The sequence below is a fragment of the Botrimarina sp. genome (assembly GCF_040219535.1).
Lineage (GTDB): Bacteria > Planctomycetota > Planctomycetia > Pirellulales > Lacipirellulaceae > Botrimarina.
The window spans coordinates 172819-269386 of sequence record NZ_JAVJSH010000006.1 but is presented as its reverse complement, the minus strand read 5'-3'; the positions used below and the strand labels follow the sequence as shown (position 1 = coordinate 269386).

Here is a 96568-nt window from a genome sequence, read left to right as displayed (position 1 = left end):
GTGATCGCAACCACGCCCGCCGGCGCGGGCGTCGTGCAAAGCCACACGCGTACGGGCGAGTCTGTCCAGCTCGACCCGATCGCCAACGGCGTGTACGACACGCTGGTGTCCGTACGGGAAAGCGTCGGAGTGACTGCCGCGGGCGACAGGCCGCTGGAGTTCACGGCCGGCCGGCCCATCGACCTGTGACGCGTCCGGCGGGCGAGTTGTCAACGCCGACGAGAACCGCCCCCTCGCCCCACACGCCGGGCCGCGTGAGCGTCGCCGAGCTGACGCTCGACCGGTACGACGACCTGGGCGCGTAGCACCGCGCCGATGGTGGAAACCGACACAAACCGACGCATAAAAAGGGCCGCTCAACGGGGGGGCCTCGTGATTCTGTGGGCGCACGCGTGCCGACCGTAGGGGCCCCCTCGCGCATTTTTTGGCAGTAAAAGAGTGTTCTGGGGGGACCGTCGCGGCGGCCCGGTCGGCTGCCTCCGCCCCGACTGCCCATTTATGATGGCGGGAAAATGGGGTTTCTGGCCGGCCGACGCGTCGGCCCCGGTAACCAATGTTCCCTATCGCGGCTGTTCCCAGCGGGAGGGACGCGCGGCGCCGCCGCCGAGAACCTACCCGCCGCCGTTTATGACGGCGAGAAAACGGGCGCCGACGCGCCGAGCGCGGCGCAGATAAAAGAGAGAGCCCCGCGCCGGCGCCGCGCACGTGGGCCGTTCGATGGCAAGACCGCCGAAGGCGGGGGCGCCCCGCCCGGAAGGACCCGACCGGGGGGCGGGCCCTAGGTTCTAACGGCCCCACCGCCGCGCCGTAGGCGGCGCCCCGATCGGCGGGAGTTTGGACGCGCGGCGACGCGTTTCTCGGTAGGAAGAACAACGGGTCCCCCGCGAGGGCGCCGTCGGGGGCGCCGCCGCCGCAGACCGGCGATCGCCTACCGAGGCCGGGCGGCCTTTCTGGCTCTTACTACTACCACCCGCCCCCGGGTCCTTCTCGGCCGTCCTGCGGCCCCACCCAACGGAAGAGCGGCGGTTCACAACTCAGTTTATTACGGCGCCGCAGGCGGTCGACGAGCCAACCGAAACAGCCGGTTTGCCAAAACGGTATGTACCGTTTTGCGCGCTCGGTGAGTTCTGCCAACGTACCGCTATCCCGTAATTACGCGTGCGAAGCAATGCGCCTGTTTGCAAGGGGTTTGCGAGCCGATAAGCTACGGCAATCCTCGAAGGAAACGCCGATTTTGGGGACTCGGATACGCGGTTTCGGGACGCAGAGGTCGAAGGTTCAAATCCTTTCAGCCCGACTCTCTCCCGCGGTTTGAGCGTCTTTCTGGCGACCCCTTGACGCGCGTGCGTGTTCCAAATGCACGCTTCAGAAGAACCGCGCCCCTTCGACGGTCGCTGCGCGGAAGAGCGTGCTGATCACGTTCGGCGAGTCGCTGCCGGCCAAGCTCAAGGCGAGCGGGCTGCGGCCCCACGACTGCCAACCCGGCGGCGGCGGTTGTGCAGCGGCCGGTCGAGCTGCGCCACGAGGGGAAGCTGTTCCGCGACTCCGATGGAGAGCCCTGGAACCGCAACTCGATCCGGCTGCGGTTCCGGCGGCTGAGAAAGCTGCAGGGCATATCGGGCCTCTGCGCCACGACGCTGCGGCACGCGGCCGCCGCCGCGCACGACGCCGGCAAGCGCACCGTGCTCGGGGGCATGATCCCCGTCGACCACCACTGGCTGCGGCTGATCGACTCGCACCACGCGCTAGACGATATCGACGTTGTGGCGATCCACGGCTTCCCCGGCATGTGGTGGCCCGATCGGCCCAACTGGGACTGGTTCCAAACCTGGCGCGGGTGGGGCGACAAGGTCCGCCTAATCGCCGAGCACACCGACAAGCCGATCTGGATCACCGAGACCGGGCTGGCCACCTGGGACTTCGACGCGGCCGCGCCGGGCCTGTTCGCCGAGCAGTCCCGGCGCCTGGCCGAGGCCGCCGCGGCGCCGGCCGAGCGGGTCTACTGGTACTCGGCGATCGACCTGGCCCGCCACCGCGACGCGATCGAGGGCTTCCACGTCGACGAGAACGAGTACCACCTCGGCCTCGGCGCCGAAGAGCTCCGCCCCAAACCAGCCGCCACGACCTTCCAGCGCCTGCTCTCCCCGGCGCCCGCCCCAAAGCCCTCGCCGCCGCTAAGCCGCACGCGCTAGCGGCAGCTCAAGGCCGCAGGCGGTATTCTGGAGGCCGAACACCATGCCCACCCGCGACGCGCAAGGGCATGCGGCGCTCTTTTTTGGCCACGATATCGGCCAATCGTGTTAGGGTCAGACCAAGGGACAGACAACCCGAGGCCTCACCCAATGCGCAGATCGACCCACTCGCACGCCCTGCACGGCGTCGCGCTCTTCGTAGCCGTCGTCTCGGCTACACCGCCCAGCACCGCAGACACGTTCGGCTCGGGCGACTTGGCGTTCGAGATCCCGTTCGTCACGATCGGTGATCCGGGCAATCCGGCCGACACGACCGGGGCGCCCAACCCTGCCGGGTCGGTCGGATACACGTACCGCATAGGCAAGTACGAAGTCCCCGAACAAGCGATCCGTAAGGCCAACGAGCTGAGCGAGGCGGCCGGCGATCCGCTCGCAATCACCATCGACGACCGCGTGCCCAACAAACCGGCGACCCGGCTCAGTTGGTTCGAGGCGGCCCGGTTCGTCAACTGGCTGAACGCCGAAAAGGGCGCCGCGCCGGCCTACAAGTTCGACGGCGCCGGTGAGTTCCAGCTGTGGTCTCCCGGCGACGTGGGCTACGACCCGCAGAACCCATTTCGCAACTCGCTGTCGCAGTATTTCATCCCAAGTGTCGACGAGTGGTACAAGGCGGCGTACTACGACCCAACACTCGATGCGTACTGGGACTACCCGACCGGGAGCGACGAGCCGCCAACTCCGGTGGCCAGCGGGACGGAGCTTGGGACTGCGGTTTGGAATCAACCGACTGGTTTGGCAGATATAACTCAATCAGGTGGCCCGAGCCCGTTTGGGACCATCGCACAGGGCGGTAACGTCGAAGAGTGGCAGGAGACTACTCTCTTCGGCGATCCAACATCGCTACTTTCACCGGACACGCGCGGCGTCAGAGGCGGGCAAGCCGGCTTGGTAACGAATGCCTTTCCTCTATCGGTTCTGGGAGGAGATGATAGCCTCGCTGGCCGCTCCTCCCAGATTGGATTTCGTGTCGCAGCAGTTCCCGAGCCCGCATCGGCTTTGTCACTAAACTTGGCTCTTGTCGGCTTCCTCGCCTCCTCGGCTGACCGCCGAAGGATGTCCCGACTCTAAGCTCCAGATCAAGACGCGAACGGCGTGCTCGCACGCGAAGCGGATGAGTTTGGTAGGGTGCTATCCGGCGAAGCCGAATCGCACCGCACGGGCGGCGCCGATGGTGCGATTCCGCTTCGCGGGATGGCGCCCTACGAGCTCCTCCTGGCCGGCGCCCTCCCGCCAGGAATTCATGGACGACGAAGCTGAGCCGCCGCACGTGTGCCCGCCGCGCGTGCGGCTTCCCCTTCGTTCCTTGGTTCCTTCGTGGTTCCCACCCCCGACTCGGCTAGGGCTCGCCGCCGAGCGGCCCGGCCCCGCAGGGCGAGCCGTCGCGCCCGTCGTGGTTCGTTCCCCCGTCGCTTCGGCTCAAGGGCTCGTCGGCCCGCGCGCGGCCAATTCGCGGCCGGGCCGGGCGCGGGGGGGCGACAATCGACCGGTTTTGGATCGGTGCGCCGCCCCGCGAATAACGTTACAGCGCCGGGCCGTGTAACGGATCACCAACCCCAGGCGCAGCAACGGCTTAGCCGCCGAATCGGGCCGATTTAGCGTTACGCGCGATTGGATTGTGTGTCGCGTAACGTAACGCTTGAGCGGCGGCTTGCCGCGTTTGGCGGCCAAAAAGATCGGCGGCCCGAAGAAGGGCCCGCGCCAGCCCAACCGGGCCCCCGCGGGGCGGAGTGACCCCGGCTGGATTCGAACCAGCAACCTTCGGCTTCGGAGGCCGACGCGCTATCCAATTGCGCCACGGGGCCAGGGCACGGGGGCGGGGCGGCCGCCGTGCTCGGGTCGAGCCCTGCAAGGTATCGAGGTCCCGCCCGGAAGGCAACGGAGGGCCGGCGACTGCGCCTTCCGCCTTCCGCCTTCCGCCTTCGCCCGTCGCACGGCGCGGCTCGCCGATTGGCTCGGGACGACCTACAGTTTCCCATGACTTCCCGCCCCCTACCGCCGGTCTCGCCCTACCGGGTCGAGGTCTTCTACGACGGCGACTGCCCGCTGTGCCGGCGCGAGATCGCGCTGATCCGGCGGATGGACCGGCGCGGCCGGATCCGGTTCACGGACATCGCGGCCGAGGGCTTCTCGGCGGCCCGCTACGGCAAGACCCACGGCGAGCTGATGGAAGAGATCCACGGCCGCGACGCGCAGGGCCGCTGGATCACCGGCGTTGAGGTGTTCCGCCAGCTGTACGGCGCGGTGGGGCTGGGTCCGCTCGCTTGGCTGAGCCGGGCGCCGGGGGTGAGCCAAGTGCTCGACTGGGGCTACCGTGTGTTCGCCAAGCAGCGACTCCGGCTAACCGGCCGGCGGTGCGACGCGGCTTGCGACTCCGCGTGCGGCGTGGCGCCCGATGGCGCCGACGAGGGATCGAAAACGCGGCTCAGCGGGCATCGCTCGTGCAAGGCGGACGCGGTCCCGAGCGACTGACAGGCCGGCCGCGGGTAAACCCAGCGACGGTGAACCCAGCGGAGGTGACCCTACCGCCGCACGCCGCGGCGCCAGCCGCCGGCGCCCAACAGACCGAACAGGCACCACACGCCCAGCGACGCCGGTTCCGGCGCGCTCGCTCCGCGAAGCGGCGACGACAGCGGCGAGCGGCTTGAGCTGATCGCGCCGGGCGAGAAGTAGGCCGGTCCAACTTCCGAGTCCGGAGCGAACTGGACTTGGGGCGGATCGATGGAGGTGATCAGCCCGCTGGCGCCAGCCGCTGCTTCGTCCGATTCGCTCTCTTCCGAATCGCTCTGCTCTTGGTCAAGGTAATCCAAGTTCGCGCCGGCGGGTCCGAGCCAATCGAAAGCGGGCCGGCCCGGGCGGTTGAAGCTGCCGGGGCCGCCGCCGGCGCCACCGCCGCCAAAGGCGCCGGACGAGGCCATCGACGCGGGCGAGGGGAGTTGGCCGCTTAGCGAACGCGATGCGCCGAGGCCCACGCCGGCCGCTTTGCTGGAGGGGGTCGACGAATCGAACGCCGTCGGCCGCCCCGGCGCCCAGTCGCTAAGCGACGGCGGGGCCGTAGGCTCCATCAGGGGGAGTTTCGGCTCGTCGAAGCACACCAGGTGCACCTCGGCCTGCACGACAAGCGGCGCAAGGGCAACGGCGCTCAGCAGCGATACGCAGCGCAATTTCATGGATTGGCTATTCTTTCGTGGTGCGTCAGGCCGTGGAGTCGGGCGCCCACCGCCGGCGCCGGCGACCATGAAAGGCCGCAAGCCGCCAGGGCAGACCAAGCTCCGCCACCTTCCTAGATTGTCATGACCGCCGGAAGGCATAGCAAGAGTCGAGCCAGAGTTTTCTGCGTTCTGAGCCGGCGTATTCTCGACAATCTCCTTGCTTCAGCGGCCGAGCTGCGTCGAATGGCGCCAAACCCGGTCGCGCGACGACCCGGGCGACCGCTTCGGAAGCACCTACCCCCCTTTTTCCCTTTGCGATCTTAGAAAGCGACCTCATGATGCGACAAACGATGCTGCTGGCTTGCTGCGCCGCGGCGGCGACCGCCGCCGCGCAGCCGGCCGCCGTGCCCGAGCCGCCGGCCGGCCCGATGCTGTTGGGCGCCCTGGGCGCCGTGGGTTTCGCCCGCCGTAATGGAGAGAAGTGATGCCGAGCCCCGCCACGCCAGCCGGCAAGGTCAGCCGCCGGGGGTTTGGCCTCACCGCGGCCGCCGCGGCGGCCGCTTGCTCGACCCCCGCGCGGGCCGAGGGCCAGCCGGCGCCCCCGCCGACCGACGCCGGCCAGACGCTGCGCAAGGCCGTGAAGTGGGGCATGATCGAGGTCGACGGGCCCCCCGTCGAGCGGTTCCGGCTGTGCCGAGAGGTCGGCTTCGACGGCATGGAATTGGTGAGCCCCGGCGCGCCGCCGGTGGACCAACTGCGCTCCGCCGCGGCCCAGACCGGCATGCCGATCCACGGCCTGGTCAACAGCAAGCACTGGCACGTGCGGATGTCGGCCCCCGATCAAGCGACCCGCGACCGCGCGCGAGAAATCCTCGAGCAAGCCCTCCGCGACTGCGCGGCGATGGGGGGCCACACGGTGCTGCTGGCGCCGGGCGTGGTGAACGAGGAGGCCACGCACGACGAGGTCTGGTCGCGTTCGATCGCCGAGATCCGCAAGGCGCTGCCGCTGTGCGCGGCGCTGGGCGTGCGCGTGCTGATCGAGAACGTGTGGAACGGCTTCTGCGAAACGCCCGAGCTGTTCCGCGACTACCTCGACGAGATCGACAGCCCGTGGGTCGGCGCGTACTTCGACATCGGCAACTGCCAGAAGTTCTCGCCGAGTGAACAGTGGGTCCGCACGCTCGGCTCGCGGATCGTCAAGCTCGACGTGAAGGACTGGGGCGCCGACGCGGGCTTCTGCAAGATCGGCGAGGGCGACGTCGACTGGCCCGCCGTCCGCGAGGCCCTGGCCGAGATCAACTACACCGGGTGGTGCACCGCCGAGGTGCAGGGGGGCGGCCGCGAGCGGCTCGCCGACATCGCGCGGCGGATGGACGCCGTGCTGTTAGGCTGACTCACAAACCCGCCGAAACGGGCAAGGGAACGCAACGATGCCCAAGAACGAATCGCACGGCGCGAGCCGCCGGGGCTTTCTCAAGCAGACCGCCGCCGGATCGACGCTCGCCGCCCTGGGCGCCGGCCCGCTGCGGGCCGGTGTGCACACGGGCGCCGACGAGACGCTCAAGGTGGGCCTCGTCGGGTGCGGCGGACGGGGCCGCGGCGCGGCGATCAACGCGCTCTCCGCCGACAAGAACGCGAAGCTCACCGCCGTGGGCGACGCGTTCATGGACCGCGCGAAGAGCGGCCTGGCGGCGATCCAATTCGAAGAGGCGATCGCCGACCGCGTGGCCGTCGACGAGGACCACGTGTTCGACGGCTTCGACAACTACAAGAAGGTGATCGATTCGGGCGTCGACGTGGTGCTCCTCGCCACCCCGCCGCACTTCCGCCCCGAGCACTTCGCGTACGCGGTCGACAAAGACAAGCACGTGTTCATCGAGAAGCCGATCTCGACCGACATGCCCGGCGCGGAGAAGGTCTCGCAGGCCTGCGAGACCGCCGCGCAGAAGGGCCTGGCGGTCGTGTCGGGGCTCTGCTGGCGGTACGACCTCGGCGTGCGCGAGACCATGCGGCGTATCGCCGACGGCGCGATCGGCGACATCGTCGCGATCGAGTCGAACTACAACACCGGCACGCTGTGGCACCGGGGCGACAAGCCCGGCTGGAGCCGCATGGAGTACCAGATGCGCAACTGGCTCTACTTCACTTGGCTGTCGGGCGACATCATCGCCGAGCAAGCGATCCACTCGCTCGACAAGACCGCGTGGCTGCTCGGCGACCAAAGCCCCGCGAAGGCCTTGGGCATCGGCGGCCGCCAGCAGCGGACCGACCCGAAGTACGGCAACGTTTACGACCACTTCACCGTGTTCTACGAGTACCCGACGGGGCAGGGGGTCTACTTCACGTGCCGCCAGCAAGACGGCTGCTCGACCCGCGTCGACGAGACCGTCCGCGGCACGAAAGGGACGGCCGAGATCCTCGCCCACCGCATCCAGGGCCCCTCCGGCGAGTGGCGGTACGACGGCCCCAAGCCGAGCATGTACGACAACGAGCACGTCGAGTTCTTCGCCAGCATCCGCGCCGGCGAGCCGATCAACAACGGCCACTACATGGTCAACAGCACCCGGATCGCCCACATGGGGCGGATGTCGGCCTACAGCGGCAAGACGCTCTCGTGGGAAGAGGCGATCTCCGACAGCCAGCGGCTCGGTCCCAGCGAGTACCGCTGGGGCGACGCGCCGGAACCGACCGTGGCGATCCCCGGCGTGACGCACCACGTGTGAGCGGAGGGGGTGGCGATCGGCTGTCGGCTGTCGGCTGTCGGCTATCGGCGCAGCCCCCGGGGCGATCAACGGCGGATTCTTCGAGCATCCTTATGGGAAGAAGCGACACGATGAACCGGCTGGCCCTCGCCACCGTGTGGGTGCTGGTCGGTGGGCAAGCGAGCCGCGCGGCCGAGCGGCCGGGCGTGGTCGACGCCGCGCCGGCCGAGGGCCGGTGCGTCGAGCACAACGGCAAGTTCCTGGTCGGGTACCAGGCGACGATCCCGGGAACCGACGTGACGTTCTGGATGGAGCCGGTCGCTGGCGGCCGGGTCGAGCTCCCCGTTCCCGAGGGGGCGGCGCCGACGGTCGTCGAGCTGGCGCCCTACTGGATCGCTCGCACCGAGGTCACCTGGGCCGAGTACCGCCAGTACATGAACTTGTGCGACGTGTTCGAGCGCTTCAACGACGCCGGCGTGCGGCCGGTGACCGAAGCGAACGAGGCCGACGCGGTCACCGCGCCGTCGAAGCTGTACGACCCCGGCTTCACGTTCGACTCCGGCGAGGCGCCCGACCTGCCGGCCGTGTCGATGACCCAGTACGCGGCGAAGCAGTACACGAAGTGGCTCAGCCTGCTCACGGGCGATTTCTACCGGCTGCCGAGCGAGGCCGAGTGGGTCCACGCCTGCCGCGCCGGCCGCGACGCGGTCGCCGCGACCGACGAGACGGCGTGGCACGAAGGCAACTCGGACCGGGCTGCCCACCCGGTCGCTTCGAAAGAGCCCAACCCGTGGGGCCTCTACGACACGCTGGGCAACGCCAGCGAGTGGGTCCTCGACTCGCACGACGCCGAGCCGCTCGAAGACCCGGACGGGCCGCTCGGCGAGCCGCCGGTCCGCTGGCCGACCAAGCTCTTCCCCCGCGTGCTCAAGGGAGGCTCGGCCTACCTGCCGATCGACAAGGCGACCTGCACCGCACGCCGCGCGTCGGACGACGACCTGTGGCGCGACTACGACCCCAACGTGCCCAAGAGCCCGTGGTGGTTCGCCTACGACGACGCGCAAGACGTCGGCTTCCGTATCGTCCGCCCGTACGCGGCGCCGCCGGCGGAGCGTAAATCGAAGTACTGGGAAGCCGACGTGCGGCGGGTCCAGCAGGTCGCCGACTTCCGGATCGACGAGGAAGGGCGGGGCGAACGCGGGCTGGTCGACCCGGCCCTGCCCGCCGCGATCGAGCGGCACGCACGATGACGCCGGGCGTTGGCAGAGCCGGAACCCGGGGCTTACTGCGTGTGCGTGGCGGTGTCGAGCTCGATCGACTTGGGAACCTCGCCGCCGCGGAGGATCTCCAGCGCCGTGTCGATAGCGACTCGGCCGCCGGTCGGGTACTCGAACGTGGCGTCGAGGAGGCCCTGCTTCACGTAGGCCACGCCCTCGTGGGGCAACGCGTCGATGCCCACGAAGAGCATCTCGTCCGCGCGGCCGGCCGCCTTCGCAGCCAGGTACGCGCCGTGCGCGCCGGGATCGTTGTGCGCGTACACGACGTCGATGTCTTCGAGCCGGGCGAGGGCGGACTCCATCTCCTTGCGTGCCTGGGGTTCGAGCCACTGCATGTCGGCCGCGAAGACGATCTCGCCGGCGTCGCCGAGTCCTTCGAGGAAGCCGGCGTGCCGGTCCTGGGCGGGCACGCTGGTCATCAGCCCCTGCAGCTCGACGACCTTCGCCCCCTCCGGCGCGTTGGCGGCGACCCACTCGCCGGCGGCGCGGCCGATGGCTTGGTTGTCGGCGCCGATGAAGCAGGTGTACTGGTCGCCTAGCACCTGCCGGTCGAGCACGATCACCGGGATCCCTGCGCGGTAGGCCTTGGCGATCGGCTCGGTGAGCGGCTGGGCCTCTTTTGGGCTCACGATCAACAGGTCGACGCCCGCGCTGACGAACTCTTCGATCTGGGCGCGTTGCTTGAGGGTGTCGTTGTCGGCGTTGTTGAGGATCAGCTCGACCTCGGGGTGCGAGTCGGCGGCGCGCTGGAGGTCGGCGTTCATCTGCACACGCCACGGCTCGCCCAGGTTGCACTGGCTCATGCCGATGGTCCAACGCGGCTGGCCCGAGCCGGCGCCGGGAGCGGATTCGTCGGCGCCGTCGCCCTGCGTGCAGCCCGACGACAGCAGGCAGACAGCGAGCGGCAAGAGGCAAAGGATTCGCGGCATAGCAAGGCGAAGGGGCTGAGGAGTGGGATCGGAGTGCGTCGGGGGGTGGGGCGTCGTCAGTAGCGTCCGCGCTTCTGGGTGAGCACGGCGGCCACGATGATCACGCCGGTGAGCATCAGCCGCGTCGAGGAGGGGACGGCGTTGATGCTGAGGATCTTGTCGAGGTAGCCGATCGTCAGCACCCCCAGCATCGTCAGCCCCATGCCGCCGCGTCCGCCCATGAGGCTCGTGCCGCCGATGACGACCATCGCGATCGCGGTCAGCTCGTAGCCGGCGCCCGCTTCGGGGTCGCCCTGCTGCTCTTGGCTAGCCTGGCAGAGGCCCGCCACGCCGGCCAGCGCACCGGAGAGCACGTACGCCCAAACCGTCGACCGCACGACCGGCACGCCCGACAAGTGGGCGGCCTCCTTGTTCCCGCCGATCGCGTACAGCTCGCGGCCGAGCCGCCGGCGCGCGAGCACCAGGTAGGCGACCGCCGCGCAGCCGAGGAACACGAGCGTGACGACCGACACGGCGCCGCCGAGGACCTGCGCGTCGATCGCGCGGAACAGCGTGGGCACGCCCACGTACTCGTAGGTCCCGTCCGGCTGGGGCACAGCGGTGGACACCTTGACGCCGCCGGCGACCTGCTTCGCTAGGCCGCGGGCGAAGACCATCATGGCGAGCGTCGCGATGAAGGGCTGCACCCGCAGCCACGCGGTGACCACGCCCGAAGCGAGCCCGCACGCGGCGCCGACGAGCACGCTGGCCGGCGCGACGACCCAGGGGGGCCAGCCCCAGTAGATCGCCATCGTCGCGCTGCAAACGGCCGACAGCGCCAGCACGCTGCCGACGGACAGGTCGATGCCGCCGGTCGTGATGACCAGGGTCATGCCGCAAGCGAGGATGCCGTAGACCGACGCCTGGCGGAGCGCGTCGCGGTGCACGCCGGGCTTGAAGAACGCGCCGTCGGCGTTGAACACCAGGCCCAGCAGCAGCACGAGCGCGAACGCCGCCAGCGCGCGGGCGGCCGGCGAAGCGAGCAGCGTGCCGACACGGGGGCGCGATCGGTCGTCGGGGGTCTCAGGCATGCTCGGCGGCTCGGGTCGTATTGCGGGGGTCGCCCATAGCGGCGGCGAGGACCTTCTCGGCGGTGGCTTCTTCGCGCGTCAGCGTGGCGGTGATCTGGCCGCGGTGCATCACTAGGAGGCGGTCGCTGACCGCGAGCAGCTCGGGCATCTCGGTCGAGATCAGCACGACCGCCATGCCGTCGGCCGCGCAGCGGTCGATGAGGTCGTAGATCTCGCGCTTGGCGCCCACGTCGACTCCGCGGGTCGGCTCGTCGAGCAGCAGCACGCGGGGGCGGGTCTCCAGCCACTTGGCGAGCACCACCTTTTGCTGGTTGCCCCCGGAGAGCGCGCCGACGGGCATGTCGAGCCGCGCGGCCCTCAGCCGCAGCGTGTCGGCTAGGCGGCGGGCTGCGCGGCGCTCGCGGCGCGGGGCGAGCCAGCCGAGGGTGGTGAACCGCTCGAGGCTGGCGAGGGTCGTGTTGGCGGTGATCGACATCGGCAGCACCAGGCCGGAGGTCTTGCGGTCGGCGGTCAGCAGCGCGACCCCCGCGCGGATCGCTCGGCGGGGCGAGGTGATCGGCGTCGAGCGGCCGTCGATGCGGACCGTGCCGCCGACACGCCGCGCGGCGCCGAACAGCGCGAGCAGCAGCTCGCTCGCGCCGGACCCCTGCAGCCCACCAACGCCGAGCACCTCGCCCCGGCGCACCGCAAACGACGCCCCGCGCACGGCCAACCCGCGGCCCGAAGCCGACGCGACGCTCAGGCCATCGACCTCCAGGCGGGCCTCGCGCGGCCGCCGGCGCGGCGTCGGGAATTGCTCGTTGATCTGGCGGCCGACCATCCACGAGATAAGCCGCGCGGGGGGCGCCTCGGAGGCCGGCGCCGCCGCGACCAGGCGCCCGTCGCGCAGCACCGTGACACGGTCGGCGACCCGCTCGATCTCGTCCATCTTGTGGCTGATGTACACGATCCCCACGCGCTGGGCTTTCAGCTCCGCGATCAACGCGAACAGCCGCTCGACCTCCGGCGCGGTGAGGGAGCTGGTCGGCTCGTCCATGACGAGGATCTTCGCGTCGAGCGACAACGCCTTGGCGATCTCCAGCCGCTGCTGTGTGGAGATCGGCAGGTCTTCGACGCGCCGGTCGGGCGGGGCGTCGATCCCGAGCCGATCGAGCCACCGGGCCGCCTTCGCGCGGCGCCGATTGTCCCTGACGAACCCCAGGCGAGTGTCCGGCCGGCCGAGGAAGAGGTTGTCCGCGATCGACATCGGGCCGATCAGCGACAACTCCTGATGGATCACCGCGACGCCGTGCTGGACAGCGTCGCTCGGGCTGGCGAACCGGACCGGCTGGCCGTCGATGGCGATCTGGCCGTCGTACTCGGTGTGGACGCCCGCCAGGATCTTCATCAGCGTGCTCTTGCCGGCGCCGTTCTCGCCCGCGAGCACCATGACCTCGCCCGCGTCGAGTCGGAAGTCGACTTGGCTGAGGACCTCAACCGGGCCGAACCGCTTCGTGACGCCGCGCATTTGCAGCAGCGGCGGCGGCGTGTCGTGTCGGCTGGGGGGCATCGGAGGCGAACGAGCGTGCGCGGTGGAAGAGGTAGCCGAAAAGGTCTGGCGCCGAAGCCCTTGACCCCGACGCGCCGCGCGGGCGATCCTCGCGGCCAACCAAGGCGGCTCTTCTCTTCTTCTTAAGCGAGCGCGACGCCGTGGTAAATTGGACCTCCCGATTCACTCTGAGGGGCTTTGATGAAAGCTGCCGTTCGTCTGGCCCCGCACCGCGCTTGGGCGCTGCGCCTGCTCGCCGCCGCGGTGGCCGCGGTCGCGCCTGTCTCGAGTTGGTGGACCCACGGTGGCCGCAGGCCGGCCTCTAACCGAATGCCTTGAGCGGGCACGTGTGGAAGGGCAGCTGCCCGCCCGAAGTCGTCTTTGGTGACGCTCCGCGAGGATCGCCGCCCAGCCGCCTAGCGCGGCTTGGGCACGGCGGAGATGTGGCCCGGCGGTTCGGGCCCGGTCGGCGGCATGAGGCCGCCATCGAGCAGGTAGCCGGCGATGAGCGTCTCGTTGCTGCGCCAGGCGATCAGGTGGTCGATGTACTGCGACTTCAGGCGGAAATAGTTGGCCTGGCTGTCGAGCACCTGTGGCCACTCGACGCGGTCCTCCTCGTACGCGTCGAGCAGCACCTCGTAGGCGAGGCGCGACTCGGGCACGATGACTTCTTGGTAGCTGCGCACGTTTTGCATCGCGGTGAGGTACTGCTGGTAAACCCGCGCGAGCTGCCGCTGCAGGGTGAGCTCGATCCGGTCGATCTCTGCGCGCTGCCGCACGACGTCGGCCTCCGCTTGGCGGATCGTCCCTTGGTTCCAGTCGAAGACCGGCAGCTCCACCTGGAGGCCGGCGTTGTGCGTGGTGTCGGTCGCTTCGAAGTTCCGGCCGACGCCGTACGTCACGACGACGTCCGGCACGGGCTCGACCGTCTCGCGCTTGACCTTCGTCTCGTCCGCCTGGAGCTTCGCCCGCGCGGCCAGGACCTGAGGGCTCTCCGCCAGCAGGCGCTCCAGCGCGGCCTCGAAGTCGATCGGGGCCACCGGCCCCTCGAGGTCTCCCTCGAGCGGCGTCCACCGCATGCGTAGGCCGGCGAGCGAGGCCAGCTCCCACCAGCTCTGCTGCAGGGTGTTGCGGGCCAACAGCAGGTTGAGCCTGGCGGTTTGCAGCAGCACGTTTGCGTCGTGCAGGTCGGCGCGGTTGGCTTGGCCCGCGTTGTAGAGCTCGCGGGCGGTCAGCACGCGGTCCTCGGCGTTCTTGAGCAGGTCTTCGAGGATCGTCACCTTCTGCTGCTGGCCCAGCGCGATCCAGAAGTGCATGCGCAGGTCGTTAAGCACCTGGTACTCTTGCTCCAGCGCTCGCCACTCGGAGGCCCGCGTCAGGTGCAAGAACTTGGCGCGGCTCAGCTCGAGCTTCCGCGCGGTCACGATCCGCTGCGAGACCTCCAGCCCCTGCCACTCGCCGGCCGTGCCGCCGACGCCGATCTGCTCGGCCACGTAGCGGGCGGTCGGGTTCGGCGGCAGGCCGGCTTGGACCGCCTTGCCCAGCTCGCCCTGGATCTGGGCGCGGGCCTGCGCGAGGGTCGGGTTGTTGGCGCAGGCGAGGGCCTCGATGGCGGCGAGCGTCAGCGGCGCCTCGCCAGACGGCTCGATCGCTCCGGCGAGCGACTCGGGCATCGGCGGCGTCGGCGGCGGCTCAGTGAACCGCTCGCCAACGCCCGGCCGCAGGTCGTCGGGCGACGTGGGCGGCCGAGGGTCGATCGGGCCGCGCGGGACGTCCCGGACCCGCAACGAATCCCGGGGCGGCTGCTGCGCAACGCCCTCGACCGACGCGGCCGTCACCGCCGCCAGCGCGATCAGCAAGAAGAGCGGGGCACGCATCGCGGGTTGTCTCTGCCGGTGGTCGGGGCGGGCGACGGCGTCACGCGGCCGCGCAGTTCGCCGCGCGCCGGTCCGCGTTAGTGGTCGAGGACTTCGGCGACCCGCTTCTTGCGGACGACCATCCGCAGGGCACGCTCGTGCCACCAGGCGTGTGGCGGGTAGCTCTCGAGCTCGCGGACGAAGTCGTCGTCGTTCGGGTTGGTCCCGTAGTAGATCCGCGGGGTGCACCCGCGGTAGTCGGGGCCGCTGCAGCGGAGCAGGGGCTGCAGGCAACACCCCGAGCTGGTGGCGGACAACGGGGGCAAAACGGCGGGGCCCGCGGTCGCTAGCGGCAGCACGGCGCCCGCATCGGCGGCGGCCCGGGCGGGCTGCGGGCCGGCCGCCGGCCTGGGCACGCGCTCCTCGGCGGTCGCGGGCAGCCACGCCGCCGCCGCTAGCAGAGTCAGCAGCACGCGGCGGGGACGCCTGATGATCAACGGTTCGTCCCCCTGCGTGAGGTCCCTCGGTCCGCCGGCGCGGTCGCTAAGCTCCTCTTTCGGCCATACCCGGAGGTGGTATTAACGGAACAAGCACCACGAGCCCTTTCGGTAGCGGCTGGCGGCACGGTGCGAAGCGCGTTGCGCCTGCCGGCGGTTCAGTCGTAGTCGTTTCGCAGCGCCTTGAGCGTGCGCTGGTTCTCTTGGCTCGGCTGCTCGATCCGGTCGAGCCGCTCGTGTAGCGAGTCGCTGTCGTTGGGGTCACCGCCGCCGCTTTCGGTTTGGGTCGGCTGTTCGGCAGGGTCCGCCGCGGCCCTTCGCTTGGGGAGACAAGGAACGAACAGCCCCAGCAGGGCCGGCACGACGCTCGCGCCGAGGATGAGCAGCCACCCCTGCCAGCCGGGCGACTCGGTCGGCAAGACCGACTGCAGCGGCGACCACCAAGCGGCAAGCAACAGCAAGCCGCTGCACAAGACCAACGCGCCCCAGACCCAGGGGTTCCGGACGATGTCGTTATCCCACGGCTTGGCGCCGCGGTCGCGCAGGTTCAGCACGAACCAAAGCTTGGTGAAGCCGAGCGTGAGGAACGCCACGGTCACCGCGCGGACCGTGTCGAAGCCGAGCCATTGGAGCGCCGCGGCGAAGCCCGCCAGCACACACGCGGCGATGACGGCGCTCCAGCCGCCGATCGACAACCAGTGGCGCTTGGTGAGCACGCTCTCGCCGGGGTCGCGCGGCGGTTCTTGCATCACCTGGGCGGACCCGTCGCCGAAGCCCAGCGCGAGGGCCGGGAACACGTCGGTCAGCACGTTGAGGTAGAGGATCTGCAGCGGCCGCAGCGGCAGCGGCGCGCCGACCAGCGAGGCGGCCGCCACGATGAGGATCTCCGCCACGTTGGTGCAGAGCATGAACATCACGGCCTTGCGGATGTTCGAGAAGATGACGCGGCCCTGCTTGACCGCCGCCACGATCGAGGCGAAGCGGTCGTCCTTGAGCACCATGTCGGAGACCTGCTTCGCGGCCTCCTCGCCGCGCCTGCCCATCGCGATGCCGATGTCGGCCTTCTTCAGGGCCGGCGCGTCGTTGACGCCGTCGCCGGTCATGGCGATGACCTGCCCGGCCTCTTGGTAGACGCGGATCAGGTTGAGCTTCTGCTCGGGGCTGACGCGCGCGAACACGCTCGCGTTGAGGATCCGGGAGTGGGTCTCGTCGTCGAGGTCCTCGAGGTCGCGGAGGTCGCCGCCGGCCACCGGCGGCGGGTCGCCCTCTCGGAACACGCCGATCTGCTCGCCGATCGCGCGGGCGGTCGTGGGCTGGTCGCCGGTGACCATCACGACACGCATGCCCGCTTTGCGGCACTCGGCGATCGCGTCTTGCGCGTCGGAGCGTGGCGGGTCCAACAGACCCGTGAGGCCGAGGAAAGTGAGCCCCTCGTAGGGCTCGGCTTGCTGGTCGTCGACACGCTTCTCGGCGACGGCCAACAGACGCAAGCCCTCGCCGGCTAGCCGCTCGACGCGCTGGAGCCACTCGTCGCGCTGGTGGTCGTCGAGCGGTTGCTCTCCGTTACCCGTAGCGATCGAAGTGCAAGCTTCGAGCACCCGCCGGGGCGCGCCCTTGACGGCCACCAGCAGGCCGCCGTCGGCCTCGTGGTAGGTGGCCATCATCATCACGTCGGAGTTGAACTCGACCTCGCGGACTTGCGGCCGCGCGTCGAGCAACTCGCTGCGCCGCACGCCGTGCGACTCCCCGCCCTTGAGCAGGGCGACCTCGGTGGGGTCGCCGGAGGGGGGCTGGTTGTCGTCGCCGAGCGAGGCCGCGTTGCACAGCACGCCGGCCTCGAGCATGCGGCGGACGCCGCCGTCGAGGGAGCCGTCGCCGTCGGCTTTTTGTTCGGGGTCTCCGTCCCGCAGCGTCTTGTCGGCGGTCGGCGTGACTAGGCGCCGCAATGCCATGCGGTTCTCGGTGAGCGTGCCGGTCTTGTCGGTGAAGATCACGTGGGTCGCGCCGAGCGTCTCGACGGCGGTCAGGCGATTGATCAGCGCGTTCCGCTTGGCCATGATCCACATGCCGCGCGCCAGCGCGATGGTGGCCACGATCGGCAGGCCCTCGGGCACCGCGGCGATGCCCAGGGCGAGGGCCGTCTCGAGCATCAGGGTCCACTCTTGGCCGGCGGCGATCCCGCCGGCGGCCACGAGGACCGCGATCGCGATGGCCAACCACGCCAAGCGGCTCCCAAGGCTGTCCAGGCGCTGCTGGATCGGGGGGGTCTCGCTCTGGGCCTCTTCGGCCATCCGCGACACGCGGCCGATCTCGGTGTCCATCCCCGTGCCGACCACCACGCCCACCCCCGACCCGCTGGTGACGCTCGCTCCGCGGTAGAGCATGTTGATGCGGTCGGCGAGCGGCGTGTCCTCCTCCAGGGGCTCGGTCCGCTTGTCGACGGCGGCCGACTCGCCGGTCAGAGCCGCCTCGTTGGCCTTCAGCCCGTTGGCTTCGAGCAAACGCGTATCGGCGGGCACGAGTTGCCCGCCTTCGATGAGCACGATGTCACCGGGCACGATCTCTTCGATCGTTGTCTCTTGCTCCTCGCCGCCGCGGCGGACGCGGAAACGCTGGTCGGTCTTCGCGCGCAGGGCCTCCATCGACTTCACCGCGCGCCACTCGCTGACGAAGCCGATCGCCGTGTTGGCGATTACCACCGCCACCAGTGCGATCCCCTCCGGCCAGCGGGCCGTTGCGAAGGCGATCACCGCCGCGCCGGCGAGCAGCAGGATCACGACGCTCTTGAACTGGCCCAACAGGAGCCGCCAAACGCTGCGGCGCTCGGTGCTCCGCAGCTCGTTGGGGCCGTGCTGGTCACGCCGGGACTCGACTTCATCCGGCGCAAGGCCGCGGTCGGGCTCGACGCCTTGGGAGCGGAGCACGTCGTCGGCGGGTTGGCTGTAGGGGGCGGGCACGGCTAGGCAGGCTCCTCTGGCGTGGGCTGGCTGTTCGATTCGCGGGCTTCTCAAGCGACAAGGTTTTGTGGCTCGCCCTCGGCGAACTTGCGGATGTTCTCGGCGGTGGTGTCGAGGATCCGCTGCACCGCCTCGCGGGTGTTGAACGCGCTGTGCGGCGTTACCACGACGTTGCGCATGTTCACGAGCACGTGGTCGGCCAGGAGCGTGTCGAGGTTGTGCCGCTCCTCGAAGACGCTGCGGAGGAGCTCCGCCTCCTCGCGGATCACGGGCTCCTCGGGGAGCACGTCGAGGCCTGCGGCTGCCACCTTGCCTTCGGACAGGGCTCTGAGAAGGGCCTTCGTGTCGACCAGGGGGCCGCGCGACGTGTTGATCAGCACGGCGCCGTGCTTCATCTTCTCGAACTGCTCGTCGGATATCAGGTGGCGGGTTTTTTCGTTCGACGGCACGTGCAGGCTCACGACGTCGCTCCGAGAGAGCAAGTCGTCCATGTCGGCGTACGCGAACCCCATCTCGTCGGCTGCCGCTTCGTCGGGCTTCACGTCGAAGGCGACGACCTCCATGCGGAAGCCTTTCGCGATGCGGATCGTCTCTCGGCCGATGTCACCCGTACCGACGACCCCCATCGTCTTGCCGCGGAGGTCGAAACCCTGGAGTCCCCGGGGAGAGAAGTCGCCCTTGCGCGTGCGGTCGATCGCCCGGTCGAGCTTGTGGCTGATCGTGAGCAGCAGGCCGAAGACGTGCTCCGCGACGGTGTTGCTGCCGTAGCTGGGGACATTGCACACCTTCACGCCCCGCCGCTCGCACGCGTCGATGGGGATGTGGTCTACTCCGGTCGAACGGGTGGCGATCAGCTTCAAACTCTGCAGCTTACCGATTACCTCTTCGGTCAATTCGGAGTAGATGAAGGTGGACACGACCTCGGCGTCGCTGTGATCGGCTGCGTTCTCGGCGGTGAGCGGCTCGGACAACGCCGTCACCTGGTGCTGATCGGAGAGCTGCTGGACGTGGTCTCGCTCCCACTCTTCGAGTTCAAAAATGACGACTTTCATGGCTCTCCTGCCTCTTGGGGTGGGTGGTGTTGGGGAGTCGCGGAGCGCCGCTCGCTCTTCGCGACGACCTGTTCCAGCAGCTCGCGGTTCTCCCGAGTCGTGTCCTCGATCTCGGCCAGGCGTCGGCCGAGTTCGGCGGGGGCCACGCCGGGCTCGTCCCTTTCGCGGCGGCTGCTCTCCCGCAGCCAGCCAGCCGGCCACGTCTCTTGGTTCACCTTATCGCGGGGGCGGAAGTGCTTGTGGCCCTCGTTCACAAGGATCGCGGTGGCCGCCACGCCGATCGACACCCCCCAGATCCACCACGGCAGCGGCTCGAAGCTGAGCAGCCGCTGGGTCCAAGGGATGTAGAGCGCGGCGACGTGCACCGCCAGCGACGCGAGCACGCCCCACAGCAAGACCTTGTTCCCGAGCAGGCTCTTCTTGAAGATCGACACGTCCTCGCTGCGGCAGTTGAACACGTGCACCATTTGGAATAGCACCAGCGTCGTGAGCGCGGCGACCCGCGCGAGGTCGACGCCGCTCTGCTGGTACACCAAGTAAAAGACGCCCAGCGTGCCGGCCGCCAGCCACACGCCGACCAGCACCAAGCGCTCGATCAAGCAGCGGTCGAGCACGCCCTCGCTGATCGGCCGCGGGGGGCGTCGGAAGAGGGCGCGCTCGCCAGGCTCGAAGCCGAGGGCCACGTCGGCGATGCCGTTGGTCACCACGTTGCACCACAGGATCTGCGCGGGCAACAGCGGCAAAGGCCAGCGGAGCACGAGGGCCGTGAGGATGACGAGGATGTCGGCCGCGCCGGTGCTCAACAGGAAGAACGTCGCCATGCGGATGTTGCGGAACGCGGTGCGGCCCTCCTCGACCGCCTTGTAGACGCTGGCGAAGTTGTCGTCGGTGATCACCATGTCGCTCGCTTCTTTGGCGACGTCGGTCCCCGTTTGTCCCATCGCGGCGCCGAGGTGGGCGGTCTTCAGGGCCGGCGCGTCGTTGACGCCGTCGCCGGTCACGGCGACCACCTGCCCCCGGGCTTTGAGCCGCTCGACGATGCGGACCTTGTGCTCGGGCTTCACCCGGGCGAACACGTCCGCCTCTTCCAGAAGGCCATCGACCTGCTCGTCGTCGAGGTCGGCCAACTCTTGGCCGGTGCGGGCGGTCGGCAGCGGCTGTGCCTCGGCGTCGCCTTGCCGATCGGACTCGTTGGGCCTGTCGCCCGCCGCGCCGCGGCCGAGGCCCACCTTCTGGGCGATCGCCGCGGCGGTGCGGGCGTTGTCGCCGGTGACCATCAGCACGCGGATGCCGGCGTCGCGGCAGCGGCCGACCGCGTCGATCGCTTCGGGGCGGGGGGGGTCGAGCAGGCCTTGCATGCCGACGAAGGTCATCCCCTCCGGCTCGTCGGCCTTGATCGATGTGGCCCGTTCTTCGCCGCGGCCGATCGCCATCGCCAGCACACGGAGGCCCTGCGCGGCGAGGTCGTCGTTCTGCCGCTCGAAGGCGTCGCGGTCGAGGTCCTCAGGCTGCCCGTCGCCGCCCAGCTGGTGAGAGCACATTTGGAGGACCCGCTCCGGCGCGCCCTTGATCAGCACGAGGGGGCCGTCGCCGTCGGGCGTATTGTGGATGGTTGCCGAGAACCGCTTCTCGGTTTGGAAGGGGACCTCGTCGACCAGCGGGTAACGCTCCGAGAGCTCCGCGCGCGAGAGTCCGGCTTTGGCGGCCGAGATCAGCAGGGCGACCTCCATCGGGTCGCCTTGGGCGTGGAGCTCCTGGTCGCGGGCCGGCTCTTCGCTCGGCTCGTCGGGCTGCTGCCCTTGCGTTTCCTCTTGCGAGTCCTTGAGCTGCGCCTGGTTGTTGAGCGAGCCGGCCAGCAGCGCGTAGTACAGCGGACCGCCCTCGGGGGCGTCGGCGGGCTCGCCGTCGCGTTCGATGCGGCCTTCTCGTGAGAAGGCCTCGCCCACCACTTCGTATCGCTCGCCGCCGGCGGCGAGGATTTCTTGGACGCTCATCTGGTTCTGCGTGAGCGTGCCGGTCTTGTCCGACACGATCGCCGTGGTGCTGCCGAGCGTCTCGACGGCCGGCAGGTGTCGGATCACGGCGTTGCGGCGCGCCATGCGGTGCACGCCGATCGCCAGCGCGACGGTCATCACGACCGGCAGCCCGGCGGGGATAGCCGCCACGGCCAGCGATACGGCCAGCAAGAACATCTGCTCGACGCTCTCGCCCATCCAGAGACCCACGCCGAAGGCCAGCGCGGCGATGATGAGGATCGCCACGGCTATCCAAGTCGCCAAGCGGCTCATCCGCTTCTGCAGCGGAGTCTCGACCTGGCCGGCGGCGCGGATGTCTTCGGCGATCCGGCCGAGCTGCGTCTGGCGGCCGATAGCGACCACCACCCCCTCGCCGCGTCCGGCGGTGACCGCCGTGCCCATGAAGGCCATGTTGCGTTGGTCGGCGGGGGGGAGGTCCTCGCCGGCGTCCTCCATGGCGTCGGCCGTCTTGCTGCTGGGGACCGATTCGCCGGTCAGGGCCGCTTCGTTGACCTGCAGCGCCTTGCAGTCGAGCAAACGCAGGTCGGCGGGGGCCATCTCCCCTTGGTCCAGGAGAACGATGTCGCCCGGCGCCAGTTGTTCGGCCGGTAGCTGTTTCTCCTCGCCGCCGCGCCGCACGCGCGCCTTGGGGGAGACCATCTCCATGAGCGACTGGACGGCCGACTGGGCGCGGTACTCCTGGATGAAGCCGATCGTGGCGTTCACCACCAGCACCAGGCCGATCACGATCGCGTCGGCCCAGCTCTGGATCGAGAGCGTCACGACCAACGCGCCGAGCAGCACGTACACCATCGGGCTGGTGAACTGGTCGAGCAGCACCTTCCAGGGGCTGACCTTTTGCTCGGTCTTGATGGTGTTCGGCCCGTGCTCGTCTGCGCGGGTCCTACATTCCTCCGGCCCGAGGCCCTCGCGCTTCGCGTCGAGTGAATCGAGCACCTCGTCCGAGGCCATGCGATGCCACGGCGGCGCTTCTCGCTCTGTGGGCTGTTGCTGGGGCATAGGTGGGGGGAGGGCGGCGGCGCCTTGGCAGGGGCCCCGCACGGGTTCAATCGGTGAGCTGCTGTATCGTTCGGACCACGCTGTCGGGGCTGAGCGACATCGAATCGATGCCGCTCTCGACGAGGAACTGTGCGAAGTCGGGGTAATTGCTCGGCGCTTCGCCGCAAATGCCGACTTTGCAGCCCCCGTCGTGGGCACGCTGGATCACGTCGGCGATCGCGCGCCGGACCGCCTCGTCCCTCTCGTCGAACAGATCTTTCAACTCGGCCGAGTCGCGGCCCGCGCCAAGGATCAGTTGCGTCAGGTCGTTGCTGCCGATCGAGAAGCCATCGAAGCGCTCGGCGAACTGCTCGGCGAGGAACACGTTCGAGGGAACCTCGCACATTATGTAGACCCGCAGGCCGTTCACGCCACGCTCCAGGCCGTTCTCGGCGAGCACGTTGAGCACCCGGTCCGCCTCGTCGGGCGTGCGGACGAAGGGGATCATCATCACCACGTTCGACAGCCCGATTTCTTCGCGGGCGCGGCGGACGGCCCGGCACTCCAGCGCGAAGCCGTCGCGGTATTTCTCGCTGTAATAGCGCGAAGCGCCGCGGAAGCCGAGCATCGGGTTCTCTTCCTCCGGCTCGAATTGCGCGCCGCCGATGAGGTCGGCGTACTCGTTCGTCTTGAAGTCGCTCATCCGCACGATCGCCGGTTCGGGGTGCTGCGACGCGGCAATCGACGCGATCCCGCGGGCGAGCTTGTCGACGAAGTAGTCGGTCTTGTCTTCGTAGCCCTCGGTGAGCCTCTCGATTTCGCGGCGCGCCTGCTCGTCCTCCAGTTCGTCGAACCGGCACAGGGCCAGGGGGTGAACCTTGATGACGTTGTTGATGAGGAACTCCATCCGCGCGAGGCCGATCCCTTTGGCCGGCAATCGCCACCAGCGGAACGCCGCGCCGGGGTTGGCGATGTTCATCATCACCCGCACCGGCGGCTCGCCGAGCCCCCCGAGGTCGATCTCGTCGGCCTCGAACTCGAGGCGGCCGTCGTACACGTAGGCTTCGTCGCCTTGCGCGCAAGAGACGGTCACCTCCTGGCCGCCGTGGAGCGTGACGGTCGCGTCGCCCGAGCCGACGACGGCGGGCAGGCCGAGCTCTCGGCTAACGATCGCCGCGTGGCTGGTGCGGCCGCCGTGGTCGGTGACGATCGCGGCGGCCCGTTTCATGATCGGAACCCAGTCGGGGTCGGTCATCTCGGCGACGAGCACCTCCCCCTCCTGGAACTCGTCCGATTGTTCCGCGCTGTCGAGCACCCGAGCCTCGCCGGCGGCGATCGCTTGGCCTATCGCCTGTCCCGTGACGATCGGGTCGCCGCTCTCCTGCAGCCGGTAGGTCTTGAGCGACGCAGCCTTCTTCTGCGACTGCACCGTTTCCGGGCGCGCCTGGACGATGAACAGCTCGCCGGACTCGCCGTCCTTGGCCCACTCCATGTCCATCGGCTTGTCGTAATGGCGCTCGATGGCCACGGCCCAGCGGGCGAGCTGGAGGACCTCGTCGTCGTCGAGCACGAACCGGCGCCGCTCGCCCTTTGGCGTATCGACGTTCTTGGTGGTCTGGCCCCCTCGGTCCGAGTAAACCATCTTCTTCGCCTTGTCGCCGAGCGACTTCTCGACGATCGGCGACAGGCCCTCGTCGTCGAGCAGCGGCTTGAAGACGCGGTACTCGTCGGGCGTGATGCTGCCTTGCACGACGTTCTCGCCGAGGCCCCACGCGGCGTCGATCACGACCACCCGCGGGAAGCCCGTCTCGGTGTCGAGTGAAAACATCACGCCCGCCCCAGCCCGACCGGCGCGGACCATCTTCTGCACGCCCACGGAAAGGGCGACCTTCAGGTGGTCGAAGCCCTTCTCTTCGCGGTAGGCGATCGCCCGGTCGGTGAACAGCGACGCGTAGCAGTCGCGCACCGCGTCGAGGAGGTCGCCCTCGCCGGACACGTTGAGGAATGTCTCTTGTTGGCCGGCGAAGCTCGCGTCGGGCAGGTCTTCGGCGGTCGCGCTGCTACGCACCGCAACGGCGACCTCATCCTCACCGTTCCGCTGGGACAGCTCGCGGTAGGTTTCGCGGACCGCCTCGGCGATTGGCTCGGGGACCTCGCCCCGGCGGAGCAGGCGGCGGATCCTCTTGCCCGCTTCGTTGAGGGACCGCTTCTCCCGCTCGAGCGACTCGATCTCTTCTTTGAGCTTCTCATCGAGCCCGTTGGCCGAGAGGAACTGGCGGTAAGCGTTGGCGGTGGTCGCGAAGCCGCCGGGCACGCGCACGCCTTCCTCCTGCAAGGTCCGGATCATCTCCCCCAGCGACGCGTTCTTGCCGCCGACGGAACCGACGTCGTCGTTGGTGAGTTCCTCGAACCAACGGGTGTAGGTGGCGTTGTTCTCACTCATCGCTTTGCTCGTCCCGTGACGAAGTGCTTACGACCCGGCGTTGTGGTCGCCGGACATTTGCTGGTACAGCCGCCAGGTGTCGTCGCCGCGGCACAGCTCGGTCCCGTCGGTCATCACCGCGGCCGACCCCGCCGCGACGCCCAGCCGGACGGCCTCCGCCACGCTCTTGCCCTGTGAGAGCCCCAGCACGATGCCGGCCACGGTGCTGTCGCCGGCCCCGACCTTGCTGCGGATCTTGACCGTGGGCGCGCGGATCTGCTCGCACGCCTCGGCTGTCACCAGCACGACGCCACCCGCGCCTAGCGACACGACGACCACCTCCGCTCTTCCCTCGCTGATTAGTCTGCGGGCGCAGCGCTCGATCTCCGCGTCGTCGCGGACCTCGTGTCCGGCGAGCTCGCTCAGTTCGGCCGCGTTGGGCTTGATCAGATACACGCCCGCCGCGACTCCCTCGCCCAGCGGCGGACCCGACGTGTCGAGGATCGCGCGGGTCGATCCGGACGCGTCGCGGATCAGGCGCGCGTAGTAGTCGTCGCCCACGCCCGGCGGGAGGCTCCCGCTGAGCACCAGGTAATCAGGCGGCGGGTCGATCTCGGCGACGCGTCGGGCAAACTCGTCGGCTTCGGCCTCGGTGAGCTCGGCGCCGGGCATGCCGAAGCGGAATTGATCGGAGGAGGATTCCTCGTAAACCACGAGGTTCTCGCGGGTCATCTGCTCGATCTGGACCGGCGTGTGGCGGACCCCCTCCGAGTCCAACCTTTGTCGCAGCAATTCGCCCATCGGCGCGCCGCACGTCCAGTAGGCCAGCGCGTCGCCACCGAGCTGCTTCAACGCACGAGCCACGTTCAACCCGCCCCCGCCCGGGTCGTATCGCGGCGCCGAGCAGCGCAGCTTCTTCTCGGCCACGACCTGCTTGACCGAGACCGACTTGTCGACAGCCGGGTTGAGGGTGACGGTAACGATGGTCGCCATACTAGAACTCGATGTCGCGCAACGATTCGGTGATGTCGCCGAGCACGCGGTGCGGCGCCTGCTCCGCGTCGACACGGCCCACGGCTTCCTGCGGATAGTAGCGGAGCACGGCCTTGGTCTTCTCCTCGTAGACGCTGAACCGCCGCTCCACCGTGTCGGGATCGCGGTCGTCTTCGCGCCCACGGCGGGTCAACCGATTTATCAGCACCGCCCGGTCGCGGCACTCCAGGTGCACGACGCGCTGCACCCGGACCACGCCGTCGAGCTGGCGCGCCTGCTCGGTGCTCCGGGGGAGGCCGTCGAGCAAGAGCACGCCCGCGGCCGGGTCGAACCGGCCCTGGCTTACCGCGTGGCGAATGTCGCGCTGCAATGCGTCGATCACGATTCGGCAGGGCGCCAGCTCGCCCGCTTTTGCGTAGTCGGCGCCCGCGCCGGTAGTTTCTGAACTGGAAGCACGGCGCCGCAGCGCCTCGCCCGCGCTGTGACGCATCCAGCCGGGCAGCGCGCCCAGGGCTCGGGTCTGCGTTCCCTTGCCGCAGCCGGGCGGTCCGAGCATCACGATCGCTCGGATTGGATTCGTCATGGGCTTCGGCCTCCCAGCGGCGCCCGACAGGGAGCGGTGGCGCCAGCCACCGAGTTCGATTGAAGGAGGCCAACAGCAGTCGCCCGGTGGGCCGGGGGCTGCTGCTGGCCGCTTCGCTCAATGCTCCCGTTGGGCTAGCCCAACGGGCTCGACGGATTCGATCAGCGCGCCTCAGCGGCTCGCGTTACTATTGCCGCGTTGCTGACGGGCTTGCTGTTGGTCCTGTCGGTTGCGCTGCGAGCCTTCTTCCTCGCCGTTGCCGACGAGGCGCAGGTCCTGTACGACGAACGTCTGGTCGCCGTCCACCTCCCTGGTGTACCCGTCGACCCGCACCCGCGAGCCGCGGCGGACTTGCTGGCCATCGCCGCCGAGCGCGTCGCGGCTGCCTAGCAAGATGTCCATCGTCTTGCCCTGGTAGGGCCGGACGCGCGCCACTAGCGCTTGCACCTCACCGTCGCGCAGCTCCACGCGACGCAGCCCGACCAGCTGGCCCTCGATCCGCTTCTCGTACTCGTAGTCGGGGATCAAGTAGCTGCCGTTGGGTCCCCGCAACTCTTCGGCCTTGAACATCCGCTTGCCGTTCACATTGACGTGGCGGCCACCGATGATCACGCGCTCGTTCTTTTCGATCTTCGGCAGGTAGCGGTCGACCCAAGCCAAGTCGCCGAGGTGCAGAGTCTGCGTCTGGCCGTCCTCGGTGCGGAGCTCGAGCCGCACGCTCTGCGGCGCGCCCCCTTCGCCACGCACCCGGCGCAACGAAACGACCTCGCCCTTCACCTCACGGTCGTACGAGTAGTCGACATCGGTGTACTCGTAGTCGGGGTAGTCGTAATCGTAGTCATAGTCGTAATCGTAGTCATAGTCGTACGCGTAGTCGTACGCGTCGTCGTAGTCGTAGTCGTAGTCGTAATCGTAGTCGTACGTGTCATAGGCGTCGTAGCCGTAGCCGTAATCGTTCTCGTAGTCGACGCCGTAGTCGTAGTCGAACCAGTCGCTCGGGTCGTACCACTCTTCTTCGTGGTAGCCCTCGTCGCTCTCCCACTCGTAGGCCTCCGATTCGACTTCTATCTCGTCACCTTCGTATTCGGTCTCTTGGCCCTCGAGCGGCTCGTGCAGCTCGGTCTCGCCTTCCCAGTAGTCGTACTCGTAGTACTCCTGCCCAATGGCGGGCAGGGCGAGGGTGAGCGTCGCGGCGAAGCACGCGAGGATTGGTGTTCTCATGATTAAATTCTCCGGGGTTAAGGGTCCTCGGGTGTCGGGCGACCCAGCGTAGAGCCCGCTCGACCGGGGGCCTAATCACGCAACCGCCACGGCCTCTCTCGCGGCTACCGCCGCGTAGCGGACCATCTGCGAGGCGTAGCCCCACTCGTTGTCGTACCAGCTCATCACCTTCACGAGGTCGCCGCCGGTGACTTGTGCCTCGTTGAGGTCGACCACCGAAGCGCGGGGGTCGCGGAGGATGTCCGACGACACGAGCGGGTCTTCGGTCAGGCCGGAGCTCGAAGCCTCGTCCAGTGCGCCAGCCTGCTGGACTGAGTGAATAAGGGGGTGGGCAACCGATGTGCCAACGTCCGCCGTTTTGTGAGGAGTTCGTCGTGATTGAAAGGAGCCCGAATAAAACCGGCGCGCCTCAGCGAGAGCCATCCGGCGAGCGGCCTGGGGGGCGCCTCACGTCAGTGCGGGCCGCGGCGGCGCCCACGCGGGTAGGCTCGACCGATGGTCCTCCAATCCGACTATCGAGGTCCTAAAAAGGTAGTGCAACGATTGTGGCCGGGCGTCCCTCCGCCGAGGACGCAGTCGCTGGCGGAACGACCGACTGCCGACCCGGTCGTTCGCACGGCAAGGCGCCGGGAACGACGCCAACAGAGATGACGCGCAACCGAGGCGGCGCCCGCCGCGGGCGGGACGCCGGCGCCCGCTAGCTCTACCGGTCGGCGGCGGGGCCGGGCGCCAGGATTGCGTGGGGGGCAGCGCCGCGGACAGGCGCGACGTAGGCGGGAGCTTGAAACTTTACTTCCCCAGCGCCGCAGCGGCCGTTGGCCGGCTTGGCGACCCCCGGAGACTTGCACGATGAGCAACCAGCCTGAAGCCGATAGCGACAACAGCGCGGCCGAGAAACCGGACGGCTGGCGTCGCGCCATCGACCTGCTGCACGCGTGCCGCACCGAGCACGGGTTCGTTGCGTCGCCCTCCGACACGCACAACTATCGGCGTGTGTGGGGGCGCGACAGTTCGATCATGGGCCTGGCCGCGCTCGTGAGCGACGACGCCGAACTGGTAGACGCCTGCCGACAGAGCCTCGAGACCCTAGCCGAATACCAGGGGCCACACGGCGAGATCCCCAGCAACGTCGACCCCGCGACCGATCGGGTCAGCTACGGCGGCACGGCCGGACGCGTCGACGCGGACCTGTGGTTCGTCATCGGCTGCGGCGAGTACTGGCGCCACACGCGCGACGAGGAGTTCCTCCAAGCGATGCTGGACCCGCTCGAGAAGGTTCGATTCCTGCTGGGCGCCTGGGAGTTCAACACGCGCGGGCTGCTGTACATCCCGCCCACCGGAGATTGGGCCGACGAGTACTTGCAGAGCGGCTACGTGCTCTACGACCAGCTGCTCTACTTGCAAGTGCTGCGGACGTTCTGCCGGATTCACCGCCACCTGCACGGCTCCGGGAACTACGACCTCGACGACCGCGTCGCACGCCTGAAGCACCTGATCCGGGCGAACTACTGGATCGACAAGCAAGACAAAGTCCCGGACGACGTCTACCACGAGGTGCTGTACGAGAAGGCGCGCGGTGCGGCGGAGCACAGCCGCGGCGTGTTCTGGATGCCCTTCTTCTCGCCGGTGGGGTACGGCTACCGCTTCGACTCGATGGCCAACGTGCTGGCGATGTTGCTCGACGTCGCCGACGATCACCAATGCCGCTGTGTCGACGACCACATCGCCGGCGAGATCGTCGACGGCGAGGTCAACCTGTTGCCGGCATTCGCTCCGGTCATCACCCCGAAGGACGAGGACTGGCAAGACCTCCAGATGACGTTCTCCCACACGTTCAAGAACGCCCCGCACGAGTACCACAACGGCGGCCTTTGGCCGCTGGTGACCGGGTTCTACGCGGCCAGCCTAGCGAAGCGCGGCGAGACCGAACTGGCCCGCCGGTACGCCGACGGCGTGCACGCGGCGAACCGCTTGGAGGCCGACGGCGAGCCCTGGGGCTTCCCCGAATACCTCCACGGGACCGAGCACACGCCCGGCGGCACGAAACACATGGGGTGGAGCGCGGCCGCGGCGATCGTCGCCGAGGCCTCTCTCGCCGGCCGGCGCCTCTTCGAGTAACGGCAGCTTCGTCGAGGCGCCGACCGCCCGAGTCATCGACCCGAGCGGCGCCCGACCCGCTGCCGTGAGCCTGATCCGCGCCGCGGCCGGCAGCCCTCTTCTTTTCTGTCGACTTTCAAGGTCGGGGCGTGTCGGGTTCGTCACCGGGAACCGGATAAGGCTGTAAGCGGCGGCGTCCTCTCCTGACGCCCTGCGCACGGGCCCAGTCGGTGCGTCAGGGGGCGGTCGCTCCGCTTCGGCCAGGCCGAAGCAGCGGGTCGGTGCTTGACCCGGCCGGTCCTCATTATTCCCCACGACCGATCTAATGAAACGGGAGCACAACGATGATGCGCTACCCCCTCGGCCTGCTCTGCGCAGGCGGTTTGCTGGCGGCGACGCCCCTGCAGGCCACGATCCCTTACAAGCCCGTCGCGCTGCCGCCCGGCGCCATCCCCGCGGTCGGCCCCGGCTTGATCTCTCCCGCGGCGACCTTCGGTAAGGAGTACTCGCACGACGTCGACCAGAGCACCGCCGGCGGTGGCGGGCTAGCCGACCCGCAGCAGATCATCGCGTGGGACGGCCTCGGCGGCGCGGCCGACGGGCTCGACTACAGCGGCACACGCCCCGGCTACGCGCCGGACGATCAGGTCGACGCCGCCGCGAACCACAACGACGCCCTGTTCCGACAGCTCCGGGACGACCTGGCGCACCTGGTCTTCTCTCACGACGACCTGATCAGCACCTACCCGGCCCCTCCGGGGGCAGGGGGCGGGGGCGCCTTCGCGCCGACTCCGATCCCGTCGTTCGGGCCGCTGGTCACCTCGGGCGGCCACGTGATCGGCGGCGCCGGGGAGATCTCCTTCGAACGAGCGGGCGCCTACGCCCCGCCGGCCACGATGGGCACGTGGGCGCCGCAGGCCGCCGTGAACGGGATGCCGCTGCCGCGTGACGTCGACGCGCTCGAGGTCTGGGGCCCCGAGCCCGGCACAACGGGCGACGCCGACAAGTACTCGCTGCAAGTCGATTTCTTCAGCGGCGGGCCTGCGGGCGGCCCCGGAACGAGCGTCTGGAACCTGTCGGGCACTCCCTACATCAGCCACGCGACGATCGCGGCGGCGGTGACCAGCTTGCTGGGGCCGGTCGGCAGCGGCGTGCTGCCGTTCCCGACGTTCATCGATGGCGACGACGCGATCAACGTCGATGCGTTGATGGTGCTCGACACAATCGGCGACCCGGACGCGTTCGACCGGGATCCGAACGGAGGCCCGGGCGACCAGATCATCTTCAGCATCCAGCAGATCCCCGACCTGACCGATCCCGACGGATACTACGCGACGGGTTCGGAGCTGTTCGTGCTCGACGCGTCGCTCGGCCCAGCCGGCACGACCTACCTTCGGCACGGCGGCCACCTGTGGGACCACAGCTTCGCGCTGAGCGACTTGGTGATCAGCCCGAACTTCACGGACGGCCGCTACGGCGTGCTCGACATCAACGCGATCGAGGCGGTCGGCGAGCTGGTCGTGCCCGAGCCGGCCTCGGTCGGCTTGGTGGCGACGCTCGCGGCGGCCGCCGTCTGGCGGCGCCGGGGCTAGATCGATGGATAACGCCATAAGCTGAGAAGAGAACTCCAACGCCTACGCGGCCCGCGGAAGGAAACCGCGGGCCGCGTCGTTTTGGCCCCCAGGGGAGTCCGTCGACACAAAGGGCTAGGCGTTGGGACTCCGCCCGTGTCGCTCGGCTCCGTGAGGTAGCATTCGGTTGCGCGGACAATCGCAACCCACGGGTTGTGCGATTTCGCGGCGGCGCTGCCCACCCGCGCGAGAATTCTTACCAAGAATCTTGCCTACCTAGACTATCCTGCGCTGTCGACGCTCCAGAGCATCGACTGCTCCACTTCTTTCAGTCCGGCAACGAAGGATACCCCCATGCCGCGGATTTCTGACTGCCTTATCGTCGCGGCTTGTTCGTGCAGCGTCGTGCTCGGCGCCGAGTTCAACCGGACTTCTTTGCCGGTCCCGCAGGGGCCGTTCAAGGGCAAGATCGGCCTGACGCCGGCCGAATCCGAGAAGGACTTCCCCGATGAAGTCGCGGCGCCCGACGGAGCGCCGAACGTGCTGATCATCCTCACCGACGACGTGGGCTTCGGCGCGAGCAGCACGTTCGGCGGGCCCATCCCGACGCCGACGTTCGACCGGCTCGCCAACTCCGGCCTGCGGTACAACCAGTTCCACACGACCGCGCTCTGCTCGCCGACGCGGGCCGCGCTGATCACCGGCCGCAACCATCACACGGTGTCGACCGGCGGCATCATGGAGATCGGCGTCGGCTACCCCGGCTACAACACCGTCGTCCGCAAGTCGTGCGGCACGATCGGCCAAGTGCTGAAGTACAACGGCTACAACACGGCCTGGTTCGGCAAGAACCACAACGTGCCCGACTGGCAATCGAGCCAAGCCGGCCCGTTCGACCTGTGGCCGGCCGGGTTGGGCTTCGAGTACTTCTACGGGTTCGTCGGCGGCGACACGAATCAGTGGGCGCCGGCGATCGTTGAGAACACCCGCCCCGTCGAGCCGCCGCACGACGACCCCGACTACAACTTCGACGAGGACATGGCGGACCGGGCTATCAACTGGATCCGCATGCAAAACGCCGTCGCCCCGGACAAGCCGTTCTTCTGCTACTACGCCACAGGCACCGCGCACGCGCCGCACCACGCGCCGAAGGACTGGATCGCGAAGTTCGAGGGCAAGTTCGACAAGGGCTGGGACGCGCAGCGCGACCAGACGCTCGCCCGCCAGAAGGAGCTGGGCGTCGTCCCGCAAGGCACGAAGCTCACCGAGCGCTCGCCCGGGATCCCCGCCTGGGATTCGCTCAACACGAAGCAGAAGGAGCTCTACGCGCGGATGATGGAGGTCTACGCGGGCGCGTTGTCGCACGCCGACCATCATTTTGGGCGGATCATCGACGCCATCGAAGAGTCGGGCGAGCTCGACAACACGCTGATCATCTACATCCAGGGCGACAACGGCGCCAGCGCCGAGGGGAGCGCGCAGGGCCTGCTGAACGAGATGACGTTCTTCAACAACATCGCGGTCCCGTTCGAGACCGTGTACGAGAACCGCGACAAGCTCGGCGGGCCGATGGCATTCAACCACTACCCGATCGGCTGGGCCCACGCGATGGACACGCCGTTCCAGTGGACGAAGCAGGTCGCGTCGCACTTCGGCGGCACGCGGAACGGGATGGTCATGTCTTGGCCCAAGCGGATCAAGGACAAGGGCAAAGTTTGTTCGCAGTTCCACCACGTGATCGACGTGATGCCGACCATCCTCGAGGCGGCCGCCCTCCCGGCGCCCGATTCGATCGACGGCATCACGCAAGAGCCTATCGAAGGGACCAGCATGGCCTACACGTGGGACGACACCGACGCCCCCTCGGAGCGGACCACGCAGTACTTCGAGATGTTCGCCAACCGGGCGATCTACGACGACGGTTGGGTCGCGTGCACCACGCCGCCGATCGCGCCGTGGGTGGCGGTCGCCGACGCGGTCGACGTCATCGATGGCTACGAGTGGGAGCTGTACAACATCGACGAAGACTTCTCGGAGAGCGAAAACCTCGCCGAGCAGCACCCCGACAAGCTCCGCGAGCTGCAGCGGCTGTTTTACATCGAGGCCGTCAAGTACGACGTGCTGCCGCTGGACAACAGCAAGGTCGAGCGCCTCGACGTGCGGAACCGCCCGAGTCTGACCGAGGGCCGCGACAAGTTCACCTACTACGCAGGCATGACGCGGATCCCCGAGGGCTCCGCGCCCGACCTGAAGAACAAATCGTTCGCCATCAACGCGGTCGTCGATATCCCGGAGGGGGGCGCCGAGGGGCTGCTGATGACCCAGGGCGGCCGGTTCTGTGGAGTCGGGCTCTACCTGCTGAAGGGCAAGCCGGTGTTCGTCTACAACCTGGCCGACGTCGAGCGGTACCGGGTCGAGGGCGACGAGCCGCTCGCGCCCGGCGAGCACGTGATCACCTTCGACTTCAATTACGACGGCGGCGGCGTTGGCAAGGGCGGGCGAGCCACGCTGTCGGTCGACGGCAAGAAGGTCGGCTCGACCGATTTCCCGCGCACGATCGGCTACCGGATGTCGCTCGACGAGACCCTCGACTTCGGTGAGGACACCGGGACACCGGTCAGCGAAGACTATCAGGTCCCGTTCAAATTCACCGGCGAGATCCAAGAGGTCACGATCCAGATTAGTGACCACGAACTCACCGAGGAGCAGCTCCAGAAGTACCGCGAGATGCAGGTCAAGGCGGCGCTGTCGCGATGACTCGCGAGAGCGCTCTTCGGAGCGCCAAGCGCTTCTGCTACCAACCCCTCGGGTCACCGATGCCTTCTCGGCTTTGCCTCGTTGGCTTGTGCCTCTCGTTAGTGGCGTGTCCTATCCGATCTCACGCCGCCGAGCCCGACCGCACGAAGCTCCCGATGGAGCTGACGCCCTTCGAGGGCGAGATCGGCGAGACCTACGAGGAATCGGCGAGACCTACGAGGAATCGGAGCCCGATTGGCCAGGGTCGCCGCCCCGGAAGCCACCGCCGAAGAGCGAGTGCCCCGGCACATCTGTGGGCCTCCGGGCCTCGCAAACCCCTCAGAGCGAAGGGCTTAAAGAAAGCGACGCCGACGGGACTCGAACCCGCAACCACCGGATCGACAGTCCGGTACTCTAACCAATTGAGCTACGGCGCCTCTTGAACCGAGCGACACGCCGGCCGGCGGCGTGGTTCGCACCCCGCCTGGGCGGGGCGGCGACTTCGGTCGAGAGCCGTATCTTATTCGGCAGCCCGGCCCCGTCAATTGCCCTCCCGGCCGCCGCCGAGCGGGCGCCCGCGGCTTCTCGGGTCCGCCTGGCACGGTTCTACCGGTCGGCCCGATCGCCGCCCCGTGGCGGTGGCCAGGCTTGGCCGCCGGGCGCCGGCCGGAGCGGGCGTCCGTGGCCTACGGTTGGGGCGGCCCCCGAACCTGTCCCCCCCGCGAGCGCGCAACCATGTGGCAGTGGACCGAGCCGATCGTCAAGTTCGTCCAAGACCGCATCGGCCAGACCTGGATCTGGTTCGACACGCTCAGCCGCGGCGAGTGGCTCATCGTGTTGGCGTCGTGTTGCGCGATGGGGTTCCTGCTGCTGAAGAGCCGGGGGCACCGCGGCCCCTGCTGAACACACGTCGGCGGAAGAGCGGGCCCCGCGGCGCCGCAAGGCAAGTCGATATCGAACAAAACGAGCTAACCCGAGCGGCCGATGGACATCTTTGCGAGCGGGGCCGCCGGCTTTGGGCTGCCCGAAACGGTCGGCCTAGCGGCGGTCGCCTGCCTGGGATACCTGGTCGGGCGTCGCGGCGGCCGGCTGCGACGCGGCGAGCCGTCGACCGAGATCGCGCTCGCGGCGGACATCGCTCGGCAACTCGAGGCGGTCGCCCAATCCCTGCGGGGTGACCTGGCCGTGCACCGCGCCGAGGTGGAGCGGTTCCGCAAGGTCATCGACCGCGTGGGCGAGCTGCCCGACGAACGCGCCTGGGCCGACCTGCGTAAAGAGGCCGACCGCTTCCTCGCGCCGACCCTCCGCCTGGTGAACCAGGTGGCCGGCGCATACGAGCGGATCCGCAAGCAGTCGGTCGCGCTGGCCGACTTCAGCGGCGACCGCACCGACCCGCTCACGGGACTGGGCAACAGCCGCGCGTTGCGTGAGGTGATCGACCTAGAGCTCGCCACGCACCGCGCTTCGGGCGGGGAATTCGCCATCGCGATCTTCGGGCTTCCCGCCCTAGGCCCCGACGCCGGGGGGTCCGAGCAGCCGGCCCGGCTGCTGCTCGCGGCCGAGGCCCTCCGGCCGCAGCTCCGCGAGTCGGACCGCCTGGTCCGCTACGGCCTCGACGAGCTGGTCGTGATCATGCCGCACACGCGGCTGTACGGCGCGTGCGTGTTCGGCCGCCGCGTGCGTAAGCTGCTGGGCGACCTCGGGATCCCCTGCAGTTGCGGCGTCGCCCAGTCGACGGCCGGCGACACGCCCAGCTCCGTGCTGGGCCGGGCCGACTCGGCGCTGTACAGCGCAAAAGCGGCGCCCGATCGGTCCGCCGGCGCGTTGTACCTGCACAACGGCAAATCGATCCGCTCCGACTCGGCGCCGGCCGCCGGCGACACAGCCGCGCCGGACAACCCCCGCCACGCCATGGAAGACCTTCCCACCGACCCGACCAAGGCCCTAAGCGAACCGCTCGCCGAGGACCGCGAGGAAGCCGCTCAGACGGCCCACGCCGAGGCGCAACGCGCGCTGCCGGCGCCCGTGGCCGCGGTAAACTAAAGCCAGCGACTCCGAGCTCTCGCCCCTTCTACTCGCAACAGAAGCCTCCTTTCGCCATGCCCGCTCGTCGCTTCGTTCTGCTTGTCGCCGCCGCTGTGTTGGTCGCGTCGCCCGGCGTGTGCCAGCCCCCGAGCGAGGCTCGCCTGACAATCGACGGCGAGGCCTACAACGTGCCGCTCGGCGAGGAGTTCGCGGTGCGGATCGCCGGCGAGCGGGTGACGTTGCGGATCGACCCGCAGAACGACCGGCTCTTCGACGAGGCGGGCGTCGCGTTCCGCTACCCGAGCACCTTCGAAGCCGGCCAAACCGACGGCGGACAGGACGTGCGGGTCTGGACCCTCCAGGGCCAGTCGGCCGCCATCATGCTGCAGCAGTACGGCGCCGACCTCGACCCCGACGGGCTCCGCGACGTGATGGTCGAGAACATCGCGGGGCAGGGCGCCGACAAGCCGACGCCCCAGAAGGTCAAACTGACCGGCGCCGAGCGGGCCTACATGGGCGCGCAGGTGAAGACCGAGTCGGGCGGCAAGGACGGCGCGCCGGCCACCGAGACCGTGCAGAACGTGTTCACGTTCGCCAACGAAAACGGCGTGTTCGCATTGATGATCCAGGACGTGCACGCTGCCGGCGAGGGCGACTCGGCCGAGTACAGCGAGGCTTTGCGTCTGCTCGGCGAGTCGCTCACGACCGGCCGACCGCCGGCGCCGCGAAGACCGGCCGCAAGAAACGACGAAAGCCGATAGGCGAGGCGTCGGTACCCGACGAGTCGCGGACGAGTTAGGCTTGAGACCGAGAGGGAACGGGCCTACGACCGCAGGCGGGCATCTTGATGAGCCGAACCGTTGCGAGATCGACAATTACGTGGGGGCTGATCGCGTCGGTGTCCCCCTTTGTAAGCGCCGAACCGGTCCAATCGCTTTACGGCACGGACCTTTTCAGCTTCGTCGAAGCCGACCGGCTATGGTCTCTAGACGTCGCCGCAGGCGGTAGCGCCGTACCGGTCCCGTTCTCACAGGTCGCGGACGCGTACGCAGGTCGAGTCCTCGACTTGGCTTCCGACCCGATCGGCGACCCGCGACACCTCTGGGCTGTTCTCGGAGGATCGGGCGCCGACCCGAGCCTGCTCAGAATCGACGCCGCCGAACGCCGACCGATCGAGTTGATCCCAATCGACGTTGCGATTTCATCACTGGCGATCAATCCCGTAACGGGGCTCATGTACGGCGCGAAGGCCTCGACACTCTATTCCATCGACCCGAATGCCGCCGAACTCACGGCGATCGGGACCACCCCGGTCTGGGTTGACGAGGCCCTCGGATTCGATCGCGCGGGCGTGCTCTACGGGACCGGCGCCTCGGCGCGGGGCCTGGTGCGGGTCGACCTGCACACCGCGGCCACGGAAATCGTAAATGGCGCCGAAACGCTCGAGGCCATCGATCTGGCTGCCGACCCGGCTACCGGCGACTGGTTCGCGTCAGACATTCACGGCGACTTGCGTAGGGTCGTGATCGCAGAGGATGGGACGGCCGTGGTCTCCGACTTGGGGCGGACGCGCTTCAACCGCGGCACGGGGCTGGCTTTCGCCGTCGTTCCGGAGCCTTCCGCGATCCTGCTGACGGTGCTCATTTTAGCCGCTGTGATGGGCGATCGGCGACCGGCCCGGGGTGCGGCGGCGGCCCGCTCCCAAGAAGCCAAGTGCGGCCAGCCATAGAGCGCCCGGCTCGGGCGCGGCGAAGAAGGCGTCTTCGCCGAGGGTCGCGCCGTAGGACCCGCGCCAGGTGACCAGGTCCGACTCGGTGACTCGGCCGTCGCCGTCGCCGTCGGCTACGCCGGTCTCTTGGCCGAGGTGGTCGCGCCAAACGGAGTAGTCGGCCGCGTCGACGCGGCCGTCGGCGTTGTAGTCGCCCAGGTAGCGGCCGTCGTAGTTGGCCATCAGCAGGGCCATGTCGGCTTCGCCGATCGCGCCGTCGGCGTCGAAGTCGCCGTCCTCGTAGTAGACGTCGGTGACTTCAGTCGCCATGCCAAGGTGCGCGTCGAGCACCGCGCGGTCGGCCAAGTCGACGCGGCCGTCGAAGTTGGCGTCGCCCGTGCGGGTGCTGCGCCGCAGCACCGCGCGCCAGGCCTCTTGCACCCCGTCTGGGTTTGTCCCGTTGCCGATGATCGTCGTGCCGTCGTCGGAGATAGCGGTCGCTTCGCCGAGGTCCCATCCTTCGAAGTCGAGGCCGTAGTCGCCGGCTAGCACGCGGGCGAGGGGGCGCATGCCGCGTTCGCGGTCCCAGATGAAGGGCACTTCTCTTAATGTTTCTTGAGCGTTTAACGCATTGCCTAGCGGCAGAAAGCTGATCGTTGAACTGCCGATCACTAATCGACCATCGCCATCTACATCGATTGCTCTCGAGGCCTTGTTGCTCCCGTGGCCAATGCGTAGTTGCCCAAGATCAATCCAGCCGCTTGCGCCGGTCCAGAGCACTGCCATTTCGCTCTGCGGGTCTGCGATGAGGTCCGGAGGAAACACAGCCGCGTCGCTTTGCCAGAGCACGCGATCGACACCGACAACGGTCGCGCCGTCCGCGGACACCGCGTTGGCGATCGTTTCTTGCTGCGGCAGCGGGAAGATCAGGGCCGCTGGGAAGAACCGTGGGAGGTTCCCGAGACCCTGCATGCCGCCCTCGCGGGTCCAGCGGAACGGTTGCGCTCGATCGGGGTGAACTACCGCGTCGGCGGTGATCGACACGCCCCGATAGGCCATGCCGACGACCACGCGACCGTCAGCCGACACGCCCTCGCCCTCGGTGTACGAGCCTTCGCCGTACGCTTCCAGCACGCCGAGGTCTCGGAGGCCAGACTCCTCGCTGTAGCGGAACGCGCGGCGGTTCCGCACGCCGGGCACGCCGGGCGGGTAGAACTCGTCGGTCCCGACGGTGACCCGGCCGTTGCGTGACACGGCCCGGGCTTCGCTCTGGCTCGACGGGCCGTTGAGCGTGCCCAGGCCCTGCATGCCCGCGCCGAGCGACCAGCGGAACGCCTCGTGCGAGACAAAGTCGCGCCCCGACGTGCTCACGCCGACCACGTGGTTGCCGTCGGCGCTGACGCCGGTCGCCGTGCTCCCACCGGGGATGCCCCCGGGCAGCAAGCCGATCCCGGTGCGGCCCGTCTCGGGCGTCCACACAAAGGCCTCGCTGGTGATGAACCCGGCCGCGTTGGGCGCCAGGTGGTTCGCGCCGACCACAACACGGCCGTCGGCCGACACGCCGTACGCGGCGGACACGTAGGCCTCGCCTGTGCCGAGGCCCTCGAACTTGCCGCGGGGCGGTGGGTGGATCCTGCCGAGCAGGTCGGGGCCGGAGACCAGCTCACGTAGGCCGCGGTCGCGCGGGTCGACCGAGTAGATGGAGCCGAAGATCTCGTTCACGCCGCCCAGACCCGCATAGGGATCGAGCGGGCCGAACTCCTCGGTCAGCGTCCACGGGGTGAGCGCGTCGCCGGTGGCGACATTCAGGTCGGGGGCCGACACGGTGAAGTGCAGCTGCCCGTCGACGACCGAGTGGCCGATCGCGTCGGGCGCGCCGGTGTCGATCCACGTGCCGGAGAGCGTGACCGCGCCGACGCCGCCCGTGCCGGGCGGGGTCAGCTCGAACGAGTCGAGCCACCAGGGGAGCTCCATCGCCGGCGCCCCCAAGGGCACGAGCGCCGTGAGGATCAATGCCAGAGCAGGTCGCGTCGCCATGTCGCAACTCCGTTGTGCGTGTGCCGATCGGCCCCCTGGGACGCTAAGGCCGGGTTTGGGCCGGGCTGTCACGGGTGGGCGCGTGAAAACGCCGGGAATAGGCGACCCGTTCTGTCGCATCCGCAGCTGATCGGACGCTCCCTTACGGTCGCGGCTCAGCGATCATCGACCCGCCCACGGGGCCGCGACCGTCTGGGAGCGTCCGAAGCGAGATTGCGAGCCAGCGATTGCCGAGATTCCGCACAGTCTCAGCCAGCTCAGAACAGCCGCGGCCCGGGGGCGCTGGGCTCGTCCGGCGGCGATTGGCCTAGGTGCTCGTAGGCCTTCGGGGTGAGCTTCCGGCCGCGCGGCGTGCGGACGACCAGTTCGCTTCGCAGCAGGAACGGCTCGACCTCGTCGGTCAGCGTGTCGACCGCCAGGTTCATCGTGTGGGCGATGGCCTCCACGCCGGCCGGGCCGCCGTGGAACACGCGGAGGATCGTTTCCATGTACTTGCGGTCTTGCGGGTCGAGGCCGCGTTGGTCGACGCCGAGCATCGCCAGCGCGTCGTCGGTCACGGAGATCGTGGCCTCGCCGTCGGCGCGGCTCTGCGCGTAGTCGCGCACCCACCGCAGCCGGTTGTTGGCGATCCGCGGCGTGCCGCGGCTGGCGGTGGCGATCCGCTGGGCCGCCTCTTCGACGATCGGCAGGCCGAGCTTCTTAGCGTTGATCGTGACGATCCGCGTGAGCTCGGCGATCGAGTAGAAGTCGAGGTGCTCGCGCACCGGGAAGCGGTCGCGCAGCGGCGCCGACAGCAAGCCGCTGCGGGTGGTCGCGCCGATGATCGTCATCGGCCGCAGCTTGAGGTTCACCGTGCGGGCGTTGACGCCCTCGCCGAGCGTGATGTCGACCCGGAAGTCTTCCATCGCGGGGTACATGAACTCTTCGACCGCCTTGGGCAGGCGGTGGATCTCGTCGATGAACAGGACCGAGCCCTCTTCGGCGTTGGTCAGGTAGGGCAGCAGGTCCTTCGGCGCGGCGAGCGCCGCGCCGCTGGCGATCTGCAGCGACACGTCGAGCTCGCGCGGGATGCACGTGGCGAAGGTCGTCTTGCCGAGGCCCGGCGGCCCGTCCAGTAGCACGTGCCCCAGCGGCTCGCGACGGCGCGCGGCTGCCTCGACGGCGATCTGCACACGCTCGCACACGTCGCGTTGGCCGACGATGTCGCGCAGCCGCCTGGGACGCAGCGCCAGGTCGTCGACGGGGGAGGGGTCTGCGGGCGTCAGGCTTCGGGCCTCGGGCTGGGCGCCGCCGACTTGGTGGTCTTCGACAGGGTGACCTACGACTTGGTGGCCTAAGTCGATGGATGGGGCCTCGCTGGACTCAGCGGTGAGGATCGTTTCGCGAGGCATCCGGTGCGCCCTCCTGGCGGCGGTCGTGGTGGCAGGCGTGCTGTACAGCCTACCAGGATCACCCGATCTCGGAATCGGCAATTGGGGAGGGCCGGCTCTAGGATTCGGGCTTCAGCGAGAGACCGCACTCTGGGCCCGCGGCCTGGCGCCCGCGGCGGGGCCGCGTCAGCGCGCCGCGGGGAGCGGCTTCCGCCCACCCTCGATTTCCGCCAGGAATTGGCCCAGCGCCGAGTAGAACTCTAGCGGCGCGGGCTCGTAGTGCTTGCCGCCGCGGCAAACGAAGAACCGCTTCTGCTGGCTGGGGCAAGCGGCGAACAGCTGGCGGGCGAACTTGGCGGGAACCACGCGGTCGCGGGTGCCGTGCATCTGCAACAGCGGGCCGTGGTAGCGGCGGATCCGCTCGACCGAGTCGTACCGCTCGCTCATAAAGTTGCGGACCGGCGCCCACGGGAAGCGGTACGCGGCGATGTCCGTCAGGCGGCTGAACGTGTTCTCGAGCACCAGCGCCTTGGCGCCCCGTTCGGCCGCGACCGCGACGCTCACGGCCCCCCCGAGAGAGCGGCCGATGAGCACGATGTCCTCGGGCAACACGCCGGTCCGCTCGGCGAGCCACTGCTGAGCGGCCAACCCATCGGCGATACACCCGGCCTCGGTAGGGCGGCCCTCGCTCTTGCCGTAGCCGCGGTAGTCGTAAACCAGCACCGACGCCTGAACCGATTCTTGCAGCCTGGCGATCACGCTGACGAGGTTCGGCACGTGCTCGCTCTGCCCGTGCGCATAGAGCACGACACGCTTTGCGCCACGTAGCGGGGCGAACCAGCCATTAAGCGACGCCGTTTCGAGTCCCGCGCCGCGCGACTGGAACCAGACGTCTTCTTTTTCGATCCAACGCGAGTCCCAATTGCCGCGGCTGACCGGCGGCGCAGGATAAACGAGCGAGCGTTCAAGGGTGCTAATCATGGCGGCGACGTTTCTCCGATCTCGCTCCTCCCGACAAGGTGAGCCCCTCGGGCATTGTGGGCCGGGCGTCCGAGCCTCAGAGTTGCCGGTACGCACTCACGGATAGCAGCGTTCTGGGGTATCGGCGGCAGATTGTGTGCCGCAGCTAGCTGCGCGACCTAAAATCCGAGAATATAGCGGCGATCCGGCATTCTGCGCACTTTGGCAAAGGTGAGTGAAGCAGGCCGACGACTGGACGCCAAGCAGTCAATTTGCCGTAGCGACCCCCTCGCTTGGAGGGACCGCGGCGTCGGATCCGGCCAAAAACGCTTTTAGTCGGCCGTAATACCAGGTGGGCTGAGGGTCAACATGGCCAAGGCCGGCCAGCTCCACAAACGATTTGCGGCCAACCGCTGCTTCGAAGAGACGGCGGCCCTGTTCGATCGGCACCACGTTGTCCTCTGTCCCGTGGCTCACGAGCACCGGTCCCTGATATCGTTTCAACCGCGCTAGCGAATCAAAACGATTGCGCATCACCCATCGCACAGGCAGCCACGGGTAGTGGTGCGCGGCGGCGTCGATAAGACGCGAGAAGGTGCTCTGCAACACCAGCGCCGCGGCGCCCTGCTCGGCGGCGATCGCCGTGGCGACCCCACCCCCCAGGGAGCGACCGACGAGCACCAGCTCGTCGGGTCGGCAACCCGCACGCGCCGCGAGCCACCCGGCGGCGGCCAAGCCATCGGCGACCACGCCCGACTCGTGCGGCAGGCCCTCGCTCTTGCCGTAGCCCCGGTAGTCGAAGGCCAGCACGACGGCGTTGAGCTCGTCGCGTAGCCGCCGCGCCAGCAGCGGCTGGTTCGACACGTCTTCGCCGTTCCCGTGGCAGTACAGGATCGCGAAGTCCGCGTTTTCGCGGTCGAACAGCCAGCCGTGCACACGCGACGCGTTCTTGCTGCGGCCGACCGGCTCGACGTCGATCCAGACGTCCTCGTAGTCGTCGCCCGTGGGAGACCAATTCCCCCAGGCCAGCTGCGGCGCGGGGTAGACCAGGCGCCGCTCGAGGAACGTCATGCCCAACAGAACCACCAGGTAAGCAATCAACACCGCCCGAACGACGCGCCACCCGCGGCGGCCGCGCGACGGCCTAGGCGGGCCGCTCATCGTCCCTGACCGCGCTGCCCGCCCCGGGGCGGGCGGCCGATCAAGGGCCGTCCCTGCAAGGCTTCGGGCGGCACGCCCTGGCTACCGTACCCGGTTTCGCTATCGGGGCCAGGCTGGCCATACTCGCCCTCGGGGTAGCCGCCGCCGAATTCCCCCTGATACTCGGGGGCCCCCTGATATCCGGGGGGCTGTTGGGCGGCCTGTCCCGGAGCTACCTGTCCTGGAGCGACCTGCCCCGGAAACCCCGGCCCAGCCGCGCCGGCCGGCCCCGCCATAGCGAGCGAGCCGAGGACGGACGCCCCTCCCCGCAGGTCGTCCATCAATTGCTGGACGTTTCGCCTGGCGATCCACTTGCGGTCCGCTTCGCTGAGCCGCTCGAGCGGATACTCGAACCGCTTGCTCTTCACCCACAACACGGCCGACTTCCCCTCGACGCCCTCGTAGGCGGCGGTGATGGCGCGGCCGCGGGCGTCGGTCCATTGCCGCTCGACGGCGTCGGCGGGCGGCTCGATCGGCTTGGCGGCGGCCCGCTCTGCTGCGAAGTTCTCGGGCGGCGTTTCGCCCAGGTGCTTGTAACGCTCCGCCAAGCGGCGCCAGTCGTCCTGCGTGAGTTTGGCGAACGGCAAGACGAGCGTCTCGCTCGAAGTGCGGAGCTTGACGCCGTCGGCCTCGACCGACCGGAATTCCGCGGTGATGGCCTCCGCGGCCACGCCCCACGCTCGCTCGCCGGTGAGCTCTTGGTAGCGAGCGATCCACTGGCGGTCGGCCTCGCTGAGCCGCTCTAGCGGCGCGGGGATCCGCTTGCCTCCGGAGCGGAGGAAGGCCGTGTCGCCGCGGACGTTGATCAGTTCGGCCTCGAGCGTCTGACCTTGGTCGTTGGTCCAGGTCCGCTCGGCGGCCGAAGCGACGCTTGCCGCTAGCATTGCGAGGGTGAGCAGGGCGACCGGGGGCGCCGCCTGCGAATGTACCAGCCGCATCGCCAACCTCACTCGGGACGAGAGCCGTCGGGCTTCCAGAACAGACCGGTGAGTTTACCAGCCGGTGAGGGTCGTTCCAAACAGCCAGCTAAAACCGGCATCGCCGCGTGGGCGGGCCGGCGTTACGCTGCGCGGATGCTCTCTCGCCGCCGACCGCCCCTGTTGCTGTTCGCGACCGCCGCGATGCTCGTCGGCTGCAGCCCGTACATGCGAACCCCGCGCTGGTGCGACCCCGGCAACACGGCCACCCAGCGGTACGAAGCGATCTACACCGACCCGTACCCGCTGCCCGATGTCGGACCGGAGATCGTCGGAGGGCGGCCGCGCGAGTACCAGGCGCCGGTGCCGCAAGTGGTGCGGGGCCGGTTGCTGAACCCGCCGCCGTCGGTCACGCCGCCGGCGCCGTCGGCCCCGCCGGTCGTCGGACCGCCGCGCTACTGAGACGCGTCGGCCGATAGGACTTCGGTGGCTGGGTTGATGGGCGGCAGGCAGGTAAGCTGGTTGGCGTAACACCCGATCGCTTCAACGAGCCCCCGCTCCTGGCGGCACCCCATGCCCAAACGCGCCGGCAACCGGCCGACCGGCCCCCGCGGCGCCGGCGTCGGCAAGAAACGCACGACACGCGCCGGCGGTCCGAAAGGCAAGAAGATCGGCCCGCCAAGCGGGAAGACGCAGGGCAAGCACAAGCCCACGGCCGGAAAGCAGAAGCCCAAGTTCAAGCGGTCCTCGCCCCCACCGAACGAAACGCAGGGCGACGCCCCCGACGGGGAGCGCCTCCAGAAGGTCCTCGCCGCGGCGGGCGTGGCGAGCCGGCGGGAGTGCGAAGCATTGATCGCCGAGGGGCGCGTGCAGGTCGATGGGCAGGTCGCCAGCGAGCTAGGCGTGCGCGTCGATCCGCTCCGCCAGACGATCCACGTCGACGGCGAGGAGCTGCGGCGGCCGAAACGGGTTTACTTCGCCGTCAACAAACCGACGGGCGTCGTCTGCACGGCGCGCGACCCGTCGGGACGCGAGCGGGTGACCGACCTGTTGCCGCCCGACGTGGGCCGCGTGTTTAACGTGGGCCGGCTCGACATGGCGAGCGAGGGGCTGATCCTCGTGACCAACGACGGCGAGCTCGCCAACCGGCTCACACACCCGCGGCACGGTGTCGAGAAGCGCTACTTGGTGCAGGTCGCCGGCTCCCCGACGCCCGAGGCCCTCGCCGAGGTCCGCCGCGGCGTGTACCTGGACGAGGGGCGCGTCGCGTTCTCCAACGTGCGGGTGAAGTCGAAACGCAAGGGCTCGACGATGCTCGAGGTCACGCTCGACGAAGGCCGCAACCGCGAGATCCGCCGCGTGCTCGCCAGGGTCGGCCACAAGGTGCAGAAGCTGCAGCGGGTCGCGGTCGGCCCGGTCAAACTCGGCGAGATGCCCCCCGGCGCCTACCGGCCCCTCACCCGCGACGAGGTCAACGCCCTCCGCGAAGCGAGCAGCGGCCAGCCGGCCAAGGCGAAGAAGCCCAAACGAGCCGCCGAAAAACGGCCGCCGAAGCGCGCCCCCGCCAAGAAGAAGCCGCCCGGGCGACGGGTCATCGGGGACGAGTGAAAGGGGCTGTCGGCTTCGCCAGGAAGGCCCGCGAACGACGCGGATAGAGTCGGGGCCAGCCATCGCGCCGTTTCACGGGCAAGCAAGATGATGGACGCGTTAGACCAAACGCCGCTGCACGCCAAGCATTATGCCGACGACGCTGAGTTCGTCTGCGCATCGATCCTGGAGAACGTCCGCCTGGCGCGGAGCACCTACCGGCTACGGTTCGGAGCGCCCGGCATCGCGCGGCGGGTCACGCCGGGGCAGTTCGTGATGGTCCGCCTAGCGGGGCTGGACGACCCGCTGCTGGGCCGAGCGTTGGCGCTCTACGATTGCGACCCGGCCGCCGGCTGGGTCGACGTGGTCTATCTGGCGCACGGCAAGTTCACGACCGCGCTCGCGACGCGGCAGCCGGGAGACCGCGTCGAGGTTTGGGGCCCGCTCGGCAATGGCTTCAAAGGGGATGGCGAGCGGTTGGATCGCTTGATCGCGGTCGCCGGCGGCATCGGCTACACGCCGTTCCTGGCCGTCGCCCGCGAGGCGCTCGGCGCGGCGAGCTACGGCGAGTCGCCTGCCCGATCTCCACTCTCCGCCGAGGAGGTCACCTTCTGCTACGGCGTTCGCACCGCTGACCTGCTCGCCGGCGAGGCCGACTTCGGCGCCGCGGGCGTCGACCTGCGCGTCGCCAGCGACGACGGCTCGGTCGGCCATCAAGGCCTCGTGACCGAAGTGCTCCGGCAAGCGCTGGAGGAAACCGCGAGCGGTTCCCGCCGCGTGCTGGTGTGCGGCCCCGAGCCAATGATGCAGGCCGCCGCGGAGATCTGCGCGGCCGCCGGCGTACGTTGCGACGCGTCGCTCGAGACTCCGATGGCCTGCGGCTTGGGCGTGTGCTTCAGCTGCGTGGCCCGGGTGAAGCAGCCAGACGGCGGCTGGGACTACAAGCGCACGTGCGTCGAAGGGCCGGTGTTCGACGCGTCGCAGATCGCGTGGTAGCGCGAGTCAGTCGGCCGCGGCGCTCCAGCGCAAGGGTATACTTGGCTGCACCCAGCCATCGAGGACGTGTATGACGCTCAATCTGCCACCCGACGCCCAGCGGTTCTTGAGCCAAGTCGTCGCCAGCGGGCGGTACAGCTCAGCCGAGGACGCTGTCTCGGCAGCGCTCCGCCTGCTCGGCGAACGGACCGAAGTCGTCACGCCCGCCGAAGGCCAAGACTCGCCGGAGCGGGAAGAAGCGATTCAAGCCCTCAACGAGTGGACGCGCCGGCGCACCTATGGCGGCCACGCAGCGATGGACGACAGCCGCGAAGCGATTTACGACGGCCGCGGCGAATGAAGGTGCTCATCGACACTAACCTGCTCACGAGGCTGATCAACCCATCTTCCGGCGACGTCGATTTGCTGACCGGAGACTGCCTTAGGCGGCTCGCCATCGGCGGCCACCAATTGTGCGTGTTCCCTCAAATCCTCTACGAATTTTGGGGCGTCGCGACACGCCCCGCATCGGTAAATGGATTCGGGCTACGCCCGGAGGCCGCGCGAAGAGGTCGATCGCACGCTGCGGCACTGCGTACTTCTGACGGACGTCGGCCGGCTTGCCGAGGAGTGGCTTGAGTTGGTGACGCAGAACTCCGTGAGCGGTAAAGCGGCTCACGATGCTCGTCTTGTCGCCGCCATGCAGACCCACGGCGTGCGGACCATCGTCACGTTCAATCCCCGCGATTTTGATCGCTACTCGCAGCTCGTCGTCGTCACGCCTGAGTCCGTCGTCGCCGGCAGTGCCGACCTCGGATCGGACGGGCAAGACTAGGCTCAACCGCGTGACGACGTGCTCAGCCTCAGCCCGCCTTGGCGGCCTTTAGCGCCTTCGAGAGCCGGCTCTTTGTGCGGGCCGCGGCGTTGGCGTGGATCAGGTTCTTCGCGGCCGCTTGGTCGAGCCGCTTCGCCGCCAGCCGGAACTCCTTCTCGCTGGTCTCGATGTCGCCGGCGCCGACCGCGGCTCGCACCTTCTTGATCTGCGTGCGGAGCGCCGACCGTTGGGCGCGGTTGCGGGCGCGGCGCTCCTGATTTTGCTTCAGGCTCTTTCTGGCGCTGGCTGAGTTAGGCATTTCGCGGCGGGAAACATCGAGAATTTGCGGGGACCGGCGGGGGAGGGCGACTCCCCACGGGCGGCCCTCCGAGGCCGCCGAGCTACGCATCTTTGCGGATGTGGGCCAGCTTGTCTAGCCGCTCGGACACATCCCGGTAGCCGAAATCGGCTGAGCCCAGGTCGGTCAGGTACCGCTCCGCCACGTCGAGCTTGCCCAGCCCCATCGCCAGCACTCCGGCCCGGTAGAACGCCAGCTTCCGCAAGTCGGACCAATCGGCTGCGCTGCAAGCGGCGATCGCCGCTTCGTAGCTGCGCATCGCCAACGGGTGCTGCTCGATGTGCTGGAAGCACTCACCCAGGTGGAGCTCCACCTCCGCCCGCCGTTTAGGCAGAGCCCGGGCCGCCTGCAGCGGGGCGACCGCGTCGCGGTGGCGGCCGACCCGTTTGAGCCGCAGGCCGTATTCGAGCGCGGCCCGCGTGTCGTCCGGCGACCGCTGCAGCCGAGCCGCCCACACGCCCACCTCCGCGTCGTTGGCCTCGCGGGTCCGCTCCGCCGCGGTGGCGCTGGCCGATTCGCTCGGCTGGGCTTCGGCCCGGCGCTGGGCGAGGATCGCGCGGTCGCGCAGGCGCGCCAGGTGCACGTCTTCGAGCCGCTCGAGCACCGCGACGTCGTGCCCGGAGACTTTGTAGGCCCGCTTCAACAGCAGCTCTGCGTCTTGGAGCCGGCCCACGGCCACGTACCGCTCGGCCAGCGCTAGGTGCGGCGCCGGGTCGTCGGGCGCCGCCTCGACGGCCGCGCGGAGCTGCTCGTCGCTCGCCGGCGGGGCAGGGGAGGGGGGCGCCGGTGGCTTCTGGCCGGGGGCCGCCGCGTCGGCAATCCTTTTGGTCGACGGCAACTCGACGTCGGCCGCCCCTTTGAGCAACTCAGGGTTGTATCCGCCGTGGTTGATCGTCTTCTCGACCGACAAACGAGCGATCGCCTTGGCCGGCTCTTCGTCGCTCGGACGGGCCTGCTGCACACGGGTCCAGCAGCCGATGGCCTGGTCGTATTGGCCGATCGCCTCGAGCGCAGCCGCCGCGCGGCGATTGATCTCGGGATCCTGCGGCGCTAGGTCGAGCGCCCATCGCAGGTAGTAGAGCTGACACTCGGTGTGACCCAACTCGCGGCAAGCGGCGGCCATGTCGGCCAGCACGGCGGTGTCTCGCGGCGACTTGCGCAGCGCGTCGCAACCGGCGGAGAAGGCCTCGGTCCAGTCGCCCTTGGCCGCGAGCTTGGCGACCGCCGATCGCCCTCCCGCGAACGACCGCAGACCACCGAGCCCCCCTCTAGCCGCGGCCGCTTCGGGGTGCATCTGCGCGAGGTTCGCGCGGAAGTGCTGCACGTAGACCAGCCCGCCGGGCGCCTCCGCGACGCACTGGGCCAACAGGTCGTGGGCGTACGCGTAGTCAGCCCGCTCCAGGCACTTCTTCGCCCGGTCGAACAGCTGCTGCACCCGCCCCGTCGCGGCGGGGCCGGCCTTGCCCGGCGGCGCGGGGGGTCCCGCGGCGGGTGGCGTCGTTTCGGTGGGACCAGAGGTCGCGCTCATCGCGTTCTCGCTCGCTTCCGTAGCGTCGCTTGGGGTGACGAGGGCCGCCGTGTCAGTCTACCTCGGCCACCCGGAGTGGACCAATTCGCCTCTTGATACCACCGGCCGCTCGGCCCGCCTCTTCGTGTTCGCCGCCGGTTCAGACAATAATTCAGGTCAGACCGATTCTTCCGGCCGCCTCCGCCCGCTTCCCGCTTCCCCCGTCCCTCCACCAACTCCATGCCCCCCACGGCGAAAGGGCGCGTCTTCCTCGTCGGCGCCGGCCCCGGCGATCCGGGGTTGCTGACGCTCGAGGGCGCGCGGCGGATGGGTCAAGCGGACGTCGTGCTGTACGACTACCTCGCCAACGACGCGCTGCTGCGGCACGCACCACCTCACGCGGAAAGGGTCTGCCTCGGCCGCCACGGGCGCGGCAAGGTTTGGTCGCAGCAACAGATCAACGAGCGGATGGTCGCCGAAGCATTGGCCGGCCGGATCGTCGTTCGGCTGAAGGGGGGCGACCCGAGCGTTTTTGGTCGGCTGGCGGAAGAGATCGCTGCTTGCCGCGACGCGGGCGTTCCCTTCGCCATCGTGCCGGGGGTAACTACGGCCACAGCGGCCGGTGCGTACGCGGGCCTCGCCATCACCGACCGGGACCACGCCTCGTGCGTGGCGCTCGTTACCGGGCATCAGCGGGCCGATGGCCAGGAGTCGGGCACGGCCGACTTCGACCGCCTGGCCGGTTTCCCGGGCACGCTGGTCGTCTACATGGGCGTGACCACCGCGCCCGACTGGAGCCGCCGCTTGATCGACGCGGGCAAGCCGGCCGACACGAGGGCGACGATCGTGCGTCGGTGCTCGCTGCCAGACCAGCAGACGATCCACACGACGTTGGGCGAGCTAGCCGAGGTCCTCGCGCCGGGGCGGATCCGTCCGCCGCTGGTGGTCGTCGTCGGCGAGGTGGCTGGGGCGAACGCGGCCGACTGGTTCACCGCGCGTCCGTTGTTCGGCCAGACCGTGGTCGTCACGCGGCCGGCGCAGCAGAACGACGCGATGGCCCAGCGGCTCGCGGACCTGGGCGCGCGGGTGCTGCTGCAGCCGGCGATCGAGATCGCCCAGCCCGGCGACCTGACGCCGCTTGATGCGGCGATCCGGGAGCTGCCGCGGTACGACTGGGTCGTGTTCAGCAGCCGAAACGGCGTCGACGCATTGCTAACGCGGATGAGCCAACTCGGGAGCGATGCGCGCGCGTTCGGCGCCGCTCGGGTAGCGGCGATCGGGCCGGCCACCGCCGAGGCGCTCGCCGAGTGGCGGCTCACTAGCGACCTCACTCCCGCCGAGTATCGCGCCGAAGCGCTCGCCGCCGAGCTCCGCCACGGTGCGAGAGGGAAGCGCGTGCTGCTCATCCGCGCCAGCCGGGGGCGGGAAGTCTTGGCCGAATCGCTAGCGGAGGCCGGCGCCGAGGTAAGCCAGGTCGTCGCGTACGAGAGCCGCGATGTCGCCACGGCGGACCCGGCCGTGCTTGAGGAGATCGCGGCGGGGCGGGTCGACTGGATCACCGCGACCAGCTCGGCGATAGCGCACAGCAGCGTGCGGCTCTTCGGCGATTCGATCGCCGCCGCGCCGGCCAAGCCGCGTTGGGCGGCGATCAGCCCGCTCACGGCCGGAGCCCTCGCCGCGGAGGGAAACCAGGCGGAGGCCGTCGCCACGGAGTACACGGCCGACGGCGTCGTCGACGCTCTGCTGGCGGCGGAGTCGGGCACGGGGGACCGCTGAGGAGGGATCGGGCGGCGGGAAGCGGGCGGCGGGAAGAGGGGCGCGAGACTAAAGCCGCCCCCAGGAGCTCTCATCTCCTATTCGGCAAGGTTGCCGGGCCGCGACGCTTGGCGCTGCTGCGGGAAGGTTGTGGCCGGGGTGCGAGTTCTTCAATACGCGCCGGACACCCGGCCGATCGGTGGGGAAGCGGGGATTTGCGCGCGGTCCCGGTAACACCCGGCCCGCCGCCCCGCTTCGACAGTTAGACCCACCCCACGAGGCGCAAGGAGGACCTCTGGGCGGCCGATCCCGTTTGCCCAAACGAAGGAGCCGTCGCGATGCCTCCGACCCCACCCGCGCGCCTCGGCCAGGCGGGCCTCGCCGAGCGCCTGTTGAGCCGCCGCAACGACCCCTACCGGCAGGTCCGCGAGCGGCTTTTGCGATACCTGCTAGACACGCAGCGCCGCCGCGAGTCGCAGCGTCACCTGAGCATGGCGCCTCAGCCATCACGGATCGAACCCTTCGGAGTCGAGGCGTGAACGCTCGCACCACGTCGGCCCTGCTCGCTTGGCTCGCGTTAGGGGGCGCCGCTGCGCTGGGGGCGTCGCCGCACCCGGCCGTGTGCCGGATCGCCGTCGCGGAGCACGGCGGCCAGGCGTTCGGCAGCGGCACCCTGGTCGATGCCCGCGACCAGTTCGGCCTGGTGGTCACCAACTGGCACGTGGTGCGCGACGCGACGGGCCCCATCGAGGTCCGTTTCCCCAGCGGCTTCACCAGCCAAGCGCGCCCGCTCAAGCTCGACGAAACCTGGGACCTCGCAGCGCTGGTCGTCTGGCGACCGCCGGCCGAGCCGGCGCCGCTCGCCCAGCAGCCGCCTCAGCCGGGCGACACGCTGACGATCTGTGGCTACGGCCAAGGCGACTACCGCTCGGTCACCGGCCGCTGCACCGATTACTACGCCCCGGAAATTGGTCAGCCCCAAGAGCTGGTGGAGCTGAACGTCGAGGCCCGGCAAGGGGACTCCGGCGGGCCCATTTTCAACGAACGCGGCGAGCTGGCGGGCGTGCTCTTTGGCGCGGCCCGCGGCACGACGCTCGGCTCGTTCGGCGGCCGCGTGCAACGCTTCCTGGCCAGCCTCGCGCCGGACATCGGCCCCGGTCGGCCTACGCTCGTGGCGGAGTCGACACGCACCCCCGCGGCGGTGGTGGATCCGTTCTTGGTCGCGGAGCGCGACACCGGCACGCCCCGAGGGCTGACGCCCCCGGCTCTGGATGACCGGGCGCCCCAGCTCGAAGCCCGCCGGGGGACCGAGTGGCCGGGGCCGGCCCTCTCGGACCGTAGCGGCGCGCCGAAGCTCGCCGTGGCCCGGTCGAACGCTTCGCCGGCGGCGGCGCCCGCCGAGCCGATCGCGCGGCGCCACGCCAGCGGCTGGCGGCCCGCAACCGCCACTGCGGCCGAGCCGTTCGCCCCCGAAGTGTCGGAGGTGATTTCTGCCGACCAGGACGCAATCAACGCCGTCGATTGGCGGAGCGACGCGCAGGGGCTCCTCGCCGTGATCGGTCTGGCCGCCCTGGCCGCCCACGCGTTGCGGGCGGTAGCCTAAGCGCGACGCCGCCTGGCAAGCCGCCCGACCGACCCAGCCACACCCAAGCATGGCAGACGCTGCGCCCGACGAACTCTACGTGCGTCGCTGGGCGCCGCCGGGGCCCGCGGGAGGGCTCGTTGTGCTGGTCCACGGCCTGGCGGAGCACTCGGGTCGTTACGAATGGGTCGCGGAGCGGCTTACCGACGCCGGGTACGCCGTGTTCGGCTACGACGCGCGCGGCCACGGCCGCTCCCCCGGCCCCCGCGGCCACGCCGACCGGTACGCGACGCTGCTGGACGACCTGGATCGGATGATCGACCGGGCTGCCGACGAAACGCGTGTCGAGCGGCGGTTTCTGTACGGCCATAGCCTTGGCGGCGCCTTGGTGCTGAATCACGCCCTGCGCGGGCGGAGGCCGCTGGCGGGGGTCGTCGCGTCGAGCCCTTTCCTACAGACGACCGAGCCGCCGCCGGCTTGGAAGGTCCCCGTGGCGAAGGCGCTGTCGCGGCTCTGGCCGACCGCGCCGCTCGACCCGGGCATCGCGCCGGGCCTGCGTTCGCACGACCCTCAGGTCGACATCGACTACGACGCCGACCCGCTCACCCATTACCAGATCACCGCACGCCTGGCCGTCGAAGCAATCCGCGCCGGTCGCTGGGCGGTCGAGCACGCGAGCGAGCTGGCCACGCCGACGCTGCTCCTGCACGGCGACGCCGACGCGATCACGAGCCATTCGGCCAGCGCCCGCTTCGCTCGCGCCGCCGGTCCGATCTGTGACTTCCGCTCGTGGCCAGGCAAGCTGCACGAGCTGCACTTCGAAGACAACCGCGACGAGGTGCTCGACGCAGTGCTCGCGTGGCTCGCGGCGCGGTAGGATAGCGGCAAGCGACCATGCGATTCCCGGGGGAGATGCGAAGATGACCGCCGCTGAGCAATTGCCGCTGCTGACCGTTGACGAATACCTTCCGATGGAGCTCGCCGCCGAGACTCGGCACGAATATATCGGCGGTTACGTTCACGCGATGGCTGGCGCGAATAACCTGCACAATCGTGTAGCCGGAAACGTGCTGATCACGTTGGGAAGTCAGCTTACCGGCAAACCCTGCGAGGCCTTCAACTCCGACACCAAGGTGCGGATACGGACCATCGGCGCCACGCGGTTTTACTACCCCGACGCGATGGTCGTGTGCGAGCCGAATAGCGACGACGCCGTTTTCCAAGACCGGCCCGTGGTGATCGTCGAGGTCCTCTCCGAAACCACTCGCCGGACCGACGAGACCGAGAAACGCGACGCCTACCTGACGATCCCGTCGCTGGCGGCCTACTTGCTTGTCGAGACCGAGCGGCCCGCCGTCGCGGTCTACCGCCGGCGCAGCGAAGGCGCCGGGGTCGACTCGTTCGAGGCGCAGCTCTACCAGGGCGCCGGCGCGGTCGTGCCGCTGCCGGAGATCGAGGCCGAGCTGGCTCTCGAAGCGGTCTACCGGCGGGTCACCTTCTCGGAGAAGCCGGCCGACCCATCCGCCGGTTAACGCGGTAGCGGTGGCCTTAGCCAGCCAGCTTCGCTCGCAGGTCGGGGATGATCTCTTTGGGCACGAAGCGGGCGAGCTCCTCGTCGCTCGCGAGCGGCGTGATTTGTTTGATGAGCGAGCTGCTCACGTGGCTGAACTCGTCGCCGGCCATGAAGAAGACCGTCTCGATCTCCGGATCGAGCTTGCGGTTCGCGAGGATCATCGTGAACTCGGCCTCCATGTCGGTCACGCTCCGCACGCCCCGGACGATGAGCCGTGCGCCGCAGTCGCGTACAAAGCGGACCGCGAGCCCCTCGAAAGTCCGCACCGAAACGTGCTGCATGCCGGCCGCCCGCACGGCCCGCTCGACGAGCTCGGCGCGCTCATCGACCGAAAAGAGCGGCGTCTTGTGGGCGTTCACTCCCAGGCCGACGATCAGCTCGTCGGCCACCAGCTTTGCCCGCTGCATCACGTTCAGGTGACCCAGCGTTATCGGGTCAAACGACCCGGTGTAAACCGCGCGGCGAGACATGCGAGTGCGGATTGGGGATTGCGGAATCAGGCGACAGGGAACCCGGCCCAAGAGCGTGAGCCCTCGGAGCGCGTCACGCACAGCTTACTCACCCGCGCGTGCGGTCGAGAGCGTCGATTAGCCGATCGACATCCTCATACGAGGTATAAGCGTGGGGCGCCATCCGCAGCCGGCCGCCGCGCACGCTGGTCACCACGCCCGCGTCCAACAGGCGTCGCCGCACGGTGACCGGCTCAGCGACTTCGGCCGCGACGATGCCCGAGCGGGGGTCGTGCCCGTCGGGCTCCGCCTCGCGCCGCGAGGCCACACGCAGGCCGACCCCCTCCAGCCGGTGGCACAGATAATCGGTGATGTCGAGCAGCGCGGCGGCGACGTCGGCGGTCGGTTGCGCGGTGAGCAGCCGCAGGCTCTCCCCGAGCGCGAGCATCCCGGCCGCATTGGCGGAGCCCCCTTCGTAGCGGGCGGCGGTCGGCTTCAGCCGGAGCTCGGACTTCCCGAAGTCCGCGGCGTTCTCGACGCTGTTCCACCCGATGCCGATCGGGCGCAGGCGCTCCAGGTGCTCGCGGCGGATGTAGGCGACGCCGGCGCCTTCCGGGCCCAGCATCCACTTGTGGCCGTCGGCCGCGAGGAAGTCGATCGGCGTTTCGCGGACGCTCAGCGGGAACACGCCCAGGCCCTGGATCGCGTCGACGAAGAACAACGCGCCGGCCTCGCGGATGATCTGGGCGAGCCTGTCGAGGTCTTGCCGGTAGCCGTTCGCGTAGCCGACCCAGCTGAGCGACACCACGCGGGTTCGCCGGTCGCACGCTTGCCGCAGCGCGTCGTAGTCGATCCGCCCGAAGTCGGTCGGCACGCGCCGGACCTCGACGCCGCGGCTCGCCTGGTGCATCCAGGGGAAGAGGTTCGACGGGAACTCGTCGGCCAGCAAGACCACGTTGTCCCCCTCGCGCCAGTCGAGGCCCTCGGCCACCAGCGTGATGCCGGCCGTTGTGCTGGGCACGAGCGCGATCTCGTCGGGCGAGGCGTCGATCAGACCGGCGGCGGCCTCACGCGTGCGGCCGACCTCGCGATCCCAATCCGGCCACCGCGTGTCGCCCTCGGCGGCCGCCTCGGCCGCCCAGTCGGCCAGACGCTTCGCGGCGGGGCCGCTCAGGGGGGCGACCGCGGAGTGGTCGAAGTACGCCCACTTCGGAGCGATCGGCATCGCTTCGCGTAGCCGCTGTCGGGTTCGGGCGACCTGCGGGTCGGGTGACGCGGGCGGCATGGGTCGTGACGGCTTGGCGACAAAGGGTGGCGCCGCCGAGGCTGCTCCGCCGCGGGGCGTCGGTCGTATAGTTGCAGCATGACGCGCTCCCCGCGAGGAACGAACCCCCTGGCCGTGGTCGCCGCGCTGGCCGTCGCTGCGCTCCCCGCGGGCGAGGCGGCGGGGCAGGGGGGCCGGATCGATTGGGACGCCGCACGCGAGCGGATGGTCGCCGCCGCCGTCGAGGACGCCGGCGTCGGCAATCCGCGTGTCCTCAAGGCGATGCGCGCCACGCCCCGGCACGAGTTCGTGCCGCTCGCGCAGCGGCGGCTGGCTTACCACGACATGGCCCTGCCGATCGGAGCGAGCCAGACGATCTCGCCGCCGTTCGTGGTGGCTTACATGACCGAGCAGATCGACCCGCAGCCTACCGACCGGGTGCTCGAGATCGGCACCGGATCGGGCTACCAAGCCGCGGTCCTCGCGCCGCTGGTGGACGAGGTGTACTCGATCGAGATCGTGCCGTCGCTCGGCAAACGGGCGGCCCGCACGCTCCAGCGGCTCGGCTACGAGAACGTGCACACCCGCGTGGGCGACGGGTACCAAGGCTGGCCCGAGGCGGCGCCCTTCGACAAGATCATCGTCACTTGCTCGCCGGAGGAGCCGCCGCCGCGGCTGGTCGAGCAGCTCGCCGAAGGGGGCACAATGATCATCCCGATCGGCGAGCGTTTCCAGCAGAACCTCACGCTGCTGAAGAAAGTCGACGGCCAACTCAGAGCCGAACCGCTCCGCGCGACGCTGTTCGTCCCGATGACCGGCGCCGCCGAGGAGCGCCGGGCCGTGAAGCCCGACCCGGCGCGCCCCTCGATCACCAACGGGTCGTTCGAGGAACTCGCCGACAGCGACGTCGAAGAACCACGCCCGGCCGGCTGGCACTACATCCGCCAGGCCGAACTCGTCGGCGGCGCCGCCGACGGCGAGCGGTGCCTGCGGTTCAGCAATTCCGAGCCCGGGTTGGGCAGTCAGGCGCTACAGGGGTTCGCTGTGGATGGCCGCGAGGTGCGGCAGTTGGACGTCAGTTTCGAAGCCCGTGGAAACGGCATTCGATACGGCCAAACTGTCTCGCAGTGGCCCTATGTGGTTGTCACGTATTACGACGAACGCCGCGTTTGGCTTGGCGACGACACCATCGGTCCCCTGCGCGGATCGTTCGACTGGCGCGAGTGGCGGGGCCGGATGGAGGTTCCCCCTCGGGCTAGGGAAGCGGGTCTGCGGATTGGGTTGCTGGGGGCGATTGGCGAGCTGTGGATCGACGACGTGCGGGTCGCTGCGGCGGAAGTGGACTGAAATTTGCTCTGGAGCGGCGACGCAACCCACCAATTTTGCCCACTCACCAAAAGCCCCGTAGTTGCTTGAAGTTGTGTGGTCGGCTGCTATCTTGCATCCTCGGCGACCCGTAAACGTACCGGGTCGCAAGGATGCCGCTTTGATTGTTCACCGGAGGAGACTTCCAACATGCTGAGTAGACTAAAGATGACGCCCCGCTTGTTCCTGACCCTGGCGGCTTCCGCCGCGGTCGCCTTGACCGGCTCATCGGCCGACGCCTTCTGGGCGAGCTTCGGCGGTTCCCACGGTTCGGCGGGCAGCTACGGTTCGGCGGGCGGATACGGCTCGGCGGGCAGCTACGGCGGCCACGCAAGCTACGGCAGCGCCGGCAGCTACGGCAGCGCCGGAAGTTACGGGAGCGCAGGCAGCTACGGGAGCGCAGGCAGCTACGGAGGATACGCGAGCCACGGGTCGGCGGGCGCTTACGCTTCGCATGGGGGCCACCACGTCGGGCCGATCCGGCGGCTGGTCGCCCACATCCGCGCCAAGCACGCTGCGCGGGCGTCGCACGGCTCGTACGGTTCGGACGGCGGTTACGCGTCGCACGGTTCGGCTGGCGGGTACGTGACGTCGTACGCCTCGGCGGGTTCGCACGGCTCGACCGGCGGCCACGTGATTTCGGCGCCTGCCTACGGCAGCGCCGGCTCGCACGGCAGCGCGGGCTCTTACGGGGGTCACGTCGTCAGCGGCTTGCAGGTTTCCGCAAAGCCGGTGGTGACCGACTCGATCGCCGCCTCGAGCACGAGCGGCACGCTCAACGTCCGCGTTCCGGCCGATGCGGTCGTGTACGTGAACGACCACAAGACCACCAGCACCGGCGCGGCGCGCAACTACGTGTCGCACGGCCTGGAGCAGGGCAAGTCGTACCAGTACCGCGTGCGGGTGGAGTACACGCGTGACGGCGAGAAGGTCGTCGACACGAAGGTCGCTACGGTAGTCGGCGGCGGCTCGGCCGATCTTGCTTTCGGCCCCGCCCAAGCGACCGCCGCCGCGGAAGAGACCCCCGAGACGAAGCTCACGCTGAGCGTTCCGGCCGACGCCCAAGTGAAACTGGCTGGGGTGTCGACCAGTCAGACCGGCCCCGAGCGCGAGTACCTGACCACGCGGCTGCCCGCCGGCGGCACGTGGGACGACTACCAGATCGAGGTGACGCACGACGGCGACTCGCAGCAGCGGACGATCACGCTCGTTGGCGGCGAGACCCAGCACGTGGTGTTCGATTTCGACGGCGGCGCGTCCGACACCGCCGAGACGTCGAACGACGCCGACCGCGTGGCCGCTCGCTGACCCGCGGCCTCGCCACGCGACAGTAAAGACCGTACGACCCCCGTTCCGGCATTGATCGGAACGGGGGTTTTCTCTTTGCTACATGCCTCGCCCCGGGGCGCCGGCCCCGACGCAACGATGCTAGCAGGCCGCGTCGCGGCGAAGTCCGACCCCGCCGGGCGTATGAGCAGCTCCAAGAGCAAGAAGCGACGCCCCGCCGAGGCCGGCCAACCAAGCCAGACGCCGGCCCCGGCCGAAGGGGGCTCGCCGCCGATCTGGGTCCGATCGGTTGTGAGCGCGATCGTCGTTTGGCACGTGCTTGTGGTGTTCCTGGCGCCGCTGTCGGTGCCGCCTGCGTCGCAACTGGTGGTGGACATCGCTCAGTCGCCCGCGGTGCGCTGGTACACCGACTCGCTCTACCTGAATCACGGCTACCACTTCTTCGGGCCCGATCCCCCGATCAATCAACTGGTGCGTTACCGGGTTGCCGACCAGGCCGGCCAGGTCGTCGCCGAGGGGCAGTTCCCCAGCACCGCGGACCAGTGGCCGCGGCTGCTTTACCACCGCCACATGATGCTGGCCGACCAGGCCGCCCTCGGGCCGCCCGACCTGTCGGCCCAAGAGTGGCTCGAGTTGTCGCTGAAGGCCTACGCGCGGCGGTTGCTGCGGGTCCACAGCGGCGATTCGGCGCGGGTCGATTACGTGCGGCACCAGCCCCTCGCCCCCGCCGCGGTCCTGGCGGGCGAGGATGCCAACGCGGCGGGCCTGTTCGTGTCCGGGATGAGCGCGGAACAACGCGCGGCCGACCTCGAAGCGCCCCTGCCGGTGCCCCCGCCGCCGACCCCCGCGCCGCCCCCCGAAGAGGCGATCCCGGCGGGTGAGGTGCTTCCCCCGGGAGGGCTGTGATGAAATCCGCGATCCTCTCCGTGCAGGAGTACTTCGTCGGGCTCGGCGCCGCGTGGGACCGTTTCTGGTTCGCTCCGCGTGACCCGGCCGTGCTGTGCGTGATCCGGATCGTGACCGGGCTTCTGCTGCTTTGGACGCACGCCGTTTGGTCGCTCGACCTGCTCGCTTTCTTCGGCCCCGAAGGCTGGATCCCGCCGGAGATGACCGACCGGCTCCACGCCCATCGGATGGCGGTCGGTTTCTTTGGCTACGTCACCGCGCCGTGGGCCGTTTGGACGTTCCACGCGGCGAGCCTGACCGCGTTCTTCCTGCTGACGATCGGCCTCTTCAGCCGCGTGGCGGCCGTGTGGGCGTACCTCGCGGCGCTGCAGTACGCGCTGCACATCACGCCCGGCGCGTTCTTCGGCCTCGACAAGATAAACCTTCTCCTTGCGCTCTATCTGATGCTCGGCCCGTGCGGCGCCCGGTACAGCGTCGACCGCTGGCTCCGCGTCCGGCGCGGCGTCGAGCCGGCCGACCCGGACGAACTGCCCGAATCGTGGACCGCCAATTTGGCGGTCCGATTGATCCAGGTCCACCTGTGCGTGGTCTACCTGTTCGGCGGCCTCGGCAAGCTGCAGGGCGACCTGTGGTGGGACGGCGCCGCCACGTGGTTCGCCGTGGCGAACGTCGAGTACCGGTCGCTCGACATGACCTGGCTCGCGGGCCACTTATGGCTGTCCGAACTGCTCGCCCACGCGACCGTGTTCTTCGAGCTGTTCTATTGCTGTTTGGTGTGGAACCGCTGGACACGGCCGCTGGTGCTACTGACGGCGCTGGGCGTGCACGGCTTCATCGGCTTGGCGATGGGAATGCCCGAGTTCTCCCTCGCCATGCTCACGGCCAACGCCGCGTTCTTGCCGACGGGCCTCGTACGCGGCCTGCTCGACCCGATCGGCCGCCGCCTCGACGCGCTGGGGCCGACGGCGGGCGCCGACGCCGAAGAAGCCGAGTGAGGGGGGCAGGGCAGGGCAGGGGTGGCGCGTTGCCTCGCTCCCCTTTTCCCCTTTTCCGCCTTCCGCTTTCGCCCTGCGGTCGGTCCGCCACCGCCCGCACGGCTCACCGACCGGGGCCAGCCTTCGGCTGGCTCCGCGCGAACCCCCGGCTTAAACTGCCGTTCTAAGGTTCTGCCTTGAGCGCCGGCCCCCTGTTCGGCGCCACCAGCCGATTCACCTCGAGAGTCCCAAGTGTTCGAGACGATTGCTATTGTCGGCGCGACCGGCGCCGTGGGCGGGATCATCCGCAAGCTGCTCGAAGAGCGGCGGTTCCCGCACGGGCGGATCAAGTTCCTCGCGTCGGCCCGATCGGCCGGCTCCACAATCTCCTTCGGCGGCCAGGAGCACACGGTCGAGGAGCTCACGCCCGACGCGTTCCGCGGCGTCGACCTGGCGATCGGCAGCACCCCCGACCCCATCGCCAAAGAGTTCGTCCCCTGGGCGCGGGAGGCCGGCTGTGTGGTGGTCGACGAGAGCGGCTTCTGGCGGATGGACCCCGAGGTCCCGCTGGTTGTGCCCGAGGTGAACCCCGACGCAGCGCTCGCCCACAAGGGAGTCATCGCCAGCCCCAATTGCAGCACCACCCAGATGGTCCTGGCGATGAAGCCGCTCCACGACACGGGCCGCGTCCGCCGCGTGGTCGTGAGCACTTACCAGGCGACCAGCGGCGCCGGCGTGGCGGGGCAGAAGGAATTGATCGACTCCTCGAAGGCCTCGCTCGAGGGGGCCGACTACAAGCCCTCGGCGTTCGCCCACTCGATCGGCTTCAACCTGATCCCGCAGATCGGTTCGGAGAAGCAAGCGGGCTACACGTCCGAAGAGATGAAGATGGTGTACGAGACCCAGAAGATCTTCGGCGACGCGTCGATCCGTGTCTGCCCGACCTGCGTGCGGGTGCCGGTGAGCAACTGCCACAGCGAGAGCATCCTGGTCGAGACCGAGCGGAAGATCACCGTCGAGGAAGCGCGCGAGCTGTTCGCCGCCACGCCGGGACTTCGGGTTGTCGACGACCTGCCCTCCGGCAAGTACCCGATGCCCAAGGACTGCGACGGCTCGGACGACACCTTCATCGGCCGCATCCGCGAGGACCTCTCGTGCGACAACGGCTTGGCGTTCTGGTGCGTGAGCGACAACCTCCGCAAGGGCGCGGCGACCAACGCGGTGCAGATCGCGGAGTTGTTGGCGGAGCGCGCGGCGGCGGTGTGAGTCTCCACGAGGGGAGCGCAGACATGTCGAAGATCAGAACGCCGAGCGGCGCCGCGGTGGCGAAACGAGCGTCGGCGAGGCTCGACATCCGGTGAGCGGCGATCGCCCCACGCGCTGGCTCAAGCTCACCGTCGCCTACGACGGCGCACGCTACGCCGGTTACCAGTTCCAGCCGAGCGAGCCGACGATCCAAGCCGCGCTGCAGGACGCCTGGCGCACGATCACGCGCGAAGTGCCATCGCTCACCGCCAGCGGCCGCACCGACGCCGGCGTGCACGCCGAGGGGCAGGTCGTGGGCGTGGAGACCCGCTGCGAGCTCGAGCCCCGGCGCCTGCTCCGCGGCCTCAACGCGCTGCTGCCGGACGACGTCGTCGTCCGCGCGGTCGACCCCGCGCCGGACGGCTTCCACGCCACGCACGACGCGATCCGCAAGACCTACCGCTACCAGATCCACACGGGCGCGGTCCCGCCGCTGTTCGACCGGCCGTACGTGTGGCACTACCGCGCCGGCGAGCTCGACGCGGCCGCGATGGGGCAGGGCGGGGTGCTCCTCGTAGGGCGGCACGACTTCGCTTCGCTGGAGTCGGCCGGCTCGGAGCGCTCCAGCACCGTCCGCACGATCACCGAGCTGACCGTGGCCGAGCGAGCCGCCGACGGCGGCCAGCGGATCGACATCACGGTCACCGGCGACGGCTTCCTCTACAACATGGTCCGCACGATCGCCGGCACGCTGGTCGAAGTCGGCCGCGGCGCCCGCCCGCCGGAGTGGGTCGCCGACGTGCTCGCCGCCCGAAACCGCGACGCGGCCGGGCCGACCGCGCCGGCGATGGGTCTGGTGCTGGAGCGGGTCGATTATGCGTGAACGCGTTCGCAAGGGCCTCCGAGGGCTGATGCCCTCGGCTCGGGACAGGCTGGCCGAGGACCCCGTTCCTTCGGCCTGTTGCTGACTTTGCCGGTCAGATAAACTGTAAGTCTCGGCGGGAAACGGACTTCGGGACACCTGGCAGCGAGGGCGGCGCGTGGCGGCTAAGAACGAGATTGTTGGCGACTACCGCCTGTATCACCTGATCCGCGCGGGCGCCGTGTATGAGATCTGGGCCGTGCGGCGCGTGTCCGGGTCCGACGCGTTCGCGATGAAGTGGCTGCCCAAAGACAGCAGCAAGTACAGCAGCCAAGCTGTCAAGGAGCTCAAGCACGAGTTCACCGTTGGCAAGGCGCTGGACCACCCGTCGTGCATCACCACGTACGACTACGGCTCCGGCAGCAACGGCGCTTGGCTGCTGATGGAGTTCTTCAAGACCCCGAACCTCAAACAGCAGATCACGGCCAACGTGAAGGCCCTGCAGTGGCGCGTGAAGGACGTGCTCACCAACGCCGCCGCCGGGCTCGCGCACATGCACGAGCGGGGCTGGGTGCACCGCGACATCAAGCCGGACAATTACCTCATCAACGAAGAGAACGACGTCCGGCTGATCGACTTCACGATCGCCGCCAAGCGCTCCAGCGGGCTCGGCAAGCTCCTCGGCGGCAAGGTCAAGGTCCAGGGCACGTACAGCTACATGTCGCCCGAGCAGATCCGGGGGCAGGGGGTCGACCCGCGGGACGACGTGTACAGCTTCGGCTGCCTCGCCTACGAGCTCCTGGCGGGCAAGCTCCCCTTCACGGCCAACTCGCCGCAGGAGCTGCTGCAGCGTCACCTGAAGAGCCGGCCGCCTTCGCTCACGGTCATCGACAAGAACATCCACCCGGACTTCGCGAACTACGTCGCGCAGATGCTCGCCAAGACACGCGAGGAGCGCCCCCAGTCGATGAAAGAAGTCATGGTGCAGATCAAGAGCCAGCCGGTCTTCTACACGCAACCCGACAAGCCCAAGCCAGAAGAAGAGCAACCCGCCGACGCGGCAGAAGATTGATCGCGCGCCCGCCCGAGGGTGGCCTGTGACGAGTGGCTCGTAGCCCGTCACTCGCAGAAGACAGCACAAATCACGGCGTCCGACCCCCAGCCGCCAGCCACGAGCCACCAACCACAAGCCACCAACAGACATGCCCACCGGCCCCGCCCTCGAATTCGAACAGCCCCTCGTTGAGCTCGAAGCCGAAGTCCACCGGCTCGAGTCGCTCGCCGACAAGACGCCCGAGCAACACGAGGAACTCCGCGCCACGCGCCGCCGCTTGGCCGAGGCCACGCGCGACGTGTACAGCGGCCTCGACGCTTGGGACACGGTGCGCGTCGCGCGGCTCGCCGAGCGCCCCAAGTTCACCGACTACGTCGAGCTGGTCTTCGACGAGTTCGTCGAGCTGCACGGCGACAAGTTCTTCGGCGACGACCGCGCCCTCCGGACCGGCTTCGCCAAGCTCGACGGCCTCAAGGTGATGCTCGTGGGGCACCACAAGGGCAAGACCTTCAAGGAACGCACCGAGTGCTACTTCGGCTGCGCGCACCCGGAAGGCTACCGCAAGGCGATGAGCAAAATGAAGATGGCCGCCAAGTACGGCGTGCCGATCGTCTGCCTCGTCGACACGCCCGGCGCTTACCCCGGCATCGGCGCCGAGGAGCGGGGCCAGGCGCAGGTGATCGCCCAGAGCATGCTCGAGATGTCGCGCCTGCCCACGCCGATCGTCTGCGTGGTGATCGGCGAGGGGGGCTCCGGCGGCGCGCTGGGCATCGGGGTCGGGGACCGCGTGGCGGTGCTTGAGCACGCCTACTACTCGGTCATCAGCCCGGAGGGCTGCGCGGGCATCCTCTGGAAGAGCCACGACTACGCCGACCAGGCGGCCAGGGCGCTGCAGCTCACGTCGGGGCGGCTCAAGGAGCTCGGCGCGATCGACGACGTCATCGAAGAACCGCTCGGCGGCGCCCACCGCGACCACTACCAGATGGCCGCGCGGCTGAAGCAGTACCTCACCAAGCAGATACGCGAGCTTTGCGACAAGCCGCGCGACACGCTGCTCGCCGAGCGGTACGAGAAGTTCCGCCGGATCGGGCAGTTCGTGGAGGGGATCGAGTAGGGAGCGCCGTGAAGAAGTCCACGCTCCGTGTCGCGGCGGCGCTGGCCGCTGTTGTGCTCGTCGTCGTCGGCGCCGCCGCGTGGCGGTTCTTTGCGGAGCGACACGCCGTGGGCCAGTTGCTCGCGACCGGCGCCTCGGTGGCTTTCGATTCGGACCTGTGGGACCGCGAAGTCTTCGCCCACCACCGCGTCCACTCGACTGATGAACGTGACCCGATTGGCTTGATGTATCGGCACTGGACCGGGGCGCCTTCGCCATGGGATCCGTCATCGGCGGATCCTGCCACGGGTAAAGCCCCATGGGGCTTCGTGCGTCTGGTGAGCCTTGTCAACGACGAGTCAGTCAACGCATTGCTCAACTATCAGAATGCGTTCGATAAGGTCGAAGAACTTTGGTTGGACAAGGGGGTGACCGACGCGGCTGCTGCCCGTCTGTTCGCCGCGATCAACAGCGGCGTGTTCGACGTTCGAGGGTGCAGGTGCTACGCGACCCTCGCCAGACAATCGACACTAGACTCCCTGCTTACTATTCGCTTGCGGACGCTGTTCCTTGGACCGCATTCGATCGAGGGCGTCGATCTGTCTCGGTTCGCCGAGTCGAGTATTGAAGGGCTTTGGCTTCTCGATTGGGACGAAGCCGCCGACGCTCCGGCGGCCAACGGCTACGACGCCGAGTGCTTCGCGTCTATCGCAGCGAACCCGAGGCTGCGATCGTTGTGCGTTAGGGGCGTGTCGATCACGGGCCGCATGGCAGAGGCGCTCGCTTCGGCGTCTCAACTGCAATGGCTGCGGTTGGACCAATGCCCGATAGCGACTGACGCCCATCGTGTGATCGACACACAGCTGGATCCGCAAGTCGATTTCGCAATGAAGGCGGTCGATGAGTCGGACTTGGAGTGAGCGTGCCGCCCTCCTCGCGATCGCGCTCTGGGCCTGGCTCGCGATGATGCTCACGCACGAGCTCGGCCACGTGCTCGCCGCTTGGGCCACCGGCGGCGCGATCGTGTCGGTCGAGCTCCGGCCCGGTTGGCTGTCGCACACGCTGGTGCGGCCCAATCCGGCGCCGAGCACGGTGCTCTGGGGCGGCTTCCTGTGCGGTTGGCTCGCGCCGCTGCTGTCGGCGCCGTGGTGGCGGATTGAGCGTGGGCTGATCGGCCCCGCGCTACGGGCTTGGACCGCGTTCTGTTGGCTCGCAGGCGGGGTCTACTTGGCGATCGGCGGCGGCGAGCGGCTCACCGACACGGGCCAGTTGCTGCTCGCTGGCTGGCCACACTGGCTGCTGGTCGTCGTTGGCGTGGTCGTGGCTGCGGTCGGTTTTGCGGCCTCGCGCCGGGCGTGGACCGCGATCGACAAGCGGCTCGAAGCCGAGCCGCTCGGCTGGCGTGCAACCGCTGGTTGGTGGCTGTGGCTCGCTGTTTGGATCGCGGGTCAGGGCGCCGCCCACGGGCTGCTCAACGGATCGCTCGGCCAGGGCTGATCCCGGGGACGAACGTCCGATAATCTTTGTTATGTTCGTTTCGGGGCGGATTTTGCCGCCGATTCGAGGGATTGAGTGTCGCCGCGCCGCACCCCGTCGAGCGGCCCACGACGCCGGCTCGAGGAGCATCGGCGCCACGCGGCGACTATACTCGGCCCCGCTCATCCGATGCGCCGCCGACCTCTTGGACCGCCGCTATGAAACCGCTCCGATCGTCGCTCGGGGGCGCCGTGTGCGTGCTCCTGATCGCCACGCAAGCTCGCGCGCAGCGCTTCACCGACGTGACGCTCGCCGCGGGCATCACCCACGTGCACGCCACGCCCGAAGCGATTGCCGCGCTGCCCGGCGAGTCGTTCATGGCCGGCGGCGTGGCGGCCGGCGACTTCACCGGCGACGGCCTCGTCGATCTGGTCTTCACGCGGCTGGGCGCGCCCGACTTGCTGTACCGCAACCTGGGCGGAACGTTCGAGCCGATGACCCTCGCGGCCGGCTTCACGACCGCGACCGACACCAACGGCGTGGCCTCCGGCGACTTCGACAACGACGGCGACCTCGACCTCTACATGACCGGCGTCTACACGACACGCAACTACCTGTACGTGAACAACGGCGCCGGCGTGTTCACCGACGCGGGGCCGGATCACTCCGCCGCGGTCGCGACCGGCGCCACACGGTTCGGGCAGGGGGTGTCGTTCGGTGATTACAACGCCGATGGCCTGCTAGACATCGTGACCGCCGCGTGGGGCGACAGCACGGACAACAGCCACTCGCGGCTGCTGAAGAACCTCGGCCCCGAGGGCGGCTGGGCCTTCGACGACGTGACCGACGCCGCCGGGCTGGATGTGTTCCGCGGCGCCCGCAGCTACCGCTTCTCCCCGCGCCTGGTCGACCTCGACCGCGACGGGCACGCCGATCTGCCAATCGCTTCGGACTTCATGACCAGCCAGCTCTTCTGGTCCGACGGCCAGGGCGGATTCGTCGACGGCACGCTCCCGTCGGGTGTGGGCACCGACCTCAACGGGATGGGCTCGACCTTCGGCGACTACGACGGCGACGGCGACCTCGACTGGTTCATCACCAACATCACCAACTCGCCCGACAACCCCGGCGCGCACGGCGGGTGGAACCGCCTGTACCGCAACGACGGCGACCGGCGGTTCACCGACGTGACCGGGCCGGCCGGCGTGCGCGACTCGCGCTGGGCGTGGGGCACGTCGTTCTTCGACTACGACAACGACGGCGACCTCGACCTGGTCGCCACCAACGGCTGGAACGGGACCGGCTGGGCCGACGATCAGACCAAGCTGTGGCGCAACGACGACGGCGTCTTCACCGACGCGTCGACCGAGGAGGGCGTCGTCGACCGGCTCCAGGGCCGCGGACTGGCTCACCTAGACTACGACGGCGACGGCGACCTCGACTTGGTGGTCATCAACAACGCGGCCGCGCCGGTCCTCTACCGCAACGACGGACCGGTCGGCGGCCACCTGCGGGTCCAAACGCGCGGCGTGCAGAGCAACCGCGACGGCGTCGGCGCGTGGATCACCGTCACGCCCGACGCCGGCTCGCCGTCCGAGCGGATGGTCTGGGAAGTCGACGGCGGCAGCAGCTTCCTCAGCCAGAACGAGCGGACCGCGCACTTCGGCCTCGGCGACCACGAGGGGCCGGTCGACCTCGTCACAGTCGTTTGGCCGAGCGGCCAAGTGCAACAGATCTTCGGCCTGGACTCCAATCAAACGATCCTAGCAATCGAAGCCGACACCGCCGAAGTCGCCGACTTCAACCACGACGGCCGGGTCGACGCGGCAGACTACACCCTGTGGCGCGACGCCCGAGGCCACTCGGGTCCGCACCCGGCCGACGCGAGTGGCGACTCACTCGTCGACGCGACCGACTACCTCGCGTGGGTCGGCCAGTACGGGCGACCCGCCCCCCTGCCCGGCTCGCAGGCGCCGGAACCCTCCGGCGCTTGGCTAGCCCTGGCCGCGGCGCCATGGTGGTGGGCCAGGCGGCGCCGCTAACAACGGGCGCCGCGTTCCCTCCACGCGTCCCGCCGGGCCCTCCATGGACGAACCGATCACGATCCGCCGCGCGGACCTCGACTCCGAGACCGACGCGGCCGCGTACCTGGCGATGCTCGACGCCTACGCCAGCGACCCGATGGGCGACGGCAAACCGCTGCCAGACGACGTGCGCGAGCGCCTCGTCCCGGGCCTCCGCGCCCACCCGACCACGCTGGTGTGGCTAGCGCTCGCCGGCGACCGGCCTGTCGGCGTGCTGACCGCTTTCGTCGGATTCTCCACCTTCAAAGCCAAGCCGCTGATCAACCTCCACGACGTGGCCGTCATGCCCGAGGCCCGCGGCCGCGGCGTGGCCCGCCAGCTGCTCGCCGCCGTCGAAGAGCACGCGCGCGCCACCGGCTGTTGCCGGCTCACGCTCGAGGTGCTCCAAGGCAACCCAGCCAAACGGCTCTACGAGTCGATCGGCTTCCACCAAGCCGAGCACGCCAACGGCGCCGGCGGCGCGTTGTTCTACGTGAAGGCGATTTAGAGGGCTGTCGGCTATCGGCCGATAGCGATGCCTCTCGAGCTTCACGCCTCACGCCTCACGCGTCTCTCATTCCGGCCACTTCGGCCAGCTCGCTTGTTGGGCGGGCGTGCGGGCGGGCGCCGCGTCGGTGGTTGGCCAGCCTCCCTGGGCGGGCGCTTGCGGCTGCCAGCTCGGCGCCGAGGGCGCCGGCGCTGCGCCCCAAGCCGGCGCCGGTGCGGCAGGGGCCGGGCTCCCCGAGTCGGGCCAGCCGCCGCCCGAGGGCCACCCGCCCGGCGAGGCCGGCTGGCCGATCGCGGGGGCGTGGTTCTGAGGCGAGTCGAGCTCGCTGCCCAGGCGGTCGAGGTAGGGGCCCACCACCTGGTGGACCTCTGGCGGGAAGAGCGTGTCGGTCTCGTCGACCAGTCGCGCGATGTAGTAGCCCGACCGCGACGCGACGATCTGCTGCTTCATCTGGCCGGGCACGAAAGCGAGCGTCATCGCGAAGAACGTCACCGCGACACACCACAGCACGCCACGCGCGAAGCCGATGATCGCGCCCATCTGGTGGTCGAAGCCCTCCATTTTCACGCTGTCGATCGCGTTGCGGACCATTCGGAACAGCATCCAGATCACGAACGAAGTCCCGACGTAGATCAGCAGCATCGCGACGAACTTGTTCGCCGGCGGGTTCACGAACGTGATCTGCGGCGCGACGCGGTCGGCGAACCGCACGGCCACGAAATAGCTAGCAACAAACGAAGCGATGTAAGCCACCTGCCACGCCATCCCCTTGAAGTAGCCGTAAAGGGTCAGGCCGCCGAGGATGGCGATCATCAACAGGTCGTAGGTGGCCATTTCGGAGGCTGGAGGCTGGAGACCGGAGGCGACAGGGTCGCGGAGTCTAGCTGGTCGATTGCGGACGCCGAATACCGACTTGCGACGCTATCGCCAACAGCAACCATCTCGTGTTCCCCCGCAACGGTGGATTGACTACGGTCCCTCCCGTCTCCGGCCTCCCGCCTGCCGCCTCCCCCATGGCCGACTTCCGCACGCACGTGACGTTCTCCAGCGCCATCGGCGCGGGGTACGCCGTGGTGGGGTCGGGGCTGGGGTTCGACCTGTCGACCTCGCTCGTGGCGGGCGGGCTGTGTGGGGTGTCGGGCATGCTGCCCGACGTCGACAGCGACTCGGGCATCCCGCGGCGCGAGGCGATGTCCTTCGCCGCGGCGATCGCGCCGATGCTGCTGATGGACCGATTCCGCGAGTTCGACCTCGCCCACGACCAGGTCGTGCTGCTGGCCGCCGGCATGTACTTCGGCGTGCGGTTCCTCGGCGCCAACCTGATTGGCCGCTTCAGCACACACCGCGGCATGTGGCACAGCATCCCGGCGGTGCTGATCTTCGCCGGGCTGGCCTTCCTCGCCAGCAGCCCGACCAACGTGTTCGACCGCTACCTCAAGGCCATCGCGGTCGGCCTGGGGTCGCTGAGCCACCTGCTGCTAGACGAGATCTACAGCGTCGACACCCGCGGCGTGGTGCCGCGGCTCAAGAAGTCGTTCGGCACCGCGATCAAGCTGTGGGGCAAGGACCCCTGGGCCAACTTCTCGACCTACACGAAGCTGGCCGTCGTGACGCTCGCCGTGCTGATGGAACCGATGGTCGTCGAGCGGCTCGAGCTACGCGACCCGGCCTTCGCGGAGCGCATGCGGATCGCCGCGGATCGCGTCGAGGGCGCCCGGCAACGGCTTGCGCAGGCGCGTTCGGACGCCGCCCCCCCTGGTGACCGGGTGATCAAGGAAAATCCTAGATTTCCTTTGCCGACCGCCGCCCCGGCACGCTCAACTACGCCGGTGGCGCCGCTGCGACCCGAGTGGTTCGCCCCCCCTCCGGCCCGCGACGCCGCGTTCGCCCCCAGCCGCAGCGACACGCAGCGCTGAGTCGCCGCGCTGAGTCCTCCCCTGCCCACTGCAGGCCCGCTCCCGCCATCGTGAAGAGTGGCTCATGGCCGCCGCGGTCATTGACCTGCGCTTCGATCGCGAGCCGTTGCACCGACGGATCGCCGAGTCCATCACCAAGCTCTACACCGACCCCTCCGCCCCCACGGCGACGCGCCTCGCCCTGCACGTGTTCTGGCGCGAGGAGGGGCTGCGGATCGCGATCGACACCGATCGCGGCGCCCCGGAAGACGACCCCTCGCGCTACAGCCACCCGTCGTTCGCGGCTTATCAGTTCGCGTGTTGCCCGGCCATCCTTCCGACAACCGGGCAGGTTCGCGTTGTCGAAGTGACCGGGGCGGCGCACGATATCGACCTTGCCGCCCAAGGCGATGCGGCCGTCGAGCGTCGCCTGCTCCCCAGCCTGATCGGCTACCTCAAAGACTTCTCGCAGTGGCCGCGGCTGCGGCGCGAAGGGCAGCTCCGCGCGGGCGTGGTGATGAGCGTCGGGGGCCAGGCGACGTTCTTCGACGCGTAGCCTTCACCGCGTCGGCGACTCCACCAGCAGCGTCACCGGCCCCTCGTTGACCAGGTGAACCCGCATCTCCGTGCGGAAGCGGCCGGTCGCTACCCGCACCCCCTGCCCTTCGACTAGCGCGACGACGCGCTCGTAAAGCGGCTCGGCCGCGTCCGGCGGCGCGGCGCCAACGAAGCTCGGGCGCTTGCCTTTGCGGCAGTCGCCCAGCAGCGTGAACTGGCTCACGAGGAGCATCTCGCCGGCCGTGTCGACCAGCGAGCGGTTCATCTTGCCGGCGTCGTCTTCCAACACACGCAGGCCGACGAGCTTGTCGGCCATCCACCGCGCGTCGGCCTCGGTGTCGCCGTGGGCCACGCCCAACAGCACAGCGAGCCCGGGGCCAATCTGGCCGACGACCTCCCCGTCGACGACGACGCTCGCCTCGCTGACACGCTGAACAACGGCTTTCATGTCGGATATTTGAACCGCCAAGACGCCAAGAGCGCCAAGGGCGCCAAGAAGCGGCGGCGCCGACGAATCGAGCATCGGGAGCGTACTGCAGCGGCCCGGTTGCTTCGGCGCTAGGCGGCTGCGCCGACGAAGACCATCCTAGGGGGCCCGAGGCGCTTGGCCTTGGCGGCCTTGGCGCTCTTGGCGTCTTGGCGGTTTCTCTAACCCGCGTCGCGACGCCTTGGACACCGTTCTGCTTACTTACTACTGCGTGGCGATCGTCGCGGTTTCCGTGGCCGGGGGGCTGCTGCCCCGGTGGCTGCCGATGACGCACCGGCGCACCGAGCTGGTCGTCAGTTTCGTCGCGGGGACGATGCTCGGCGTAGCCGCGCTGCACCTGCTGCCGCACGCGTTGGCGACCGCCGGGCCCGACTCGGCCAGCCCGGCGCGCGTCATGCGGTGGGTGCTTGGGGGCTTCCTTGCGATGTTCCTCATCGAACGCTTCTTCTGCTTCCACCACCACGACCTCGAAGATTCCGACCAGGCCGAGACCCACGAGCCCAGCGCGTCCCACGGGTGCGGCCACGACCACTCGCACAGCGAGCACTCGCTCAGCTGGAGCGGCGCCGCGATGGGGCTCACTCTCCACAGCCTGCTGGCCGGCGTGGCCCTGGCCGCGAGCGTGCGCCACGCGCCCGACGGCGCGTGGATCGCCGGCCTGGGGGCGTTCGTCGCGATCGTGCTCCACAAGCCGCTCGACGCGATGACGATCACCGTGCTGATGCGGCACGGCGGCTGGTCGGCCGGCGCGCAGGCGGTCGCCAACGCTCTGTTCGCGGCGGCCGTGCCGCTGGGGGTCGCCCTCTACCACCTCGGGGTGGCGCCGCCGGGCGAGGGGGGGCCGAGCTTCGCGGCGGGGCTGGCGTTCTCGGCCGGTGTGTTCTTGTGCGTGGCGATGAGCGACCTGCTGCCCGAGCTGCAGTTCCACGACCACGATCGTGTTGCGCTGTCGCTCGCACTGGTCGCGGGCTTGGCCGTCGCGGAAGTCGCCGGCCGGCTCGAAACGCACAACCACGCGGCGGCGGCCGGCGGGGCGCCCCAGAACTCTGTCGCGCCGGCCGAGGGCGGCGACTCGGCCGCTCAGCCCGACGAGCGGAACGCGTCGTAGCTCATGTAGCCGAGGATCGCCGCGGCAATCGCGAAGCCGATGTCCATGACCACGCTGGCCCCTCCGAATGGCACGCCCAAGATTGGGTCGAGCCCAAACGCCAGCAACATCCCAGCGGCGATCACCATGCCGAATATCGACATCGCCTTTGCCATGGATCCGCTGGTTCGGTGGGGACGAAGGGGCACGGCCCGACCGGGCCGAGTCGCCACTATAGTTACCCAAGATTGCCCGTAACAGCCATTCCCCCCAGCCGCTCACATCGGGATGCCGGAGAATCGTCGGGCGGACGAGTTGGTTGTATCGATTGGACCGAAGACCCCGCCGCGGGGCGCCGCAGAGGGGCATCCACGAATCACGCAACGGCTCGCGTCAGCGAGCCGCGTCAGGCGGGGCGAGCTGGGCCACCCGCTCGGCGTTGGCTTGGACGCGTCGGCCGTCGGCCGCCCACAGGGCCGCCGCTCCGTCGGGCTGGCCGGCCGCGTAGCGGCACGCCGCGCGGCGGGCGCCGGACTCGCGCCACCACGACCACAAGCCCTCCGCCCGGCCCTGTTCGTACACGCCGTGCACCGCGAGCTGGCCGTTCTCGTGCCACCAGCGGGCCTCGCCAACCGCGTGGCCGAAGCGATACTCGACCGAAAGCTTCTTCTGACCGTTGGGCCACCAGGCTTCTCGGCGACCGTGGCGGAGCTCGGCGCCCGACTCCTCGAACCGCGCGAGGCACAGCCGCCACGGGTCGTCGGCTTCGGCGACTCTGGCCGGCGGGCCGAGCCACTCTTCGCGGGATTTTTCCGCTCCAGAAGGGTACTGCTCAACGCGGGTCAGTTGCCGGCGGCCCGCCTCGTAGACCGCGACCGTTTGCGGCTCGCCACGCTGGTCGGTGGTTTCGAGCGGTCCCTCCATCACGCCGTGGCTGAACGCTTGGCGGGAGAACGCCGCGCCGTCCGGCTGGTAGAGCACCGCGCTGCCGTGCCGCAGGCCGTCGCGGAGCGGGACCTCGGCGGCGGTGCGGCCGTCGGCCGCGATGATCCGCCACACGCCGTGCGGCCGCCCGTTGCGGTACTCGGCCTGAGACAGAAAGGGCCCCTCGAACGCACGAAACGGGGCAGAGGCAAGCAGCGGCGCGTCGGCCGCCGTCGCCCAACGCCGCCAAACGCCCGTGGCCTCGCCCCACGCGTAGCGGCCCTGGCCAATTAGCTGGCCCGCGGCGTCCCACTCGCGGTACGCGCCGTGGTTCACGTAGTCGCCCGCTTGGTTCAGCCGCACCTCGCGGTAGACCCGCACGCGGCCCTGCTGGTCGCGTTGCTGGATCACCTCGTGCTCGGGGGCGGCCGGTTCGTGCGGGCGCACGCCGCCCGTCTGGTCGGCGGCGCCGGGTCCAGCGGCCGCCAGAACAGCGAGCAGAGCGGCGATCGATCGCACGAGCATAGAGCGACTAGCGGCTTGTCGACGGCGTCCACGCGCGACCGTCCTCAGCGACCATCGGCTCGCCCGGCCGCCGGGTTCGGAGCGATCGCCGCGGCCGCGGCGACCCGCGCGACGGCGCCCCCTTCGCCAACCCGCGCGACCCGCCCGTCCGGCAAACTGGCCGGGGGGCTGGTGTCGCTGCCGGCGCGGGGCTCCTAGAATCCACGGTCTCAGCGCCCCCCATTCTCCCGCCGAGCCTGCCCTCCCGATGCCCGACCCCCCCGCCCTGCCCCGCCTCGCGGTGACGATGGGCGATCCGTCGGGCGTGGGCCCGGAGGTGGTCGCGGCCGTGTGGGGTCATCCATGTGTGTGGAGCGCGTGCCGGCCGATCGTCTTCGGCGACGCGGCCCTCCTGGCCCGCGCCGCTACGCTCCGCGGCTTGCCGACCAAGTGCCGGCCGGCCGGAACTCCAGAAGAGGCGTTCCAGATCGCGTCGCCGGAAGTCATGCCGTGCGTCGCCGGCGAGTCGCTCGACGGCCGGGCGATCCAGCCCGGCGTGGTGACAGCCGCCACCGGCGAAGCGGCTTACCAGGCGGTGGTCGCGGCCGCCCGCCTGGCCCTCGACGGCGGCTGCGAGGGCCTCGTCACTGCGCCGCTGAGCAAGTCCGCGCTGCACGCGGCGGGGCGCGACTACCCGGGGCACACCGAGTTGCTCGCCGAGCTGTGCGGCGTCGACGACTTCGCGATGATGCTCTATCTGCCGCGAGAGTTCGCCCCGAAAACCCGCGCCGGATTGGGCGTCATCCACACGACGCTGCACACCTCGATGCGGGGGGCGATCGACGCGCTGAGCGAAGAATCAATCTTCCAGAAGTGCCGCCTGGCGCACCAAGCGGCCATCGCGTACGGCGTGCCGGCGCCGCGGATCGGCGTGGCGGCGCTCAACCCCCACGCGGGCGAAGGGGGGCTGTTCGGCGACGAGGAGCAGCGCCTCATCGCCCCGGCCGTCGAGGCCGCCCGCCGCGCCGGAGTCGACGCCAGCGGGCCCCACCCGGTCGACACGCTGATGGGCCGCGCGGTCGAGGGGGAATTCGACGCGGTCGTCGCGATGTACCACGACCAAGGCCACATCGCGCTGAAGCTGCTCGGCATGCACGGCGCGGTCAACGTGACCCTCGGCCTGCCGATCGTGCGGACGAGCGTCGCCCACGGCACCGCGCCAGACAAGGCCTGGCGCGGCGTCGCCCAGACCAGCGGCATGCTGTCCGCGATCGACTACGCCGGGCGGCTCGCCGCCCACCGCGCCGGATGACCCCCCTGCCCTTCCGCGACTGCCGATGACCCCACCCGTCCAGCGTGTGTGCGTTTACTGCGCGTCGAGCCGCTCGGCCGATCCGCGCTTCGCGATGGCCGCGGGCGACCTCGGCCGCCTGCTCGCGACCCGGCGCGTGACGATTGTCTACGGCGGCGGCGCCGTCGGCTCGATGGGCGCGCTCGCCGACGGCGCGCTGGGCGAGGGGGGCCACGTAGTCGGCGTGCTGCCGAACTTCATGCACGAGATCGAGTGGGGCCACCCCCGCCTGAGCGAGCTGCGCCTGGTCGCCGACATGCACGAGCGGAAACGCACGATGCTCCACGGGGTCGACGCGGCCGTGGCCCTGCCCGGCGGGTGCGGCACGCTCGAGGAGTTGCTCGAGGTGATCACGTGGAAGCGCCTCGGCTTGTTCCACAAGCCGATCGTGCTGGTCAACACGCTGGGCTACTACGACGGCCTGATCGGCGTGTTGAACCGTGCGGTCGACGACCGGTTCATGAACCCAGAGCACCGCGCGATGTGGACGATCGTCGACACCGCCGACCAGGTGCTCAACGCGATCCAAACGGCCCCGAAGTGGGACGAGTCAGCCCGAGCGTTCGCCGTCCCCTAGGGACGGTCGCTCCGGGGTTTCGTCGTGCCGCCTCCGGCCGCCTCCCTACCGCCTACGGCCTACAGCCTACAGCCTCCCCCAATGTCCCTCATCGACCTGCCCGCCGACGGCGACTGCTTGTTGTATCTAATCCGCCACGGCGCCACGCCGCCGAACCTCGTCGACCCGCCCGTCATGCAAGGCGCCGGGATCGACGAGCCGCTCGCGGAGATCGGCCGCCGGCAAGCCGCGCGGGCCGCGGCCGCGCTCTCCGGTCGCCCGCTCCGCGCGGTCTACAGCAGCCCGCTGCTGCGTGCGACCGAGACCGCCCAGGTCATCGCCGACAAGCACGGCCTGGCGGTGACTCCGGTCGACGCGGTGAAGGAAGTCGAGGTCGGCCGCTGGGAGGGGAGCAACTGGGCCGACGTCGAAAAGAACGACCCGGAGAACTACGCCGCTTTCCGCCGCGACCCGGGCTCTCACGGCTACCCCGGCGGCGAATCGCTGCAAGACCTGCTCGACCGCGTCGCGCCGACGCTCGAGGAGCTGATGAACCGCCACGCGGGCGAAGAGATCGCCGTGGTCGCGCACAGCGTGGTGAACCGCGTCTACATGGGCTCGCTGCTCGGCGTGTCGTTTGCCGAAGGCTATTGGCTGCCCCAAGCGAACTGCGGCATCAACGTGGTCCGCTACCGCAAGGGGGCGGCGAAATTGGTCTCGTTCAACTCCGTGGCGCACCTGCTTTGAGGGGAAGCCCCCCGCGAGCGCCGTTCTCACTTCACCGAGCCCCCGCCCGCTCCGGCGACGGCCGTCCTTTGGCGCCGGGCTTCGGCGAGTTGCAGCTCGCGGTCGGTCTCGTCGATCCAGTCTTGTTCGGGCGGCTCGTACGCGAACGCCGACGGGTTGACCCGCACACCGGTCTGCAAGCCGCCCAGCTCTAGCCGCAACAGCGGGCGTTGGCTCGAGCGCAGGCGCTCGGTGTCGCTCAGGCCGTCGGCCGACAGCGGGTCGCCCGCGGCGCGGTACTCCACGAGCCGGGGCATCAGCCCCTGCTCTTCCAGAGCGACCGCCACGTGGTGCGGCGCGCGGTCGGCGGGGGCGCCGGCCGGTGAATCGTTCCGCCAGTAGCCGATCATCGCCACCACGTACTCGTCCGCCAGCCGCATCCGGCGCGGATCGCCGAAGCGAAAGGCGTCGTTCAGCCCCGCCAGCAGCATCGGCACGCCGCCGAAGCGCGGGTAAGCCTCCGCGTCGATGGCGCCGTCGAGGGCCCGGCGGACGCGCCGCAGGTCGACGCGGGTCACCGCCCGCTGGAGCGAGTCGGCGGTAGGCCCCCAGGTCAGGTCGGTCCACAAGAAGCGGCTGTCGGAGACCCGGATCAGGCGCGTGGGCTGGCCGGCCAGCGAGCCGGTCAACTCCAACCGGAAGCGCCGGTCTTCGTCCGAGCCGGTCTGCTGGTACACGCCGGTGAGCTCGGTCGAGCGGCGCTGGATCACGCCCACCTGGCGCCAATTCCCTGCGATCGACCGGTGCCGCCCGATCGCCACCAGGGCCGACGCGAGCAGGCGGTTGCCCGGCCCGTCGGCCACGGCGGCCCCGCCTGCTGTTGAGCTCTCCGCCGCTAGCTGCGGGGGCAGCTCGATCACCGGCGAGCCCATCGGGTCGGCGGCGGCCTCCTCGAGGTTGCCGACGACCGCCCGGTCGGTCGCCTCGAGTCCGTAGTACAGCACGCCGCCGGCGGCGAGCAGCACGAGCACGCGCAGAGCCCAGCGTCCACGCGGCGCGGAGGGTTTCTGGCTGGGCGCCTTGGTCGTCATGTGCGGGTTTTGCCGCTTTCACCAAAGAAGCGTGTTCTGCGGGGCCGAACCTATGGCCTGGGGAAGCACACTCCCCGCGCCACGGCCGCGCCTGACGCGGGAGCTTACGAGCCGCGACGCCCAGGCGTCCACGGCAATCGCCCACACCAGAACACCGATGCGAAACCCGCGACGCCGGCAGGAAGCCGGCCCACAACCGCGGGCGAGCCGAACACGCCGAGGGGGGAGAGCGATGCGTGTCGAGAAACTATTCGTTGGCGCCGTGCTAGCGGCCGCGTTGGCCGCCGTTGGGTGCCACCACAAGCTGGCCTACAACCTGCCGCCCGCCCAGCAACTGATGCACCCGGGGCCGGGCGTCGGGGGCCCCGGACCGGGCGTGATCCCGCCGCCAACAGGCATGATGGGCGCCGCGACGCCGGCCCCCTACGGCCCCGGCGGCACGCCGCCGTGTGAGGTCACTCCGTGCCAGTACTGCGAGGGCGGGTCGTGCCCGATCGGCGGCGGCGGCTGCGTGGCCGGCGCCGGCGGCATGGTCGCTGGCGGGGGCGCGTCGCAGATCCACTTCGTCGGCCAAGACGGACTGACTATCAACTGGGACGTGTCCGGCGCGGGCCTGTTCGACTCGGCCGCGCTGTTCGTGCCCGGCCGGCAAGACTTCCAGCAGGGCGCCATCTACCGGCTGCGGCTCAGCAACATCCCGGGCCGCGAGGGCGTGACGCTCTACCCGACCCTGGAGGTCGCCCCCGTCACGCCGCGTACCGACGCGTTCCTCGCCCACGCGGCGATCCCGGTGCAGTTCACCGAGGAAGACTTCGACCAGGTGATGAGCGGCAACTTCGTCACCAAGGTGATCTACCTGCCGGACCCCGAGTTCCAAGAGCTCGCCCTGTCCGGCGTCGAGACGCTCGTCAGCACGCGGCTCGATCCGGGCGTGGACCCGGTCGCCGAGGCGGACCGCCGCGGCTCGATCCTCGCGGTGCTGCGGATCGGCAGCAAGGACCTCAACCCGGTCGCCGGCGGCTACGAGTCCGGCGTGATGCCGGCCCAGTACAGCCAAGGCGGCGAGGGGGGCTGCCCCGACGGGTCGTGTGCTCCTGGCGCCGGCGGCGCCGGAGGGGGCATGCCGCTGGGCATGCCGACCGGCGGCATGAGCCCCGGCCCCGTGCCGCCGCACCTGGTGGCCGGCGCGCCGCAGTGGGGCATGCCCTACACCGGCACGCCGATCGGCCTGCCCGGCCCGCCGCACATCCCCTTGGGGGCGCCGGCCGGCCTGCAGAAGCACGTGATGCACAACCGCACCCGCACGGTGCTGCCGCCGCCGACCGACGTGATGAAGGTCTCGGTGAAGCACCGCCCGGGCATGAACTACCCCCGGCCGGTCAACCACATCCACATCGACGAGGTGAACCGCGGCCACGTCACGCTGCCGGGCCACGGCACCGTGAACGCCCCGCTGCGGGCCGCCATCGGCGCCCACCTGCAAGGCGCCCACGCCGGGGCGGGCGACCCGTACTGCGACCCGGCCTACAGCGAGTGATCCGTCCGCAGGTCGTAACTTTCCTAAAGCCTGCCGCCTAGAGCCTGATTTTCTCATGACAACGGTCCGTCCTCTCAGATGTGTCCCGCGAAAGCGAGACCTTGCCGCTGGCGGCGCGATGCTGCTTGTGGTGCTGGGCGCGACTTGGCCGAGTTTGCCTCTCTCGGCCGCTGAGCCGCCGAAGCACTGGCTTCACGCCGGGGCGATGCCTCCGGGAGCGATTGGAAACCAGCGGCTTCTGAGAGGCGGACCGTTGTCCGGATACACCCAGCCGGTCGAGCTACGCACGCCCTCCGGGGTGAGCGTCGCGACGGCCGGGCCCACGGGCGAGTCGACCACCGCCAGCGAGCGGCTGAAGGTCGGCCTGCAAGTGGGCGCCGTCTACCGCTTCAAAGCCGAGGGGATCCCCGGCTACGAGTCGGTCGCGGTCTACCCGACGGTCGAACTCATCGACCGCACCTACCCGCCCTGCGGGCGCGAGGCCGAGTTCCCGATGCCGATCGAGCTGACGCTCGAGGACTTGCGTCTGGCGGCCCAGGGGGCGTTCGTCACGCGGGTCGTGTACGTCGAGGACCCAAAGACCGCCCTGCCGGTCTCCGAGGAGCAGCTCGGCGGCCAGCAATGGTTCGAGGCCCGCCCGGGCGACGACCCGCTGGTGGTCGCCGACGAGCTCGGCCGCCCGGTGGCGATAGTGCGCCTCGGCGCGCGAACGACCGGCCCGGTCGCCCAAGCGGCCTACGCCGAGCCGGTGATGATGCACTGAGAACATGATCGATTCACCACGACGCTCACGACGAACACGGCGGCGCCAGTCGTCGTGAGCGTCGTGTTCGTCGTGGTTCTTCTTGAGGCCCTCGAAGCATGCACGCGACTCCGAAGAACGTTTCGATGCCGCGTTGGTTCCGCCGCACGCTGATCGTCTTGGCGACGCTCCTGCTGTGCTCCTGCCGCGCCAGCGGCCAGCAGTGCCCGTCCTGCCCGGTCGGGCAGGATTGTCAGCCCGGCGTGGGCGGCGGCGTTTGTCTTTCGGACGGCTGCCCCTGCTGCCAGCCGCGGTGCTTCGCCGGCCCCGGCGACGAGTGGCTCTGCGACGGCGGCGACCAGCAGTTCACCGCCGGCGTGCTGAAGGACGACTCGCTCGTCGGCCTGGAGCAAGAGGACACGGTCGCCATCTACGCCGCGCCCGACGGGCGGAAGCTCGTCGCGCCCAGCACGCGGGTGTGCGTCTACGCGCCGCGCTTCGCCGCAGTGCGACGGGTGGTCCATCCGATGGGCGCGCTGCAGCAGCAGTTCATCGGCCAAGCGGAGGACCGCTTCGGCGTCGCGGAGGCGGACCGCTCGCAGCCGACGGCCGCATCGCTGCAGAACCTCCGCCTGAAGGAGCAAGCCCAGCCCCTTCCGCCCGGGCTCTACAAGGGCCGCCAGCAAGCGGGCGGGATCGTGCGGAGGCTCGCCGCGGCCGACGTGATCGGTCAAGTCGGGCCCTACGCGATGCTGCAGATCATGGCGACCGGCGTGATGCAGATGGACGAGGCGCCCCTCGTCGGCCGCCGCACGCTGGCCGCGATCACCTGGACGGGCGACCAAGAGCTGCAGATCGCCATCGGCGGTCAAGCGGCCGGCTCGCTCTTCTCGCCGAAGCAGCCCGGTCTGCTCTACCACGTCGACGAGCCCAACTCGCCCTACCTGCGGCTGGTGAAGTGCGCCTCGACCGACACGGCCCTGCCGGGCGAAGAGATCGAGTTCACGCTCCGCTACGACAACATCGGCGACACGCCGATCGTCGACCTGGTGATCGTCGACAACCTCACCGCGCGGCTGGAGTACGTCGACGACTCGGCCAACAGCTCGCGCGACGCGGACTTCTCTACCAGCCGCAACGACTACGGCTCGCTCCTGCTGCGGTGGGAGATCGACGGCACGCTCAAGCCGGGCGAGGGCGGCCTGCTGAGCTTCAAGTGCCGCGTCAGATAAGGGATTAACCACGACGAGCACGACGGACACGACGAAGGACTCGTCGTGTCCGTCGTGCTTAACTCTGCTCGCGAACCAACGGGCCGGGTCAAAGGTCCCCAATGCCCGGCGGGCGAGTGTCCGGCGGCGGCCTGGCGCCTACAATCGGGGCCCGCCCTCCCCCGCCCCGCCCAGGCCACCCGCGCCCCCCCATGGCCTACGTCTATTTCGTCGCCGTCTGCCTGTTTTTTGGCTCGAACTTCATCCTGATGGACCGCGCGACGCGGTGGTTCGGGCCGATCGAGGTCGGCTTCGGTCGGGTGGCGAGCGCCGCGGCGTTGCTGGCCGTGCTGTGGGTCACGCTCGACCGGCGCCAGCGGCTGCGGCGCCGCGACTGGGGGGTGGCGGCCGCCGTGGGGCTGATCGCCAACGCGTACCCCTACGCGCTGCAGCCCACGCTGATCTCCAGCGGCATGGGGCACAGCTTCTTCGGCATGACCGTCGCCTTCACGCCGCTGATGACGATCCTGGTCTCGATGCCGATGCTCGGCGTGCGGCCGACCACGCGGCAGCTGGTCGGCGTGGTGCTCGGCTTCGCGTTCGTGATCCTGCTGATGTACGACGGCAAGCTCCGCGGCATCGGCCCCGGGCTGCTCGCGCTCGCGGCGAGCGTGCCGCTGAGCTACTCGGTCGGCAACACGTGGATCCGCCGCAGCCTGAACCACGTCGACCCCACCCCGCTGGCGGTCATGATGCTTCTGGTCTCGAGCACCACGCTCGCCCCGATCGTCGCTAGCCCCACGCTCCAAGGCGGGCTCGGCGTCGAGCCCCCCGCGCCCCGCGAGGGCTTCGCCGTGGCCGTGATGGCGCTGGCGTGGCTCGGCGCCCTGGGGACCGCCTTCTCGATGTGGGCGTTCATCCACATGGTGCAGCAACGCGGCCCGCTGTTCGCCGGCATGGTCACCTACGTGGTGCCGGTCGTCGCGCTCGGGTGGGGAGTGTTCGACGACGAGACGATCACCCCTTGGCAAATCCTGGCGGTCGTCGGCATCCTCTCGATGGTCACGCTGGTCCAGTCGCCCAGCAAGACCGAGACGCCCTCCCCGATAGCGATCCAACCCGCCGCCGGCGCGGAAGACGACCCCGACGAAACCGCCGAAGAGTCCTGGTCCCCCGATCCCGAAGCGCTGCCAGCCGACGCGTAAAGCCCGCGGCCACCTCCCAGTGCCTGCGTACCGCTTCCCACCCACGACTGACGTCGTGGGCTCGCTGCCCCCGACCACCCTCTTCCGGCTTCCCGCTTCCCTTCCCCCCGTCCCTCGTCCCCCGTCCCTCCCCCAATGCCTTCCCACCCGTGGCTCGCCGACCGGACCGACCGGTTCGACTCCTCCGGCATCCGCAAGGTGTTCGACCTGGCGGCCAAGCTCGAGAACCCGATCAACCTGTCGATCGGCCAGCCCGACTTCCCCGCGCCCGACGCGATGAAGCAGGCGGCCGCCGACGCGATCCACGCGGACGCCAACGGCTACAGCCTCACGCAAGGCGCGCCGGCCCTACGCGAGCGGTTGCAGGCCGAGGTCGACAAGCAATGGGGCCACGCGGACCGCAAGCTGCTCATCACCAGCGGCACGAGCGGGGCGCTCAACCTGGCGATGTGGTCGCTGGTCGATCCGGGCGACGAGGTCATCTGCTTCGACCCCTACTTCGTCATGTACCCGACGCTCACCGAGATGGTCGGCGGCGTGCCGGTCGTCATCGACACCTACCCGGACTTCCAGATCGACCCCGAAAGGGTCGAAGCCGCGATCACGCCGCGCACGAAGCTGATCCTGCTCAACAGCCCGGCCAACCCGACCGGCGTGGTCGCCAGCGAGGGGGTCGCCCGCGCGGTGGCCCAGATCGCCCAGCGGCACGGCGTCGCACTGCTGTCCGACGAGATCTACCGCCGGTTCTCCTACGACGCCCCCCTGCCCTGCCCCGCGCGGCACAACGACCAGACGATCGTCGTGGACGGCTTCAGCAAGAGCCACGGCGTCACGGGCTGGCGCCTGGGCTGGGTCCACGGGCCGTCGGCCGTGATCGACAAGATGGCGGCCCTGCAGCAGTACACGTTCGTGTGCGCCCCGCACCCGCTGCAGATCGCGGCGCTGGCCGCGTGGGACGTCGACATCGCGCCGCTGGTGGACGGCTACCGCGAGCGCCGCGACCTGGTCGTCGGCGGCCTGCGCGAGGCGGGCTACACGGTGACGACCCCCGGCGGCGCGTTCTACGCGTTCGTCGAGGCGCCCGGCGGCAGCGGCGCGGAGTTCGTGAAGCGGGCGATCGAGCACGAGCTGCTGGTGATCCCCGGCGGCGTGTTCAGCCGCCGCGACACCCACTTCCGCCTGAGCTTCGCCGCGTCCGAAGCGACACTGCGGCGGGGGCTGGAGGTGTTCGCGAAGCTGGCCTCACCGTAGGTCAGGCGAAGACGGAACGCTAATCGCCGCTAATTCGCGCTAATTGGATTAGAGCGAATCCGCGGCGATTAGCGTCCCCTCGTTCCCCAGCCGCGCAATCCTTCGTGTCCGTCATGGTTCGCTTTTCTCTTGGCCTCCGGTCACGGAGGGGCACTCACGCTAGAATCCCCCGCACGGCCCGCGGGCGGCCGGTCGCCGGCACGGACTCTTGCGTGAGAGGGGCGTTGTGAAGGTTTCGATCATCGGCCTCGGCCGCGTCGGGTCGACGCTGGCTTACACGCTGCTGCTCAAGGAGGTCGCCGAGGAGCTGGTGCTCGTCAACCGCTCGGCCGACCTCGCCGAAGGCGACGCGCTCGACCTGCAGCACGCGCGGCTGTTCGTCGACCACCACGTAGACATCACGGCCGGCGGTGTGGCCGAGACCACCGGGTCCAACGTGCTGGCCATTTGCGCCTCGGCCCCGTGGAAGGACGAGTTCAAGAGCCGCCTCGACGCGGCCGCCGCCAACACGCGCCTTTTCGAGACCCTCATCCCGCCGCTCGCCAAGGCCTCGCCCGACGCGAAGATCCTCGTGGTGAGCAACCCCGTCGACGTGCTCACGTGGCACGCGATCCGCCTGTCCGGCTTCGAGCCGCACCGGGTCATGGGGACCGGCACGCTGGTCGACTCGGCCCGCTTCCGCGAGCTGATCAGCGATCAGGTCGGCATCCACCCGGCCGACATCCGCGCGTACGCGCTCGGCGAGCACGGCGACAGCCAGTTCATGGCCTTCAGCTGCGCCGAGGCAGGCGGCGAGCCGCTCGAGGACCGGCCCGACCGGCGGGCGATGTTCGACGAGGCGGTCCACGCGGGCATCGAGGTGTTCCGCAAGAAGGGCTACACCAACTACGCGATCGCGATGGCCGCCGCCTACGTGATCGAGGCCATCGCCGGCGACGCGCGGCACACGATGCCCCTGTCGGTGCTGATCGACGGCTACCAAGGCGTCAGCGGCGTGTGCCTCAGCGTGCCGGTCGTCGTCGGCCGCAAGGGGATCATCCGCTGGATGAAGCCCGAGCTCAGCGAAGCGGAGGCCGACGCGTTCCGCCGCAGCGCCAGCGTCATCCGCTCGACGATCGTGCAGACGCTCGAGACCTAGAAGCCGGCTGAAACGGCGCCGGCGGGCGGCCGAGGCATGCGGCTCGCCGCAGTGACGCGGCTTTTTTCCCGAGAACAGGAGGATATTTGTCTTGAAACCGGGCCCGGGCAGTTAATCTGAAGCTCGCACTGCTGGCGCCCAAACTGCGCGGCAATGGCGGGACAGAAACGACGGAACAGAGATACCCCTCACGAGCAGGCAGCCTAATGAAGCGGAACCTCCAACGACTCTTCTCGGCGGGCGCCGCTGCGCTCGCGGTGCTCGTAGGCCCGATCGCGCACGCCGCGCCAATCATCTACGAGAACCCGATCTTGATCCCGGACACGACGGGCGCCGACGCGGTTGTCGGCACGGGCCTCGTCACGCCGCGCGGCGTGCTGGACCCGACCGCGTGGGACTTCTGGCTGCTCGTGGGCAACGCCGGCGACCGAGTCGAGGTGTCGGTCGACCGGATCGATTCGGCGCTAGACCCGATCTTCTCGATCTGGGACGCCGTAGAGTTCGACACCAACGCGTTCACGGACATCTTCTCCAATAGCGCGAACGCCACGCTGCTCGCGACCGGCGACGACGAGGTCCCCAACCCCGGCCCCTTTGGCGACCCGCTCGCGACCGTCACCTTCACCGCGCCGGCCCTCTACATCATCGCCGTCGCCGACGTGGGCGACGCCTCGAACGCGAACCCCCCCACTCCCGAGCTGCGCTACCAAATCAACGTCCGCTCGGTCCCGATCCCCGAGCCGGTCGGCGCGGCGCTGGCGGCCCTGGCCGTCGGCGGCCTCGCGATCGTGCGTCGTCGCTGAGCACCGGCGGGAATCCACCCCACCCGCTGTCTGTTCCGACCAAAAACCGCGCCGGGCCCAATCCCGGCGCGGTTTTTTTGTGGCTTGTGGCTTCTGGCCAGTTGTCAGTTGTCAGTAGTAGACCCCCGTCCCCCGTCCCTCGTCCCGCGTCCCTCGTCCCTCGTCCCTCGCCCCTCGTCCCTCGTCCCTCGTCCCTCGTCCCTCGCCCCTCGCCCCTCGCCTTTCATCTCGCAACGGCCGCTCCGGCCGCTTATAACGAACTACCGGCAGCGGGGCCGCGCTCGCCGGGCGCTGCCTCCGCTGCCGCCGTCGGCGTCGCCAGGCGCGGGGCGTGGCCGGGGCTCATCGATCGCGCCGAGCGAGCGGTTGACATGAGCGAGCCCTCTGCGATCGATCCGGCCGCCCTCAGCGGCATCGTCGCCACGCCCGAGCAGCAGATGCAAAAGCTGCTGTCCTTCGTGTCGCGTGAGAAGGCGTCCGACCTGCACCTGAAGACCGGCTACCCGCCGTACGTGCGGATCGGCGGCCGGCTGCGGAAGGTGAACCTGCCGGCGATTCCCGACTCTTCGCACATCAACAAGATGGTCCTGCCGCTGGTGCCGCAGGGCAGGCTGAACGAGTTCGACCAGACGGGGTCGCTCGACTTCTCCACCCAGATCGAGACCGGCGACCGCTTCCGGATCAACATCTACAAGTCGCGCGGCGACACCCACGTGGCCATGCGACGCGTGCAGTCGGACATCGCCGACTTCGACGACCTCAACCTGCCCCCGATCTACAAGAAGCTCATCAGCGAAACCACCGAGGGGCTGGTCCTCGTGTGCGGCGTGACCGGGTCGGGCAAGAGCTCGACCATGGCCGCGATGATCGACTGGATCAAGGACCACCGCGACCTGCACATCATCACGATTGAAGACCCGATCGAGTACCACTTCGCCGGCGGCAAGTCGATCGTGTCGCAGCGCGAGATCGGCATCGACGCACGCAGCTTCCCCGACGCGCTCCGCTCGGTCGTCCGCCAAGACCCCGACTGCATCCTCATCGGCGAGATGCGCGACCGCGAGACCGTGCTCGCCGCGATCCAGGCGGCCGAGACCGGCCACCTCGTGCTCGGCTCGCTGCACTGCGCCGACGTGCCGCTGGCGTTCTCGCGGATCCTCGAGTTCTTCGACCGCTCGGAGCACGCGTTCATCCGCTCGTCGCTCGCCAACAGCCTGCGCGCGATCATGTGCCAGCGGCTCGTGCCCGGCATCGAAGAGGGCTCGCGCTACCCGGCCACCGAGGTGATGCTCGCCAACTCGGTCGTGAAGCGGAAGATCCTCGAAGAGGAAGACGAGGACCTCCACGGCGTGCTGCACAGCTACCGCGACGACGGCATGCGCGACTACACGCTCTCGCTAGTCGAGCTCGTCGAGCACGAGAAGGTCCTCCGCGACGTGGCCATGGACTACGCGCCCAACCGCGAGGCGCTGCGTTCGATGCTCAAGGGGATCGACGCCGCGTCGTCCGGGCGCCGCGGCTGAGGCCGCCTCGGCCGCCTACGGCGCGGCGCTCGGCTCGCCGATCGGCGTGAGCTCCACTTTGCGGAACTCGACCTCGGTCCCCTCCGCCTGCAGCGCGACCTTGCCGCGGGTGGCCGTCGCGTCGTGGCCGTGGTTGACCAGCTCGCCGTTGACCCACACCTTCACCTGGTCGCCCACACACTCGATCGTCATCCGGTTCCACTCGCCCAGCGCGTGCTCGGCGCCGTCGGTCAGGTTCAGGATCCGCCGGTTGCCCTCGACCGTCCCCCACTTGTCGCGCGGCCCGCGGCGGCGCTCCATGTCGGGCGTGGTGATGTCTTCGCCGATGCACCAGAAGTCGCCCGCGTCGCCGCTCTGCATCTGCACCTCGATCGACGCGGGGAACATCCCGTACAGCACCCTCGGCTCCGACATGTGGACCAGCACGCCGCAGTTGCCCCCCGCGCCGGTGAATCGGTACTCGACCACCAGGCGGTAATCCTCGTACGCCGCGTCGGTCACCAGGTGCCCGCCCGGCGTGCCGAGGCTCACGAGCAACCCGTCGCGCACGACGAACGGCTTCCGGCCGTCCGGGTCCTCGTCGAGGGCCGGCGCGTCGATCGACCACCCGCCCAGGTCGCGCCCGTTGAACAGGCGGATGGTCTCACCTTCGGCGAAGGCTTCGGCCGTTGGCAAGAGGCAAGCGACGAGCGCCGCCGCACAGACAATTCGGAACATCGAAACACCGGCTCCCGTGGCGCCAGGCAGGGATGAGGACGCGCGATAGGATCACCCTAAGCCAAGCCGCCGCCGGCCGCCAGCAGCCCTAGCAGCAGCGGACCGCCCACTCCGCTCGCCGGCGCCGGCGAGGACCTGCCGTGGTCTGCCCAGAACCGCGAAGCCAACTCCGCAAGACGCAAACCGGGCGGCGTTGGGGCGAGCCGCGCGGACACGGCTTGGCGTCAGGCGCACGTGGGAGCGGATGGTCCGACTTCGGTGAATTTGCCGGGAAGCCGACCCTATCCGAAGTTCACGTCGTCGGTTGTTTCCAGCTCGCAGAGAACGGCCTATGTCGGTTGGGCCTTACGCGTTTGGTGTGGATTCTTACGGGGGACTATGCCGTCTTTTTTTCGATTTACCGGTGTCGGGTCGGGTCTCTGACGCGCTGGATGCTTCATTGCAAAAAGACAAACTGCCAGCCGGAGCCGACCCACAGACGCGGAACAGGCGACGCCTCTTTCGGGCCAGCGCACGTCGTCACGCCGGCTCCATAGCGGCTATAAGTTCGTCAACGCCGACCGTCGCGAACGTTGAGGCGTAGTCGGACATAGCGTACGGGAGGATCAGCACCCCGTTGTGGACGACGGCTCCACAGCTGTAAACGACGTTCGGGACGTAGCCCTCTCTCTCGTTCTCGTCGGGCGTCACCAGCGGCGCCCGCAGGCGAGCCACGACACGCGTCGGATCGTCGAGGTCGAGCATAAAGGCGCCGATGCAGTACTTCCGCATCGGCCCGACCCCGTGGCTGAGCACCAGCCAACCGGCCTCGGTCTCGATCGGAGACCCACAGTTGCCCACCTGCACGTACTCCCAGGGGAACGTCGGCTTCACCACAACGCGCTCGGCGTGCCAGAAGTAGAGGTTGTCGGAGTCCATCAGGAACAGGTTCTCACCGTCTTGGCGTGAGAGCATCACGTAGCGGCCGTCGATACGCCGGGGGAACAGCGCGAACCCCTTGTTGGCGATCGCCGGTCCGTTCAGGGTGTGCATCCGGAAGCGGTGGAAGTCCACCGTTTCCAGCAGCTGCGGGAGAACGACCCTGCCGTTGTAGGCGCTGTAGGTCGCGTAGTAGCGCACGTCGCCGTCGTCCTCCTGGAAACGAACGAAGCGTGCATCCTCGATGCCGGCGGTTTCTGAGGGGCTGAAAGGGAAGATGAGCCGTTCGGAGAGCTTCGTCTCCGGCAAGTAGGCGATCTCGTAATTCGACTTGGCGAGGGTCGTGATCCCCTCAAAGATGACGGCGAACTCGTGATGCCTCGTACGGTTCTCGCGCATCGTGAGCTGCAGCGCCGTGTTGAGCTGCTCGAGGGAGAACTCTTCTTCGAGCCGGGCCATGACGTGGTTGGTGAAGACGCCGGCAAGCCCGAGCTCGTTGAGCTTCCTGATGAAGAGCGCCTTCTGATACCACGAGTCGGGGACGGCGTCGGGAGGCGTCGCGAAGCGCGTCGGCTTGTCCACCGATATCGTGCACCGCGCGTCGATGACGCCCGAGCGGAAGGTGATCGAGGAGAGGTGGCCCTCGCCGGTGGCCCGCAGGCTGAGCACGAAGCGGCGAGAGCCCTCGGGCAAATCCGACTGGTCGGGGTGCCAGACGATCGACGGGTTGAAGAGCGCCGCCGACTCGACGGCGTACTCTTGGGTGAAGTACGCTCCGATCAGCAGCCGTCGGTTCTCGCTCAACGGGGCGTCGGTAATCAGGTACTCGCGCACCCTCTCGAATCGCGCGAGCAAGAAGTCTCGCGGCCGCTGGTGACGGCCGTGAAACTCCTCCAGAACCTGCGCGATCAGCCGGTCGACTTCTCCCTCGGGCAACGTCGACACCCGGGCGATGATGCGCAGCTTCCGTTCTTCGGGGAACGGTACGAAGGGACGGAGGACGACTCGCTTGCTGTTGGGCGAGAGGACGATACCGGTTCTCTTAATCTGCATGCACGAGCCGTAGGGCCTTGTTGGGGTCATGCGCCGAAGCCAGGGCGGCCTCCTTCGGCGGGGCGCTGATTGCCAGAGAGGTCTCAAGCTGCTCCATCTCGGCGAGCGACATCAGGAACGCGAGCGTCGACTCGGCGCCCTGGTTCTCGTTGACGCGGCCTTCCTGGAGGCCGTCGTGGCAGCCGCCCGTGCTCGAGTCGTAAAGCGGCTGGCCGAGGTCATTGCGACAGAGGAACCAATCGAAGGCGAGATGGGCCTGGTCGATCCAGAAGGGATCGTCTTCGGCGTTGTGCGCCTCGATCGCAGCCGAGACCATGGCGTGGGCTTCGATGGGCTGTTGATCGTACGCGGCCATCGGCTCTCCCCGGCGCGAGAATCCGTTGCAGCCGATAGGGCGGAACCGGCCGTCGGGCGAGAGCTGCTGGGCGGCGAGCCAACGGAGCGAGTGCAGCCCGATCCTCAAGGCCTTCTCGTTGCCGCTCCACCGTCCGCTGAGAATCAGCGCATGGGAGAGCTTGGCGTTAGCGTAAGACGCCACCTCCTCAAACCAGGGCCACTCGTCGGTCGCGGTGCGCTCGTAGAGATCGATCAGCTTATCGGTCAGCGTGTCGCGCATCTGGTCGACGAGCCGGTCGCCGCTCAGCCGGCGGAGATACTCATGGATGCCGATCAACGCCAAGGCCCAGGTCCGCGGTGAGGTGGTCTTCGCGCAGGCCGGCAACGCTTGCTGAAAGAGCTGGACCGCCCACGACTGGAAACTCCTGCGCCGCGACCGCCCGGCGCAAGTCCCCAATGCCCAGAGGGTGCGTCCCTGCGAGTCGTCCGACCCGTCCCGCTCGAGCCACTTGCGATCGAAGCTCATGAAATTCCGGAACCGGCCGAGCTCCGGGTCGAACGCATGGTTCAGGAACGCCGCGTAGCTAGAAGCGACCTGATGCAGCCCCGGCGAGTCGGCGCCCAGCTCTTCGACAAGGACGGTCAGGATCAACGCTCGGGCGTTGTCGTCGGTGCAGTATCCCTCTTGGAAGTTAGGGAGCGAGTAGACCGCGTGCTGGAAAATCCCGGTTGAGTCGGTCATCCGCAGCACGTGGTCCAGGCGCATCTTCGGGTGGGCGAGGGGTTGCTCGTCGAGGGTCTTGATCGCCAGCGGCTTGGGGGCATCGGGCCGGCTCTGTCTTGCCCTGCGGAACGACGCCGAATAGAGGCCCGCAACATTGCTCCAAACCATGTCCCGCCCGAGCAGGTAAGCGCGCTTCCGCATCGCGTGCCGACGGGGTTCGTCGCGCAGCAGGTCGATCGTCGCATCAGCGATAGCGGCCGAGTCGCCGAACGGGACCAGGACACCCCGTCCGTCGGCGAGGAGCTCATCCGCGTGCCAGTAGGGCGTCGAGATGACCGCCTGACCGCATCCAAACGAGTAGGCCAGTGTTCCGGAGACAGCTTGCGCCTCGTTCAGATACGGCGTGATGTAGACGTCCGCGGACCCGATGAAGCTCGTCAGCTCTTCGAGGTCGACAAAACGGTTGTAGAAGACGACGTGCTTCTGGACGCCTAGCTCTTTCGCCATCCGCTCCAGCCCGATCCGATACGACTCCCCCTCGCTACGGAGGAGGCTCGGGTGCGTCGCTCCCAAGACCACGTAAACGAAGTCCGGCGCCGACCGGACGATGTCCGGCAAGGCCTTGATGACGGTCTCGATCCCTTTGTTCGGTGAGAGCAACCCAAACGTCAGACCGACCTGCTTACCGGCTAGGTCGAACTGATCCTTGTAGAAGTTGGGGTCGGCGAAAGGCCGGTCGGGGATGCCGTGGGCGATCAGATCGATCTTCTCTTCGGGGACCTTGTACACGTCACACAGTGTGACGCGGCTGCGTTCGGTCATCACTGTCAAGCGCGCCGACAAGTCGACCAGTTGTTCCATGACGCGGCGGAGCGTCTTGTCGGGCTGCGGCAGCACGGTGTGGAGGGTCGTTACGACGGGGACCCGCAGGTCGCGCAGGAGCGTCAGGATGTGAGCGCCCCCCGACCCGCCGTAGATGCCGAATTCGTGCTGAAGCGACACGACGTCGACGTTGCTGAAGTTCAAGAAGTCGGCGGCGCGGCGGTAGGAGTCCCGATCCTGCTCGGTGATCTGGAACCGCACCTCCGGCGGATACTCGTAGCCCCCGTCGATGTCGTCCACGGGAACGACAATGCACTCGGTCCCGGCGATGCTCGCGACGGCCGTGCTCAGGTCGTGCGTGAAGGTGGCGATGCCGCACTTCCGCGGCGGGTAGTCGCCGACGAAGGCGATCTTTTGAATCTCGGGGCCGGCCACGAGAGGCCTCCTTGAGGTGAGTTGGTGAGCCGTGTCAGTGCAGCGAGGCGAGCAGGGTGGCGCTGGAGAACTCCGCCGAGCCAACCGCTGTGTCCGCTGCGCCGTAGTAGGCAGTGAGGGTCGGCCCGCGGTCGATCAGCCCCGTCGGGAAAACCACGTTCGGCACGAAGCCGCGCCGCTCGTAATCGGCGACCGGCCGCATGATCGGTGCGCCCCCCCGCTTCAGGAGGCGCGCCGGGTCGTCCCGATCGAGCAGGACGGCGCCCGCACAATAGACGCCGACGCCTCCGAGCCCTGGGGAGGCGCCGCAGCCGTGGTAGACCACCAACCACCCTTCGTCCAATTCGACCGGTGGCGCGCCGGCGCCAATCCGGTCGCTCTCCCATTCGGCAAGCCCGCGAAACAGCGGCTCGTGGTCGCCCCAGTGCCGTAGATCAGGAGATCGGGAGAGCCAGATCTCGGGGCGGCAAAACTCGGTCTTTGTCGTCGGACGATGGAGCGCAACGTACCGCCCCTGGACCTTCCGAGGGAACAGGACGACGTCCTTGTTCTCCGGAGGGAAGATGACGCCGTGGCGTTCAAACGTGACGAAGTCGCTGGTCGACGCCAGGCCTGTCGCGGCGCCGTGCCGAGACACCGCAACGTAGGTGATCCAATAACGGCCCTCAATCTCGGTGATGCGGGGATCTTCCAGGCCATACTCCTCACTCGGCGACTCAGGCAGCAGCACGGGGCCCGCCGTCCAGCCGGATGCGTTCTCCTCAGAGCGCCGTAGCACTCTCAGGTGCGAGACGGATGTGAGTCGGACGAGGCGCCCTGGTCTTCGGCGGACCACACGAGGATCGCTCTGGTCGAGGTCGGCTTCGTGCACCCAGTCGACAACCGCCTCGGCGCCCTCCCCGTAACGCGGGAGGGCCACGAAGCCAGGCCGGTTGTCTCGTGACCTTTCCGCAACCCTCACGAGAAGGACGATCTCGCCGTCCACTCGGACCGCGCCGGGATTGAATGCCCCGATCACGTCGAAACGGACGTCGGAGGGCCGCAGGTCCCGGGGACCAAGCAGCCGCTGTGCCGACAAACGCAACGTCATGGACGGAATCGAGCCGCACTATTGAACCAACCCTTCTTCGCGCCCCCCTCCGGTTCGGGTGGGTTCGCTCGAGCTTCCGCGGCGCGGAGTTCCAAGCGTTTCTTGTCGGCCTTCGTGCGGTGGCATTGCGGGTGGATGCCGTCCTTCGAGTAAGAAGCGTGCCCGCAGACGGGGCACTTTTTCTGTATCTGCGACCCCAGGAGAGGCTCGGGCTTCTTCTCGCTCATCGTGGTTACTTCCTTCGGGTGTGCTGCTTCCAGAAAGGGACACTCGACTCGAAGGCGAGGCCCCTATCGACCGGCTCTGCCGATGAGAGTTGCCGGATGCGGTGGCAGCGCCAGGCCCCTCGCGAAGTCGTCGACGCGAAGAATCGCCGCCGAGCCGTCGCAGCCGTAGCGTTGCGAGTACAGGTCGACAAAACGGCCACGGTCGCCACCGATGAAGACCAGATCGTCTTCACTCAGCTTGCCCCAGGTGAGCATGACGCGTTGGCTCACGAACCGCCAATCTTGCTTGATCTGTTCCCAGTTCATCCGGGTTCTCCTATTCCAGCCGATCCGCAAGGGCGGGAAGTCGGCTCGTCTGACGACGGCCAGGGGACTCCCAAGTCCTCGCGGCGTGTGTTCGATCGCCCAACGCCAAAGGCGGAAGGGTGAGCCAATAGCTCGCCGCGTAAGCCCGGCGCCTCTCTGGGAGCTCCGATTCCCAGTCGAACTGCCGGACCGGCGACGCGTAGCTCGGTCACAGCAACGGACTCCCGAACCCGGATGCATTCACCCGCCTTACGGCTCAAAACAAGCATGTTTCCCGTCCTTGGGTTTTCGCGGCGGGCGCAGTCGGCCCATCCGCTAGAGCTGAGTTCTTGGTTCCGAAACCACGACGCCGCCTCACCCGCTTAATCCGCACCTGGACCCTCTGCGCCGCTATCGGCGGCTCCGCGAGATCGAGGAGATCCGTGGCGCCACAACATCATGCGGGGTCCGCCTCGCCTGCCTTAAGGTCGGTCCCTAAACACACCCCGGGGACCGCGGAGAGCAGGCCCCTGAGTTGCCGGCTCGAGACGCCCGGTCCGTAGGCGACTCGGAAACTGCAGTTGCCCGTATCCCGCCCGCACACCATCGGCTCACTCGTTTTGAAAACGAAGGCGGCGCTAAGCGACGCGAGAAGGCTGAGCGCCGTTTCCAACCCATCGACCACGACGAGGCAAGCGTACTCTTCGTCGCGCAGCCGGACGTCGGATTTCAAAGCGGCTTTCGTTTGTCGCCACGCTTCTTGCTTGAGTGTCAGCTTGCGGGCTCACGTTGCGCGACGCCCTTAATCCGCTTGGAGCGATGCGACACCGACTCGAAGGGCATGCCTTCGGCGAGTTCGTAACGCTCGGCACGGACAAACCAGAACGCCAAGCCGCCCGTGTTGTGAGAGGGTTTGCCCGCGGCGGCGGCCGCACGCACCCCCATCGACCCCTTCCGACCCGTCTTCTTCCACCCGCGTCGCTCCATGATGATCCGCACAATCACACCGATTGCCTGGCGGAGCCTTTTTGTCTCGAAGGGATGAACGGTGGCGAAGAAAGCGTCGAGCGCCGGAGACGCCTCGAGTTCTCGGACCACGCCGGCGAGCGGAGCGCGGTCGTGATGCACTTCGGACTCCTCCATCCTTCGCTGGCGGTCGCCATCGCTGAAGAAGGCCAGAACGTCGTCGAGCGGCTGAGCAGGATCGTTCAAGACATCGGAGAAGGTCCTACCCTGCCGATCCTCAGCGAAATCAGCGCGAGAGAGCACAACGGCAGACATCCGAGCGGCCCCTAGCTGAACCGAGTGGCGGCAGGTGCAGATACCGATATTGTATCTGCAAGATGGTGACTTGCAAGCCTCGACTACTCCAGAACTCGGAACTCCCAGCCGCTGCGCTGCTACTGCCTGTGCAGCCCACACGCAGAACGACAGTGCCTAACTGGCCCCAAAACCTGTACCAGCAGCTATGAGAGTACGGATTGGTTGAATCCGACGCCTTCGCGAAGCGGCGCCACGAAGCGTCATCGACACCCGGCGACCGCGCCCGACCCGGCGAAGCGTTCGCCGGACACCCGCTCCAGTCGCCGCGTGCCCCAACGCGTAGGCGCCGCCCGCGTCGACGGCCGCCGTTAGCGAGGCCACACCAAGTCGGGCGTCCTGCCGCGACTCACCCTTGCCGTTGGTCACGGCCGCGGGCCCCACCTCTATCCGGACCCGAGCAGATGCCGATCGACTCCCCGGGTTCGACCTCGTCGCCCGCGTCGGGGACCGCCGTCACTGCGACGCCTGCCACCAACTCACCAGCAAGGACACCAGGCTGATGATGGCCGCTGTCAGGATCAGGTAGTACATGGTCCCGTACTTCAAGTGCAGCGCTCCCAGCGCGCCCATCAGCCGCGACACGTCCTTGCCCTCGGTGCGGACGATCCCCGCGAAGCCCCACGCGGCTTGTCTCGTCCAGACGCCGAACAGCAGCAACAGCAGGCCGCCGATCGCCATGCCGATCGCAGACACCGCCAAGGGCGACGACCAAGAGCCTCCTTCGAGTGCAATCTTGAGGGCGTCCATCTGCTCTGCCGCTATGCCGGCCTTCTCGGCAGCCTCGAGCATCCGATCGGGGTTGCGGCTCATGACTAGCGCGCTCACGCCGTTGACCATCTGCAGCAAGCCGAACAACAGCAGCAGCATGCCGACCATGCTCATCTTCAGGGCCAGGCCGCCGATGGTTCGATTCTGTTCTTCGCTGAATTCGTACTCGGTTGAGGGAGTCTCCGTTTCGGACATCGGTCCAGCCCATTTCGGTGGAGGAAGAGAGATTCGTCACAGCGAGAAAGCCAAGACGCCAGGCGCTTCGTTGGGCGGACGCCTCGGGCTCTTCGAGGCGGACCAACCGGTAGTTTCCCGTCGGGTCCGCACGACAGTGCAGGAGCGCCTGTCGAGAGGACGTCGCGCGGATGCATCGAGGTAGCGACCCGCGTTGCGAGATCGTACTCCGCCCGCCCCGCAGGGCGTAGGGGACGTCCGCGCTCGCCTACCACCCCTCACCCTCT

At 69.1% G+C, this 96568-nt stretch carries 87 protein-coding genes and 2 tRNA genes; 51 read left to right on the top strand and 38 right to left on the bottom strand.

Translation table 11 applies throughout. The features are described 5' to 3' along the window. The 3 genes from RIC11_RS02965 to RIC11_RS02955 form a co-directional block, all read left to right on the top strand. On the top strand, positions 1 to 189 hold a 189-nt coding region (locus RIC11_RS02965; protein WP_350208343.1), incomplete at its 5' end, for a hypothetical protein. Between the two features lie 1307 nt (positions 190 to 1496). Further along, a complete protein-coding gene (locus RIC11_RS02960) occupies positions 1497 to 2192 on the top strand; it encodes a hypothetical protein (RefSeq protein ID WP_350208342.1) in 696 nt (231 codons plus the stop codon). Positions 2193 to 2342: 150 nt separating this feature from the next. Beyond that, positions 2343 to 3320, top strand: coding sequence for an SUMF1/EgtB/PvdO family nonheme iron enzyme (locus RIC11_RS02955; protein ID WP_350208341.1), 978 nt, complete (start codon positions 2343 to 2345; stop codon positions 3318 to 3320). Positions 3321 to 3980: 660 nt separating this feature from the next. On the opposite strand, the gene RIC11_RS02950 is transcribed toward RIC11_RS02955, so the two are convergent. Beyond that, positions 3981 to 4054, bottom strand: a tRNA-Arg gene (locus RIC11_RS02950). A gap of 172 nt (positions 4055 to 4226) precedes the next feature. Between RIC11_RS02950 and RIC11_RS02945 the strand changes: the two genes are divergently transcribed. Beyond that, entirely contained in the window at positions 4227 to 4721 is a 495-nt protein-coding gene (locus tag RIC11_RS02945) for a thiol-disulfide oxidoreductase DCC family protein (protein ID WP_350208340.1), read from the top strand. A gap of 50 nt (positions 4722 to 4771) precedes the next feature. Here RIC11_RS02945 and RIC11_RS02940 read toward each other — a convergent pair whose 3' ends face one another. Then, positions 4772 to 5419 (bottom strand): hypothetical protein, encoded by a 648-nt coding sequence (locus tag RIC11_RS02940; RefSeq protein ID WP_350208339.1) that lies wholly within the window; start codon positions 5417 to 5419, stop codon positions 4772 to 4774. A 317-nt stretch (positions 5420 to 5736) separates the two neighbouring features. Between RIC11_RS02940 and RIC11_RS02935 the strand changes: the two genes are divergently transcribed. The 4 genes from RIC11_RS02935 to RIC11_RS02920 all read left to right on the top strand — a co-directional run bounded on the left by RIC11_RS02935 (position 5737) and on the right by RIC11_RS02920 (position 9353). Further along, entirely contained in the window at positions 5737 to 5886 is a 150-nt protein-coding gene (locus RIC11_RS02935) for a PEP-CTERM sorting domain-containing protein (protein ID WP_350208338.1), read from the top strand. Beyond that, positions 5886 to 6794: a sugar phosphate isomerase/epimerase family protein gene (locus tag RIC11_RS02930; RefSeq protein ID WP_350208337.1), complete on the top strand. Its 909-nt coding sequence runs from the start codon at positions 5886 to 5888 to the stop codon at positions 6792 to 6794. The genes RIC11_RS02935 and RIC11_RS02930 overlap by 1 nt, the downstream gene beginning before the upstream one ends. A 37-nt stretch (positions 6795 to 6831) precedes the next feature. Continuing rightward, positions 6832 to 8124, top strand: coding sequence for a Gfo/Idh/MocA family protein (locus RIC11_RS02925; protein WP_350208336.1), 1293 nt, complete (start codon positions 6832 to 6834; stop codon positions 8122 to 8124). Positions 8125 to 8216: 92 nt separating this feature from the next. Further along, positions 8217 to 9353, top strand: a complete 1137-nt coding sequence (locus RIC11_RS02920) for a formylglycine-generating enzyme family protein (protein ID WP_350208335.1) — start codon at positions 8217 to 8219, stop codon at positions 9351 to 9353. A 32-nt stretch (positions 9354 to 9385) separates the two neighbouring features. Here RIC11_RS02920 and RIC11_RS02915 read toward each other — a convergent pair whose 3' ends face one another. From RIC11_RS02915 to RIC11_RS02855, 13 genes are all read right to left on the bottom strand, one after another. Next, positions 9386 to 10309 carry a substrate-binding domain-containing protein gene (locus RIC11_RS02915; RefSeq protein WP_350208334.1) on the bottom strand — a complete coding sequence of 308 codons (924 nt, stop codon included), beginning with the start codon at positions 10307 to 10309 and terminating at the stop codon, positions 9386 to 9388. Positions 10310 to 10365: 56 nt separating this feature from the next. Then, positions 10366 to 11379, bottom strand: a complete 1014-nt coding sequence (locus tag RIC11_RS02910; RefSeq protein ID WP_350208333.1) for an ABC transporter permease — start codon at positions 11377 to 11379, stop codon at positions 10366 to 10368. Further along, positions 11372 to 12928, bottom strand: coding sequence for a sugar ABC transporter ATP-binding protein (locus RIC11_RS02905; RefSeq protein WP_350208332.1), 1557 nt, complete (start codon positions 12926 to 12928; stop codon positions 11372 to 11374). The genes RIC11_RS02910 and RIC11_RS02905 overlap by 8 nt, the downstream gene beginning before the upstream one ends. Positions 12929 to 13323: 395 nt before the next feature. After that, entirely contained in the window at positions 13324 to 14784 is a 1461-nt protein-coding gene (locus RIC11_RS02900) for a TolC family protein (protein WP_350208331.1), read from the bottom strand. A gap of 77 nt (positions 14785 to 14861) precedes the next feature. Then, on the bottom strand, positions 14862 to 15260 hold the full coding sequence (locus RIC11_RS02895; RefSeq protein ID WP_350208330.1) for a hypothetical protein: 399 nt from the start codon (positions 15258 to 15260) through the stop codon (positions 14862 to 14864). Between the two features lie 158 nt (positions 15261 to 15418). Further along, entirely contained in the window at positions 15419 to 18217 is a 2799-nt protein-coding gene (locus RIC11_RS02890) for a cation-translocating P-type ATPase (protein WP_350208329.1), read from the bottom strand. Between the two features lie 50 nt (positions 18218 to 18267). Then, positions 18268 to 19269: a hydroxyacid dehydrogenase gene (locus RIC11_RS02885; protein WP_350208328.1), complete on the bottom strand. Its 1002-nt coding sequence runs from the start codon at positions 19267 to 19269 to the stop codon at positions 18268 to 18270. Continuing rightward, the gene (locus RIC11_RS02880; protein ID WP_350208327.1) at positions 19266 to 22304 is read right to left on the bottom strand and encodes a cation-translocating P-type ATPase; all 3039 of its coding nucleotides are present in this window, start codon (positions 22302 to 22304) and stop codon (positions 19266 to 19268) included. Before RIC11_RS02880 ends, RIC11_RS02885 begins: the two co-directional genes overlap by 4 nt. Positions 22305 to 22350: 46 nt before the next feature. Further along, a complete protein-coding gene (gene ppsA / locus RIC11_RS02875; protein WP_350208326.1) occupies positions 22351 to 24726 on the bottom strand; it encodes a phosphoenolpyruvate synthase in 2376 nt (791 codons plus the stop codon). Positions 24727 to 24753: 27 nt separating this feature from the next. Next, complete coding sequence (locus RIC11_RS02870) at positions 24754 to 25698, bottom strand: 1-phosphofructokinase family hexose kinase (RefSeq protein WP_350208325.1); 945 nt, start codon at positions 25696 to 25698, stop codon at positions 24754 to 24756. A gap of 1 nt (position 25699) precedes the next feature. Then, positions 25700 to 26281 (bottom strand): adenylate kinase family protein, encoded by a 582-nt coding sequence (locus RIC11_RS02865; protein WP_350208324.1) that lies wholly within the window; start codon positions 26279 to 26281, stop codon positions 25700 to 25702. Between the two features lie 171 nt (positions 26282 to 26452). Continuing rightward, entirely contained in the window at positions 26453 to 27502 is a 1050-nt protein-coding gene (locus RIC11_RS02860) for a hypothetical protein (RefSeq protein ID WP_350208323.1), read from the bottom strand. Between the two features lie 75 nt (positions 27503 to 27577). Further along, positions 27578 to 27925: a hypothetical protein gene (locus RIC11_RS02855; protein WP_350208322.1), complete on the bottom strand. Its 348-nt coding sequence runs from the start codon at positions 27923 to 27925 to the stop codon at positions 27578 to 27580. 426 nt (positions 27926 to 28351) lie between these two features. Between RIC11_RS02855 and RIC11_RS02850 the strand changes: the two genes are divergently transcribed. The 3 genes from RIC11_RS02850 (at position 28352) to RIC11_RS02840 (ending at position 33927) form a co-directional block, all read left to right on the top strand. Continuing rightward, positions 28352 to 29620, top strand: a complete 1269-nt coding sequence (locus tag RIC11_RS02850) for an amylo-alpha-1,6-glucosidase (protein ID WP_350208321.1) — start codon at positions 28352 to 28354, stop codon at positions 29618 to 29620. A gap of 323 nt (positions 29621 to 29943) precedes the next feature. After that, on the top strand, positions 29944 to 31191 hold the full coding sequence (locus RIC11_RS02845; protein WP_350208320.1) for a PEP-CTERM sorting domain-containing protein: 1248 nt from the start codon (positions 29944 to 29946) through the stop codon (positions 31189 to 31191). A 333-nt stretch (positions 31192 to 31524) separates the two neighbouring features. Then, entirely contained in the window at positions 31525 to 33927 is a 2403-nt protein-coding gene (locus RIC11_RS02840) for an arylsulfatase (protein WP_350208319.1), read from the top strand. 342 nt (positions 33928 to 34269) lie between these two features. Here the strand turns inward: RIC11_RS02840 and RIC11_RS02835 are convergent. Continuing rightward, positions 34270 to 34343, bottom strand: a tRNA-Asp gene (locus RIC11_RS02835). A gap of 298 nt (positions 34344 to 34641) precedes the next feature. Between RIC11_RS02835 and RIC11_RS02830 the strand changes: the two genes are divergently transcribed. The 4 genes from RIC11_RS02830 (at position 34642) to RIC11_RS02815 (ending at position 37660) form a co-directional block, all read left to right on the top strand. After that, on the top strand, positions 34642 to 34809 hold the full coding sequence (locus RIC11_RS02830) for a hypothetical protein (RefSeq protein ID WP_350208318.1): 168 nt from the start codon (positions 34642 to 34644) through the stop codon (positions 34807 to 34809). An 81-nt stretch (positions 34810 to 34890) separates the two neighbouring features. Beyond that, the gene (locus tag RIC11_RS02825; RefSeq protein ID WP_350208317.1) at positions 34891 to 35949 is read left to right on the top strand and encodes a GGDEF domain-containing protein; all 1059 of its coding nucleotides are present in this window, start codon (positions 34891 to 34893) and stop codon (positions 35947 to 35949) included. 56 nt (positions 35950 to 36005) lie between these two features. Continuing rightward, complete coding sequence (locus RIC11_RS02820) at positions 36006 to 36692, top strand: hypothetical protein (RefSeq protein ID WP_350208316.1); 687 nt, start codon at positions 36006 to 36008, stop codon at positions 36690 to 36692. 305 nt (positions 36693 to 36997) lie between these two features. Beyond that, positions 36998 to 37660: a protein kinase family protein gene (locus RIC11_RS02815; protein ID WP_350208315.1), complete on the top strand. Its 663-nt coding sequence runs from the start codon at positions 36998 to 37000 to the stop codon at positions 37658 to 37660. Here RIC11_RS02815 and RIC11_RS02810 read toward each other — a convergent pair. The 5 genes from RIC11_RS02810 to RIC11_RS02790 form a co-directional block, all read right to left on the bottom strand. Next, on the bottom strand, positions 37577 to 39676 hold the full coding sequence (locus RIC11_RS02810) for a dockerin type I domain-containing protein (protein ID WP_350208314.1): 2100 nt from the start codon (positions 39674 to 39676) through the stop codon (positions 37577 to 37579). The genes RIC11_RS02815 and RIC11_RS02810 overlap by 84 nt on opposite strands. 257 nt (positions 39677 to 39933) lie before the next feature. After that, positions 39934 to 41067, bottom strand: a complete 1134-nt coding sequence (gene ruvB, locus RIC11_RS02805; RefSeq protein ID WP_350208313.1) for a Holliday junction branch migration DNA helicase RuvB — start codon at positions 41065 to 41067, stop codon at positions 39934 to 39936. A 165-nt stretch (positions 41068 to 41232) separates the two neighbouring features. After that, positions 41233 to 42027: an alpha/beta hydrolase gene (locus RIC11_RS02800; protein ID WP_350208312.1), complete on the bottom strand. Its 795-nt coding sequence runs from the start codon at positions 42025 to 42027 to the stop codon at positions 41233 to 41235. Positions 42028 to 42273: 246 nt separating this feature from the next. Then, entirely contained in the window at positions 42274 to 43167 is an 894-nt protein-coding gene (locus RIC11_RS02795) for an alpha/beta hydrolase (RefSeq protein WP_350208311.1), read from the bottom strand. Next, positions 43164 to 44144, bottom strand: a complete 981-nt coding sequence (locus RIC11_RS02790; protein ID WP_350208310.1) for a hypothetical protein — start codon at positions 44142 to 44144, stop codon at positions 43164 to 43166. Before RIC11_RS02790 ends, RIC11_RS02795 begins: the two co-directional genes overlap by 4 nt. A 135-nt stretch (positions 44145 to 44279) precedes the next feature. Here RIC11_RS02790 and RIC11_RS02785 point away from each other — a divergent pair, with 135 nt between their 5' ends. From RIC11_RS02785 to RIC11_RS02765, 5 genes are all read left to right on the top strand, one after another. Next, a complete protein-coding gene (locus RIC11_RS02785; RefSeq protein WP_350208309.1) occupies positions 44280 to 44585 on the top strand; it encodes a hypothetical protein in 306 nt (101 codons plus the stop codon). Positions 44586 to 44696: 111 nt separating this feature from the next. Further along, on the top strand, positions 44697 to 45731 hold the full coding sequence (locus RIC11_RS02780; protein WP_350208308.1) for a pseudouridine synthase: 1035 nt from the start codon (positions 44697 to 44699) through the stop codon (positions 45729 to 45731). Positions 45732 to 45821: 90 nt separating this feature from the next. Beyond that, positions 45822 to 46706 (top strand): dihydroorotate dehydrogenase electron transfer subunit, encoded by an 885-nt coding sequence (locus RIC11_RS02775; RefSeq protein WP_350208307.1) that lies wholly within the window; start codon positions 45822 to 45824, stop codon positions 46704 to 46706. A gap of 70 nt (positions 46707 to 46776) precedes the next feature. Then, positions 46777 to 47046 carry a ribbon-helix-helix domain-containing protein gene (locus RIC11_RS02770; RefSeq protein ID WP_350208306.1) on the top strand — a complete coding sequence of 90 codons (270 nt, stop codon included), beginning with the start codon at positions 46777 to 46779 and terminating at the stop codon, positions 47044 to 47046. Between the two features lie 174 nt (positions 47047 to 47220). Further along, positions 47221 to 47520: a type II toxin-antitoxin system VapC family toxin gene (locus RIC11_RS02765; RefSeq protein WP_350208305.1), complete on the top strand. Its 300-nt coding sequence runs from the start codon at positions 47221 to 47223 to the stop codon at positions 47518 to 47520. Positions 47521 to 47548: 28 nt separating this feature from the next. Here the strand turns inward: RIC11_RS02765 and rpsT are convergent, their stop codons facing one another. Next, positions 47549 to 47818, bottom strand: a complete 270-nt coding sequence (gene rpsT, locus RIC11_RS02760; protein WP_350208304.1) for a 30S ribosomal protein S20 — start codon at positions 47816 to 47818, stop codon at positions 47549 to 47551. An 82-nt stretch (positions 47819 to 47900) separates the two neighbouring features. After that, entirely contained in the window at positions 47901 to 49385 is a 1485-nt protein-coding gene (locus tag RIC11_RS02755; protein WP_350208303.1) for a tetratricopeptide repeat protein, read from the bottom strand. A gap of 219 nt (positions 49386 to 49604) precedes the next feature. On the opposite strand from RIC11_RS02755, the gene cobA reads away from it, so the two are divergent. From cobA to RIC11_RS02730, 5 genes are all read left to right on the top strand, one after another. After that, positions 49605 to 51140: a uroporphyrinogen-III C-methyltransferase gene (gene cobA / locus RIC11_RS02750; protein WP_350208302.1), complete on the top strand. Its 1536-nt coding sequence runs from the start codon at positions 49605 to 49607 to the stop codon at positions 51138 to 51140. Positions 51141 to 51457: 317 nt separating this feature from the next. After that, entirely contained in the window at positions 51458 to 51658 is a 201-nt protein-coding gene (locus RIC11_RS02745; RefSeq protein WP_350208301.1) for a hypothetical protein, read from the top strand. After that, complete coding sequence (locus RIC11_RS02740) at positions 51655 to 52722, top strand: S1 family peptidase (RefSeq protein WP_350208300.1); 1068 nt, start codon at positions 51655 to 51657, stop codon at positions 52720 to 52722. The genes RIC11_RS02745 and RIC11_RS02740 overlap by 4 nt, the downstream gene beginning before the upstream one ends. A 49-nt stretch (positions 52723 to 52771) precedes the next feature. Next, positions 52772 to 53578, top strand: coding sequence for an alpha/beta hydrolase (locus RIC11_RS02735; protein WP_350208299.1), 807 nt, complete (start codon positions 52772 to 52774; stop codon positions 53576 to 53578). 43 nt (positions 53579 to 53621) lie between these two features. Further along, positions 53622 to 54233: a Uma2 family endonuclease gene (locus RIC11_RS02730; RefSeq protein ID WP_350208298.1), complete on the top strand. Its 612-nt coding sequence runs from the start codon at positions 53622 to 53624 to the stop codon at positions 54231 to 54233. 16 nt (positions 54234 to 54249) lie between these two features. On the opposite strand, the gene coaD is transcribed toward RIC11_RS02730, so the two are convergent. After that, a complete protein-coding gene (gene coaD / locus RIC11_RS02725; protein WP_350208297.1) occupies positions 54250 to 54744 on the bottom strand; it encodes a pantetheine-phosphate adenylyltransferase in 495 nt (164 codons plus the stop codon). 88 nt (positions 54745 to 54832) lie between these two features. Continuing rightward, positions 54833 to 56008 (bottom strand): aminotransferase class V-fold PLP-dependent enzyme, encoded by a 1176-nt coding sequence (locus tag RIC11_RS02720; protein WP_350208296.1) that lies wholly within the window; start codon positions 56006 to 56008, stop codon positions 54833 to 54835. Between the two features lie 78 nt (positions 56009 to 56086). Between RIC11_RS02720 and RIC11_RS02715 the strand changes: the two genes are divergently transcribed. From RIC11_RS02715 to RIC11_RS02660, 12 genes are all read left to right on the top strand, one after another. Then, positions 56087 to 57334 (top strand): protein-L-isoaspartate(D-aspartate) O-methyltransferase, encoded by a 1248-nt coding sequence (locus tag RIC11_RS02715; RefSeq protein ID WP_350208295.1) that lies wholly within the window; start codon positions 56087 to 56089, stop codon positions 57332 to 57334. A 168-nt stretch (positions 57335 to 57502) separates the two neighbouring features. After that, on the top strand, positions 57503 to 58660 hold the full coding sequence (locus RIC11_RS02710; RefSeq protein WP_350208294.1) for a TIGR03000 domain-containing protein: 1158 nt from the start codon (positions 57503 to 57505) through the stop codon (positions 58658 to 58660). A gap of 162 nt (positions 58661 to 58822) precedes the next feature. Then, positions 58823 to 59545, top strand: a complete 723-nt coding sequence (locus tag RIC11_RS02705) for a hypothetical protein (RefSeq protein ID WP_350208293.1) — start codon at positions 58823 to 58825, stop codon at positions 59543 to 59545. Next, positions 59545 to 60540 (top strand): HTTM domain-containing protein, encoded by a 996-nt coding sequence (locus tag RIC11_RS02700; protein ID WP_350208292.1) that lies wholly within the window; start codon positions 59545 to 59547, stop codon positions 60538 to 60540. Before RIC11_RS02705 ends, RIC11_RS02700 begins: the two co-directional genes overlap by 1 nt. Positions 60541 to 60771: 231 nt before the next feature. Beyond that, positions 60772 to 61785 carry an aspartate-semialdehyde dehydrogenase gene (locus RIC11_RS02695; RefSeq protein WP_350208291.1) on the top strand — a complete coding sequence of 338 codons (1014 nt, stop codon included), beginning with the start codon at positions 60772 to 60774 and terminating at the stop codon, positions 61783 to 61785. 91 nt (positions 61786 to 61876) lie between these two features. Continuing rightward, complete coding sequence (gene truA / locus RIC11_RS02690) at positions 61877 to 62647, top strand: tRNA pseudouridine(38-40) synthase TruA (RefSeq protein ID WP_350208290.1); 771 nt, start codon at positions 61877 to 61879, stop codon at positions 62645 to 62647. Between the two features lie 157 nt (positions 62648 to 62804). Then, a complete protein-coding gene (locus tag RIC11_RS02685; protein ID WP_350208289.1) occupies positions 62805 to 63698 on the top strand; it encodes a serine/threonine protein kinase in 894 nt (297 codons plus the stop codon). A 130-nt stretch (positions 63699 to 63828) separates the two neighbouring features. After that, positions 63829 to 64794, top strand: coding sequence for an acetyl-CoA carboxylase carboxyltransferase subunit alpha (locus RIC11_RS02680; RefSeq protein WP_350208288.1), 966 nt, complete (start codon positions 63829 to 63831; stop codon positions 64792 to 64794). A gap of 8 nt (positions 64795 to 64802) precedes the next feature. Then, positions 64803 to 65693, top strand: coding sequence for a hypothetical protein (locus RIC11_RS02675; protein WP_350208287.1), 891 nt, complete (start codon positions 64803 to 64805; stop codon positions 65691 to 65693). After that, on the top strand, positions 65674 to 66270 hold the full coding sequence (locus tag RIC11_RS02670; protein WP_350208286.1) for a hypothetical protein: 597 nt from the start codon (positions 65674 to 65676) through the stop codon (positions 66268 to 66270). Before RIC11_RS02675 ends, RIC11_RS02670 begins: the two co-directional genes overlap by 20 nt. A 197-nt stretch (positions 66271 to 66467) precedes the next feature. Next, positions 66468 to 68291, top strand: coding sequence for a CRTAC1 family protein (locus RIC11_RS02665; RefSeq protein ID WP_350208285.1), 1824 nt, complete (start codon positions 66468 to 66470; stop codon positions 68289 to 68291). A gap of 43 nt (positions 68292 to 68334) precedes the next feature. Next, positions 68335 to 68820 (top strand): GNAT family N-acetyltransferase, encoded by a 486-nt coding sequence (locus tag RIC11_RS02660; RefSeq protein WP_350208284.1) that lies wholly within the window; start codon positions 68335 to 68337, stop codon positions 68818 to 68820. A 66-nt stretch (positions 68821 to 68886) separates the two neighbouring features. On the opposite strand, the gene RIC11_RS02655 is transcribed toward RIC11_RS02660, so the two are convergent. Beyond that, entirely contained in the window at positions 68887 to 69654 is a 768-nt protein-coding gene (locus RIC11_RS02655; RefSeq protein ID WP_350208283.1) for a CvpA family protein, read from the bottom strand. A gap of 179 nt (positions 69655 to 69833) precedes the next feature. On the opposite strand from RIC11_RS02655, the gene RIC11_RS02650 reads away from it, so the two are divergent. Both RIC11_RS02650 and RIC11_RS02645 read left to right on the top strand, forming a co-directional pair. Continuing rightward, the gene (locus RIC11_RS02650; protein ID WP_350208282.1) at positions 69834 to 70736 is read left to right on the top strand and encodes a metal-dependent hydrolase; all 903 of its coding nucleotides are present in this window, start codon (positions 69834 to 69836) and stop codon (positions 70734 to 70736) included. Positions 70737 to 70800: 64 nt separating this feature from the next. After that, entirely contained in the window at positions 70801 to 71271 is a 471-nt protein-coding gene (locus tag RIC11_RS02645) for a hypothetical protein (RefSeq protein ID WP_350208281.1), read from the top strand. A 3-nt stretch (positions 71272 to 71274) separates the two neighbouring features. Here RIC11_RS02645 and dtd read toward each other — a convergent pair whose 3' ends face one another. Next, the gene (gene dtd / locus RIC11_RS02640; RefSeq protein WP_350208280.1) at positions 71275 to 71721 is read right to left on the bottom strand and encodes a D-aminoacyl-tRNA deacylase; all 447 of its coding nucleotides are present in this window, start codon (positions 71719 to 71721) and stop codon (positions 71275 to 71277) included. A 220-nt stretch (positions 71722 to 71941) separates the two neighbouring features. Here dtd and RIC11_RS02635 point away from each other — a divergent pair, with 220 nt between their 5' ends. Next, the gene (locus RIC11_RS02635; RefSeq protein WP_350208279.1) at positions 71942 to 72868 is read left to right on the top strand and encodes a ZIP family metal transporter; all 927 of its coding nucleotides are present in this window, start codon (positions 71942 to 71944) and stop codon (positions 72866 to 72868) included. Here the strand turns inward: RIC11_RS02635 and RIC11_RS02630 are convergent. Together RIC11_RS02630 and RIC11_RS02625 are read right to left on the bottom strand one after the other, a co-directional pair. Further along, entirely contained in the window at positions 72841 to 73023 is a 183-nt protein-coding gene (locus RIC11_RS02630; RefSeq protein WP_350208278.1) for a hypothetical protein, read from the bottom strand. The two genes, RIC11_RS02635 and RIC11_RS02630, sit on opposite strands and share 28 nt — an antisense overlap. A 217-nt stretch (positions 73024 to 73240) precedes the next feature. Next, positions 73241 to 74296: a toxin-antitoxin system YwqK family antitoxin gene (locus RIC11_RS02625; protein ID WP_350208277.1), complete on the bottom strand. Its 1056-nt coding sequence runs from the start codon at positions 74294 to 74296 to the stop codon at positions 73241 to 73243. Positions 74297 to 74543: 247 nt separating this feature from the next. On the opposite strand from RIC11_RS02625, the gene pdxA reads away from it, so the two are divergent. The 3 genes from pdxA (at position 74544) to RIC11_RS02610 (ending at position 76929) form a co-directional block, all read left to right on the top strand. After that, the gene (pdxA, locus tag RIC11_RS02620) at positions 74544 to 75587 is read left to right on the top strand and encodes a 4-hydroxythreonine-4-phosphate dehydrogenase PdxA (protein WP_350208276.1); all 1044 of its coding nucleotides are present in this window, start codon (positions 74544 to 74546) and stop codon (positions 75585 to 75587) included. Between the two features lie 25 nt (positions 75588 to 75612). Next, positions 75613 to 76203, top strand: a complete 591-nt coding sequence (locus tag RIC11_RS02615; RefSeq protein WP_350208275.1) for an LOG family protein — start codon at positions 75613 to 75615, stop codon at positions 76201 to 76203. Positions 76204 to 76284: 81 nt separating this feature from the next. Next, positions 76285 to 76929, top strand: a complete 645-nt coding sequence (locus tag RIC11_RS02610) for a histidine phosphatase family protein (RefSeq protein WP_350208274.1) — start codon at positions 76285 to 76287, stop codon at positions 76927 to 76929. Between the two features lie 26 nt (positions 76930 to 76955). Here RIC11_RS02610 and RIC11_RS02605 read toward each other — a convergent pair whose 3' ends face one another. After that, a complete protein-coding gene (locus RIC11_RS02605; RefSeq protein WP_350208273.1) occupies positions 76956 to 77999 on the bottom strand; it encodes a hypothetical protein in 1044 nt (347 codons plus the stop codon). Between the two features lie 232 nt (positions 78000 to 78231). Between RIC11_RS02605 and RIC11_RS02600 the strand changes: the two genes are divergently transcribed. From RIC11_RS02600 to RIC11_RS02565, 8 genes are all read left to right on the top strand, one after another. Further along, the gene (locus RIC11_RS02600) at positions 78232 to 79536 is read left to right on the top strand and encodes a hypothetical protein (protein WP_350208272.1); all 1305 of its coding nucleotides are present in this window, start codon (positions 78232 to 78234) and stop codon (positions 79534 to 79536) included. Positions 79537 to 79789: 253 nt separating this feature from the next. Next, the gene (locus tag RIC11_RS02595; RefSeq protein WP_350208271.1) at positions 79790 to 80299 is read left to right on the top strand and encodes a hypothetical protein; all 510 of its coding nucleotides are present in this window, start codon (positions 79790 to 79792) and stop codon (positions 80297 to 80299) included. A gap of 98 nt (positions 80300 to 80397) precedes the next feature. Then, a complete protein-coding gene (locus RIC11_RS02590) occupies positions 80398 to 81510 on the top strand; it encodes a hypothetical protein (protein ID WP_350208270.1) in 1113 nt (370 codons plus the stop codon). Positions 81511 to 81701: 191 nt separating this feature from the next. Further along, positions 81702 to 82694 carry a DMT family transporter gene (locus RIC11_RS02585; protein ID WP_350208269.1) on the top strand — a complete coding sequence of 331 codons (993 nt, stop codon included), beginning with the start codon at positions 81702 to 81704 and terminating at the stop codon, positions 82692 to 82694. Positions 82695 to 82829: 135 nt separating this feature from the next. Then, positions 82830 to 83945, top strand: coding sequence for a pyridoxal phosphate-dependent aminotransferase (locus tag RIC11_RS02580; RefSeq protein WP_350208268.1), 1116 nt, complete (start codon positions 82830 to 82832; stop codon positions 83943 to 83945). Positions 83946 to 84171: 226 nt separating this feature from the next. Next, positions 84172 to 85083 carry a malate dehydrogenase gene (locus RIC11_RS02575; protein WP_350208267.1) on the top strand — a complete coding sequence of 304 codons (912 nt, stop codon included), beginning with the start codon at positions 84172 to 84174 and terminating at the stop codon, positions 85081 to 85083. Between the two features lie 206 nt (positions 85084 to 85289). Further along, positions 85290 to 85886: a hypothetical protein gene (locus tag RIC11_RS02570; RefSeq protein ID WP_350208266.1), complete on the top strand. Its 597-nt coding sequence runs from the start codon at positions 85290 to 85292 to the stop codon at positions 85884 to 85886. A 371-nt stretch (positions 85887 to 86257) separates the two neighbouring features. After that, the gene (locus tag RIC11_RS02565) at positions 86258 to 87409 is read left to right on the top strand and encodes a type IV pilus twitching motility protein PilT (protein ID WP_350208265.1); all 1152 of its coding nucleotides are present in this window, start codon (positions 86258 to 86260) and stop codon (positions 87407 to 87409) included. A 15-nt stretch (positions 87410 to 87424) separates the two neighbouring features. On the opposite strand, the gene RIC11_RS02560 is transcribed toward RIC11_RS02565, so the two are convergent. The 8 genes from RIC11_RS02560 to RIC11_RS02525 form a co-directional block, all read right to left on the bottom strand. Continuing rightward, a complete protein-coding gene (locus tag RIC11_RS02560; protein WP_350208264.1) occupies positions 87425 to 88126 on the bottom strand; it encodes a 3-keto-disaccharide hydrolase in 702 nt (233 codons plus the stop codon). Positions 88127 to 88645: 519 nt separating this feature from the next. After that, entirely contained in the window at positions 88646 to 90097 is a 1452-nt protein-coding gene (locus RIC11_RS02555) for a glycoside hydrolase family 130 protein (RefSeq protein WP_350208263.1), read from the bottom strand. Further along, a complete protein-coding gene (locus tag RIC11_RS02550; RefSeq protein ID WP_350208262.1) occupies positions 90087 to 92414 on the bottom strand; it encodes a glycosyltransferase family 4 protein in 2328 nt (775 codons plus the stop codon). The genes RIC11_RS02555 and RIC11_RS02550 overlap by 11 nt, the downstream gene beginning before the upstream one ends. Before the next feature lie 34 nt (positions 92415 to 92448). Continuing rightward, positions 92449 to 93504: a glycoside hydrolase family 130 protein gene (locus RIC11_RS02545; protein ID WP_350208261.1), complete on the bottom strand. Its 1056-nt coding sequence runs from the start codon at positions 93502 to 93504 to the stop codon at positions 92449 to 92451. Between the two features lie 290 nt (positions 93505 to 93794). Next, positions 93795 to 94037, bottom strand: coding sequence for a CsbD family protein (locus RIC11_RS02540; protein WP_350208260.1), 243 nt, complete (start codon positions 94035 to 94037; stop codon positions 93795 to 93797). Next, positions 94034 to 94306 carry a carbon storage regulator gene (locus tag RIC11_RS02535; RefSeq protein ID WP_350208259.1) on the bottom strand — a complete coding sequence of 91 codons (273 nt, stop codon included), beginning with the start codon at positions 94304 to 94306 and terminating at the stop codon, positions 94034 to 94036. Before RIC11_RS02535 ends, RIC11_RS02540 begins: the two co-directional genes overlap by 4 nt. 481 nt (positions 94307 to 94787) lie before the next feature. Further along, positions 94788 to 95297 carry a hypothetical protein gene (locus tag RIC11_RS02530; protein WP_350208258.1) on the bottom strand — a complete coding sequence of 170 codons (510 nt, stop codon included), beginning with the start codon at positions 95295 to 95297 and terminating at the stop codon, positions 94788 to 94790. Positions 95298 to 95792: 495 nt separating this feature from the next. After that, complete coding sequence (locus RIC11_RS02525; RefSeq protein WP_350208257.1) at positions 95793 to 96302, bottom strand: hypothetical protein; 510 nt, start codon at positions 96300 to 96302, stop codon at positions 95793 to 95795. Positions 96303 to 96568: the final 266 nt, after the last annotated feature.

What these genes read in the sequence shown, in the direction of transcription:
- RIC11_RS02590 (WP_350208270.1), top strand. Translation starts at nt 80,398, where the DNA reads ATGCACGCGACTCCGAAGAACGTTTCGATGCCGCGTTGGTTCCGCCGC.
- RIC11_RS02840 (WP_350208319.1), top strand. Translation starts at nt 31,525, where the DNA reads ATGCCGCGGATTTCTGACTGCCTTATCGTCGCGGCTTGTTCGTGCAGC.
- RIC11_RS02865 (WP_350208324.1), bottom strand. Translation starts at nt 26,281, where the DNA reads ATGACGAATCCAATCCGAGCGATCGTGATGCTCGGACCGCCCGGCTGC.
- RIC11_RS02935 (WP_350208338.1), top strand. Translation starts at nt 5,737, where the DNA reads ATGATGCGACAAACGATGCTGCTGGCTTGCTGCGCCGCGGCGGCGACC.
- RIC11_RS02785 (WP_350208309.1), top strand. Translation starts at nt 44,280, where the DNA reads ATGCTCTCTCGCCGCCGACCGCCCCTGTTGCTGTTCGCGACCGCCGCG.
- RIC11_RS02915 (WP_350208334.1), bottom strand. Translation starts at nt 10,309, where the DNA reads ATGCCGCGAATCCTTTGCCTCTTGCCGCTCGCTGTCTGCCTGCTGTCG.
- ruvB (WP_350208313.1), bottom strand. Translation starts at nt 41,067, where the DNA reads ATGCCTCGCGAAACGATCCTCACCGCTGAGTCCAGCGAGGCCCCATCC.
- ppsA (WP_350208326.1), bottom strand. Translation starts at nt 24,726, where the DNA reads ATGAGTGAGAACAACGCCACCTACACCCGTTGGTTCGAGGAACTCACC.
- RIC11_RS02745 (WP_350208301.1), top strand. Translation starts at nt 51,458, where the DNA reads ATGCCTCCGACCCCACCCGCGCGCCTCGGCCAGGCGGGCCTCGCCGAG.
- RIC11_RS02860 (WP_350208323.1), bottom strand. Translation starts at nt 27,502, where the DNA reads ATGAGAACACCAATCCTCGCGTGCTTCGCCGCGACGCTCACCCTCGCC.
- RIC11_RS02655 (WP_350208283.1), bottom strand. Translation starts at nt 69,654, where the DNA reads ATGGCCACCTACGACCTGTTGATGATCGCCATCCTCGGCGGCCTGACC.
- RIC11_RS02570 (WP_350208266.1), top strand. Translation starts at nt 85,290, where the DNA reads ATGAAGCGGAACCTCCAACGACTCTTCTCGGCGGGCGCCGCTGCGCTC.
- RIC11_RS02565 (WP_350208265.1), top strand. Translation starts at nt 86,258, where the DNA reads ATGAGCGAGCCCTCTGCGATCGATCCGGCCGCCCTCAGCGGCATCGTC.
- RIC11_RS02790 (WP_350208310.1), bottom strand. Translation starts at nt 44,144, where the DNA reads ATGCGGCTGGTACATTCGCAGGCGGCGCCCCCGGTCGCCCTGCTCACC.
- RIC11_RS02825 (WP_350208317.1), top strand. Translation starts at nt 34,891, where the DNA reads ATGGACATCTTTGCGAGCGGGGCCGCCGGCTTTGGGCTGCCCGAAACG.
- RIC11_RS02730 (WP_350208298.1), top strand. Translation starts at nt 53,622, where the DNA reads ATGACCGCCGCTGAGCAATTGCCGCTGCTGACCGTTGACGAATACCTT.
- RIC11_RS02850 (WP_350208321.1), top strand. Translation starts at nt 28,352, where the DNA reads ATGAGCAACCAGCCTGAAGCCGATAGCGACAACAGCGCGGCCGAGAAA.
- RIC11_RS02580 (WP_350208268.1), top strand. Translation starts at nt 82,830, where the DNA reads ATGCCTTCCCACCCGTGGCTCGCCGACCGGACCGACCGGTTCGACTCC.
- RIC11_RS02720 (WP_350208296.1), bottom strand. Translation starts at nt 56,008, where the DNA reads ATGCCGCCCGCGTCACCCGACCCGCAGGTCGCCCGAACCCGACAGCGG.
- RIC11_RS02535 (WP_350208259.1), bottom strand. Translation starts at nt 94,306, where the DNA reads ATGCTTGTTTTGAGCCGTAAGGCGGGTGAATGCATCCGGGTTCGGGAG.
- RIC11_RS02945 (WP_350208340.1), top strand. Translation starts at nt 4,227, where the DNA reads ATGACTTCCCGCCCCCTACCGCCGGTCTCGCCCTACCGGGTCGAGGTC.
- RIC11_RS02560 (WP_350208264.1), bottom strand. Translation starts at nt 88,126, where the DNA reads ATGTTCCGAATTGTCTGTGCGGCGGCGCTCGTCGCTTGCCTCTTGCCA.
- RIC11_RS02770 (WP_350208306.1), top strand. Translation starts at nt 46,777, where the DNA reads ATGACGCTCAATCTGCCACCCGACGCCCAGCGGTTCTTGAGCCAAGTC.
- RIC11_RS02880 (WP_350208327.1), bottom strand. Translation starts at nt 22,304, where the DNA reads ATGCCCCAGCAACAGCCCACAGAGCGAGAAGCGCCGCCGTGGCATCGC.
- RIC11_RS02650 (WP_350208282.1), top strand. Translation starts at nt 69,834, where the DNA reads ATGGCCGACTTCCGCACGCACGTGACGTTCTCCAGCGCCATCGGCGCG.
- RIC11_RS02605 (WP_350208273.1), bottom strand. Translation starts at nt 77,999, where the DNA reads ATGACGACCAAGGCGCCCAGCCAGAAACCCTCCGCGCCGCGTGGACGC.
- rpsT (WP_350208304.1), bottom strand. Translation starts at nt 47,818, where the DNA reads ATGCCTAACTCAGCCAGCGCCAGAAAGAGCCTGAAGCAAAATCAGGAG.
- RIC11_RS02765 (WP_350208305.1), top strand. Translation starts at nt 47,221, where the DNA reads ATGGATTCGGGCTACGCCCGGAGGCCGCGCGAAGAGGTCGATCGCACG.
- RIC11_RS02715 (WP_350208295.1), top strand. Translation starts at nt 56,087, where the DNA reads ATGACGCGCTCCCCGCGAGGAACGAACCCCCTGGCCGTGGTCGCCGCG.
- RIC11_RS02795 (WP_350208311.1), bottom strand. Translation starts at nt 43,167, where the DNA reads ATGAGCGGCCCGCCTAGGCCGTCGCGCGGCCGCCGCGGGTGGCGCGTC.
- RIC11_RS02920 (WP_350208335.1), top strand. Translation starts at nt 8,217, where the DNA reads ATGGGAAGAAGCGACACGATGAACCGGCTGGCCCTCGCCACCGTGTGG.
- RIC11_RS02885 (WP_350208328.1), bottom strand. Translation starts at nt 19,269, where the DNA reads ATGAAAGTCGTCATTTTTGAACTCGAAGAGTGGGAGCGAGACCACGTC.
- coaD (WP_350208297.1), bottom strand. Translation starts at nt 54,744, where the DNA reads ATGTCTCGCCGCGCGGTTTACACCGGGTCGTTTGACCCGATAACGCTG.
- RIC11_RS02845 (WP_350208320.1), top strand. Translation starts at nt 29,944, where the DNA reads ATGATGCGCTACCCCCTCGGCCTGCTCTGCGCAGGCGGTTTGCTGGCG.
- RIC11_RS02710 (WP_350208294.1), top strand. Translation starts at nt 57,503, where the DNA reads ATGCTGAGTAGACTAAAGATGACGCCCCGCTTGTTCCTGACCCTGGCG.
- RIC11_RS02615 (WP_350208275.1), top strand. Translation starts at nt 75,613, where the DNA reads ATGACCCCACCCGTCCAGCGTGTGTGCGTTTACTGCGCGTCGAGCCGC.
- RIC11_RS02810 (WP_350208314.1), bottom strand. Translation starts at nt 39,676, where the DNA reads ATGGCGACGCGACCTGCTCTGGCATTGATCCTCACGGCGCTCGTGCCC.
- RIC11_RS02670 (WP_350208286.1), top strand. Translation starts at nt 65,674, where the DNA reads ATGAGTCGGACTTGGAGTGAGCGTGCCGCCCTCCTCGCGATCGCGCTC.
- RIC11_RS02665 (WP_350208285.1), top strand. Translation starts at nt 66,468, where the DNA reads ATGAAACCGCTCCGATCGTCGCTCGGGGGCGCCGTGTGCGTGCTCCTG.
- RIC11_RS02830 (WP_350208318.1), top strand. Translation starts at nt 34,642, where the DNA reads ATGTGGCAGTGGACCGAGCCGATCGTCAAGTTCGTCCAAGACCGCATC.
- dtd (WP_350208280.1), bottom strand. Translation starts at nt 71,721, where the DNA reads ATGAAAGCCGTTGTTCAGCGTGTCAGCGAGGCGAGCGTCGTCGTCGAC.
- RIC11_RS02910 (WP_350208333.1), bottom strand. Translation starts at nt 11,379, where the DNA reads ATGCCTGAGACCCCCGACGACCGATCGCGCCCCCGTGTCGGCACGCTG.
- RIC11_RS02585 (WP_350208269.1), top strand. Translation starts at nt 81,702, where the DNA reads ATGGCCTACGTCTATTTCGTCGCCGTCTGCCTGTTTTTTGGCTCGAAC.
- RIC11_RS02630 (WP_350208278.1), bottom strand. Translation starts at nt 73,023, where the DNA reads ATGGCAAAGGCGATGTCGATATTCGGCATGGTGATCGCCGCTGGGATG.
- RIC11_RS02645 (WP_350208281.1), top strand. Translation starts at nt 70,801, where the DNA reads ATGGCCGCCGCGGTCATTGACCTGCGCTTCGATCGCGAGCCGTTGCAC.
- RIC11_RS02680 (WP_350208288.1), top strand. Translation starts at nt 63,829, where the DNA reads ATGCCCACCGGCCCCGCCCTCGAATTCGAACAGCCCCTCGTTGAGCTC.
- RIC11_RS02900 (WP_350208331.1), bottom strand. Translation starts at nt 14,784, where the DNA reads ATGCGTGCCCCGCTCTTCTTGCTGATCGCGCTGGCGGCGGTGACGGCC.
- RIC11_RS02625 (WP_350208277.1), bottom strand. Translation starts at nt 74,296, where the DNA reads ATGCTCGTGCGATCGATCGCCGCTCTGCTCGCTGTTCTGGCGGCCGCT.
- RIC11_RS02930 (WP_350208337.1), top strand. Translation starts at nt 5,886, where the DNA reads ATGCCGAGCCCCGCCACGCCAGCCGGCAAGGTCAGCCGCCGGGGGTTT.
- RIC11_RS02800 (WP_350208312.1), bottom strand. Translation starts at nt 42,027, where the DNA reads ATGATTAGCACCCTTGAACGCTCGCTCGTTTATCCTGCGCCGCCGGTC.
- RIC11_RS02820 (WP_350208316.1), top strand. Translation starts at nt 36,006, where the DNA reads ATGCCCGCTCGTCGCTTCGTTCTGCTTGTCGCCGCCGCTGTGTTGGTC.
- RIC11_RS02555 (WP_350208263.1), bottom strand. Translation starts at nt 90,097, where the DNA reads ATGCAGATTAAGAGAACCGGTATCGTCCTCTCGCCCAACAGCAAGCGA.
- RIC11_RS02855 (WP_350208322.1), bottom strand. Translation starts at nt 27,925, where the DNA reads ATGGCTCTCGCTGAGGCGCGCCGGTTTTATTCGGGCTCCTTTCAATCA.
- RIC11_RS02755 (WP_350208303.1), bottom strand. Translation starts at nt 49,385, where the DNA reads ATGAGCGCGACCTCTGGTCCCACCGAAACGACGCCACCCGCCGCGGGA.
- RIC11_RS02600 (WP_350208272.1), top strand. Translation starts at nt 78,232, where the DNA reads ATGCGTGTCGAGAAACTATTCGTTGGCGCCGTGCTAGCGGCCGCGTTG.
- RIC11_RS02925 (WP_350208336.1), top strand. Translation starts at nt 6,832, where the DNA reads ATGCCCAAGAACGAATCGCACGGCGCGAGCCGCCGGGGCTTTCTCAAG.
- RIC11_RS02905 (WP_350208332.1), bottom strand. Translation starts at nt 12,928, where the DNA reads ATGCCCCCCAGCCGACACGACACGCCGCCGCCGCTGCTGCAAATGCGC.
- cobA (WP_350208302.1), top strand. Translation starts at nt 49,605, where the DNA reads ATGCCCCCCACGGCGAAAGGGCGCGTCTTCCTCGTCGGCGCCGGCCCC.
- RIC11_RS02530 (WP_350208258.1), bottom strand. Translation starts at nt 95,297, where the DNA reads ATGTCTGCCGTTGTGCTCTCTCGCGCTGATTTCGCTGAGGATCGGCAG.
- RIC11_RS02540 (WP_350208260.1), bottom strand. Translation starts at nt 94,037, where the DNA reads ATGAACTGGGAACAGATCAAGCAAGATTGGCGGTTCGTGAGCCAACGC.
- RIC11_RS02780 (WP_350208308.1), top strand. Translation starts at nt 44,697, where the DNA reads ATGCCCAAACGCGCCGGCAACCGGCCGACCGGCCCCCGCGGCGCCGGC.
- RIC11_RS02610 (WP_350208274.1), top strand. Translation starts at nt 76,285, where the DNA reads ATGTCCCTCATCGACCTGCCCGCCGACGGCGACTGCTTGTTGTATCTA.
- RIC11_RS02940 (WP_350208339.1), bottom strand. Translation starts at nt 5,419, where the DNA reads ATGAAATTGCGCTGCGTATCGCTGCTGAGCGCCGTTGCCCTTGCGCCG.
- RIC11_RS02735 (WP_350208299.1), top strand. Translation starts at nt 52,772, where the DNA reads ATGGCAGACGCTGCGCCCGACGAACTCTACGTGCGTCGCTGGGCGCCG.
- RIC11_RS02700 (WP_350208292.1), top strand. Translation starts at nt 59,545, where the DNA reads ATGAAATCCGCGATCCTCTCCGTGCAGGAGTACTTCGTCGGGCTCGGC.
- RIC11_RS02545 (WP_350208261.1), bottom strand. Translation starts at nt 93,504, where the DNA reads ATGACGTTGCGTTTGTCGGCACAGCGGCTGCTTGGTCCCCGGGACCTG.
- RIC11_RS02870 (WP_350208325.1), bottom strand. Translation starts at nt 25,698, where the DNA reads ATGGCGACCATCGTTACCGTCACCCTCAACCCGGCTGTCGACAAGTCG.
- RIC11_RS02775 (WP_350208307.1), top strand. Translation starts at nt 45,822, where the DNA reads ATGGACGCGTTAGACCAAACGCCGCTGCACGCCAAGCATTATGCCGAC.
- RIC11_RS02660 (WP_350208284.1), top strand. Translation starts at nt 68,335, where the DNA reads ATGGACGAACCGATCACGATCCGCCGCGCGGACCTCGACTCCGAGACC.
- RIC11_RS02705 (WP_350208293.1), top strand. Translation starts at nt 58,823, where the DNA reads ATGAGCAGCTCCAAGAGCAAGAAGCGACGCCCCGCCGAGGCCGGCCAA.
- RIC11_RS02955 (WP_350208341.1), top strand. Translation starts at nt 2,343, where the DNA reads ATGCGCAGATCGACCCACTCGCACGCCCTGCACGGCGTCGCGCTCTTC.
- pdxA (WP_350208276.1), top strand. Translation starts at nt 74,544, where the DNA reads ATGCCCGACCCCCCCGCCCTGCCCCGCCTCGCGGTGACGATGGGCGAT.
- RIC11_RS02525 (WP_350208257.1), bottom strand. Translation starts at nt 96,302, where the DNA reads ATGTCCGAAACGGAGACTCCCTCAACCGAGTACGAATTCAGCGAAGAA.